This window comes from Mesorhizobium sp. B2-4-19, from assembly GCF_006441315.1.
Classification (GTDB): Bacteria; Pseudomonadota; Alphaproteobacteria; order Rhizobiales; family Rhizobiaceae; genus Mesorhizobium.
The window spans coordinates 112111-225974 of the sequence record NZ_VFUV01000002.1 but is presented as its reverse complement, the minus strand read 5'-3'; the positions used below and the strand labels follow the sequence as shown (position 1 = coordinate 225974).

At 63.7% G+C, this 113864-nt stretch carries 104 protein-coding genes and 1 other RNA gene (2 of these 105 only partly in view); 67 read left to right on the top strand and 38 right to left on the bottom strand.

Annotated elements, in window-relative coordinates:
* From FJ546_RS04335 to FJ546_RS04325, 3 genes are all read right to left on the bottom strand, one after another.
* Nucleotides 1-719 carry the 5' end (the start) of an extracellular solute-binding protein gene (locus FJ546_RS04335; protein WP_246686743.1) on the bottom strand. The gene continues 1144 nt to the left of window position 1, outside the view, so only the first 719 of its 1863 coding nucleotides appear in the window; its start codon is at nucleotides 717-719; the stop codon falls past the left edge of the window.
* A gap of 14 nt (nucleotides 720-733) precedes the next feature.
* Nucleotides 734-2611, bottom strand: a complete 1878-nt coding sequence (locus FJ546_RS04330; protein WP_140888229.1) for an extracellular solute-binding protein — start codon at nucleotides 2609-2611, stop codon at nucleotides 734-736.
* Between the two features lie 171 nt (nucleotides 2612-2782).
* A complete protein-coding gene (locus FJ546_RS04325) occupies nucleotides 2783-3439 on the bottom strand; it encodes a cytochrome c family protein (protein ID WP_140888228.1) in 657 nt (218 codons plus the stop codon).
* A 193-nt stretch (nucleotides 3440-3632) separates the two neighbouring features.
* On the opposite strand from FJ546_RS04325, the gene FJ546_RS04320 reads away from it, so the two are divergent.
* Nucleotides 3633-4361, top strand: a complete 729-nt coding sequence (locus FJ546_RS04320) for a 3-deoxy-manno-octulosonate cytidylyltransferase (protein ID WP_140888227.1) — start codon at nucleotides 3633-3635, stop codon at nucleotides 4359-4361.
* Nucleotides 4362-4396: 35 nt separating this feature from the next.
* Nucleotides 4397-5260, top strand: coding sequence for a prephenate dehydratase (locus FJ546_RS04315; RefSeq protein ID WP_064984594.1), 864 nt, complete (start codon nucleotides 4397-4399; stop codon nucleotides 5258-5260).
* Nucleotides 5261-5289: 29 nt separating this feature from the next.
* Here the strand turns inward: FJ546_RS04315 and FJ546_RS04310 are convergent, their stop codons facing one another.
* The 5 genes from FJ546_RS04310 to FJ546_RS04290 all read right to left on the bottom strand — a co-directional run bounded on the left by FJ546_RS04310 (nucleotide 5290) and on the right by FJ546_RS04290 (nucleotide 7890).
* Nucleotides 5290-5715 carry a type II toxin-antitoxin system VapC family toxin gene (locus FJ546_RS04310; RefSeq protein WP_140888226.1) on the bottom strand — a complete coding sequence of 142 codons (426 nt, stop codon included), beginning with the start codon at nucleotides 5713-5715 and terminating at the stop codon, nucleotides 5290-5292.
* The gene (locus tag FJ546_RS04305) at nucleotides 5715-5966 is read right to left on the bottom strand and encodes a type II toxin-antitoxin system Phd/YefM family antitoxin (protein WP_140888225.1); all 252 of its coding nucleotides are present in this window, start codon (nucleotides 5964-5966) and stop codon (nucleotides 5715-5717) included. The genes FJ546_RS04310 and FJ546_RS04305 overlap by 1 nt, the downstream gene beginning before the upstream one ends.
* Nucleotides 5967-6126: 160 nt before the next feature.
* A complete protein-coding gene (locus FJ546_RS04300; RefSeq protein WP_140888224.1) occupies nucleotides 6127-6432 on the bottom strand; it encodes a Dabb family protein in 306 nt (101 codons plus the stop codon).
* 21 nt (nucleotides 6433-6453) lie between these two features.
* On the bottom strand, nucleotides 6454-7401 hold the full coding sequence (gene nudC / locus FJ546_RS04295; protein ID WP_140888223.1) for an NAD(+) diphosphatase: 948 nt from the start codon (nucleotides 7399-7401) through the stop codon (nucleotides 6454-6456).
* Between the two features lie 69 nt (nucleotides 7402-7470).
* Complete coding sequence (locus tag FJ546_RS04290; RefSeq protein WP_140888222.1) at nucleotides 7471-7890, bottom strand: HIT family protein; 420 nt, start codon at nucleotides 7888-7890, stop codon at nucleotides 7471-7473.
* A 144-nt stretch (nucleotides 7891-8034) separates the two neighbouring features.
* Here FJ546_RS04290 and ffs point away from each other — a divergent pair.
* From ffs to FJ546_RS04230, 12 genes are all read left to right on the top strand, one after another.
* Nucleotides 8035-8131, top strand: an RNA gene (gene ffs, locus FJ546_RS04285) — signal recognition particle sRNA small type.
* A 104-nt stretch (nucleotides 8132-8235) separates the two neighbouring features.
* Nucleotides 8236-10053, top strand: a complete 1818-nt coding sequence (locus FJ546_RS04280; protein WP_140888221.1) for a DNA polymerase III subunit gamma/tau — start codon at nucleotides 8236-8238, stop codon at nucleotides 10051-10053.
* A 23-nt stretch (nucleotides 10054-10076) separates the two neighbouring features.
* Complete coding sequence (locus FJ546_RS04275; RefSeq protein WP_010913283.1) at nucleotides 10077-10400, top strand: YbaB/EbfC family nucleoid-associated protein; 324 nt, start codon at nucleotides 10077-10079, stop codon at nucleotides 10398-10400.
* 74 nt (nucleotides 10401-10474) lie between these two features.
* Nucleotides 10475-10882 carry a hypothetical protein gene (locus FJ546_RS04270; protein ID WP_140888220.1) on the top strand — a complete coding sequence of 136 codons (408 nt, stop codon included), beginning with the start codon at nucleotides 10475-10477 and terminating at the stop codon, nucleotides 10880-10882.
* A gap of 227 nt (nucleotides 10883-11109) precedes the next feature.
* Nucleotides 11110-12117: a cell wall hydrolase gene (locus tag FJ546_RS04265; protein ID WP_140888219.1), complete on the top strand. Its 1008-nt coding sequence runs from the start codon at nucleotides 11110-11112 to the stop codon at nucleotides 12115-12117.
* A gap of 90 nt (nucleotides 12118-12207) precedes the next feature.
* The gene (gene recR / locus FJ546_RS04260; RefSeq protein ID WP_056569846.1) at nucleotides 12208-12813 is read left to right on the top strand and encodes a recombination mediator RecR; all 606 of its coding nucleotides are present in this window, start codon (nucleotides 12208-12210) and stop codon (nucleotides 12811-12813) included.
* Between the two features lie 26 nt (nucleotides 12814-12839).
* Nucleotides 12840-14132: a lytic murein transglycosylase gene (locus FJ546_RS04255; RefSeq protein ID WP_140888218.1), complete on the top strand. Its 1293-nt coding sequence runs from the start codon at nucleotides 12840-12842 to the stop codon at nucleotides 14130-14132.
* A 254-nt stretch (nucleotides 14133-14386) separates the two neighbouring features.
* On the top strand, nucleotides 14387-16030 hold the full coding sequence (locus tag FJ546_RS04250; protein WP_140888217.1) for an ABC transporter substrate-binding protein: 1644 nt from the start codon (nucleotides 14387-14389) through the stop codon (nucleotides 16028-16030).
* Between the two features lie 18 nt (nucleotides 16031-16048).
* A complete protein-coding gene (locus tag FJ546_RS04245) occupies nucleotides 16049-17110 on the top strand; it encodes an ABC transporter permease (RefSeq protein WP_140888216.1) in 1062 nt (353 codons plus the stop codon).
* Nucleotides 17107-18027 (top strand): nickel transporter permease, encoded by a 921-nt coding sequence (nikC, locus tag FJ546_RS04240; RefSeq protein WP_140888215.1) that lies wholly within the window; start codon nucleotides 17107-17109, stop codon nucleotides 18025-18027. The genes FJ546_RS04245 and nikC overlap by 4 nt, the downstream gene beginning before the upstream one ends.
* Nucleotides 18024-18860 (top strand): ABC transporter ATP-binding protein, encoded by an 837-nt coding sequence (locus FJ546_RS04235; protein ID WP_140888214.1) that lies wholly within the window; start codon nucleotides 18024-18026, stop codon nucleotides 18858-18860. Before nikC ends, FJ546_RS04235 begins: the two co-directional genes overlap by 4 nt.
* Nucleotides 18857-19603 carry an ABC transporter ATP-binding protein gene (locus FJ546_RS04230; protein ID WP_140888213.1) on the top strand — a complete coding sequence of 249 codons (747 nt, stop codon included), beginning with the start codon at nucleotides 18857-18859 and terminating at the stop codon, nucleotides 19601-19603. The genes FJ546_RS04235 and FJ546_RS04230 overlap by 4 nt, the downstream gene beginning before the upstream one ends.
* 40 nt (nucleotides 19604-19643) lie before the next feature.
* Here FJ546_RS04230 and FJ546_RS04225 read toward each other — a convergent pair whose 3' ends face one another.
* Genes FJ546_RS04225 through FJ546_RS04215 form a run of 3 tightly spaced genes read right to left on the bottom strand, consistent with a single transcriptional unit; the run spans nucleotide 19644 to nucleotide 24942 of the window.
* Nucleotides 19644-22739, bottom strand: coding sequence for an efflux RND transporter permease subunit (locus FJ546_RS04225; RefSeq protein WP_140888212.1), 3096 nt, complete (start codon nucleotides 22737-22739; stop codon nucleotides 19644-19646).
* Nucleotides 22739-23809, bottom strand: a complete 1071-nt coding sequence (locus FJ546_RS04220; RefSeq protein WP_140888211.1) for an efflux RND transporter periplasmic adaptor subunit — start codon at nucleotides 23807-23809, stop codon at nucleotides 22739-22741. Before FJ546_RS04220 ends, FJ546_RS04225 begins: the two co-directional genes overlap by 1 nt.
* A complete protein-coding gene (locus FJ546_RS04215) occupies nucleotides 23806-24942 on the bottom strand; it encodes an efflux RND transporter periplasmic adaptor subunit (protein WP_246686742.1) in 1137 nt (378 codons plus the stop codon). Before FJ546_RS04215 ends, FJ546_RS04220 begins: the two co-directional genes overlap by 4 nt.
* A gap of 238 nt (nucleotides 24943-25180) precedes the next feature.
* Here FJ546_RS04215 and FJ546_RS04210 point away from each other — a divergent pair, with 238 nt between their 5' ends.
* The gene (locus FJ546_RS04210) at nucleotides 25181-26458 is read left to right on the top strand and encodes a 4-aminobutyrate--2-oxoglutarate transaminase (protein ID WP_140888209.1); all 1278 of its coding nucleotides are present in this window, start codon (nucleotides 25181-25183) and stop codon (nucleotides 26456-26458) included.
* Nucleotides 26459-26571: 113 nt separating this feature from the next.
* On the opposite strand, the gene FJ546_RS04205 is transcribed toward FJ546_RS04210, so the two are convergent.
* Nucleotides 26572-27825 carry an FAD-dependent oxidoreductase gene (locus FJ546_RS04205; protein ID WP_140888208.1) on the bottom strand — a complete coding sequence of 418 codons (1254 nt, stop codon included), beginning with the start codon at nucleotides 27823-27825 and terminating at the stop codon, nucleotides 26572-26574.
* Between the two features lie 434 nt (nucleotides 27826-28259).
* Here FJ546_RS04205 and FJ546_RS04200 point away from each other — a divergent pair, with 434 nt between their 5' ends.
* The 18 genes from FJ546_RS04200 (at nucleotide 28260) to FJ546_RS04115 (ending at nucleotide 45520) form a co-directional block, all read left to right on the top strand.
* A complete protein-coding gene (locus tag FJ546_RS04200) occupies nucleotides 28260-29549 on the top strand; it encodes an imelysin family protein (RefSeq protein WP_140888207.1) in 1290 nt (429 codons plus the stop codon).
* Between the two features lie 112 nt (nucleotides 29550-29661).
* Complete coding sequence (locus FJ546_RS04195) at nucleotides 29662-29973, top strand: (2Fe-2S)-binding protein (protein WP_140888206.1); 312 nt, start codon at nucleotides 29662-29664, stop codon at nucleotides 29971-29973.
* Nucleotides 29939-30424, top strand: a complete 486-nt coding sequence (bfr, locus tag FJ546_RS04190) for a bacterioferritin (RefSeq protein WP_140888205.1) — start codon at nucleotides 29939-29941, stop codon at nucleotides 30422-30424. Before FJ546_RS04195 ends, bfr begins: the two co-directional genes overlap by 35 nt.
* 12 nt (nucleotides 30425-30436) lie before the next feature.
* Nucleotides 30437-32038: a di-heme oxidoredictase family protein gene (locus tag FJ546_RS04185; protein ID WP_140888204.1), complete on the top strand. Its 1602-nt coding sequence runs from the start codon at nucleotides 30437-30439 to the stop codon at nucleotides 32036-32038.
* Nucleotides 32038-33117 carry an imelysin family protein gene (locus FJ546_RS04180; protein WP_140888203.1) on the top strand — a complete coding sequence of 360 codons (1080 nt, stop codon included), beginning with the start codon at nucleotides 32038-32040 and terminating at the stop codon, nucleotides 33115-33117. Before FJ546_RS04185 ends, FJ546_RS04180 begins: the two co-directional genes overlap by 1 nt.
* A 2-nt stretch (nucleotides 33118-33119) precedes the next feature.
* Nucleotides 33120-34223, top strand: coding sequence for a DUF1513 domain-containing protein (locus tag FJ546_RS04175; protein ID WP_140888202.1), 1104 nt, complete (start codon nucleotides 33120-33122; stop codon nucleotides 34221-34223).
* Nucleotides 34224-34319: 96 nt separating this feature from the next.
* Nucleotides 34320-34997: a tRNA (adenosine(37)-N6)-threonylcarbamoyltransferase complex dimerization subunit type 1 TsaB gene (gene tsaB / locus FJ546_RS04170; RefSeq protein ID WP_140888201.1), complete on the top strand. Its 678-nt coding sequence runs from the start codon at nucleotides 34320-34322 to the stop codon at nucleotides 34995-34997.
* On the top strand, nucleotides 34997-35491 hold the full coding sequence (gene rimI, locus FJ546_RS04165; RefSeq protein ID WP_140888200.1) for a ribosomal protein S18-alanine N-acetyltransferase: 495 nt from the start codon (nucleotides 34997-34999) through the stop codon (nucleotides 35489-35491). The genes tsaB and rimI overlap by 1 nt, the downstream gene beginning before the upstream one ends.
* A gap of 27 nt (nucleotides 35492-35518) precedes the next feature.
* A complete protein-coding gene (locus FJ546_RS04160) occupies nucleotides 35519-36319 on the top strand; it encodes a 1-acyl-sn-glycerol-3-phosphate acyltransferase (protein ID WP_140888199.1) in 801 nt (266 codons plus the stop codon).
* A 75-nt stretch (nucleotides 36320-36394) separates the two neighbouring features.
* Entirely contained in the window at nucleotides 36395-37804 is a 1410-nt protein-coding gene (gene miaB, locus FJ546_RS04155) for a tRNA (N6-isopentenyl adenosine(37)-C2)-methylthiotransferase MiaB (RefSeq protein WP_140888198.1), read from the top strand.
* 83 nt (nucleotides 37805-37887) lie between these two features.
* Complete coding sequence (locus FJ546_RS04150) at nucleotides 37888-38880, top strand: PhoH family protein (RefSeq protein ID WP_245318074.1); 993 nt, start codon at nucleotides 37888-37890, stop codon at nucleotides 38878-38880.
* Nucleotides 38881-38899: 19 nt separating this feature from the next.
* Nucleotides 38900-39400: an rRNA maturation RNase YbeY gene (gene ybeY / locus FJ546_RS04145; protein WP_140888197.1), complete on the top strand. Its 501-nt coding sequence runs from the start codon at nucleotides 38900-38902 to the stop codon at nucleotides 39398-39400.
* A 27-nt stretch (nucleotides 39401-39427) separates the two neighbouring features.
* Complete coding sequence (locus FJ546_RS04140; RefSeq protein ID WP_140888196.1) at nucleotides 39428-40522, top strand: hemolysin family protein; 1095 nt, start codon at nucleotides 39428-39430, stop codon at nucleotides 40520-40522.
* Between the two features lie 13 nt (nucleotides 40523-40535).
* A complete protein-coding gene (locus FJ546_RS04135; RefSeq protein WP_140888195.1) occupies nucleotides 40536-41006 on the top strand; it encodes a VOC family protein in 471 nt (156 codons plus the stop codon).
* A gap of 200 nt (nucleotides 41007-41206) precedes the next feature.
* The gene (gene lnt / locus FJ546_RS04130) at nucleotides 41207-42799 is read left to right on the top strand and encodes an apolipoprotein N-acyltransferase (protein ID WP_140888194.1); all 1593 of its coding nucleotides are present in this window, start codon (nucleotides 41207-41209) and stop codon (nucleotides 42797-42799) included.
* 139 nt (nucleotides 42800-42938) lie between these two features.
* The gene (locus tag FJ546_RS04125) at nucleotides 42939-43358 is read left to right on the top strand and encodes a helix-turn-helix transcriptional regulator (protein ID WP_095771968.1); all 420 of its coding nucleotides are present in this window, start codon (nucleotides 42939-42941) and stop codon (nucleotides 43356-43358) included.
* A 168-nt stretch (nucleotides 43359-43526) separates the two neighbouring features.
* Entirely contained in the window at nucleotides 43527-44792 is a 1266-nt protein-coding gene (metK, locus tag FJ546_RS04120; RefSeq protein ID WP_010913316.1) for a methionine adenosyltransferase, read from the top strand.
* A gap of 26 nt (nucleotides 44793-44818) precedes the next feature.
* Nucleotides 44819-45520, top strand: a complete 702-nt coding sequence (locus FJ546_RS04115; RefSeq protein ID WP_140888193.1) for a tRNA (guanosine(46)-N(7))-methyltransferase TrmB — start codon at nucleotides 44819-44821, stop codon at nucleotides 45518-45520.
* A gap of 20 nt (nucleotides 45521-45540) precedes the next feature.
* On the opposite strand, the gene FJ546_RS04110 is transcribed toward FJ546_RS04115, so the two are convergent.
* A complete protein-coding gene (locus FJ546_RS04110) occupies nucleotides 45541-45705 on the bottom strand; it encodes a hypothetical protein (RefSeq protein ID WP_010913318.1) in 165 nt (54 codons plus the stop codon).
* Between the two features lie 286 nt (nucleotides 45706-45991).
* Between FJ546_RS04110 and rimP the strand changes: the two genes are divergently transcribed.
* From rimP to FJ546_RS04060, 10 genes are all read left to right on the top strand, one after another.
* Entirely contained in the window at nucleotides 45992-46639 is a 648-nt protein-coding gene (gene rimP, locus FJ546_RS04105; RefSeq protein WP_095771823.1) for a ribosome maturation factor RimP, read from the top strand.
* Between the two features lie 49 nt (nucleotides 46640-46688).
* A complete protein-coding gene (nusA, locus tag FJ546_RS04100; protein WP_010913320.1) occupies nucleotides 46689-48284 on the top strand; it encodes a transcription termination factor NusA in 1596 nt (531 codons plus the stop codon).
* Nucleotides 48285-48322: 38 nt separating this feature from the next.
* Nucleotides 48323-48973: an RNA-binding protein gene (locus FJ546_RS04095; protein WP_140888504.1), complete on the top strand. Its 651-nt coding sequence runs from the start codon at nucleotides 48323-48325 to the stop codon at nucleotides 48971-48973.
* Nucleotides 48970-51552: a translation initiation factor IF-2 gene (infB, locus tag FJ546_RS04090; protein ID WP_140888192.1), complete on the top strand. Its 2583-nt coding sequence runs from the start codon at nucleotides 48970-48972 to the stop codon at nucleotides 51550-51552. The genes FJ546_RS04095 and infB overlap by 4 nt, the downstream gene beginning before the upstream one ends.
* Nucleotides 51553-51725: 173 nt before the next feature.
* Nucleotides 51726-52151 (top strand): 30S ribosome-binding factor RbfA, encoded by a 426-nt coding sequence (gene rbfA / locus FJ546_RS04085; RefSeq protein ID WP_140888191.1) that lies wholly within the window; start codon nucleotides 51726-51728, stop codon nucleotides 52149-52151.
* On the top strand, nucleotides 52151-53128 hold the full coding sequence (truB, locus tag FJ546_RS04080) for a tRNA pseudouridine(55) synthase TruB (RefSeq protein ID WP_140888190.1): 978 nt from the start codon (nucleotides 52151-52153) through the stop codon (nucleotides 53126-53128). Before rbfA ends, truB begins: the two co-directional genes overlap by 1 nt.
* 44 nt (nucleotides 53129-53172) lie before the next feature.
* On the top strand, nucleotides 53173-54267 hold the full coding sequence (gene corA / locus FJ546_RS04075; protein WP_140888189.1) for a magnesium/cobalt transporter CorA: 1095 nt from the start codon (nucleotides 53173-53175) through the stop codon (nucleotides 54265-54267).
* Between the two features lie 78 nt (nucleotides 54268-54345).
* On the top strand, nucleotides 54346-54720 hold the full coding sequence (gene rpsO / locus FJ546_RS04070; protein ID WP_269465810.1) for a 30S ribosomal protein S15: 375 nt from the start codon (nucleotides 54346-54348) through the stop codon (nucleotides 54718-54720).
* Between the two features lie 408 nt (nucleotides 54721-55128).
* Nucleotides 55129-57276, top strand: a complete 2148-nt coding sequence (gene pnp / locus FJ546_RS04065) for a polyribonucleotide nucleotidyltransferase (protein WP_140888188.1) — start codon at nucleotides 55129-55131, stop codon at nucleotides 57274-57276.
* A 122-nt stretch (nucleotides 57277-57398) separates the two neighbouring features.
* Nucleotides 57399-58409 carry a class I SAM-dependent methyltransferase gene (locus FJ546_RS04060; RefSeq protein WP_140888187.1) on the top strand — a complete coding sequence of 337 codons (1011 nt, stop codon included), beginning with the start codon at nucleotides 57399-57401 and terminating at the stop codon, nucleotides 58407-58409.
* Nucleotides 58410-58414: 5 nt separating this feature from the next.
* On the opposite strand, the gene FJ546_RS04055 is transcribed toward FJ546_RS04060, so the two are convergent.
* The 4 genes from FJ546_RS04055 to fabA form a co-directional block, all read right to left on the bottom strand.
* Nucleotides 58415-59959, bottom strand: coding sequence for a bifunctional diguanylate cyclase/phosphodiesterase (locus FJ546_RS04055; protein ID WP_140888186.1), 1545 nt, complete (start codon nucleotides 59957-59959; stop codon nucleotides 58415-58417).
* Nucleotides 59960-60122: 163 nt separating this feature from the next.
* The gene (gene fabI / locus FJ546_RS04050; RefSeq protein WP_140888185.1) at nucleotides 60123-60926 is read right to left on the bottom strand and encodes an enoyl-ACP reductase FabI; all 804 of its coding nucleotides are present in this window, start codon (nucleotides 60924-60926) and stop codon (nucleotides 60123-60125) included.
* A gap of 31 nt (nucleotides 60927-60957) precedes the next feature.
* Nucleotides 60958-62178 (bottom strand): beta-ketoacyl-ACP synthase I, encoded by a 1221-nt coding sequence (fabB, locus tag FJ546_RS04045; RefSeq protein WP_140888184.1) that lies wholly within the window; start codon nucleotides 62176-62178, stop codon nucleotides 60958-60960.
* Between the two features lie 49 nt (nucleotides 62179-62227).
* Complete coding sequence (gene fabA / locus FJ546_RS04040; RefSeq protein WP_095771834.1) at nucleotides 62228-62743, bottom strand: 3-hydroxyacyl-[acyl-carrier-protein] dehydratase FabA; 516 nt, start codon at nucleotides 62741-62743, stop codon at nucleotides 62228-62230.
* Between the two features lie 242 nt (nucleotides 62744-62985).
* Here fabA and irrA point away from each other — a divergent pair, with 242 nt between their 5' ends.
* The gene (gene irrA / locus FJ546_RS04035; RefSeq protein WP_010913333.1) at nucleotides 62986-63417 is read left to right on the top strand and encodes an iron response transcriptional regulator IrrA; all 432 of its coding nucleotides are present in this window, start codon (nucleotides 62986-62988) and stop codon (nucleotides 63415-63417) included.
* Entirely contained in the window at nucleotides 63414-63896 is a 483-nt protein-coding gene (locus FJ546_RS04030; protein WP_246686741.1) for a DUF4260 domain-containing protein, read from the top strand. Before irrA ends, FJ546_RS04030 begins: the two co-directional genes overlap by 4 nt.
* Here the strand turns inward: FJ546_RS04030 and FJ546_RS04025 are convergent.
* Complete coding sequence (locus tag FJ546_RS04025; protein WP_140888182.1) at nucleotides 63886-64446, bottom strand: SH3 domain-containing protein; 561 nt, start codon at nucleotides 64444-64446, stop codon at nucleotides 63886-63888. The two genes, FJ546_RS04030 and FJ546_RS04025, sit on opposite strands and share 11 nt — an antisense overlap.
* A 148-nt stretch (nucleotides 64447-64594) precedes the next feature.
* Between FJ546_RS04025 and FJ546_RS04020 the strand changes: the two genes are divergently transcribed.
* Nucleotides 64595-65596, top strand: coding sequence for a D-glycerate dehydrogenase (locus FJ546_RS04020; RefSeq protein ID WP_019863085.1), 1002 nt, complete (start codon nucleotides 64595-64597; stop codon nucleotides 65594-65596).
* A gap of 29 nt (nucleotides 65597-65625) precedes the next feature.
* Here the strand turns inward: FJ546_RS04020 and FJ546_RS04015 are convergent, their stop codons facing one another.
* The 9 genes from FJ546_RS04015 to FJ546_RS03975 form a co-directional block, all read right to left on the bottom strand.
* The gene (locus tag FJ546_RS04015) at nucleotides 65626-66120 is read right to left on the bottom strand and encodes a GNAT family N-acetyltransferase (protein WP_140888181.1); all 495 of its coding nucleotides are present in this window, start codon (nucleotides 66118-66120) and stop codon (nucleotides 65626-65628) included.
* Nucleotides 66121-66134: 14 nt separating this feature from the next.
* Nucleotides 66135-66887, bottom strand: coding sequence for a molybdopterin-synthase adenylyltransferase MoeB (locus FJ546_RS04010; RefSeq protein ID WP_140888180.1), 753 nt, complete (start codon nucleotides 66885-66887; stop codon nucleotides 66135-66137).
* Nucleotides 66888-66918: 31 nt separating this feature from the next.
* The gene (gene recF / locus FJ546_RS04005; protein WP_140888179.1) at nucleotides 66919-68058 is read right to left on the bottom strand and encodes a DNA replication/repair protein RecF; all 1140 of its coding nucleotides are present in this window, start codon (nucleotides 68056-68058) and stop codon (nucleotides 66919-66921) included.
* Between the two features lie 83 nt (nucleotides 68059-68141).
* The gene (gene dnaN / locus FJ546_RS04000) at nucleotides 68142-69260 is read right to left on the bottom strand and encodes a DNA polymerase III subunit beta (RefSeq protein ID WP_140888178.1); all 1119 of its coding nucleotides are present in this window, start codon (nucleotides 69258-69260) and stop codon (nucleotides 68142-68144) included.
* 306 nt (nucleotides 69261-69566) lie between these two features.
* The gene (gene dnaA, locus FJ546_RS03995; RefSeq protein ID WP_140888177.1) at nucleotides 69567-71111 is read right to left on the bottom strand and encodes a chromosomal replication initiator protein DnaA; all 1545 of its coding nucleotides are present in this window, start codon (nucleotides 71109-71111) and stop codon (nucleotides 69567-69569) included.
* 852 nt (nucleotides 71112-71963) lie between these two features.
* Complete coding sequence (gene rpsT, locus FJ546_RS03990; protein ID WP_010913342.1) at nucleotides 71964-72230, bottom strand: 30S ribosomal protein S20; 267 nt, start codon at nucleotides 72228-72230, stop codon at nucleotides 71964-71966.
* 181 nt (nucleotides 72231-72411) lie between these two features.
* On the bottom strand, nucleotides 72412-73185 hold the full coding sequence (locus tag FJ546_RS03985; RefSeq protein ID WP_140888176.1) for an enoyl-CoA hydratase: 774 nt from the start codon (nucleotides 73183-73185) through the stop codon (nucleotides 72412-72414).
* Between the two features lie 32 nt (nucleotides 73186-73217).
* Nucleotides 73218-74108: a bifunctional DNA-formamidopyrimidine glycosylase/DNA-(apurinic or apyrimidinic site) lyase gene (gene mutM / locus FJ546_RS03980; protein WP_140888175.1), complete on the bottom strand. Its 891-nt coding sequence runs from the start codon at nucleotides 74106-74108 to the stop codon at nucleotides 73218-73220.
* On the bottom strand, nucleotides 74101-75342 hold the full coding sequence (locus FJ546_RS03975; protein ID WP_140888174.1) for a phosphopentomutase: 1242 nt from the start codon (nucleotides 75340-75342) through the stop codon (nucleotides 74101-74103). Before FJ546_RS03975 ends, mutM begins: the two co-directional genes overlap by 8 nt.
* Nucleotides 75343-75615: 273 nt before the next feature.
* Here FJ546_RS03975 and FJ546_RS03970 point away from each other — a divergent pair, with 273 nt between their 5' ends.
* A complete protein-coding gene (locus FJ546_RS03970; RefSeq protein WP_140888173.1) occupies nucleotides 75616-76539 on the top strand; it encodes a phosphate/phosphite/phosphonate ABC transporter substrate-binding protein in 924 nt (307 codons plus the stop codon).
* Between the two features lie 6 nt (nucleotides 76540-76545).
* On the opposite strand, the gene FJ546_RS03965 is transcribed toward FJ546_RS03970, so the two are convergent.
* The 3 genes from FJ546_RS03965 to FJ546_RS03955 all read right to left on the bottom strand — a co-directional run bounded on the left by FJ546_RS03965 (nucleotide 76546) and on the right by FJ546_RS03955 (nucleotide 78357).
* Entirely contained in the window at nucleotides 76546-77169 is a 624-nt protein-coding gene (locus FJ546_RS03965) for a TadE/TadG family type IV pilus assembly protein (protein ID WP_140888172.1), read from the bottom strand.
* A 34-nt stretch (nucleotides 77170-77203) separates the two neighbouring features.
* Nucleotides 77204-77794 carry a TadE/TadG family type IV pilus assembly protein gene (locus FJ546_RS03960; protein ID WP_140888171.1) on the bottom strand — a complete coding sequence of 197 codons (591 nt, stop codon included), beginning with the start codon at nucleotides 77792-77794 and terminating at the stop codon, nucleotides 77204-77206.
* 140 nt (nucleotides 77795-77934) lie between these two features.
* Nucleotides 77935-78357 (bottom strand): pilus assembly protein N-terminal domain-containing protein, encoded by a 423-nt coding sequence (locus tag FJ546_RS03955; protein WP_140888170.1) that lies wholly within the window; start codon nucleotides 78355-78357, stop codon nucleotides 77935-77937.
* Nucleotides 78358-78712: 355 nt separating this feature from the next.
* Between FJ546_RS03955 and FJ546_RS03950 the strand changes: the two genes are divergently transcribed.
* The 9 genes from FJ546_RS03950 to FJ546_RS03910 all read left to right on the top strand — a co-directional run bounded on the left by FJ546_RS03950 (nucleotide 78713) and on the right by FJ546_RS03910 (nucleotide 87790).
* A complete protein-coding gene (locus tag FJ546_RS03950) occupies nucleotides 78713-78889 on the top strand; it encodes a Flp family type IVb pilin (RefSeq protein ID WP_019863098.1) in 177 nt (58 codons plus the stop codon).
* 178 nt (nucleotides 78890-79067) lie between these two features.
* Nucleotides 79068-79586: a prepilin peptidase gene (locus FJ546_RS03945; protein ID WP_140888503.1), complete on the top strand. Its 519-nt coding sequence runs from the start codon at nucleotides 79068-79070 to the stop codon at nucleotides 79584-79586.
* Between the two features lie 214 nt (nucleotides 79587-79800).
* Nucleotides 79801-80616: a Flp pilus assembly protein CpaB gene (gene cpaB / locus FJ546_RS03940; RefSeq protein ID WP_010913352.1), complete on the top strand. Its 816-nt coding sequence runs from the start codon at nucleotides 79801-79803 to the stop codon at nucleotides 80614-80616.
* The gene (locus tag FJ546_RS03935) at nucleotides 80613-82112 is read left to right on the top strand and encodes a type II and III secretion system protein family protein (RefSeq protein WP_140888169.1); all 1500 of its coding nucleotides are present in this window, start codon (nucleotides 80613-80615) and stop codon (nucleotides 82110-82112) included. Before cpaB ends, FJ546_RS03935 begins: the two co-directional genes overlap by 4 nt.
* A gap of 14 nt (nucleotides 82113-82126) precedes the next feature.
* Nucleotides 82127-82864, top strand: coding sequence for a CpaD family pilus assembly protein (locus tag FJ546_RS03930; RefSeq protein WP_140888168.1), 738 nt, complete (start codon nucleotides 82127-82129; stop codon nucleotides 82862-82864).
* Nucleotides 82865-82901: 37 nt separating this feature from the next.
* On the top strand, nucleotides 82902-84191 hold the full coding sequence (locus FJ546_RS03925; RefSeq protein ID WP_140888167.1) for a CpaE family protein: 1290 nt from the start codon (nucleotides 82902-82904) through the stop codon (nucleotides 84189-84191).
* 24 nt (nucleotides 84192-84215) lie between these two features.
* Nucleotides 84216-85724 carry a CpaF family protein gene (locus FJ546_RS03920; protein ID WP_140888166.1) on the top strand — a complete coding sequence of 503 codons (1509 nt, stop codon included), beginning with the start codon at nucleotides 84216-84218 and terminating at the stop codon, nucleotides 85722-85724.
* A 23-nt stretch (nucleotides 85725-85747) separates the two neighbouring features.
* The gene (locus FJ546_RS03915; protein ID WP_095771852.1) at nucleotides 85748-86761 is read left to right on the top strand and encodes a type II secretion system F family protein; all 1014 of its coding nucleotides are present in this window, start codon (nucleotides 85748-85750) and stop codon (nucleotides 86759-86761) included.
* A gap of 9 nt (nucleotides 86762-86770) precedes the next feature.
* Nucleotides 86771-87790, top strand: a complete 1020-nt coding sequence (locus FJ546_RS03910) for a type II secretion system F family protein (protein ID WP_140888165.1) — start codon at nucleotides 86771-86773, stop codon at nucleotides 87788-87790.
* Between the two features lie 86 nt (nucleotides 87791-87876).
* Here the strand turns inward: FJ546_RS03910 and FJ546_RS03905 are convergent, their stop codons facing one another.
* Nucleotides 87877-88698, bottom strand: coding sequence for a tetratricopeptide repeat protein (locus tag FJ546_RS03905; RefSeq protein WP_140888502.1), 822 nt, complete (start codon nucleotides 88696-88698; stop codon nucleotides 87877-87879).
* Nucleotides 88699-88827: 129 nt separating this feature from the next.
* On the opposite strand from FJ546_RS03905, the gene FJ546_RS03900 reads away from it, so the two are divergent.
* The 5 genes from FJ546_RS03900 to pdeM all read left to right on the top strand — a co-directional run bounded on the left by FJ546_RS03900 (nucleotide 88828) and on the right by pdeM (nucleotide 94856).
* Complete coding sequence (locus FJ546_RS03900; protein WP_140888164.1) at nucleotides 88828-90192, top strand: leucyl aminopeptidase family protein; 1365 nt, start codon at nucleotides 88828-88830, stop codon at nucleotides 90190-90192.
* Between the two features lie 77 nt (nucleotides 90193-90269).
* Nucleotides 90270-90620: a MarR family winged helix-turn-helix transcriptional regulator gene (locus FJ546_RS03895; RefSeq protein WP_140744160.1), complete on the top strand. Its 351-nt coding sequence runs from the start codon at nucleotides 90270-90272 to the stop codon at nucleotides 90618-90620.
* A 30-nt stretch (nucleotides 90621-90650) separates the two neighbouring features.
* Nucleotides 90651-91511, top strand: a complete 861-nt coding sequence (locus FJ546_RS03890) for an NlpC/P60 family protein (protein WP_140888163.1) — start codon at nucleotides 90651-90653, stop codon at nucleotides 91509-91511.
* A 97-nt stretch (nucleotides 91512-91608) separates the two neighbouring features.
* Nucleotides 91609-94143, top strand: coding sequence for a ligase-associated DNA damage response DEXH box helicase (locus tag FJ546_RS03885; RefSeq protein WP_140888162.1), 2535 nt, complete (start codon nucleotides 91609-91611; stop codon nucleotides 94141-94143).
* Nucleotides 94140-94856, top strand: coding sequence for a ligase-associated DNA damage response endonuclease PdeM (gene pdeM / locus FJ546_RS03880; RefSeq protein WP_140888161.1), 717 nt, complete (start codon nucleotides 94140-94142; stop codon nucleotides 94854-94856). The genes FJ546_RS03885 and pdeM overlap by 4 nt, the downstream gene beginning before the upstream one ends.
* A 6-nt stretch (nucleotides 94857-94862) precedes the next feature.
* On the opposite strand, the gene FJ546_RS03875 is transcribed toward pdeM, so the two are convergent.
* The 3 genes from FJ546_RS03875 to FJ546_RS03865 are packed head-to-tail and all read right to left on the bottom strand — an operon-like array spanning nucleotide 94863 to nucleotide 99465.
* Nucleotides 94863-95798, bottom strand: coding sequence for a dimethyl sulfoxide reductase anchor subunit family protein (locus FJ546_RS03875; protein WP_140888160.1), 936 nt, complete (start codon nucleotides 95796-95798; stop codon nucleotides 94863-94865).
* 5 nt (nucleotides 95799-95803) lie between these two features.
* Entirely contained in the window at nucleotides 95804-96538 is a 735-nt protein-coding gene (locus tag FJ546_RS03870) for a 4Fe-4S dicluster domain-containing protein (RefSeq protein WP_140888159.1), read from the bottom strand.
* Nucleotides 96535-99465 (bottom strand): molybdopterin-dependent oxidoreductase, encoded by a 2931-nt coding sequence (locus FJ546_RS03865; protein ID WP_140888158.1) that lies wholly within the window; start codon nucleotides 99463-99465, stop codon nucleotides 96535-96537. The genes FJ546_RS03870 and FJ546_RS03865 overlap by 4 nt, the downstream gene beginning before the upstream one ends.
* Nucleotides 99466-99743: 278 nt before the next feature.
* Between FJ546_RS03865 and FJ546_RS03860 the strand changes: the two genes are divergently transcribed.
* The gene (locus FJ546_RS03860; RefSeq protein WP_140888157.1) at nucleotides 99744-100646 is read left to right on the top strand and encodes a LysR family transcriptional regulator; all 903 of its coding nucleotides are present in this window, start codon (nucleotides 99744-99746) and stop codon (nucleotides 100644-100646) included.
* On the opposite strand, the gene FJ546_RS03855 is transcribed toward FJ546_RS03860, so the two are convergent.
* The 4 genes from FJ546_RS03855 to FJ546_RS03840 form a co-directional block, all read right to left on the bottom strand.
* A complete protein-coding gene (locus FJ546_RS03855) occupies nucleotides 100647-101903 on the bottom strand; it encodes an Hsp70 family protein (RefSeq protein ID WP_140888156.1) in 1257 nt (418 codons plus the stop codon).
* A gap of 173 nt (nucleotides 101904-102076) precedes the next feature.
* Nucleotides 102077-102868: a TIGR02186 family protein gene (locus FJ546_RS03850; RefSeq protein ID WP_140888155.1), complete on the bottom strand. Its 792-nt coding sequence runs from the start codon at nucleotides 102866-102868 to the stop codon at nucleotides 102077-102079.
* Entirely contained in the window at nucleotides 102868-103791 is a 924-nt protein-coding gene (locus FJ546_RS03845; RefSeq protein ID WP_140888154.1) for a sulfite exporter TauE/SafE family protein, read from the bottom strand. The genes FJ546_RS03850 and FJ546_RS03845 overlap by 1 nt, the downstream gene beginning before the upstream one ends.
* Nucleotides 103792-103982: 191 nt before the next feature.
* The gene (locus tag FJ546_RS03840; RefSeq protein WP_140888153.1) at nucleotides 103983-108098 is read right to left on the bottom strand and encodes an SEL1-like repeat protein; all 4116 of its coding nucleotides are present in this window, start codon (nucleotides 108096-108098) and stop codon (nucleotides 103983-103985) included.
* A 453-nt stretch (nucleotides 108099-108551) separates the two neighbouring features.
* On the opposite strand from FJ546_RS03840, the gene FJ546_RS03835 reads away from it, so the two are divergent.
* The 5 genes from FJ546_RS03835 to FJ546_RS03815 all read left to right on the top strand — a co-directional run.
* Complete coding sequence (locus FJ546_RS03835) at nucleotides 108552-109013, top strand: MerR family DNA-binding transcriptional regulator (protein WP_140888501.1); 462 nt, start codon at nucleotides 108552-108554, stop codon at nucleotides 109011-109013.
* A 293-nt stretch (nucleotides 109014-109306) separates the two neighbouring features.
* Complete coding sequence (locus tag FJ546_RS03830; protein ID WP_140888152.1) at nucleotides 109307-111097, top strand: acyl-CoA dehydrogenase; 1791 nt, start codon at nucleotides 109307-109309, stop codon at nucleotides 111095-111097.
* Between the two features lie 102 nt (nucleotides 111098-111199).
* Nucleotides 111200-112369, top strand: coding sequence for an acyl-CoA dehydrogenase family protein (locus FJ546_RS03825; RefSeq protein ID WP_140888500.1), 1170 nt, complete (start codon nucleotides 111200-111202; stop codon nucleotides 112367-112369).
* 33 nt (nucleotides 112370-112402) lie between these two features.
* Nucleotides 112403-113611, top strand: coding sequence for an acetyl-CoA C-acetyltransferase (locus FJ546_RS03820; protein ID WP_140888151.1), 1209 nt, complete (start codon nucleotides 112403-112405; stop codon nucleotides 113609-113611).
* Nucleotides 113612-113624: 13 nt separating this feature from the next.
* Nucleotides 113625-113864, top strand: partial view of a 3-hydroxyacyl-CoA dehydrogenase NAD-binding domain-containing protein gene (locus FJ546_RS03815; protein ID WP_140888150.1) — the start only. The gene runs 1980 nt beyond the window's last position; 240 of the gene's 2220 nt are visible here — the first part of the coding sequence; it begins with the start codon at nucleotides 113625-113627; the stop codon falls past the right edge of the window.

Below are 113864 nucleotides of genomic sequence, written 5' to 3'. Positions count from 1 at the left end.
CCTGCCGACCAGCGACCGACCTTGTAGGCGCTTGACCCGAGCGGCGGATTCATCTGCGAGGAATCGAACGGGTTGGCCGTATAGAAAGCCTTCGACAGGATCGGGAACGCAACGACGTTGAGGATGGTGCGGGTTGTCTGCTTGCCGGAGAAGGCAAGCTTCAACGTGTGAGCATCGATGGCGATCGCGTCGTTCAGATGTGTCAGCGGCAGCGAATAGTCCGGATGCCCCTTGTCCTTCAACAGCTTGAAGGTGAAGGCGGCGTCCTCGGCCGTCAGCGGCGTGCCGTCATGGAAACGAGCCTGCGGACGCAGCGAGAAGGTGAACCCGTTGCGGTCGTCTGAAATCGTCACGCCGTCAGCGATCAGCCCGTAGACGGCGTCAGGTTCGTCGAACGCTCTCACCATCAGCGAATCGAAGCACATCTCCATACGCTGCGGCGAATCGCCTTTGGGAACGAACGAATTCAGCGTGTTGAAGGTCAGCGGTGTCTGGTTGGAGCCCCAGTTGCGCGGCAGGAAGTTGAACGTACCGCCTTGCGGCGCATCGACATTGACATAGTCGAAATGCGTGAAATCCGGCTTGTATTTGAGGTCGCCGAAAGCCGACAGCCCATGCAGTTTCACATCGGTCGGGCTGGCGGCGAAGGCACGGCCCGGCAGTAGCGCGGCGGTGGTTGCCGCGGCGCCAAGCGTCAGGAAGCCACGACGAGGTAGCATCGACTGCTGCCCCATCAATCGCTACCCTTGTATTTGGCCGCGAGCGCCTTTTCCTTCTCGGGGTCGATCCACCAGGAATCGATATCGGCGCCGCGGTAGCTTGGCTGCTTGTCCGGAATCCCGAACTTGTTCCAGTAGGCGAGCCACACCACCGCACGGTAGTATTGCGGCACGACATAGTAGTTCCACAGCAGCACCCGGTCGAGCGCATGGGTGACGGCCACGAGATCGTCGCGGTCGGTGGCAAAGATGATGCGGTCGACAAGGGCGTCGACGACCGGATCCTTGATGCCGGAAAAGTTGCGCGATCCCGGTGTGTCTGCGGCCTTCGAACTCCAGAAATCGCGTTGCTCGTTGCCGGGCGATTCCGATTGCTGCAGCAGGTTGGTGATGACGTCGTAATCGAAATTGTTGACGCGGTTGATGTATTGGCTCTGGTCGATGATGCGCAGCGTCGCATCGACGCCGATTTTGCGCAGATTGGCGATATAGGTGCCGGAAAGGACCTGGTCCGTTTCACTTGAGCCGATGATCTCGAACTTGAACGGCTCGCCGGTCTTGGCGTTGACCATCTTGCCGCCCTTGATCACCCAGCCGGCCTTGGCGAACAGATCGACCGCCTGCTTCAGGTATTTGCGCTCGGCTTGCGGCGTGTCATAGACCGGCAGCTTGAACGCCTGCGTGAAAAGCTCGGGCGGCAGTTTGTCGCGGTATTTTTCCAGGATTTCCAGCTCCTTGCCTTGCGGCTGGCCACTCGATGCCAGCTCCGTGCCTTGGAAGTAACTGCTGGTACGGGTGTTGAAGCCGAAGAACAACGTACGGTTCATTGTCTCGAAATCGTACGCACAGGTCAGTGCCTCGCGTACAAGGCGATCCTGGAACAGCGGCCGCCTCTGGTTGAGCATGAAGGCCTGCATCGGCTCCGGCGAGGTGGTCTTGAATTCCTGCTTGATCACGTCGCCGGCCTTGATCGCCGGGAAATCATAAAACGTCGCCCACTTCTTCGAGCTGTTTTCCGGCTTGATATCGTCGAGCCCGCCCTTCTTGAAGGCTTGCCAGACGGCATTGTCGTCAAGAATATAGGTGAAGCGCTGGGTGTCGAAATTCTCGCGCCCGATTTTCACCGGCAGCTTGGCGCCCCAGTAATCCGGCACGCGCTGCCAGACGATCTCCGAGCCCGGCTTGAAGCTGGCAATCTTGTAGGCTGCTGAGCCAAGCGGCGGCTCCAGCGTCCCCTTGGTGATGTCGCGCTTCTTGCCGTTGGGGTCGGTGCCTTCCCACCAATGCTTGGGCAGAACGACGAGGTCGCCAAGGATCTTGGGCAGTTCGCGGTTGCCCTTTTGGCTGAAATGGAATTCGACCTCGCGGTCCGAGATCGCGACGGCCTCGGTGACGTTCTCGAAATAGCGGCTATACATCGGGCTGTTCGCCTTCAGCACCTGGAACGACCAGATCACATCGTCGACGGTGATCGGCTGCCCGTCATGCCACTTCGCGCGCGGGTCCAGCCGGTAGGTCGCCGATGAATAATCGGCCGGATATTTGTAGGCGTCGGCGATCAGCGGGTGGCTGACGCTGCCTTCGTCGGTCGCCTGGTCCATCAGCGTATCGTAGAGCAGGCCGCCGCCCAACGGCTGGAAGCCGGCGGCCGGCGCTCCTTGCACGATGTAGGGATTGAAGCTGTCGAATGTCCCTTGGACGACGGAGTTGTAGGCCCCACCCTTGGGGGCGTTCGGGTTGACGTAGTCGTAGTGCTGGAAATTGTCGCCGTATTTGGATTGGCCGATCAGCGAAGAGGTGGTCCGCCACTCGTCGGCCCGGGTCGCCTGCAGTCCTGCCGCCAGAAGGGCTGCCGCCAGCAGCGACCTGAGAAGCGTTCGGCCAACCGTCATGCACTGTCCTCTTCGCGATGCGTTTCTCCGGACCATCCAGAAAAGGCAATCTAGATGATTTGGCGCTCCTGAAAACCGCCATGCGCGGCTTTGTCGCCGCATATGCGTTTTTCCTAACAAAAAAGCCGGGCAGAACCCGGCTTTTCTATGAACGCTTTGATGACAATTCGGTTATTTGGCCGGCGCGGCTGGTGCCGCCGGAGCCGCGGGCGCGGCAGGCTTGGCCGGAGCGGCGCCATCGGCCGGCTTGGCGGGCGCGCTGGCGTCGGCGGCGGCGCCCGCTGCAGGCAGCGGCTTGGGATTGTCCGACAGCGTGCGCAGATAGGCGATGACGTTGGCGCGGTCCTCGTCCTTGGGCAGGCCGGCGAAGCCCATGGCCGTGCCCTTCACGAATTTCTTCGGCGAGGTGATGAAGTGGTTGATGTTGTCGTAGGTCCACTTCTCGGTGCCGCCCTTGGAAAATTCCTTCATGCCGGCCGAGTAGGCGAAGCCTTCATGTTCGGCGACGGGACGATCGACGAGATCCCACAGATCGGGGCCGACCTTGTTGGGGCCACCCTTTTCACCGGAATGGCAGGCCTGGCATTTCTTGAAGACCGCAGCACCCGCCTCGACATTGGCGGTCGCCAGCAGGTCGGCGATCGGCTTGGCTTCGGCGGCCGGCGCGCCAGCGCCGCCTTCGGCGGGCTCCGCGGCCTCGATGGCAAAACCGGGCTTTTCCGGCGCGGGCGAGGCAAACAGCGCGTCCGACACGATGCCGACCGAGAAAACCACGAAAACGGTTCCGAGCAATCCGGCGAGCAGCTTGTTGACTTCGTTGGAATCCATACGCCCCTTGCTCCCTTTTCCGGCGGACCGAACCGTCCACTCCGTCCGTCGGTATCGAGACCTGCCCTCCAGAGCCGGTCAAATCGCGCGGAAACTAGGTCTTTTGCTCCAGCGTTGCAACACCTATAAGGGCGCTGCCAGTGAGACCTTTTGCCACTTTTCCCCTCCTCTTTTCGAACGCCTTGCCACAGCCATGTCCACCTTGATCCTGATACCGGCCCGCATGGCCTCCACCCGCCTGCCGGGCAAGCCGCTGGCCGACATATCCGGCGCGCCGATGATCGTCCATGTCGCCCGCCGCGCGGCCGAAGCCGGCCTCGGGCGGGTGGTGGTGGCGACCGACACGCAAAGCGTCGCCGAAGCGGTGCGCGCGCATGGTTTCGAGGCGGTAATGACGCGCATCGACCACGAATCCGGCTCCGACCGCATTCACGAGGCGCTTGCCGCGCTCGATCCCGGACGCAAGGTCGAAACGATCGTCAATGTACAGGGCGACCTGCCGACCATCGATCCCGACATCATCGCCGCCTCGCTCAGGCCGTTCGAGGACGCGGCGGTGGATATCGCCACGCTTGGCGTCGAGATCGTCCGCGACGAGGAAAAGACCAATCCGAACGTCGTCAAGATCGTCGGTTCGCCGCTCTCCGGCACACGGCTGAGGGCGCTCTATTTTACCCGCGCCACAGCGCCTTGGGGCGAGGGCCCGCTCTATCACCATGTCGGCCTCTACGCCTATCGCCGCTCGGCACTTGAGCGCTTCGTCGCGCTGAAACCGTCGCCGCTGGAGCGCCGCGAGCGGCTTGAGCAGTTGCGGGCGCTGGAAGCCGGCATGCGCATCGATGCCGAGATCGTCCGGTCGCTGCCGCTCGGCGTCGACACGCCGCAAGACCTTGAGCGCGCCCGAACCATCCTTTCAAACTGAGAATTCCCTTCGACACCGTGAATCGAGACCCGGCCATGCCTGAAAAGACCAACAGAATATCCTTCCAGGGCGAGCCGGGCGCCAATTCCGACACCGCCTGCCGCAACGTCTATCCCTCGATGGAGCCGTTGCCGTGCCCGACCTTCGAGGATGCCTTCAACGCGGTCGAGACCGGCAAGGCCGACCTCGCCATGATCCCGATCGAGAACACCATCGCCGGACGCGTCGCCGACATCCATCATCTGCTGCCGGAATCGCGGATGCACATCGTCGGCGAGTATTTCCTGCCGATCCATTTCCAGCTGATGGTGCTGCCCGGCGTCAAACGCGACGAGATCAAGACGGTTCACAGCCACATCCACGCGCTTGGCCAGTGCCGCAAATACATCCGCAAGAACGGCTGGAAGGCGGTCGTCGCCGGCGATACGGCCGGTGCCGCCAAGATGATCTCCGAGGTCAAGGACCGCACCATGGCCGCGCTGTCGCCGGCGCTGGCCGCGACGCTCTACGGGCTCGATATCATCGAGGAAAATGTCGAGGACACGGACTCGAACGTCACCCGTTTCGTCGTCCTGACCAAGAGCAAGCAATGGGCCGAGCGCCCGTCAGCCGACACCAAGATGATGACGACCTTCATCTTCCGCGTCCGCAACGTGCCGGCGGCGCTCTACAAAGCCATGGGCGGTTTCGCCACTAACGGCATCAACATGACCAAGCTGGAGAGCTACCAGCTAGGCGCCTTCACCGCGACGCTGTTCTACGCCGACATCGAGGGCCATCCCGACGATCCGCTGGTCAAGCTGGCGCTGGATGAGTTGCGCTTCTTCTCCCGCGAAGTGCGGATACTGGGCGTCTATCCGGCCAGCGAGTCGCGCGAGCAGTGGAAAGTGGCCGATTAGAGCAATTCCAGGAAGCCATGACTTAAAGCCTACGCCTGGATGTCCCACGGATTTACCAATGTTACTCCCGTTCCCTCGAAATCGCCAATGTTGCGCGTCACCAGCGTCATCCGCCGGGTGAAGGCCGTGGCCGCGATATAGGCATCATTGATCGGTTTGGGATTGGGCACATGCCATTGTGCCGCCTGAACGGCCGCTGCGTCGTCCAGCGGCAAGATACGACCGGAAAATGTTGTGAGAACCGCATTTTCCAACCAATTGCGCAGCACTTTGCCAGCAACGGCGTCGTTGTGTTCTACTAGTCTTACGCCAATCTCCAGTTCGTGCAGGACTACGGACGAAATGAAGGTTTCGGCAGGATCGACGGTTTCGTTCCAGAGCACGACGTTGGGATGCGCCCTACCGCTCGATACCTTGCGCAATTCGGACACGACATTGGTATCGAGCAACAGCATCAGGACAGGTCTACTGGTTGGGCATGTTCCGTGCGGGGCGGCAGCGGCAAGTCAACGTCACCCGCCTCCGGTGTGGCCAGCATGTCACCGAGCGACCGCGTTTTACCGGTGAGCCGTTTATATTCATCGAACGATAAGAGGACATGCACTGGCCGCCCTCTGTCGGTGATGATCACGGGGCCGTCCTTGGCAGCGCGTTTTGCGCGGCCTAGATCCTGATTGAGTTCGCGACCTGAAAGCGTGGTGATCATACCAATTTCCAAATGTGGTTACGTAACCACATTTAATCCGTTTGAGCGGAAATTGCAAGGTTGAGCGCACGAATGGCAACCCATCGCAGGTTCACGGATAGGGTTGCGTCGCCCTTGCCAGGAGCGCTATGGCGCTTCTGTTGTTCGACGCTGGCTGCGCTTAAATCACCGCGCCCAGCGGCACATAGTCGATCTCGAGAAATTTCTCGACCTCAGGCACCCAGCGGTCGCGCACGAAGGCGACATGGTCGGGATGATTGTTGTATCTGGTGTAGGCGGCCTGGTCGGCGAACTCCATCGAAAAGCCGAACCGGTAGTCGTTCTCGGGGCTGATCTGCCGCAACTGTTCGAAATGCGTGACGCCCCGGATCGCCGTCAGGATTTTCTTGGCGTCGACGAGGAACCGCTTTTCATCGAGCGAGTGCGGTGCATGCTTCAGCGTGAAGACGACGGTGTGACGGATCATTTTCTACTCCTGCAATGACTTTTAGTATTCGCTGTCGACCCAGGCGCGGATGAGATGGTGCGCGATCGCCCCTTTCGGCGGCGTGACAAGGTTGTCGGCATGCTCCCTGGCAAGCATGAGGCGCACCTCGTCGCGTCCGAACCAGCGGCAGTCCTCCAGCTCGTTGAGGTCGGCCTGGATGTCCTCATTGAGCGGCTCGCCGAAGCAGCCGATCATCAGCGAATAGGGAAACGGCCAGGGCTGGCTGGCGTGATAGACGACGCGGCCGAGCCGGATGCCGGCCTCCTCCAGCGTTTCGCGGCGCACCGCGGCCTCGATCGTCTCGCCCGGTTCGATGAAGCCGGCAAGCGCCGAATACATGCCCGGCGCGAAGTGTCGGCCGCGCCCGAGCAGGCATTTTTCCCGGGTCGCCGTCAGCATGATCGCCACCGGGTCGGTGCGCGGAAAATGCTCGGTGCCGCAATTCGGGCAATGGCGCTTGTAGCCGCCGGCCCGCATTTCGGATTGCGTGCCGCATTTGCTGCAGAAACGATGGCTGGCGTGCCAGGCGAGCAGGGCCGCCCCTTGCGCCATCGCCCCGGCCGCCGCTTCGTCGATCAGCCCTTGCATGTAGACAGAGCGGTAGTCGATCGCCTTGACGGTCTCGGGCAGCTGTTCGGCCTCGATTCCGACAGGCATCGCCAGCACCGGCCCCTGTTCGGAAAAGCCGAGCAGCACGCCCTGCGCGAAGAATGGATTGAAGGGTTCGCTCCCGGCGGCGTCGAACCAGGGATCGAGACTGCCGCTGTTACCAAGCTTCAGGTGGAGCCGGCCGCCATTCATCAGCAAAAGCCGCGTCGTCGGATCCGCCAGCGCCTTGTCGACCGAATCATCGGCTCGATTCTCGGATTGCCGGTCGATCGTGTTGCCGGCAAAGCCGACGAACTGGCTCGGCTCGCGCAAAGGCGCGTCAAACAGGCGGAAGCTCATGCGGACTCTGATGCTTTGGGATGGACATGTCTGGGAATGGACGTGTTTTGGAACAACACCGGGGAAGGCTTATAGCGCCGCCCTTATGGTTTCGGCAAACCGGCGCAGGTCGGCACGCTGATAGGGCTCGCGCAGGCCATACCCCCACACCGGGCCGGGCCAGCCGGGATCGCCTTCGGACCGTGCGACGATATGGATATGCAGTTGGCGCACGATATTGCCGAGCGCGCCGGTGTTGATCTTGGTGCAGCCGCTGACTTTCTTCAGCGCCTGCGCCACCATGTTGGTCTCGAAGGTCAGCATCGCCTGGTCGAGCGGCGTCATGTCGTGGATTTCTTCCGCGCCCGGCCGCTGCGGCACCAGGATCAGCCATGGCCAGCGGCGGTCGTTCATCACCCGCAATTCGCACAGCCCAAGCCACATCAACTGCTCGCTGTCCGCCTCCAGCCGGGCATCCAGCGTGAATCCGGCCTTCAGGCCCGGCAGCATCGGCGTTTCCCTTGCTTTTCTTGTTTTCCTCAAACCATGAACGCTAGAGCGGCTGCATCGGGGCTGCAAGCGAATCTCTCTTGTGATCGCGCCGATTTGCCTGCGCACTTGCATTTCGTCGCGCAATTGCCGATATGGACATCGGGAGGTTGGTGGTGGACGATCCACTCGCCAACCGGGTCAGGTCCGGAAGGAAGCAGCCCTAACGAGCCCGGAACGGGTCATTGTTCCAGCCTCCCACCTCATCGGCCCTCCTCGCGACATTGACGACGCATTGCAGCGCGGGCGAGACTATGCGCAGGAATCGGCGCCTTTGGGCGCGGCCTTTTGGAGCTTAACGGGCGAATGAGCGAAGCCGGAAATTCGGGGCCAAAAAGCCCAGAGAATGGAAAGGCCGCCGCCTACCGCGTGCTGGCGCGCAAATACCGGCCGTCGAATTTTTCCGAGCTGGTCGGCCAGGAGCCGATGGTGCGAACCCTCACCAACGCCTTTGCCACCGGCCGCATTGCCCAGGCCTGGATGCTGACCGGCGTGCGCGGCGTCGGCAAGACCACCACGGCGCGTATCCTGGCGCGGGCGCTGAACTACAAGACCGCGACCGTCGACCAGCCTTCCGTCGACCTCGCCGTGCTCGGCGAGCATTGCCAGGCGATCATGGAAGGCCGCCATGTCGACGTCATCGAGATGGACGCCGCCTCGCACACCGGCATCGACGACATCAGGGACATTATCGAACGCGTGCGCTACGCGCCGGTCTCGGCCCGCTACAAGGTCTACATCATCGACGAAGTGCACATGCTGTCGACGCAGGCCTTCAACGGTCTGCTGAAAACGCTGGAAGAGCCGCCGCCGCACGTCAAATTCATTTTCGCCACCACCGAAATCCGCAAGGTTCCGATCACCGTCCTGTCGCGCTGCCAGCGCTTTGACCTCAGGCGCATCGACGCCGGCGCGCTGGTGGCGCATCTCTCCTCGATCGCCGCCAAGGAAGGCATTTCGGTCGACGACGACGCGCTGGCGATGATCGCGCGCGCGGCCGAAGGCTCGGCTCGCGATTCGCTCTCCATCCTCGACCAGGCGATCGCGCACGGCGCCGGCGCCGTCAGCGCCGAAGCGGTGCGGGCCATGCTGGGCCTGGCCGACCGCGCCCGCATCGTCGATCTGTTCGAACATGTGATGAAGGGCGACGTGGCGGCGGCGCTCGCCGAATTCCGCGCGCAATACGACACCGGCGCCGATCCGGCCGCGGTGCTGACCGATCTTGCCGAATTCAACCATCTCGTCACCCGGTTGCGTTTCGTGCCGACCGCCATGGACGATGCATCGCTGTCGCAGGACGAGCGCCAGCGCGGCGCCGATTTCGCCAGGGCGCTGTCGGTCCGCGTGCTGTCGCGGACTTGGCAGATGCTGCTCAAGGGAATTCCCGAGGTGCAGTCCTCCAACCGGCCGGTCAGTGCCGCCGAAATGGTGCTGATCCGGCTGGCGCATGCCGCCGACCTGCCGACTCTGGACGAGGCGTTGCGATCACTGGACGGGGCAGCAACAGTTCAGAATGGCGCATCGCGCCCGAACGGAGCCCCTGCCGGCCCTGGCAATGGCGGCGCGGCCAGCGCGGTGGCGCAGGCGCGCATGCCATCCGGTTCCGGTGGCGCGCAGACCATGCGGCTGGTCGAGGCCACGCCGGCGCCGGCCGCCTTCGTCGCGCCGCCCGCGCCGGTGTCCGAGCCGCAGCAGGTGCCGGTCAGGTCGCTGGCCGACATCGTTGCGCTTGCCGACGCGCAGCGCGACATAGCCTTCAAGGTGCTGGTCAAGCGTTGCATCCGTCCTGTCCGCTTCGAGCCCGGCCGCATCGACGTCAGCCTGACCGACGATGCGCCCAAGCTGCTGCTCAACGACCTGACGACGAAACTGCGCGCCTGGACCGGCCGCAACTGGCTGGTGTCGCTGTCGAAGGAAGAGGGCGGCCAGACGCTGGCCGAAATGGAATCGACAAAGCGCGAAAACGCCTTCCTCGATGCCAAGAGCGATCCGACGGTTGCCGCCATCCTGGCGCGCTTTCCCGGCGCCAAGATCATCGACGTGCGTATTCCCGATGCGCCGGAGGCGGACGCGACCGAAGCCGAAGTGCCGGTCGAGCCGCCGGCGGATGACGACGAGACCTGATAAACCAAGACAAGGATCGGACCATGAAAGATCTTCTCGGCCTGATGGGCAAGGCGAAGGAAATGCAGGCCAAGTTCCAGGCCATGCAGGATGAGATTGCCACGGTCGAATCCGTCGGCCAGGCCGGCGGTGGCCTGGTCAGCGTCATCTTGAGCGGCAAGTTCGAGATGAAGTCGCTGAAGATCGACCCGTCCCTGTTCAAGGAGGATGAGGTCGAGATCCTCGAGGACCTGATTCTGGCCGCCCACAATGACGCCAAGGCCAAGGTCGAGCAGATCATGCAGGAAAAGACCAAGGCGCTGACATCAGGCCTGCCGATCCCGCCGGGAATGAAACTGCCGTTCTGATGCATCTCGCCCAAGACCGTGCAGCGGTTTTGGGGATGGCATGCATGAAAGTTTAACTCAGCGGCGATGCGCCCATGACCGAAGAGCCGTCCGAAAGACTGATCGAGCAGCGTATCCGCAACAGGATCTACGAGATTCTGGAAATCCTCGCCGATTGCGATGCCGGCGTCGATATTGTCGGCATCAAGGGTTACTTCTACCTGTTCGAGGATTTCGTGCACCGGCCGTCGATCGAGGCCGGCACGTCGGCGCTTTCGAAGGACGAGCGCGCTGTCGTGCTGGAGATCGCCGAATTCCTCGATGCGGCTTCGGAAACAAATCCCGATTTCACCAAGGCCGAATTCATCGACAGCGACTGGCCGGGAAAGATCGCGCCGGCGGCCAGGGACGCGCGGGCGCTGTTTCTCAGGCGCGGCCTGTTTTCGGAGAAGGTCGAGGAGTTTGAGCCCGGCCAGCCGGCGGCGATTGCGGCCGCGCGGTAGCGATTCCCGGAAAACTGCGACGAGGTTTCCCTCGGCAATTGCGGCGAAACCAAGAGAGAGCGGTCATCACTTTCGTGAAATGACGGCTCGATCTATCTGGAAAGGCTCAAAATTGTGCCTTTTCGGCAACAGTGCTTCGTTAATAACGTTTTGGCCATCATTTTGCCCGAAAGTGTCTCATTCTTGCCGCAGCCCGGGGGCGGGCATCGAAGTGAGAGGGTAGCCTGTTGATCGTCACGCGATGGAAGACGCCGCTGTTGCTTGGCGTCATCACGTCTCCCCTGTTTTTGGCCGCCTGCAGCCAGACCACTTCGCACGGCATGTCCGTTGCAGGCCTGACCGATGCCATCACGCCGAGCTTCCTGACGTCGCGCGCCTCCAGCCACTCGCAGAAGGACAGGGAGTGCCTGGAAAGGGCGATGTTCTTCGAATCCAGCCGCTCGAGCCGCGATGGCATGATCGCTGTCGGCACCGTGGTCATGAACCGGCTGCGCTCGGGCAACCACGGCAGCACCATCTGCCAGGTAGTCGGCGAGCCGGGACAATTCGCGCCGGGCGTCATGACCAGGCCGATGAATTCGCGCGCCATGCCCGATGTCGAGGAGGCGGCCGATGCCGTGCTCAAAGGCGAGCGCAAGGCCAAGCTGAAGAACACGATGTATTTCCACACCGCCGGCCTGCGCTTCCCCTACAAGAACATGCACTACACCATGGTTGCCGGCGGCAATGCCTTCTACGAGAAGCGCGGCCGCAACTGGCAGCCGCTGCCGGATGAACCGATGGTGGCGGTTGCCTCGGCCGGGTCCGAGATCGTGAAGCCGGCCGCGCCGGTGACGATGGTTGCCTCGACGGAGCCGGCGCGCCCCGCCAAAACGTCCCGAACCGCTCCGGCGCAGCAGGTCTATATGACCGCCGCCGCGGAACCGGCCCCTCAGCCCAAGACCAGGACCGCTCCGGCTCAAGAGACCCGCGTTGAAGAGACCTATGTGACCGCGGCCGCGGCGCCCACGGCCAAGTCGGCGCGCGTGACCGTGAAGCCGACAATGGTCGCGATGCAGGAGCCGATGGAAGAACCGGACGCCGCCCGTTTCGGCGGAACCTTGAACACCCGCGTCATTTCCTCGGTTCAGGGTGCTCCGCAAGAGGCGGCGATGGGGTTCCAGTCGACGCCTGAGAACACCGACGCCATCGGTGCGATGATCGCCAGCCAGTCTCGACCGCTCGAGGTCAACTGATTCGCATCGCACGGCTTCGATTGGCAGTATGGCGACCATGCGCGAACGCGGGATGTTCCAAAGCGCTCTGAAAAACCCTAGATCAGAGCAATGTCCAAGCGAATCGCCGGTCCCGAGATCGAACGCCTGATCCAGCTCCTGGCCAAGGTGCCGGGACTTGGTCCCCGTTCGGCCAGGCGCGCCGCCCTTCATCTGATCAAGAAGAAGGAACAGTTGCTGTCGCCGCTCGCCGCCGCCATGGGCGAAGCCGCCGACAAGGTGCGCATCTGTTCCACTTGCGGCAATGTCGACACATCCGACCCTTGCATGATCTGCACCGATCCGCGCCGCGACGCCGCCACGCTGATCGTTGTGGAGGACGTCTCGGATCTCTGGGCGTTGGAGCGGGCGGCGGCGATGAACGTGCGCTACCATGTGCTCGGCGGCACGCTGTCGCCGCTCGATGGTGTCGGCCCCGACCAGCTCAACATTCGCTCGTTGATCGACCGCGTCGCCGGCGGCGAGGTCAAGGAGATCATCCTCGCCGTCAACGCAACGGTCGAGGGCCAGACGACCGCGCACTACCTCACCGACCAGCTGTCCGGCTTCGACATCAAGGTGACAAGGCTGGCGCATGGCGTGCCGGTCGGCGGTGAACTCGACTATCTCGACGAGGGCACGCTCGCCGCCGCGCTTCGCTCACGGACGGCGTTTTGATGCAATTGGCGGGAAGGGTGCGGATCATGATTGCTGCGCGTCCTTCGAGGCTGGTGCCAAGCATCGACACAGAGCGCGGACGTCGCCAGCTCTGTCTTGCATTTTTCCTGGCCGCGCTTGCCTTCCTCGTCTTTTCTGCCCCCGCCTCGGCCGCCAAGATCGACGACCAATTCCGCGCCTGGCTGCAGAACGACCTCTGGCCCGAGGCCAAGGCCAAAGGCATTTCCAAGCAGACATTCGATGCCGCTTTCGACGGCATAAAGCCCAATTTGAAGCTGCCCGACCTTGTCATGCCCGGCGAGAAGCCGAAGACGCCGCAGAAGCAGCATCAGGCCGAGTTCGGCTCGCCCGGCGCCTATTTCGCCGAGAAGACGGTTCGTGCGGTGACGTCGGGTGGCCGCGCGCGCGAAGCCGCCAACGCCAGGACGCTTGCCGCCATCGAAAAGCGCTATGGCGTGCCCGGCGAGATCCTTCTGGCGATCTGGGGCCGCGAGACCGGCTTCGGCGCGGCAAAGATGCCTTACGACGCCTTCGAGGTGCTGGGCACCAAGGCGTTCATGTCGACGAAGAAGGATTTCTTTCGCACCGAGCTTTTGGCCGCGCTGGAAATCGTCCAACGCGGCCTCGCCCCGGTCGGCGCGATGAAATCGTCCTGGGCCGGTGCGCTTGGCCAGCCGCAATTCATGCCGACCTCCTTTCTCAAGCACGCCGTGGATTTCGACGATGATGGACGCGTCGATATCTGGAACTCGACGCCCGATGTGCTCGCCTCGATCGCCAATTATCTCGTCCATTATGGCTGGGTGAGAGGACGCGGCTGGGGCTTCGAGGTGACCGTCCCCGACAGCGTCTTCTGCTCGCTGGAAGGTCCCGATCAGGGCAAGAAGATCTCTGAGTGGGCTGGTATGGGCATCAAGCGCGTCGGCGGCAAGCCGTTTCCGGCGAACGAGCTGAAGGCGGAGGGCTTCCTGCTGATGCCGGCCGGTCGCAGCGGGCCGGCTTTCATCGCCACCCCCAATTTCTATGTGCTGAAGGAATACAACACCAGCGACCTCTACGCGCTGTTCATCGGCCACGGCGCCGATCGCATTGCGCATGGCGACCAGAGTTTTTCCGGCAGCTGGGGTCCGGTCGGCGATCTCCATCGCTCCGACATCGCCGCCCTGCAGCGGGCGCTGGAGGCCAAGGGCTATGATGTCGGCAGCGCCGACGGCCTGCCGGGCTTCAAGACCCGCCGTTCGATCGGTAAGTGGCAGACCAAGAATGGCCAGGCAGCGACCTGCTTTCCCGATGCCGGCCTGGTCACCGCGCTGAAATAACTCAAAGAATTGGCAGATTTTTTCTCGTCCGGCGACCCCGATCGGCAGGCCCGGGCGTCGACGCACTGCCCGCCATTCTACTCGTTCTGCAAATGCTCGTTGCCCGTCACAAAGCGGCCGGATATGCTGTTGACCAATTGGACAAAAACCACGACGGTAAGGGGCTTAAGGGCTGTCGTTTGGCCCCGACAAGAATTCTGCAACCCTGAGCCGGGAACTCAGGTCAACAACCAACAAAACAGGGAACAATTACCATGATGATGGAAAAGTTTGCTCTTCGCTCGCGTGCCTTGCTAGCGGGCGCGGCGGTGTCCGCGCTGCTCATTGGCGCAGCGCCTGCCTTCGCCGTCACACCCGCCGACACGCTGGTCGAGGGATTCGCCATCGACGACATCATCTCCATGGATCCGGGCGAAGCGTTCGAGCTGTCGACTGCCGAAGTCACCGGCAACACCTATGACCTGCTGGTCCGTCTCGACCTCGGCGACACCTCCAAGGTCAAGCCGGATCTCGCAGAGAGCTGGACCGTCTCCGACGACGGCCTGACCTATACTTTCAAGCTCAAGCCGGGCCTCAAATTCGCCTCGGGCAATCCGATCACCGCGGCTGACGTCGCCTATTCGTTCGAGCGCGCGGTCAAGCTGGACAAGAGCCCGGCCTTCATCATCGACCAGTTCGGCATCAGCGGCGACAACGTCGCCGAAAAGGCCAAGGCAATCGACGACACGACATTCCAGTTCACCGTCGACAAGGCCTATGCGCCGAGCTTCGTGCTGAACTGCCTGTCGGCCACCGTCGCCTCGATCGTCGACGCCAAGCTGGTCAAGGAGCATGTCGCCGCGGTGACGCCGAGCGCCGACTACAAATGGGACAACGACTTCGGCAATGCCTGGCTGAAGACCGGTTATGCCGGCTCCGGCGCCTACAAGCTGCGCGAATGGCGCGCCAACGAAGCCGTCGTCATGGAGCGCAACGACAATTATCACGGAGAAAAGGCCAAGCTTGCCCGCGTCATCTACCGCAACATGAAGGAAAGCTCGGCCCAGCGCCTGGCGCTCGAAGCCGGCGACATCGACGTCGCCCGCAACCTCGAGCCGAACGATCTCGACGCCATCGCCAAGAACGCCGATCTCACCACCACCAGCGCGCCGAAGGGCACCGTCTACTACATCAGCCTCAACCAGAAGAACCCCAAGCTCGCCAAGCCGGAAGTGCGCCAGGCGTTCAAATATCTGGTCGACTACGATGCTTTGAGCTCGACCATCCTCAAGGGTATCGGCGAAATCCACCAGTCGTTCCTGCCCAAGGGCGATCTCGGCGCCATCGACACCAATCCCTTCAAGCTCGACGTTGCCAAGGCCAAGGAATTGCTGGCCAAGGCCGGCCTGGCCGACGGCTTCAGCGTCACCATGGACGTACGCACTGGTCAGCCGACCACCGGCATGGCGGAATCGATCCAGCAGACGCTCGGCCAGGCCGGCATCAAGCTGGAAATCATCCCCGGCGACGGCAAGCAGACGTTGACCAAGTACCGCGCCCGCAACCACGACATCTATATCGGCAATTGGGGCCAGGATTATTTCGATCCGAACTCCAACGCCCAGACCTTCGCCTCCAACCCCGACAATTCGGATGCCGGCAAGTCGCACACGCTCGCCTGGCGCAATGCCTGGGACATTCCGGACCTGACCAAGGAAACCGAAGCGGCACTGCTGGAGAAGGATACGGGCAAGCGCGCCGACATGTACAAGGATTTGCAGCAGAAGATCCTCGACACCAGCCCCTTCGTCATCATTCATCAGCAATTGGAAGTGGCCGGGCTGCGCAAGAACCTCAAGAGCTTCGCGCTCGGTCCGAGCTTCGACACCAACTTCGTCGGGCCGGTCTCGAAACAATAGTGCCCGCGGACGCGCCACATGAGCGCGATTGAAAACGAGAGCGGGCGCGGCAGCGCCCGCGCCGTCGCCATTGCGTCGGCGATTGGCCGTTTCCTGGTCATCGCGGTGACGACCTATCTTGGTCTTCTCGCGGTCACCTTCTTCATCGGCCGTGTCATCCCGATCGACCCGGTGCTGGCGGTGCTCGGCGACCGGGCGCCGGCCAATGTCGTCGAGCGCACGCGCCGCGAGATGGGCCTCGACCTGCCATTGATCGAGCAGTTCTACATCTATGTGAAAAATGCCCTGAGCGGTGATTTCGGCACCTCGGTGCTGACCACCAATCCGGTCATGACCGACATTCGCCGCGCCCTTCCGGCAACGACGGAGCTGGCGACGCTGGGGACGCTGATCGGCGCGCTGTTCGGCGTGCCGCTGGGCGTGCTGGCCGCGGTCAGGCGCGGCAGCATCATCGACCAGATCGTGCGTGTCATTGGCCTGATCGGTTATTCCGTGCCGATCTTCTGGCTCGGCCTGCTTGGCCTCGTCCTGTTCTACGCCAAGCTGCAATGGGTGGCTTTTCCGGCCCGGCTCGATGTCGTCTACGAATATACCTTCACGCCGATCACAGGTTTCTACCTTCTCGATTCGGCGATGCAGGGTCAGTGGGATGTCTTCTGGGACGCCTTCCGGCACATCATCCTGCCGGCCTCGCTGCTCGGCTATTTCTCGCTCGCCTATATCAGCCGCATGACGCGCTCGTTCATGCTCAACGAACTCGCGCAGGAATACATCGTCGCCGCGCGCGCCAAGGGCCTGTCGGAAACCCGCATCATCTGGGGCCACGCGCTGCGCAACGCTGCGGTGCCGATGGTGACGGTGATCGCGCTCTCCTATGCCGGCCTTCTCGAAGGCTCGGTGCTGACCGAGACCGTCTTCTCCTGGCCGGGCATCGGCCTCTATATCACCAACTCGTTGCAGAACGCCGACATGAACGCCGTGCTCGGCGGCACCATCGTCATCGGTTCGGTGTTCATCGGCATCAACCTTCTGTCCGATCTCCTCTACCGCGTGCTCGATCCAAGGACGAAGACAGGATGAGCACGGACACCATCCAGAGCCGTCGCGACTGGCTGCTCAGCGAGCGGCCGGCCTCGCGCATGCAGGCAAGGCTCGGCCGCGCCTATGTCGCGTGGCGGCGTTTCTCCGCCAACCGGCTGGCTTTTGTCGGCCTGCTGATCATCATCGCCTTGCTGGTCATCGCCGCCTTTGCCGGCGTGCTGGCACCCTATTCGCCGACCTTCGGCGACCTGAAGAACGCGCGGCTGCTGGCGCCCAGCGCCGAGCACTGGTTCGGCACGGACGACCTCGGCCGCGATATCCTTTCGCGCATCCTCTACGGTTCGCGCTGGACGCTCTATGTCGTTATCCTGGTCGCCATTATCGCCGCCCCCATCGGTCTTCTGGTCGGCACCGTCGCCGGTTACGCCGGCGGCTGGACCGATGCCATCCTGATGCGCATCACCGACATCTTCCTCGCCTTCCCGAAGCTGGTTCTGGCGCTGGCCTTTGTCGCGGCGCTCGGCCCCGGCATCGAGAACGCGGTGCTGGCGATAGCCATCACCTCCTGGCCGCCATACGCTCGAATTGCGCGCGCGGAAACGCTGACGGTGCGCAATTCCGATTACATCAAGGCGGTGCAGCTGATGGGCGCCTCGCCCTTCCGCATCGTGCTGCGCCACATCATGCCGCTCTGCATCTCCTCGCTGATCGTCCGGGTGACGCTCGACATGGCCGGCATCATCCTCACCGCCGCCGGCCTTGGTTTCCTCGGCCTCGGCGCGCAGCCGCCGCTGCCGGAATGGGGCACCATGATCGCGTCCGGCCGCCGCTTCATCCTCGACCAATGGTGGGTGGCCGGCGCGCCGGGCTTCGCCATCCTCATCGTCAGCCTCGGCTTCAACCTGCTCGGCGACGGCCTGCGCGATGCCCTCGATCCGCGGAGCGGCGACCAATGAGCGGCACGCTGCTTGAAGTCGATGATCTTCGGGTCGATTTTCCGACCCGCACCGGCCTGGTCCAGGCGGTGCGCGGCGTGTCCTTCACGCTTGGCCGCGAGCGGCTCGGCATCGTCGGCGAAAGCGGATCCGGCAAGTCGCAGACCGGCCGCGCCATCATGGGCCTGACGCCGCCGCAGGCCAGGATATCGGCCAAAAAATTGGCCTTCGACGGCATTGACCTGCTCGGCATCTCGGCGCGTCAGCGCCGGGCATTGCGGGGCAACCGCATCGCCATGATCCTGCAGGATCCGAAATATTCGCTCGACCCTGTGATGAGCATCGGCCGGCAGATCGTCGAAACCCTGCGGACGCATGAGAAGGTCTCCAAGGCCGAGGCGCGCGAGCGCGCGCTGGCCATGCTGGAAGCGGTCCAGATCCGCGATCCCAAGCGGGTCTTCGACCTGCACCCGCATGAAGTCTCCGGCGGCATGGGCCAGCGCGCCATGATCGCCATGATGCTGATCGCCGGACCGGAAATGATGATCGCCGACGAGCCGACCTCGGCGCTCGACGTCACCGTGCAACTCGACGTGCTCGGCATCCTCGATAAATTGGTCGGCGATCGCGGCATGGGCCTGATCTTCATTTCGCATGACCTGCGCCTGGTCTCGTCCTTCTGCGATCGCGTCATCGTCATGTATGCCGGCAAGGTGGTCGAGCAGCTCAAGGCCTCCGAACTCGGCCAGGCCCAGCATCCCTACACGCGCGGCCTGCTCAACTGCATGCCCAGGATCGGCTTCGAGCGCCACCCTCTGCCGGTGCTCGACCGCAAGCCGGAGTGGGCGGCATGACAGCTGCGATCACCGTCGACGGGCTGGAAGTGATCTTCGACCGGTTTCGCGCGCTGAAAGGTGTCAGCCTCGAAGTCAGGTCAGGCGAATCCTTCGGCCTGGTCGGCGAGAGCGGTTCCGGCAAATCGACGCTGCTGAGGGCGATCGCCGGCCTTGCGCCGATCGCCTCGGGCAGCATCACCGTCAACGGCAAGAAGCTCGGCGCGCGCCGCGACAAGGCCTTTTACCGCGAAGTGCAGATGGTCTTCCAGGATCCTTATGGCTCGCTGCACCCGCGCCAGACCGTCGACCGCCTGCTGCAGGAGCCGCTTGCCATCCATGGTTTTGCCGATGGCGAAAAGCGCATAGAACGCGCGCTCGATGAAGTCGGTCTCGGCAACGGTTTCCGCTTCCGCTACGCACATCAATTGTCGGGGGGCCAGCGCCAGCGTGTGGCGATCGCACGCGCGCTGATCCTCGAGCCGTCAATCCTGCTGCTCGACGAGCCGACCTCGGCGCTGGATGCCTCGGTGCAGGCCGAAGTGCTCAACCTTTTGGAAGAGGTCCGCCGACGGCGCAAGCTGACCTTCCTGATGGTCAGCCACGACCTCGCCATCATCACCCATATGTGCGAGCGGCTGATGGTGATGCAAAGCGGCGAGGCGATCGAGAACCTCACGGCAGCCCAACTTGTCGCGCACCGCGTGACCGAGGATTATACGCGCAATCTGCTGAGAGCGAGCGATGGCTTCGTGAGGGCGTAGCCAAATTTTTCAGATCGACTTCCTTGGCGCCACGCGAGCGTCAGGCTGCTCCGCTCTCAGGCAAGGCTTCGCTGTGTTCAGCTTGGCTCGATTGCTTCGGCTCCTTGATCCTGAACCACGTCACATAAAGCGCCGGCAGGAAGAGCAGCGTGATCGCCGTGCCCGCGATGATGCCGCCCATCATGGCATAGGCCATCGGCCCCCAGAACACTTCGCGTGCGATCGGGATGAGCGCCAGGCTGGCTGCGGCCGCGGTCAGCGCGATCGGCCGCATGCGGTGTTCGGTCGCCTCGATGACGGCCGCCCAGCGGTCCTTGCCCTCGGCGACAAGGTCCTCGATCTGCACGATCAGGATAACCGAGTTGCGGATCAGGATGCCGATCAGCGCCAGAACGCCGAGGATCGCGACGAAGCCGAGCGGCGCGCCGCTCGGCACCAGGGCCGCGACCACGCCGATCAGCCCGAGCGGCGCCACCGCCACCACTAGGAACAGGCGCTGGAAGCTCTGCAACTGGATCATCAGGATCGTCGCCATCACGAACAGCATCAGCGGCACCACGGCCGCGATCGGACCCTGGCTCTTGGCGCTTTCCTCGACCGAGCCGGCGGTCTCGACAGAATAGCCCGGCGGCAGCTTGGCGATGAAGGCATCGACCGATGGCTTCAGCTCGTTGACCACGGTGGCCGGCAGCACGTCGCCGACCAGTCCGGCGCGCACGGTGATCGTCGGAATGCGGTCGCGTCGCCATACTGTCGGCTGCTCCAGCTCGTAGCGGAAGTTGGCCAACGCCGCGAGCGGGATCGCCTCGCCGGTGCTGGTCGGCAACTGCATGTTCTGCAGCGTCCCGATCGAGCCGCGTTCGGCATCGCGTGAGCGCGCCACGACATTGATCAGATAGGTGGCGTCGCGCACCTGCGTGATGGTGGCGCCGCCGACCGTGCTGTTCAGCGCGCTGGCGATATCGGAAGAGGTGATGCCGAGCTGTCGGGCCTTGTCCTGCAGCACGTCGACCCGCAGCACGCGCTGCGGCTCGTTCCAGTCGAAGGTGGGGGCTGCCAGTTTAGGATTGGCCGAGATCACGCCGCCGAATTGCTGCGCCAGCTGGCGCACCGTCTGGATGTCGGGACCGCCGACGCGGTACTGCACCGGACGGCCGACCGGCGGCCCGAGCTCGAGCAGCTTGACGAAGGCGTCGGTGCCGACAAACTCCTCGCGCAGCAGCTTCTCCAACGCCGGCTTGACCCGGTTGCGCGCCTCGATGCTCTTGGTGACGATCACGGTCTGGCCGAAATAGGGGTTGGCCGGCTGCACGTCGTAGGCCAGCACGAAGCGCACCGCGCCCTGGCCGATATAGGACGAGAAATGGTCGATGTCGGGGTTGCCGACCAGCGCCCGCTGCTCGAAGCGCTCCATCTGGTCGCGCGTCTCGGCGATCGAGGAATTTTGCGGCAGGTTCCAGTCGACGATCAGCTCGGGCCGGTCGGAGGGCGGGAAGAACTGCTGCTGGACGAGACCGAAGCCGGCGATCGAGGCGGCAAACAACAGCACCGTGGCGATGATGGTCAGCCAGTGGCGGCGCACCGAGCCGACAAGGACGCGCCGGAACAGCGAAGTAAAGCGTCCCGGCTGGTCGTGGTGTTTCGTCTTCATCGTCGCCGGCAGGATGGTGACGCCGAGCAGCGGCGCGAACAGCACCGCCACGATCCATGACACCAAAAGCGACACGGCGATGACGACGAATAGGGTGAAAGTGTATTCGCCGGCGGCACTTGAATTGAGTCCGATCGGGATGAAGCCGGCGACCGTCACCAGCGTGCCGGTCAGCATCGGGAAGGCGGTCGAGGTGTAGACATAGGTCGCCGCCTTGCGCAGATTGTCGCCGACCTCCAGCCGCGCCACCATCATCTCGACGGCGATCATCGCGTCGTCGACCAAAAGGCCGAGCGCGATGATCAGCGCGCCGAGCGAAATGCGCTGCAGCGAAATGCCGAGATAGGCCATGACCGTGAAGGTGATGGCCAGCACCAGAGGGATCGACAGCGCCACGACGAAGCCGGCTCGCATGCCGAGGCTGATGAACGATACCGCGAGCACGATGGCCACCGCCTCGAACAAAGCGCGGGTGAAGCCCGAGACGGCCTCCTCGACGATGACCGGCTGGTCGGCGACCAGATGCACGCCGACACCGACCGGCAGGTCGGCCAGCACCTTGTTCATCTCCTCATGCAGCGCCTCGCCGAACTGCAGCAGATTGGCGTTGGGCTTCATGCCGATGGCGAGCCCGATCGCGTCCTGGCCGTTGAAGCGGAACAGCGCCGTCGGCGGATCGGCATAGCCGCGCGTGATCGTCGCCACGTCGCTCAGCCGGAAGAAGCGGTCGTTGACGCGCAGGTTGATGGCGCGAAGGCTGTCCTCGGAGGTGAACTGGCCGCCGACGCGCACGCTGATGCGCTCCGGTCCGGACTGGATGACGCCGGACGGCGTGATCGCGTTCTGCGCCTGCAGGCTTGCCAAGATCGCCTGCTGGTTGAGGCCGAGGGCAGCGATCTGGCGGGTCGAGAATTCAAGATAGATGGCTTCGTCCTGCGCGCCGACGAGATCGACCTTGCCGGCATTGGGCACGGTCAGGATCTTGGCGCGGACATCCTCGACATAGTCTCGCAATTGGCGAGGCGTCAGCCCGTCCGATGTGAAGGCGTAGATGTTGCCGTAGACATCGCCGAAGCGGTCATTGAAGAACGGTCCCTGCACGCCTTGCGGAAACTGTGCCTTGATGTCGTTGACCATGTTGCGCACCTGAATCCAGTTCGGCACGACATCGCGCGCCTTGGTGGTGTCCTTCAGGTTGACGAAGATGACGGTCTGGCCGGCGGTGGTGACGGATTTGGTATAGTCGAGGCTGTCGAGTTCCTCGAGCTTCTTCTCGATGCGGTCGGTGACTTGCTGCAAGGTCTCCTTGACGGAGGCGCCCGGCCAGTTGGCCTGGATGATCATCGTCTTGATGGTGAAGTTGGGGTCTTCCTCACGGCCGAGATTGAGGTAGGAGAAGATGCCGGCGACCACGAAGACGAGCATGAAATACCAGACCATGGAGCGGTGGCTGAGCGCCCAGTCGGAGAGGTTGAAGCCTTTCATCAGACGCCGCCCTCCGGCACTTTGACCTTCTGGCCTTCGCTCAGGCTGTGGATGCCCGCGGTGACGACGCGCATGCCAGCCTCCAGCCCTTCGGCGACGGTAAAGGTGTCGGCGCCCTTGGCCGCCACCTTGATCTCTTTCGCCCTCACGCTCGATGTCTGCGGATCGACGATCCACACCTTGTCGGGACCGTTCTTTTCCAGCAGCGCCGAGAGGGGCAGTTCGATCGTCGGTGCCACCTTGGTCACGCGGGTCGCCGTCACCGTCGAGCCGAGCCGGAAGGCCTGCGGCGGATCGGTGAGCGTCAGCTTGACGCGCCGGGTGCGGGTCGAGCCCTCGGCCTGCGGCGCGATCTCGCGCAGCCTGGCCTGGGTCTCGATTGTCGGCAGCGATTGCAGGATGACCTGGAACGGCGTGCCGGCCCTCAGATCGCCGGTCAACTGATCGGGAATATCGACCACGGCTTCGCGCAGATCCGAGCGTGCCACGGTGACGACCGTCTGGCCGGCCGAGACGGTCTGTCCGACTTCGGCGCCGACAGCGGTGACGACGCCGTCGAAATCCGAGAACAGCCTGGCGTAGCCGAGCTGCTCCTGCGATTTGGCAAGCGAAGCCTTGGCCCGCTCGACATTGGCTTCCGCGGCCTTGCGTGCCTGCTGCGCGGCGTCGAAGACGGCCTGCGAGGCGTTGGCCGCGGCAAGCAGCTGGCGCTGGCGCTCCTCGCTGGCGGCGGCGTTGGCGAACTGGGCCTCTGCATTGGAGAGCTCGGCCTTGGCTGCTTGCACCGCCAGCTCCAGCGCGGTCGGGTCGAGTGCGGCGATCGTCGTGCCCTTGCTGACGATGTCGCCGACCTTGACGTCGCGCGAGACGACCCGGCCAAGCAGGCGGAAGGCAAGGTCGGCGCTGACCTGCGGCTCGACCGAGCCGGCAAAGCCGAAGGTCTGCGTGGTGCGCGGCTCGACGACCATCGACAGGACCGGCCGGATGACCTCCGGCGGCTTTTCCTCCGATTTCGAGCAGGCGGCGAGCGCGCCAAGCGCGAACAGGCCAAGCATGACAGGCCGGTTCATTGGGCCGCTCCCGATATCTCGACCGTCTGGCCGGGACTGAGCAACTGCCCGCCCGCGGTCACGACGCTCTGGCCCTCGTTCAGTCCGCTGGTGATGACGACCGTGCCTGAATCGAAGGCCAGCACCTCGACAGGCGTCTGCGCCACCGCCTTGGTCGAGGGGTCGACGATCCACACCGCCGGCTTGCCGGCGCTGGATGTCAGCGCCTGCCAAGGCAGCAGGATCGCCTTCGCCGGCTTGGCGCTGACCGAGCCGATGACCGCCGCCCCCAGCGGCATGCCGGCTGGCGTGTCGGCAATGCCGACCTTCACCCGGATCGAACCGGAAGCCTGGTCGACCGCCGGCGAAATTTCGCGCACCTTGCCTGTCGCCCGGACCTGCGGGTCGGACAACAATGTGATCGTCACCGCCGGCGAGGCCGGCGTCCTGGCGACCAGCGTCTCCTGTACGTTGAACACCGCATCGCGGTCACCGTCCTCGGCGACCGTGAAGACGGTTTGTGCCGCCTGCACCACCTGGCCGGTTTCGACCTGGCGGGCGGTGATGACGCCGGCGGCACCCGCCTTGAGTTCGGTGAAGGACAGGTTCTGCTGGGCATTGGCGAATGCGCTCTGCGCGGCATCGACGCTGCCTTGCGCCACCTTCAGCGCCTGGTCGGCGGCGTCATAGTCGCGCCTTGTGGTGAATCCCTGGGCAAGCAGCGTCTTCTGCCGGTCGAAGGCGGCGGCGGACTGGGTCAGCTGCGCTCGTGCAGCATCGAGATCGGCCTGTGCGGAACGCAGGTCGGATTGCTGCTCCTGCGGATCGATGCGGGCAAGCACCGCACCCTGGTCGACATGCTGGCCGACATCGACAAGCCGCTCGGCAATGCGGCCGCCAACCCGGAACGACAGATTGTTCAGCGTGCGCGCGGCGATCACCCCGGTCAGCGAGGTTCTCGGCGCATAGTCGGCCATCGCCACCGTTTCGGTGCGCACCATGATCGGCAGTTTCTTGTCCGCCGCTTCCTGCTTCTGGCAGCCGGCCAGCAGCAATGCGGCTGCGCAGGCGCACACTGCCGAGGCGATTGGAAATGACAAAAGGCTGGAGGTTTTGACGGATGGCGGCGAGACGGACGATGTCGCGTTCCTCATCATGGGCTCCCCAGCCGCGGTCGCTCGCTGATCGCGATGCCTCGCGGATGTCAGGAGGATAATCGATCCCCGGAAAAAGGAAACCGACCTCGTACGCGTATCGTCCGACTGGTTAAGGCCCGGATCTTCTCGTCGCAGGCCCAATCGACCGCCGGTGGTGCCGACTTGAGGAAAACGTGAAATAAGGTCAGAAGACACCTGATCAACGAGGACGGGCGCCGGCCCGATGAGGGATATCATGAAGAATTCAGCCATTTCCGAACGCAAAAACCAGTCGATCTCGCGCGGCGTCGGCATGACCACGCAAATCTATGCCGACCGGGCCGAAAATTCGGAAATCTGGGATGTCGAAGGCCGTCGCTACATCGACTTTTCCTCTGGCATCGCCGTCGTCAACACCGGCCACCGCCATCCCAGGGTGATCGAAGCGGTCAAGGCGCAGCTCGACCGTTTCACCCACACCTGCCACCAGGTCGTGCCCTATGAAAGCTATGTCAGGCTGGCCGAGCGGCTGAACGCAATGCTGCCCGGCAAGTTCGACAAGAAGACCATCTTCGTCACCACCGGCGCCGAGGCGGTCGAGAACGCAATCAAGATCGCCCGCAATGCCACCGGACGCCCGGCCGTCATCGCCTTCGCCGGCGGCTTCCATGGCCGCACCTTCATGGGCATGGCGCTGACCGGCAAGGTCGTGCCCTACAAGGTCGGCTTCGGCGCCATGCCGGGCGACGTCTATCACGCGCCGTTCCCGGTGGCGCTGCACGGCGTGTCGGTTGCCGATTCGCTTGCCGCACTCGACCGGTTGTTCAAGGCCGATGTCGATCCGGCCCGCGTAGCCGCCATCATCGTCGAACCGGTTCAGGGCGAGGGCGGTTTCTACGAGGCGCCGCGCGAATTCCTGACCGCGCTGCGCAAGCTCTGCGACCAGCACGGCATGCTTTTGATCGCCGACGAGGTGCAGACCGGCTTTGCCCGCACCGGCAAGATGTTCGCGATGGATCACCACGACGTCGCGGCCGACATCACCACAATGGCCAAGAGCCTGGCCGGCGGCTTCCCGCTGTCGGCGGTCACCGGCCGCGCCGAGATCATGGATGCGCCCGGCCCCGGCGGCCTCGGCGGCACCTATGGCGGCAGCCCGATCGGCGTTGCCGCCGCGCATGCCGTGCTTGACGTGATCGAGGACGAAAAGCTGTGCGACCGCGCCAACACGCTGGGCGCGCGGCTGAAGCAGCGCCTGCAGTCGATCCGCGACGACGTGCCCGAGATCGTCGATATAAGGGGCCTCGGCTTCATGAACGCGGTCGAGTTCAACGACGTCAAGAAGAGCCTGCCGTCGGCCGAGATCGCCAACGCCATCCGGCTGAAGGCGCTCGACAAGGGCCTGATCCTGCTGACCTGCGGCGTCTACGGCAACGTCATCCGTTTCCTCGCGCCGATCACCATCCAGGACGAGGTCATGAACGAGGCGCTCGACATCCTGGAAAGCTCGATCCGCGAAGTCTGCGCTGCCTGAACCGCGTTACCTCCCCCTCGCGGGGAGGTCGGACCGCAGGTCCGGGTGGCGGGCTTGGCGCCGACCCCCACCCCGCTGCTTCGCAGCGCCCCTCCCCACAAGGGGGAGGGCGGCTATCCCGCAGCTCTTGCCGGCTCATCCTGCTGAAAGGCAGCCAGAGCCGCCTTCAACCCTTCGGGACCCATTGCCACGGTCTCCGGTTTCGGCGAGAAGCCGGCGCCGAGCATCTTGCGGCCAAGCATGTGGTCGCCGGGGCGGTTGACGGATTCAATGCCGAGCAACCGGTCGCCGGCATAGTGGTAGATCGAGAATCTGTTGTCGGGCAGGTCGCCGAGCACGACTTGGCTGTCGCCGCCGGCGGTCAGCCCGACCATCTGCAGCTTCATGTCGCCAATATCGGACCAGAACCATGGCACCGCCGAATAGGCATCCGCGTGACCGGTGATCGTGCGCGCCGCGAGGCGGGCCTGGTCGGTGGCGTTCTGCACCGATTCCAGCCGCACATCGCCGCCGGTGAACCAGTGCCGGTAGGAGGCGGCGTCGCCGATGGCCAGGATTTCTGGCGCCGAACTGCGCATCTGATGATCGACACGGATGCCGTCGGCTATGGCAAGGCCGGCGTCCTGCGCCAGTTCGACATTGGGCACGGCGCCGATGCCGACGATGACCATGCGCGCCGGCAATTTTTCGCCCGACGAGGTGATGGCGGCGACGACATGACCGTTTTCGCCTTCGAGCCTTGAAATCGAGGTGCCAGTCAGGATGCGCACGCCGGTCGCTTCCAGCCGTTGGCGGACATGGCTCGCCACCACAGGGGCAACGGCGCGCCCAAGCAGCCGGTCGACCGCTTCCACCACCGTCACCGTGCGGCCGGCCGCGCGCAGCGTCGCGGCGATCTCCAGCCCGATGAAGCCGCCACCGAGGATGACGACATCTTCGCTCCGTGCGCTCAGGTCGCGGATCCGCCGGGCATCGGCCAGTGAACGCAATGACAAGACGCCGGACAGATCAGCGCCTGGCAGCGGCAGGAGGCGCGGGCGCGATCCGGTCGCCAGGATCAGGTGGTCGAAGGCAAGCACGCCGCCGCCTGATATCTCCAGGCTGCGGCCGCCGGCATCGATGCGCTCGATCCGCACGCCCGGCCGATAGTCGATGGCGCTGCCGGTATAGAAGGCCTCACCCCGAAGCGGTTGCGGCTTGGCCTCGGCATCCTTGATGAAGGTCTTCGACAGCGGCGGCTTATGGTAGGGCAGTTGGTTCTCGTCACTGATGAGGATCACCGGCCCGTCATAGCCGTCCTCGCGCAGACTGGCGGCCGCTTGCACGCCCGCATGACCCGCACCGACAATGACCACGCCGTTCTTCATCGCGTTCCAAATCCTGATTCGATCCTAGGATCTCTCGGCAGGTGGCAATTGTCTGGCGCCGCCGCAAGAGAGCGTTTGCGGGTCGCACCCGGAACGGCGGCTGTCAATCGTACAGTTCGACAGCGAAGCCGGTGCAGCCGAGATACAAAGTTGACTTCTGTAGTTTAGAATAATTCTAAACTATTGTTTCAATTGGCTTTTCCCGTAGATTTTCGTTGACTTCCATCGGCGTCGAAGCTTTATGGAAGCATGCGTATTGGCGCATCCCTTTGATGTCTGGGCCTTGAACCCGTTCGATTGGAGGCATTTTGGTGTCTTTCTTCCCTGAACCGCGCAATGGCGCGGCAAGTCTTGGCGCTTTTGGCAACGACGTGGCCCCGCGCCGGTCGCCGCGCGCGCCGCTTATGGAATTTCCGAGAAACTGGAGAGTGATGATGACGGCACGATATGGCGGCAGGCTGGCGGCGATTGGTGCCACGGCGCTGCTGACGGCGGCGGTGTTCGTGCTGCCTGCCAAGGCGGAAACCGACGCGAAAGCGGTCATCAGGACCTATTCCGATATCGCGCTTGCCAAATATGAGGATTCGTTGACCACGGCGCAGGCTCTCGACAAGGCGGTCGATGCGCTGCTGGCCAACCCGTCGGCGGAAACGCTCAATGCCGCCCGCGCCGCCTGGAAGGCATCGCGCGTTCCCTACCAGCAGACCGAGGTCTACCGCTTCGGCAACAAGATCGTCGACGACTGGGAAGGCGAGGTGAATTCCTGGCCGCTGGACGAAGGCCTGATCGACTATGTCGCCAAGAGCTACGGCACGGAATCGGACACGAATTCGCTCTATACGGCCAATGTGATCGCCAACAAGGAAATCGAGATCAACGGCAAGAAGGTCGATGCCTCGAAGCTTTCTCCGGAATTCCTCTCCGGCACGCTGCAGCAAGCCGGCGGCGTCGAGGCCAATGTCGCCACCGGCTATCACGCCATCGAATTCCTGCTCTGGGGCCAGGATCTGCACGGCATCGGCCCGGGCGCCGGCGAGCGCCCTTACACCGACTACGACCTCAAGAACTGCACCGGCGGCAATTGCGACCGCCGTGCCGAATATCTGAAGTCCGCCACCACCCTTCTGGTTTCGGACCTGCAGAAGATGGTCAACGACTGGAAGGCAGATGGGGCCGCACGCAAGAACCTCGTCGATGGCGAGCCGAACGCGGCGATCTCGGTCATCTTCACCGGCATGGGCTCGCTGTCCTACGGCGAACTGGCCGGTGAACGCATGAATCTCGGCTTGATGCTGCATGATCCCGAGGAGGAGCAAGACTGCTTCTCCGACAACACCTACAATTCGCACCTCTATGATGCGATCGGCATCCGCGCCGCCTACCTGGCCAGCTACACGCGCCTCGACGGCACCGTCGTTTCCGGACCTTCGGTGCATGACATGGTCAAGGCCGCCGATCCTGCGATCGACAAGGAGCTGTCTGACAAGCTCGACGTCACCGTCGCCAAGATGGAGGCGATCAAGGCGCGGGCCGAGGCCGGCGAGGCCTATGACCAGCAGATCGCCGAGGGCAACGCGGCGGGCAACGCCACCGTGCAGGCGGCGATCGACGCCCTGATCGATCAGACCAAATCGATCGAGCGTGCCGTCGGCTCGCTGAAACTCAACGCCATCGCCTTCGAAGGCTCCGACAGCCTCGACGCACCCGACAAGGTGTTCAAGTAAGCGCCGAAACCTGGAGCCCGGTCGGAAGCCGATAATCGGCTTCGAAATGGGCTCCGGGACCAGAACAAGCCACACGGCGCGGGAGGCGCCGTCAGCCATCCGAGCCCTGAAAATGCTGATCTGCCATTGCAACATCATCACCGAGAAGGAGATCGAGCAGACGATCATCGGGCTGCTGGACCTGGACCCCTGGCAACTCATCGTGCCGGCCAAGGTCTATCACGCGATGCAAAAGCGTGGCCGTTGTTGCGGCTGTTTCCCAAATGTGGTCGAAACGATCATTCGGGTTACCGAAAATTACCACGCCCGCTCGGAGGCGAGCGGCGTCGATGTCGTTTCACACCTGGATCGCGTCAGAGGCCTGCGCGTCCAATACGGGAGCAGAACCCATGAAAGGCGAAAGTCTGGTCATCGAGCAGCTTAACGAGGCTCTTTTCCTGGAGCTTGGAGCCGTCAATCAATATTGGGTGCACTTCCGTCTGCTGGAGGATTGGGGGTACACGAAGCTGGCCAAGAAGGAGCGGGCGGAATCGATCGAGGAGATGCACCACGCCGACAGGCTCATCGCCCGGATCATCTTCCTTGAAGGCCATCCGAACCTGCAGTCCGTGGCGCCGCTGCGCATCGGGCAGAACGTCAAGGAAGTGCTCGAATCCGACCTTGCCGGCGAATATGACGCGCGCACGGCCTACAAGCGTTCGCGCGAAATCTGCCATGAGGTGGGCGACTACGTGACGATGAAACTGTTTGAGGATCTGCTGGCTGACGAGGAAGGTCACATCGACTTCCTCGAGACGCAGCTCGACCTGCTCGCCTCGATCGGCGAGGAGAAGTACGGCCAGCTCAACGCCGACTCGGCCAACGAGGCGGAGTAAAGGCATGCGGGAATGCGGCGCCTGCTAGAATTACCGCGCCGCTTGCGGCGGGCCGATGGCTCGCCGTTTCGCTTGAAGAGGCCAGCCGGACTGGCTCGTCGGCGCTGCACCATTCTCGTGTTGGCGCTGACATCGTCCGCGATTGCCGGCGAGCTTCAGCCGGCCGGGCTCGCCACCACGCGCAGCGACCTCGATGCCAAGGATCAGGCGCGCGTCACCGCCGTCACCAGGCCGACCACGGATTTCTCCAAACCCGAGCCGTTCGAACTGATGCAAGGCGGCGCCGGCACGTCTGAGAAAGACGTCAGCCGCGACGCGTTCTCGCAATCCTCGGCCAACATCACCTTCGAGGAAGAGGGCACTTTCAAGCTCGGCAACGCCTTGTTCCGCAAGAACTGGGTGTCGTCGCCATCTTCGACGCAGGCGTCGGACGGGCTGGGTCCGCTGTTCAACGAACGCGCCTGCCAGAACTGCCATCTGAAGGACGGCCGCGGTCGCCCGCCGCAAGGCGATACCGGCACCACGTCGATGTTCCTGCGGCTGGCGCGAGATGCCAGCAGCGCCGAGGAAAAATCGGCCCTTGCCGACCGCGATCTGCCCAATTTCCCCGATCCGGTCTATGGGACGCAGTTGCAGGAGCTGGCCGTGCCCGGCTTGCGCGGCGAAGGCCGGATGCGCGTCGATTATCAGGAACGGCAGGTGACGCTGGCGGACGGCACGGCGGTTTCCCTGCGCAAGCCCAGCTACTCCGTCACCGATCTCGCCTATGGGCCGCTTGATCCGCGCACCACGCTGTCGCCGCGCCTGACGCCGCCGATGATCGGCCTTGGCCTGATCGAGCAGATCGCGCCGGCTGACATTCTTGCCCATGCCGATCCGGAAGACCTTGACGGCGACGGCATCTCCGGCAAGCCGAACATCGTGCGTGACGGGCTGAGTGGCGAACTGACGCTTGGCCGTTTCGGCTGGAAAGCACAGACCGCGACGATCCGCCAGCAGGCGGCGGACGCCTTCGCCGGCGATATCGGCATCTCGACGCCGGAACAACCAAAGCATTGGGGCGATTGCACCACCGCACAGGCAAAATGCCTAGCCATGCCGAATGGCGTGCAGGCGCGCCTCGGTCCGGTCGAGGCGCCGCCGCCGGTGATGGATCTCGTCACCTTCTATTCGCAGAACCTGGCGGTGCCAGCGCGCCGCGATCTCGCCGCGCCTGGTGTACTCGCCGGCAAGAAGCTCTTTTACGAGATCGGCTGCGTTTCCTGCCACACGCCGAAATTCGTCACTCGGCGGGATGCGCCTGACAAGGCGCAGGCCTTCCAACTGATCTGGCCCTATTCCGATTTCCTGCTGCACGACATGGGACCCGACCTGGCCGACGGCCAGGCGGTGGGCGATGCGACGGGCAGCGAATGGCGCACCGCGCCGCTGTGGGGCATCGGCCTCACCGAAACCGTCAACGGCAATTCCTTCTTTCTGCATGATGGCCGCGCGCGCAGCCTGATCGAGGCGATCCTGTGGCATGGTGGCGAGGCGCAGAAGGCGCGCGACCGCTTTGCCGCCGCCAACGCGGCCGAGCGCGATGCGCTGGTCAAATTCCTGGAGTCACTGTGATGCTGAAGCGCTCTGCACTGGTTCTCGTTCTTCCGCTGGCTCTGCTCGGTGTTTTCCCCGCCTCGGCGGCGGTGAACGCCTCCGACATCATCCAGCGGGCGATCGACGGCTTTGTCCGTCCGGCCTATGCCGATCTGCACCAGCATGCGGAAGCGTTGACGCAAGCGATGCACAAGCTCTGTGAAGCGCCCTCGCAAGGGGAGCTCGATGCGGTGCGGGGCGAATTCTCGGCCACGGTCTATGCCTGGTCGTCGGCCGAAATCATCGGTTTCGGGCCGATCAAGGAGAACAATCGGCTGGAGCGCATCCTCTACTGGCCGGATCGCAAGAGCATAGGCCTGAAACAGGTGCAGGCGGCGCTGGCGGACAAGGACTCGACGGCGGCCGATCCGAAACAACTGGCCGGCAAGAGCGTCGCCATGCAGGGGCTCGGCGCGCTGGAGTTCGTGCTTTTCGGCGAGGGCGCCGACGCGCTGGCGGGCAAGGACGATCCCTATCGCTGCGCCTATGGCGCGGCGGTTGCCGGCAATATCGAAACCATGGCCGATGACGTCAGCGCGGCCTGGAACAAGCCGGACGGCTTTGCCGCGCTTTGGGCCAATCCGGGACCGCAGAACGCACTCTACCGCGACGGCAACGAAGCGGTCACCGAACTGGTCGGCGTTTTCATCAACGAGCTGGAGATGGTCAGGGATGTCCGCCTGAAAGGTTTTCTTGGCGGCAAGCCGGATGCGGACAAGCCGAAACAGGCGATCTACTGGCGCTCGCAAAACACCGCCAATGCACTGGCCGGAAATCTCGCCGGCATCGATGCGCTGTTCCAGGCCTCGAAACTTGGCGATGCGCTACCGCCCGATACACGCTGGATGGCGGAGTCCATCCACATCCAGCTGGTCAACGGCGTCGCCACCGCGAAGTCGATCCAGGGTCCGATCGACAAGACGCTCGCCGACCCCGCGCTGCGCGAAAAATTCGAGCATTTCGCGCTGATCACCTCCAGCCTGTCGACCCTGATCGGCACCCGCCTGACCGCCGAATTCGGCCTGACCGTCGGGTTTTCGTCATTGGATGGAGACTGAGCATGCGCACGCCGCTCATCGATCGCCGGGATTTCCTGAGGGCCGCGGGTGTCGGCTTCGCTGCCGCGATGGCGCCGTCGGCCTGGGCGAAGGCGCTTGCTGCCGACGCCGTCTTCGCGACCGCTTTCGTCAAGCGCGACGGCGGTTTTGGCGCTGCTGTGCTGTCCGAGGCCGGCAAGGTGCTGCATGCGATCGACCTGCCCGATCGCGGCCATGACGTCACCTTCGATCCCTTGTCGAAGCGTTCGGTGGTCTTCGCCCGCCAGCCCGGCACCTTCGCCGTGGTGTTCGACCACACCGGGCGCGCTTCCCCGCAGACCATCGCCAGCATCGCCGGCCGGCATTTCTTCGGCCATGGCGTGTTCTCGCCCGACGGCGCGCTGCTCTATGCCACCGAGAACGATTTCGACAATGCGGCCGGCGTCGTCGGCGTCTATGATGCTCGGGCGAAATTCAGCCGCATCGGTGAATTCCCGACCTATGGCGTAGGCCCGCACGAACTCTTGCTCATGGGCGACGGCAGGACGATCGCGGTCGCCAATGGCGGCATCGAGACCCATCCCGATTATGGCCGTGCCGAGCTCAACATCGCCACCATGAAGCCGTCCTACGTTCTCATCGACCGCGTCACCGGCGACCTGGTCGAAAGGCATGAATTGCCGGCTTCCCTGCACCAGCTGTCGATCCGCCACATGGATACAGACCCGTCCGGCACCGTCTGGTTTGGCTGCCAGTACCGGGGGCCGGGCACGGATCGTCCGCTTCTGGTCGGCCGCGCCGTGCGCGGCAAGGAGTTGCAGCTTCTCGACATGCCGCAGGACGTGCTGTCCGGCTTCCGCAATTATATCGGCTCGGTCGCCGCCAACGCGACCGCCGGCACCGTCGCCGTCTCGTCGCCGGAAGGCAATTCGCTTGTCGTGATTGACGTGGCCAGCGGCCGGGTGGTCTCGTCCAGCACTCTGGTCGAGGTCTGTGGCCTGGCGCCGGACGGATCGGGCTTCATGGCCACTACCGGCGCCGGCGAGATTATCGAGGGCAGCGGCGCGACGCGGTCAGAGCCGGACTATGTCTGGGACAACCACATGCTGCGCATCGAACAGGTCTGACAGCGCGCTGGCGGAACCGAAGCCGTTTAACAAATTATGCTTGCGGTGGCGCGCCCTGGCGGGCACAGGGAAGTGTTTCTCGAAACCGGTCGTTTCATGAAAGTGCTTGCCATCGACTGTGCCGCCAGCCTCTGCGCCGCCAGCGTCTACGACGCGGCGGCCGGGCGGGAGCTTGGCCGCGCGGTACTCGATCTCGGCAAGGGTCATGCCGAGCACCTGATGGCCGTCATCGCCGAGGCGCTGAACGCCGCCGCAACCGACTATCCCGGCCTTGGCGCCATTGCCGTTTCCGTCGGCCCCGGCTCCTTCACCGGTCTGCGTGTCGGTGTCTCCACGGCGCGTGGCCTGGCGCTGGCGCTGAAAATCCCGGCGATCGGCGTGACGACGCTCGAAGCGCTGGCCGCCGAGGCCGCAGTGGCATTTCCCGGCCGCGCCGTGCTGGCGGCACTCGATGCCGGGCGCGAGGAGATCCATGCAGCACTGTACGACAAAGCGTTAGTTTTGACTTACGGTCCAGCAGTGACCACGCTGCCGGAAGTCAATGCCTTGGCGAGGCAGACCTCCGCGGCGCTTGCCGGAACTGCGGCAGTGCAGATCGCCGAATCGGTGGGCCGGCGTTCCGATATCGGGCCTCGGACGGCGACCGCTGATATTCTCACCTACGCCCGTCTGGCCGCCGGCAAAGGCGAGGGCGAAAGGCCGAAACCACTTTACCTGCGCGGCGCGGATGCAAAGCCGCAAGCCGGATTTATTCTTTCGAGGCAACAAAATTAATGCGCATACCTTTTCTCCAGCCACGTCGCCGGGACTATGCTCTCGAGCCGCTCAGGATCGCCGACAGCCCTGCGGTCTCGGTGCTGCATCGCGAGGACTTTGTCCGTCCGTGGACAGATGGCGAGTTCGCCGCCCTGCTCGAGCAGGACACCGTGTTCGGTTACGCCGCACGCGAGACCGGGCAGGGCGCCAAGCCGCCCGTCGGCTTCGTGCTGGCCCGTCTGGCCGCCGGCGAGGGCGAGATCCTGACGGTCGCGGTGGCGCGATCGCACCGCCGCCAGGGACTGGGCTGGCAGTTGATGGATGCGGTGCTGCGCGAACTGCACGCGCAGCGCGCCGAAGCGCTGTTCCTCGAGGTCGACGAGACCAATGTCGCCGCCATTGCCCTCTACCGTCGCTTGGGCTTCCGCGAAGTCGGCAAGCGCCCGGACTACTACAAGTCGCCCGATCGCGGGCCGACCGGCGCGCTTGTCATGCGCCGCGATCTTCGCTAGCCAGAGATCGGGTGGGCGCAGGACAGCATGATCGGAAAAATCAGGATTTTCCTGGCCCTGGGCCTTGTCGTCGCCGGTTCGCTGGTGCTGGTGCCGTTGCAGATACTGTCGATGAAGACCGGCTGGTGGCCGGAAACCGTCATTCTCAAGATCTGGCACAGGCTGATCCTCAGGGCGCTCGGCATGCGCGTCCATGTCAAGGGAACGCTGTCCGACAAGCGCCCCTTGCTGGTGGCCTCGAACCACATCTCCTGGACCGACATCATGGTGCTTGGGTCCGTTGCCGATGTGAAGTTCATCGCCAGGGCCGATATGGAAGGCTGGCCGCTGATCGGCATGCTGTCGAAACTGCAGCGCACTGTCTTCATCGAGCGCGAACGCAAGCGCTCTTCCGGCGACCAGGCAAGCGAGATCGCCAGTCGCATGGCCAAGGGCGACGCCATGGTGCTGTTCGCCGAGGGATCGACCGGCGACGGCAATGCCGTCCTGCCGTTCAAGAGCACGCTGTTCGGTGCGGCCTCGATGGCGCTTTCGGAGGGCGCGGCCGAGCAGGTGTTCATCCAGCCGGTGGCGATCGCCTATACGCGCCTGCACGGCGTGCCGCTCGGCCGCCGCCATCGGCCGATCTCGGCCTGGATCGGCGACGAGGATCTGATGCCGCATCTCAAGGTGCTGATGGCGGAGGGCGCGCTCGACGTCGAAGTGCATTTCGGCGAGCCGATCGCCTTTGCCAAGGGCTCGAACCGCAAGGAAACGGCCAGGCTGATGGAAAGCCAGGTGCGCGAGATGATGCGGGCGGCACTCGCCGATCCGCGCCCGAGCCGCTAGCCCGAACCCTGCGCCTGCGCGTGCACACCGAGAATCGTCTGTTTTTTGTCACGGAAAGGCGTTAGAAGCCGCCGGATGAACTTGAACACGATTGAAAGCGACGACATCGGCAGCGTGGCCGGACAGCCGGCAGTGCGCGCCACGGCAGCGAAGAAGGTCTTCATCAAGACCTATGGCTGCCAGATGAACGTCTATGATTCACAGCGCATGGGCGATGCGCTGGCCGCCGACGGCTACACCGCGACCGATGCCATCGACGAAGCCGACCTGGTGCTGCTCAATACCTGCCATATCAGGGAGAAAGCGGCGGAGAAGGTCTATTCCGAGCTCGGCCGCATCCGCGACATGAAGGCGGAGCGCGCCATTGCCGGCCGCGAAATGCTGATCGGCGTCGCCGGCTGCGTGGCGCAGGCCGAGGGTGCCGAGATCATCAGGCGCTCGCCGGCCGTCGACCTTGTCATCGGGCCGCAGACCTATCACCGTCTGCCCGACGTGCTGGCGCGGGTGCGCGGCGGCGAGAAGATCGTCGAGACCGACTACGCCATCGAAGACAAGTTCGACCATCTGCCGCAGCCCAAGCGCGCCGAGGTCATCAAGCGCGGCGTCACCGCCTTCCTTACCGTGCAGGAAGGCTGTGACAAGTTCTGCACCTTCTGCGTGGTGCCCTATACAAGGGGCTCGGAAGTGTCGCGGCCGGTGGCGCAGATCGTCGCCGAGGCCGAACGCCTGGCCGAAGCCGGCGTGCGCGAGGTGACGCTGCTCGGCCAGAACGTCAATGCCTGGCACGGCCAGGGCGCGAACGGCGAGGAATGGGGCCTTGGCCGGCTGCTGTTCCGGCTGGCTGAAATTCCCGGACTGGCGCGGCTGCGCTACACCACGAGCCATCCGCGCGACATGGATGACGAGCTCATATCAGCCCACCGCGACCTGCCATCGCTGATGCCTTATCTGCATCTGCCGGTGCAATCGGGGTCCGACCGCATCCTCAAGACGATGAACCGCAAGCATACGGCCGGGGATTATCTGGCGCTGCTCGATCGCATCCATGCCGCGCGTCCCGATATCGCTTTGTCCGGTGACTTCATCGTCGGCTTCCCCGGCGAGACGGAGGCCGATTTCGAGGCGACGATGGACCTGGTGCGCCAGGTGAATTACGCCTCGGCCTTTTCATTCAAATATTCGCCGCGCCCCGGCACGCCGGGCGCCGAAATGGCCGATCATGTGCCCGAAACAGTCAAGGACGAGCGCTTGCAGCGGCTGCAGGCGCTGCTGTTGAAGCAGCAGCAGGACTTCGGCTCCAGCCTGGTCGGCAGCACCATCGACACGCTGATCGAGAAGCCCGGCCGGCAGGCCGGCCAGAAGGTCGGCCGCTCACCTTGGCTGCAGCCGGTTATTGTTGATGAAAAGGCCGGCGAAATCGGTGACATTATCCAGGTGCGAATCACGAAGACGGGCTACAATAGCCTGTTCGCCGAATTGGCCTGATGGTCTCGGCAGATGAGGAGAGACGGTTGAGCGCAGCAGAGCTGAAGAACCTGCCCCCGGTACCGGCATCTGGGGCTTCTGACATGGCGCACATCGTTCTGACTTTCGACAACAACAAGCTTGCCAGCGCCCTTTACGGTCAGTTCGACGAGAACCTCGCCCGGCTCGAGCAGAAGCTCGGCGTCGACATCCGCTCGCGCGGCAACCAACTGACCATCAAGGGGTCGGCTTCGGCCGCTGAACAGGCGCGCCGTGCCTTGGACAATCTCTATGGCATTCTACAGAAGGGCGTCGATATCGGCCAGTCCGACGTTGACGGCGCCGTGCGCATGGCGGTCGCAGCCGACGATCAACTGACCCTGCCGACGCTGGAGCGCAAGGGCAAGGTCTCCGCTGCCCAGATCTCCACCCGCAAGAAGACCATCTATGCCCGTTCACTGAACCAGGACGCCTATATGCGGGCACTGGAGCGGTCGGAACTGGTGTTCGGCATCGGTCCGGCGGGCACCGGCAAGACCTATCTGGCGGTAGCGCATGCGGCGATGCTGCTCGAGCGCGGCATGGTCGAGCGCATCATCCTGTCGCGGCCGGCCGTCGAGGCCGGCGAGCGGCTGGGCTTCCTGCCCGGCGACATGAAGGAGAAGGTCGATCCCTATCTGCGGCCGCTCTACGATGCCCTCTACGACATGATGCCGGCCGACAAGGTCGAGCGCGCCATTGCCGCCGAAGTCATTGAAATCGCGCCGCTCGCCTTCATGCGCGGCCGCACGCTGGCGCATGCCGCGGTCATCCTCGACGAGGCGCAGAACACCACGCCGATGCAGATGAAGATGTTCCTGACCCGCCTCGGCGAGAATTCGCGCATGATCGTCACCGGCGATCCCACCCAGATCGACCTTCCCCCGAGCACGAAATCGGGCTTGGTCGAAGCGTTGCGTGTCCTCGACGGCGTGGCCGGCGCGGTCACCGTGCGTTTCAACGATGTCGACGTCGTTCGCCATCCGCTGGTGGCGGAAATCGTCAGGGCCTATGACCGCGACGCCAAGCTGGCGCGCGGCCTCGGCGCCGAGAATTGATTTTTGACGATGCCGCTTCATGCCTGAGGACAATTTATCCGGCGACGGGGAGCCCCCCGTCGACATCGATATATCGGTCGAAGCGGGTGATTGGCCCGATGAGGCAAGCCTGACACGGCTAGTCGATCGTGCGGTTGGCGCTGCTTTCTCCGAGACCGGCGTGACGGGCCGTTCCGAACTTAGCGTCGTTTTTTCCGACGACGCCCATATCCGTACGCTCAATGCCGAATGGCGGGGTAAGGACAAGCCCACCAACGTCTTGTCTTTCCCGGCTTTTCCGTTTGTACAAGGCGGCCCACTGCCGCCGATGCTGGGCGATATCGTGCTCGCCGCCGAGACGGTTTCTCGCGAGGCGGCACTGGAAGACAAGCCAGTGCAGAACCATATCACCCATCTCGTCATCCACGGCCTGCTGCATTTGCTGGGCCATGATCACGAGACCGACGCAGAGGCGGAGGAGATGGAGGCCATCGAACGCGCAGCGCTCGCAAGGCTTGCCATTCCCGATCCCTACGCGTAACTACATCTGACAATTGACCGGACGACGATGAACGACAAACCAGAGACTGCCGCCCGCCCCGACGCCGGCAGTGCGCCCAAGGCTTCCGATACGTCGGAAGAGGGATCAAGTCCGAGTACCGTTACCTCTGGTGCTGCCAGCGCCGGCAGCGCAGCCAGCGAGCCTTCGCTTGCCGGACCCTCCCTGTTCGATCGTGTTTTGGGCCTGTTCAGGCAGCGCAACGGCACCAGCCTGCGCGAGGAAATCGCCGGCGCTCTGGCCGAGACGGCGAGCGATGCCGGCGCCTTCTCGCCTGGCGAGCGCGCCATGCTCAACAACATCCTGCGGCTGCGCGAAGTGCGCGTCGAGGATGTCATGTTACCGCGCGCCGATATCGAGGCGGTCGAGATCACCACGACGCTCGGCGATCTCCTGGGCACCTTCGAACAATCCGGCCATTCCCGCATGCCGGTCTATTCCGAGACGCTCGATGATCCGCGCGGCATGGTCCATATCCGCGACGTGCTGGCCCACATCACCAAGCTCGCGCGCGTCAAGAAGGGGCGCACGACCAGGAAGACGCCCGTCGCCACGCAGCTCGATCTTGCCCAGGTCGACCTCGCGCGCACCATCGGCGAGCTCAATCTGATCCGCCAGGTCCTGTTCGTGCCGCCCTCGATGCTTGCTTCCGACCTGATGGGTCGGATGCAGACAACGCGCACGCAGATGGCGCTGGTCATCGATGAGTATGGCGGCACGGACGGGCTTGTCTCGCTCGAGGACATTGTCGAAATGGTCGTCGGCGACATCGAGGACGAGCATGACGACGACGAGCCAATGATCACCCAGGCCGGCGACGGCGTCTTCATCGTCGACGGCAAGGCCGAGATCGACGAGGTCGCCAAGATGATCGGCGAGGATTTCGCCGCCGGCGAACATGGCGAATACGTCGACACCATCGGCGGCATGATCTTCAACACGCTCGGCCGCGTGCCGGCGCGCGGCGAGGTGGTGCAGGCCATTCCGGGCTTCGAGTTCCATGTCCTCGATGCCGATCCGCGCCGCGTCAAGCGCGTGCGCATCGTGCAAAGCCAGAAGGGCGAGCGCCGTCGCCGCGCCACGGCCCGCACCGAACAGGCCTGAGTTTCCGCTGCAGATGACGGCGGACGACCCGTTCAAGCATTCAAGTCTGGGTTCCGGTGTCTTCTACAGAGATCCGCGCGCAGCGCTGGCGTGGCTCGAAGCGGCTTTCAGCTTCGAGCGCAGCATGGTGGTGAGCGATGCCGACGGCAACCTCGTCCACGCCGAGATGCGGTTCGGCGACTCCTATATCATCGTCGATTCCGAATGGAGCGACTATGTCGCGAGCCCGGCTTCGGTCTCGGGCAAGAACACGCAGTCGGTCTATGTCAGGCTCAGGGATGGCCTGGATGCGCATTGCGAGCAGGCGCGGGCGGCCGGCGCCGACATAATCCAGGAGCCGACGGACCAGTTCTACGGCGAACGCCAGTATCGGGCTCGCGATCCCGAGGGCCATGTCTGGACCTTCACCCAGCCCATCCGTTGCGTATCCCGCGAAGAGGCCGAGCGGCTGAGCGGCCTGCGCATCGACGGCTGGCACCGGTAATGCATGTCGCCCAAAAGTGACCTCGGTTTTGGAAGAACGACATGCATAAAACAGGGACCTGAAGCGCGTCGCATGAATCCGTTTCAACGCAACGCCCTCCAGAGCGTGATCGGATCATTGCGGCTGACAGGCAGGCGTTTGGAGCGCAGGCCGCGGCCTGATAAATCTTGCGTCCTGATTCGCGCGACTCGGAAGTATGCATGGAGCGCCTGACCGGCCGGATAATTCTGCTTTGGGGTTGGCAGCGTGCGCTCGTGGCCTTTCTTGCCGGGGCGCTGGCGGTGCTTGGCCAGGCGCCCTACGATTTCTTCGCCGCCTGCTTCATCTCGTTTCCGTTGCTGGTCTGGCTGCTCGACGGTGCGACCGGCGAAGCTTCAGGCAGCCTTTTCAGACGCCTGCGGCCGGCCTTCGCTGTTGGCTGGTGGTTCGGCTTCGGCTATTTCCTCGCCGGCCTCTGGTGGATCGGCTCGGCGTTGCTGGTCGAGGCAGACGAGTTTGCCTGGGCGCTTCCCTTCGCCGTGGTCGGCATTCCCTTCGCGCTCGCCTTTTTCTACGGCTTCGCGACGATGGTCGCCCGGCTTTTGTGGAGCAGCGATATCGGCCGCATCGCCGCCCTCGCCTTCGGCTTCGGGCTGATGGAGTGGCTGCGCGGCTTCCTGTTCAGCGGTTTCCCCTGGAATGCCATAGGCTACGCGGCAATGCCGGTGCCTCTCCTCATGCAGAGCGTGTCGGTGACCGGCATGATCGGCATGAACGTGCTTGCCGTGTTCCTCTTTTCATTGCCGGCGCTGCTGGCGGCGCGCCGGCATCTGCGCCTGGGTGCGGCGCTGTTCGTCCTGCTTGCATCGGCCCATGTCGGTTTCGGCTATATCAGGCTTGCCGCTCCTGAAAAACCGGCGGAGCGCAGCCTCGATGTCCGCATTGTCCAGCCTTCCGTCGACCTCAGTGAAAAATGGGATGCCTCGGTGCGCGACCGTATCTTCGCCACCTTGCTCGGCCTGTCCGCCAAGGCGCCGGACCCCGGTCACGGCAAGCCACAACTCATTCTTTGGCCGGAAACCTCGGTGCCGTTCCTCTTCACCGAGCGCCCCGACGCGTTGACGGCGCTGGGCGACATGCTGGCCGATGGCCAGATGCTGATCGCCGGCATCGTTCGCGAGGAAGGCGGCTCGGCGGCCGGCACCGACAGCCGCTATTACAATTCCGTGGTGGCGATCAACGACAGAGGCGAAATCGTCGATGCCGTCGACAAGGTTCATCTGGTGCCGTTCGGCGAGTACCTGCCTTTCGCCGACCTGCTCAACCGTTTCGGCATCGCGCAGCTTGTCGCCGGACCGGTGACGTTCGCCGCCGGCAACGAGCGCCACGCCATCACACTGCCGGGCGGCATCCGTGCCCTGCCTTTTATCTGTTACGAGGTGATCTTTCCCGATCTTGTGGCAGTTGACGCTGCGTCAGCGCAGCTTATTGTGAACGTTACCAATGATGCCTGGTTCGGGGACACACCGGGACCGTATCAGCATTTCAGGCAGGCCCAGATTCGCGCGGTGGAGAACGGATTGCCCTTGCTGCGTGCTGCCAACAACGGCATCTCAGCCGTCGTCGATCCACACGGACGCATCGTCGATGCACTGGGCATCGACGCGCGCGGAGCCATCGATGTGAAGGTGCCGATTGCCGGACAGACGGTCATTTCCTCGGGCCAGAGGCGCATTAACGGAATGCTGATCATGTTGCTGTTTGCGCTCGGGGGAGCGCTGTTGAGCGTAAGGCAAAGGCTACGGGTGAATTGACAGTCGACACATTAGAAACTCATACTGTATCGCCTGAAAATTTCTCGAAGTCGGTGGATCGGTCTGTTGGGGCAGTCGCCTCCGGCTTTTTTTTGGGCGGGAAAAAATCACAAAGCCGAAAAAATTCGGCGAGGAAAAAATGACAGAAGAAAACAAGAAGAAACCCAATCCCATAGATATTCACGTTGGAAGCCGCATCCGGCTTCGCCGCAACATGCTCGGAATGAGCCAGGAAAAGCTGGGCGAAAATCTCGGCATCACATTTCAACAGATCCAGAAATATGAAAAGGGCACCAACCGCGTCGGCGCCAGCCGGCTGCAGGCGATAGCCTCGATACTCGGCGTGCCCGTCGCTTTCTTCTTCGAGGATGCGCCGGGCCAGGAGGCGGCGGCCGGCCGCGGCTTTTCCGAGGATGCGTCGATGGCTTTCGCCGTCGAATTCTGCGGCAGTCCCGAAGGCCTTCAGCTCAACCGGGCCTTCGTCAAGATCGCCGACGTCAAGGTGCGCCGCAGGATCATCGACCTGGTGAAGTCGCTCGCCGCCGAAGATCTCGACTGACCCTCGATGCGCCTCGAACCGGCGGCATTCGCCGCCGGTGGCACAAGATATCGACATCGACAGTCGTGCCAGAATGGCGGCAACGCTTGACGAGCGACGCTTTGCCCCGCTAACACGTGGCGCGCCAAAATCGGCAGCCTGCCGATCGTTTTTCAAGAGGGGACACCCGTGACGCGGCAGAACTATTTCTTTACCTCGGAATCCGTTGCCGAGGGCCATCCCGACAAAGTCTGTGACCGGATCTCCGACGAGATTGTCGATCTGGTCTATCGCGAGGCCAAAAAGACCGGCATGGACCCATGGAAAGTCCGTGTCGCCTGCGAGACGCTCGCGACCACCAACCGCGTCGTCATCGCCGGCGAAGTGCGCGTCCCCGAGACGCTGCTGAAGAAGGACAAGGCTGGCAACATCCTCAAGGACGCCGCGGGCCACCCGGTGGTGAATCCGGCAAAATTCAAATCCGTCGCCCGCAAGGCGATCCGCGAGATCGGCTACGAGCAGGCCGGTTTCCACTGGAAGACGGCCAAGATCGAGGTTCTCCTGCACGGCCAGTCGCCCGACATCGGCCAGGGCGTCGACAACGCCGCCGACCGCCAGGGCGAGGAAGGTGCGGGCGATCAGGGCATCATGTTCGGCTATGCCTGCCGCGAGACGCCGGACCTGATGCCGGCGCCGATCTACTACAGCCACAAGATCCTCGAACTGCTGGCCGCCGCCCGCCACCAAAACAACGGCGAGGCCGGCAAGCTCGGCCCGGACGCCAAGAGCCAGGTCACCGTTCGCTACGTCGACGGCAAGGCCGCCGAGGCAACGCAGATCGTGCTGTCGACTCAGCATCTCGACGCGACGTGGGACTCCAAGAAGGTCCGCAAGGTCGTGGAACCCTACATCCGCGAGGCGCTTGGTGATCTCAAGATCGCCGACGATTGCATGTGGTACATCAACCCGACCGGCAAGTTCGTCATCGGCGGCCCGGACGGAGACGCCGGCCTCACCGGCCGCAAGATCATCGTCGACACTTATGGTGGCGCGGCACCGCACGGCGGCGGCGCCTTCTCGGGCAAGGACACGACCAAGGTCGACCGTTCGGCAGCCTATGCAGCGCGCTATCTCGCCAAGAATGTCGTGGCGGCGAAGCTCGCCGACCGCTGTACCATCCAGCTTTCCTACGCCATCGGCGTCGCCCAGCCTCTGTCGGTCTATGTCGACCTGCACGGCACCGGCAAGGTCGACGAGGCGAAGCTCGAGGATGCGCTGCGCACGGTGATGGACCTGTCGCCGTCGGGCATCCGCCGCCACCTCGACCTCAACAAGCCGATCTATGCCAAGACGTCGTCCTACGGCCATTTCGGCCGCAAGGCCGGCCGCGACGGATCTTTCTCCTGGGAAAAGACCGATCTCGCCAAGGCGCTCAAGGATGCTGTCGCGGCCTGAACGCTGCGACAGACCCAGCCCGCCAGATGAGCCCGCAAGACAGGCCAAGCCGCACGACCGAAGCCTTTTTCGGTCGTCGGCGCGGCAAGCCCGTCCGTCCGCAGCAGGCGGCGGCCCTGGAAAGCGGGCTTGGCGCCTACCGGCTCGATCTGACGGCTGATGCACCGTCGGATCTGCGCACTCTGTTTGAAAGTGATGTTTCGGCCGTCCGGCTCGAGATCGGCTTTGGCGGCGGCGAACATCTTCTGCACCGTGCCATCGAGGCGCCGACAACAGGGTTCATCGGTGTCGAGCCCTTCGTCAACGGCATGGCCAAGATGATGATGGCGGTGCGGGCAAGGCCGCTGGCCAATTTGCGGGTCCATGACGATGACGCCACCCGGCTGCTCGACTGGCTGCCGCCGGCCTCGCTCGACGGCATCGATCTTCTCTATCCAGATCCATGGCCGAAAAAGAAGCACTGGAAGCGGCGTTTCGTCAGTCTGGTCAATCTCGAGCGTTTCGCGCGGGTCTTGAAACCGGGCTCAAAATTCCGCTTCGCGTCCGATATCGACACCTATGTGAACTGGACCTTGCTGCATTGCCGGGCGCATGGCGCCTTCGCATGGCAGGCGGCCGAAGCCGCCGACTGGCATCGCCCCTATGAGGGCTGGCCAGGCACGCGCTACGAGGCGAAGGCCGTTCGCGAGGGCCGGCGGCCTGCCTATCTGACCTTTGTCAGGAAATAGGCGCGCCCCTCGCCAGATTTTCAGAAACGGCCGATTCTGTTGAAGATGGCCGGATCCATGCCGAGCTTGCGCAAATCGTCGGCGCGCGGCTTGCGCCCGGCTTCCACCGAGCGCGACGCGGCAACGGCGCCGCCGAATGCGGTGAAGAGATCGCCCAAGGCGGAAAACAATCTGCGATTGCTCATGATCTTGTCCTTTCGCGCGCCACCGCGCGCCGCGTCTGTTCGTGTCGTGGCTAACAAATAAGAGCGCTCCGCCGGCTCTCACAGGGGGATTGGCGCATGGTGGCCATGCGCCTGGAGCAATGCTGACGCTGTCAGCCCTTTTGTCGGTTCGGCACGGCGGGCTTGAAACACCGGCCATGTTCGTTTATATCAGCGTCAAATTCTTGGTCGGTATGACGAAGAGTGGGTCCACCCGGTCCCGCTCTTTTTTATTACCTGCCGATAGGTTCGAAACGACAGGTACTTGATGACTGCAACGGCAAGCGAAGGTGACGACCGCATCATCCGCGAAAGCGGCATCGATGCGCGCATTGCGCTGATCGTCCAGCCGGTGCTGCGCGGCATCGGCTTTCGCCTCGTGCGGGTGCATCTGTCCGGCCAGAACGGGCTGACGCTGCAGATCATGGCCGAACGCGAGGACGGCACCATGACCGTCGAGGATTGCGAAGAGGTCAGCCGCGCGGTGTCGCCGGCGCTCGATGTGGATGATCCGATCGAAAAGGCCTATCATCTCGAAGTCTCTTCGCCCGGCATCGACCGGCCGTTGGTGCGCAAATCGGATTTCGTGACCTGGACCGGTCATCTCGTGAAGATGGAAACATCGGTCATCGTCGCGGATCGCAAGCGCTTCAAGGGCAAGATCGCCGAGGCCGGTGAGAACGACGTGCTGATCGAGCGCGACAAGGCGGCCTATGGCGAGGAACCGACGGTGCGCGTGCCTTACGACGCCATTGCCGAAACCCGGCTGATCCTGACCGACGATCTCATCCGCGATGCATTGTCGAAGGACAACAGGGCGCGCAAGGAAGCCAAGAAACGCCGCGGCGAACCCGATGACGACGCGCCCGAGGGTGCGGAAGCGGACGCCACGGAAGAACACGAACAGGAAAGTTGATTGAGCTGCCGGGCCCAAAAGTCCGGCAAACAGGCTCGGGAGAAAAAACATGGTTGTAAGCGCCAATAGACTTGAACTGCTGCAGATTGCCGACGCGGTCGCGCGTGAAAAGTCGATCGACAAGTCGATCGTCATCGCCGCCATGGCCGATGCGATCCAGAAGGCGGCGCGTTCGCGTTATGGCCAGGAGACCAACATCCGCGCCGACATCAACCCGAACACCGGCGAGATGAAGCTGCAGCGACTGATGGAAGTGGTCGAAAAGGTCGACGACTACGCCACCCAGATCGCCATTTCCTCGGCTCGCGAGCGCAATCCCGACGCGCAGCTCGGCGACTTCATCGCCGAACAGCTGCCGCCGATGGATTTCGGCCGCATCGCCGCGCAGTCGGCCAAGCAGGTCATCGTGCAGAAGGTGCGCGAGGCCGAGCGCGACCGCCAGTATGACGAATACAAGGACCGCATCGGCGAGATCGTCAACGGCACCGTCAAGCGCGTAGAATATGGCAATGTCATCGTCGATCTCGGCCGTGGCGAGGCGATCATCCGCCGCGACGAGCTCATTCCGCGCGAAAACTACAAATATGGCGACCGCGTCCGCGCCTATGTCTACGACGTGCGCCGCGAGCAGCGCGGCCCGCAGATCTTCCTGTCGCGCACGCATCCGCAGTTCATGGCCAAGTTGTTCACCATGGAAGTGCCGGAAATCTATGACGGCATCATCGAGATCAAGTCGGTCGCCCGCGACCCGGGCTCGCGCGCCAAGATCGCCGTCATCTCGCGTGATAGTTCGATCGATCCGGTCGGCGCCTGCGTCGGTATGCGCGGCAGCCGCGTCCAGGCCGTCGTCGGCGAATTGCAGGGTGAGAAGATCGACATCATTCCGTGGTCGCCCTCGGCCGCCTCCTTCATCGTCAACGCGCTGCAGCCGGCGGAAGTCGCCAAGGTCGTGCTCGACGAGGATGCCGAGCGCATCGAAGTTGTGGTTCCCGACGATCAGCTGTCGCTGGCCATCGGCCGCCGCGGCCAGAACGTGCGTCTCGCCTCGCAGCTCACCGGCTGGGATATCGACATCCTGACCGAGGCCGAGGAATCCGAGCGCCGCCAGAAGGAGTTCGTCGAGCGCTCGGCGCTGTTCATGGAAGCCCTCGATGTCGACGAGATGGTCGGCCAGGTGCTGGCCTCCGAAGGCTTCACCAGCGTCGAGGAAGTCGCCTATGTCGACGCTGGCGAAATCGCCTCGATCGACGGCTTCGACGACGACACCGCTTCCGAAATCCAGACCCGCGCCCGCGAGTACCTCGAAAAGATCGAGGCCGAGCACGACGAGAAGCGCAAGGCGCTGGGCGTCAAGGACGAACTGCGCGAAATCCCCGGCATCACCACCGCCATGATGGTGACGCTCGGCGAGGATGGCGTGAAGACGATCGAGGATTTCGCTGGCTATGCCGCCGACGACCTGACCGGTTGGAAGGAACGCAAGGACGGCGAGACCAAGGTCTATCCGGGCGTGCTGGCCAATCACGGTGTTTCGCGCGCCGATGCCGAACAGATGGTGCTCAACGCCCGTCTCAAGGCCGGCTGGATTTCCGAAGACGAGCTTGCGGCCGAAGAAGCGTCGGCTGACGAAGCCGTTGGTGCGTGAGGTGAAACCGCATCGCACACAACCCGCCCTTGGACGAGATGAACGATCGCACCTGCATCGTTACCCGCAAGCAGGCCGAACCGGATGAACTGATCCGGTTCGTCGTCGGCCCGGATTCGGCCGTCGTTCCCGATCTCAAGAGAAATCTGCCCGGCCGCGGTTGCTGGGTGAGTGCCGACCGCCTACATATTGAGAAGGCGGCGGCCAAGAACCTTTTTGCCCGCGCCTTCAAGGCACAGGTGGTTGTGCCGCCGGATCTTGGCGGCATGGTCGATGGGCTGCTTTCCAGATCCGCTCTGGGCATGTTGGGCCTCGCCCGCAAGGCTGGCGCAATTTCTCTTGGCGCCACCAAGGTCGAGAGTGCCGTGCGCGGCGGACTGGCGCTTTTCGTGCTCCACGCGACCGAAGCATCGGACGATGGCGTGCGCAAGATCAGCCAGGCGCGGCGGGCGACCGTCCATATTGGCGGCCCTTCCATCCTTGCCTACAAACTTTTCTCCGAGGTCGAGTTGAGCTTGGCATTGGGGGGTACAAATGTGATACATGCTGCCGTCCTCGCGGGAGACGCGGGTAAGGCGGTCCAGAAGCGCATGGTTGCGCTCGACCGGTATCGGGGCGGTACCCCGGACGATCTGGCAATGCTTGCGGCCGTTGCTGACGAAGATGAGGCCGCAGAGGATATGGAATGAGCGATACGAAATCGGGCGACGACAAGACGTTGAGTGTTACACCTAAGAAGACCTTGACGCTGAAGCGCCCCGGCATGGAACAGGGCACCGTGCGCCAGAATTTCTCGCATGGCCGTACCAAGTCGGTCGTGGTCGAGACCAAGAAGCGCAAATTCTCCCTGCCCGGCGACAAGCCGGAGCCGGCCGCCGCTGCCCCTGCGCCCGTCTTCACGCCGAAGCCGCCGGTCGCCGCGGCCCCCGTCGTGCAGGAAGCGCCGAAGGCTGCGCCTCCGCCTCCCCCGCCGGCTCCGGTCGAGCGCAGCGGCATGGTGCTGAACGAACTGTCGCGCAGCGAAATGGAAGCCCGCCGCAGGGCGCTGGAAGGGTCCAAGGTCCGCGAGGTCGAAGACCGTCAGCGCGCCGCCGAGGAAGCCAAGCGCCGGGCCGAGGACGAAGAGCGCCGCAAGCGCGAGCGCGAGGAATCCGCACGCCGCCAGGCCGAGGAAGAGGCACGGCTGCAGGCCGAGGCCGAATCGCGCCGCCGTGCCGAGGAAGAAGCACGCCGCCGCGCGCCGCTGGCCGCGGAACTGGCAACGGCGGACGAAGAGGAAGAGGTCAAGCCGAAGCGGGCTGGCGCCGGCGCGCCGGTGCGTCGCCTGGTCACGCCCGAAGTGGCGCGTCCGGCCAAGCCGACCAAGGGCGAGGAAGATCGTCGCCGTGGCAAGCTGACGCTGAATTCCGCGCTTTCCGACGAGGATGCGCGAGCCCGTTCGCTGTCGTCGATGCGCCGCCGTCAGGAGAAGTTCAAGCGCGCGATGCACAATGAGCCGCGCGAGAAAGTCATGCGCGAAGTGATCCTGCCCGAGACCATCACCATCCAGGAACTGGCGCAGCGCATGTCCGAACGTGCGGTCGATGTGGTCAAGTTCTTCATGAAGCAGGGCCAGATCCTGAAGCCGGGCGACGTCATCGACGCCGATACGGCCGAGCTGGTCGCCACCGAATTCGGCCACACGGTCCGCCGCGTCGCCGAATCCGACATCGAGGAAGGCCTGTTCAACATCGCCGACAACGCCGAGGATCTGGTGCCGCGTCCGCCGGTCGTGACCATCATGGGCCACGTCGACCACGGCAAGACCTCGCTGCTCGATGCCATCCGCAACGCCAATGTCGTCTCCGGCGAGGCCGGCGGCATCACCCAGCATATCGGCGCCTATCAGGTCGAGAAGAACGGTCAGAAGATCACCTTCATCGACACGCCCGGCCACGCCGCCTTCACGGCGATGCGTGCCCGCGGCGCCCAGGCCACCGACATCGCTATCCTGGTGGTGGCGGCCGACGACAGCGTCATGCCGCAGACGATCGAATCGATCAGCCACGCCAAGGCGGCCGGCGTTCCGATCATCGTGGCCATCAACAAGATCGACAAGCATGACGCCGATCCGCAGAAGGTGCGCTCCGAACTGCTGCGCCATGAGGTCTTCGTCGAATCGATGGGCGGTGAAGTGCTTGACGTCGAAGTGTCGGCGACCAAGGGCATCAATCTCGACAAGCTGCTCGAGGCGATCCTGCTGCAGGCCGAAATCCTCGACCTGAAGGCCAATCCGGACCGTACCGCCGAGGGTGTCGTCATCGAAGCGCAACTCGACAAGGGCCGTGGCCCCGTCGCCACCGTGCTGGTGCAGACCGGCACCTTGATGCCGGGCGACATCCTCGTCGCCGGCAACGAATGGGGCCGCGTACGCGCTCTGGTCAACGATCGCGGCGAGCAGATCAAGGAAGCGCCGCCGGCGATGCCGGTCGAGGTGCTCGGCCTTCAAGGCACACCACAGGCCGGCGACCGCTTCGCCGTGGTCAACAATGAGGCCCGCGCCCGCGAGATCACCGAGTATCGCCAGCGTCTGGCGCGCGAGAAGGCAGTGGCCAAGCATGCCGGCCAGCGTGGCTCGCTAGAACAGATGATGTCGCAGTTGCAGACGAGCGGGTTGAAGGAATTCCCGCTGGTCATCAAGGGTGACGTGCAGGGTTCGATCGAGGCGATCAACGCCGCGTTGGACAAGCTCGGCACCGACGAGGTGCGTGCGCGCATCGTCCATGCCGGCGCCGGCGCCATCACCGAAAGCGACGTCTCGCTGGCGGAAACGTCTGGTGCGGCAATCATTGGCTTCAACGTCCGTGCCAACGCACAGGCACGTGCCGCGGCAGCCGCCGCGGGCATCGAAATCCGCTACTACTCGATCATCTACAACCTGGTGGATGATGTGAAGGCGGCTTTGTCGGGCCTGCTGTCGCCGGAGCGTCGCGAGACCTTCATCGGCAATGCCGAAATCCTCGAGATCTTCGACATCACCAAGGTCGGCAAGATCGCCGGCTGCCGTGTCACCGAAGGCAAGGTCGAGCGTGGCGCGGGCGTGCGCCTGATCCGCGACAACGTCGTCATCCACGAAGGCACGCTGAAGACGCTGAAGCGCTTCAAGGACGAGGTTTCGGAAGTCCCCGGCGGCCAGGAGTGCGGCATGGCCTTCCAGAACTACGAGGACATGCGCGTCGGCGACGTCATCGAGTGCTTCCGCGTCGAGATGGTGACCCGGACGCTCTGAGTTCGCGTGACTTGTCCATGCCGGGCGGTGGTCGAAAGACCGCCGCCTGGAGTTTATTGTGAAATTACGCATCGTCCTTTTCGAAATCGAATTCGATTTCGGGCCAATGCGTTGACATATGAGACATGCGGCACGGTCCTATCCCGTGCCTCACGCTTTCAGGATTGAGAAAAATGCCCCGTCCAACCACATCCAGCCCGTCCCAGCGTATGCTGCGCGTTGCCGAACAGGTGCGCCACGCGCTCTCCGAAACGTTGCAGCGGGGCGAGATCATCGATCCGCTGATCGAAAATACCGTTGTGTCGGTCTCGGAAGTGCGCATGTCGCCCGACCTGAGGGTTGCCACCGCTTTCGTTTCGCCGCTTGGCGCCAAGGACACAGACGCTGTTGTCGAGGCGTTGAACAAGCATGCGAAATTCGTCCGCGGCCGTGTCTCAGGCGCTCTGCGGCAGATGAAGTTCATGCCGGAATTCCGCTTCAAGCTCGACACCTCCTTCGACAATTTCGCCAGGATCAACGATCTGCTGAAGTCGCCCGAAGTGGCGCGCGATCTCGATGTGGACGACGACAAGACCAAAGACGACAAGGATGGCGAATAATGGGGCGCCGCGGCAAGAAGAAGGGCCGGCCGGTCTCCGGCTGGGTGGTGCTGGACAAGCCCGTGGGCATGGGCTCGACCGAGGCCGTGTCCAAGATCAAATGGCTGTTCCAGGCGGAAAAGGCCGGTCATGCCGGCACGCTCGATCCGCTGGCTTCCGGCATGCTGCCGATCGCGCTCGGTGAAGCCACCAAGACGGTTCCCTATGTGCAGGACGGCGCCAAGATCTACCGCTTCACCGTCGCCTGGGGGCAGGAGCGCTCGACCGACGACCTTGAAGGACCGGTGACGAAGAGTTCAGACCTCCGTCCGGCGGAGACCGAGGTCAGGGCGCTGCTGGCGAAATACACCGGCGTCATCATGCAGACGCCGCCGCAATTTTCGGCCATCAAGATCGCGGGCGAACGCGCCTACGACCTCGCCCGCGAAGGTGAGACGGTCGATATTCCCGCCCGCGAGATCGAGATCGGCCGCCTCGACGTGGTCGAACACCACGCCGACCATACCGTTTTCGAGGTCGAATGCGGCAAGGGCACCTATGTGCGCTCGCTGGCCCGTGACATGGGCCGCGACCTCGGCTGCTTCGGCCATATCAGCGATTTGCGCCGGGTCGAGGTCGAGCCGTTCACATCGGAGGATTTCGTCACCATCGCCGAACTGGAAGCGGCCCGTTTCGGTGCGCAAGGCGAGGACAAGCCCAAGCCTGCCGACGACGCCGATGCGATTGAGGTGCCGGTGGACTTCAGCGCGATCGACGCGCTTCTTGTCGACACGTCGGCGGCTCTCGACTGCCTGCCGCAGATCGCCATCAGCGACGATGCGGCGACCAAGATCCGTCTCGGCAATCCGGTCATCATTCGCGGCCGCGATGCGCCTGTCGAGGCCGAGGAAGCCTGCGCGACGGCTCGCGGCAAGCTGGTGGCCATCGGCGCGATCGAACAAGGCATGTTCAAGCCCAAGCGGGTCTTTGCCGGTTGACGGCTCTCGGCTAACTTCACATCGACTCTACGCTCGAGGGGCACATGGCAAAGGTCGAAGCGGTGAAGAAGCGGGCGCCTGTAAAGATGAGGCGGCCGCCGGTAGGCGCTTCGCCGGGCACGCTGATCGCCGATCCGGCGGCGCGGCGCTCCGAATTGCGGCTGACCTTGATCTCGCCGCAGAAGTTCAAGACCATCGACAATGCCAGCATCGACGATGTCGAGGCCAATTGCCACAAATGGCCGGTGATCTGGCTCGACTGCACCGGCCTCGCCAACATCCAGCTGATCAAGGAGATCGGCCGCGCCTTCAGCCTGCATCCGCTGGCGCTGGAGGATGTCGTCAACACCGGCCAGCGGCCCAAGGTCGACTTCTTCGAGGATCATGCCTTCGTCGTCGTCCGCATGATCGACGATGTCACCGCGCATCGCTACGAACAGATCGCCGTCTTCGTCGGAGAGAACTTCGTCGTCACTTTCCAGGAGCGCGAGGGCGATCCGTTCGACCCGGTGCGCAAACGCATCGAGAGTTCGGCGCCCAACCGCTTGCGCACGCGCGGCGCCGACTATCTGGCCTACGCGCTGATCGACGCCATCGTCGACAGCTATTTCCCGCCGATCGAGGCGGCCGGCGACCTGGTCGACGGCATCGAGGATGAGATGCTGCATTCGCCGCACAAGCATCAGATGCGGCAGCTGCACGCATTGCGGCGCGACGCCAATGTGCTGAAGGGCGTGCTCTGGCCGATGCGCGATGCATTGGCGACGCTGATCCGCAACGACGTGCCCTATGTCAGGGCCGAGACCAAGGTGTTCCTCAATGACACGCTCGACCACTCACTCAGGCTGATCGAACTGGTCGAGACCCAGCGCGACATGCTGACCGGGCTGATCGAGATGCATCTCTCGCTGAGCCAGGCGCGCACCAACGACGTCATCAGCTATCTCACCATCGTCTCGGTCATCTTCATGCCGCTCACCTTCCTGGTCGGCGTCTGGGGCATGAATTTCAGCCCCGATACCTCGCCATGGAACATGCCGGAGCTGCGGTCTTACTATGGTTATCCGGCGGCACTCGTCTTCATGCTGCTTGTCGCGGTCGGCTTGATTGCCTTCTTCAAATGGAAGAAATGGCTCTGACGGCGACAAAACAGGGCATTTGCGGCTGAAAAGCCGGCTTGGTGAATTGGGCTGGTGTTTTGCCGGAAATTGCACTATATGCGCCGCAGCATAGCGCCACGACGCTTTGCTTGCACCGGCCCCTGCTGGACGACATCCCGGCTGAGGGCGACCCGTTTCCTCAAACAGATAAGGAAAAACACGATGTCGATTACTGCCGAGCGCAAGAAGGAATTGATGGGTGAATTCGCGACCGCCAAGGGCGATACCGGGTCTCCGGAAGTCCAGGTGGCCATCCTTTCCGAGCGCATCAAGAACCTGACCGACCATTTCAAGGACCACAAGAAGGATAACCATTCCCGCCGTGGTCTGCTCGCTCTCGTGTCCCAGCGCCGCAGCCTGCTTGATTATCTCAAGCGCAAGGACGACGCGCGCTATCAGACACTGATCGAAAAGCTCGGTCTGCGCCGTTGACGAATTGACCGGCGGGCTCCCTCAAGGAGTCCGCCGGTCGCGCATTCGAGCACCGGACCAATCCGTTCTCGAATGCAGGACTGGAGCGCCGCGCAGCCCATCGGGATGCCGGACGGACGCCCCGAAAAGTTGAATTGCGCATGACGCGTTCCGTAAGCCGTGGGTTTCGGGGTCATGCGCAGGCCGATCGATCGATTGGCCATATCCGGCTTCGAGCGTGCAGAGGGCCACTCGGAGCCACCCATGGACGGTCATGGGGCAGGATTGCAGGACGCTCGTATGGCCACCGTGCCGACAGACCCGAGCCTCCCGTTGTCTTGCCCGTGGCTGCCCGAGAAAGGAAGCCAGAGGAAAGGGCACCCGCGCACGCTGAAACGGCGCGGCCCTTCCTCATACAAAGGACAAGACATGTTCAATCAGCACAAAGTGGAAATCGAATGGGGCGGTCGCCCGCTCATCCTCGAAACCGGCAAGATCGCCCGTCAGGCTGACGGCGCTGTGCTCGCCACCTACGGCGAGACCAAGGTTCTGGCCACCGTCGTTTCGATGAAGGAGCCCAAGCCCGGCCTCGATTTCTTTCCGCTGACCGTCAACTACCAGGAAAAGACCTATGCCGCCGGCAAGATCCCGGGCGGCTATTTCAAGCGGGAAGGCCGTCCGAGCGAAAAGGAAACGCTGGTTTCGCGCCTCATCGACCGCCCGATCCGTCCGCTCTTCGCCGACGGCTACAAGAACGACACGCAGATCGTCGTCACCGTCGTCCAGCATGACCTCGAGAATGATCCGGACATCCTGTCGATCGTTGCCACCTCGGCCGCTCTGACCCTGTCGGGCGTTCCCTTCATGGGCCCGGTCGGCGGCGCACGCGTCGGCTACATCAACGGCGAATACGTCCTCAACCCGCACATCGACGAAATGCAGGAGTCCAAGCTCGACCTCGTCGTCGCCGGCACTGCCGACGCCGTGCTGATGGTTGAGTCGGAAGCCAAGGAACTTGGCGAAGAGCTGATGCTCGGCGCTGTCATGTTCGGCCACAAGGGCTTCCAGCCGGTCATCGACGCCATCATCAAGCTGGCCGAAGTTGCCGCCAAGGAGCCACGCGACTTCACCGCGCCGGACTATTCCGCGCTCGAAGCCGAGATGCTGAAGATCGTCGGCGACGAGCTTCGTGAGGCTTACAAGATCACCGACAAGCAGCAGCGCTATGCCGCCGTCGACGCCGTCAAGGCGAAGGTCAAGGCAGCCTTTGCTCCGGCCGAAGGCGAAGAGCCCAAATACACCTCCGAGCAGATCGGCTCGGTGTTCAAGGAACTGCAGGCCAAGGTCGTGCGCTGGAACATCCTCGACACCGGCGCGCGCATCGATGGCCGCGACCTGAAGACGGTCCGCAAGATCGTTTCGGAAGTCGGCGTCCTGCCGCGCACCCATGGTTCGGCATTGTTCACCCGCGGCGAGACCCAGGCGCTGGTCGTTGCCACGCTCGGCACCGGCGAAGACGAGCAGTATGTCGATTCGCTGACCGGCATGTACAAGGAGAAGTTCCTCCTTCACTACAACTTCCCTCCCTATTCCGTCGGTGAGACCGGCCGCATGGGTTCGCCTGGCCGCCGCGAAATCGGCCACGGCAAGCTCGCCTGGCGCGCCATCCGTCCGATGCTGCCCAGCGCTGACCAGTTCCCCTACACGCTGCGCGTCGTCTCGGAGATCACCGAGTCCAACGGCTCGTCCTCGATGGCCACCGTCTGCGGCACCTCGCTAGCGCTGATGGATGCCGGCGTGCCGCTGGCCAAGCCGGTTGCCGGTATCGCCATGGGCCTGATCAAGGAAGGCGAGCGCTTCGCCGTGCTTTCCGACATCCTGGGCGACGAGGATCACCTCGGCGACATGGACTTCAAGGTCGCCGGCACCGCCAACGGCATCACCTCGCTGCAGATGGACATCAAGATCGAGGGCATCACCGAGGAGATCATGAAGATCGCGCTGGACCAGGCCAAGGACGGCCGCCAGCATATCCTCGGCGAAATGGCGCATGCCCTGACCGGCGCCCGCCCCGAACTCGGCGAATTCGCGCCGCGCATCGAGGTCATGCACATCCCGACCGACAAGATCCGCGACGTCATCGGTTCGGGCGGCAAGGTCATCCGCGAGATCGTCGAGAAGACCGGCGCCAAGATCAACATCGAGGACGACGGCACGGTGAAGATCGCTTCTTCGAACGCCAAGGAGATCGAGGCGGCGAAGAAGTGGATCCACACCATCGTCGCCGAGCCGGAAGTCGGCGAGATCTACGAAGGCACGGTCGTCAAGACCGCCGACTTCGGCGCCTTCGTCAACTTCTTCGGTCCGCGTGACGGCCTCGTCCACATCTCGCAGCTCGCCAATGAGCGCGTCGCCAAGACCTCCGACGTCGTCAAGGAAGGCGACAAGGTCTGGGTCAAGCTGATGGGCTTCGACGAGCGCGGCAAGGTCCGCCTGTCGATGAAGGTCGTCGACCAGGCCACCGGCAAGGAAATCGTGCGCGACAAGAAGGCCGAAGGCGAAGAAGACGCCGCCTGAGCGATCTGACGGAAAAATCGAAGCGGGCGCGGCTTATGTCGCGCCCGTTTTCGTTTGGGGCAGTTCCAGGAAAGTATGAGGCGCTTTCCCTGGGAATTGCGTAAGACTCTGGGAGCACTTCCATGTCCGCTGAAGCGCTGAAGACGCTCTTCCATCCGTTCGAGGCCGAGGCTCTCTCCTTGCCGCGAAAGGGTGAGCGCATCCTCTTCCTCGGCGCCGAGCCCGGCCTGCGCGTGCCGTCGGGCTTCGAGGCCACGCTGCATCTCGTACAGGGCTTCCGGCCTTATTTTCGCGCATTGCAGGCGGCCGGCTTTACCGTCACGCCGCAAACCGAGGGGGACGGATTTGATGCCGCCTTGGTGCTCGCCGGCCGTCACCGCGGCCAGAACGAACTGCGTATCGCCGAGGCCCTCGAGCGCGTGGCGCCAGGCGGACTTGTCGTCGTCGCCGGCGGCAAGGACGACGGCATTGCCAGCCTGCGCAAGCGCGTCGACGAGCTCGTGCCGCTCGACGGCCATATGCCGAAATATCACGGCATCGCCTTCTGGCTGCGCCGCCCGGTGGATATGCAGGCCGCAGCCACGTTTCGCGCCGCCAATCCCGCTTTGCTGATCGAGGAGCGATTCCACACCGCGCCCGGTATGTTCTCGTTCGATCGCGTCGATGCGGGTTCGAAACTGCTGGTCGACAATTTGCCCAGTGACCTGCGCGGCAATGCGGCCGATTTCTGCGCCGGCTGGGGTTATGTGGCGGCTGAGATGGCTGCCCGCGCGTCAGGTCTGTCGGGCCTCGATCTCTACGAGGCCGACTTCGACGGGCTGGAGGCGGCCAAGGGCAACTTTGCCAACACAGTGGCGCAAGGCTTCTTCTGGATGGATCTGCTCGCCGAGCCTGTCGAGCGCCGTTACGACGTCGTCGCCATGAACCCGCCCTTTCATCGCAGCCGTGCGGCGGAGCCGGAGATCGGCGCCGGCATGATCCGCGCGGCGGCCAAGGCGTTGAAGCCCGGTGGCAGGCTGTTCATGGTCTCCAACCGCCAGCTTCCCTACGAGCCCGTGCTGTCGGCCGCTTTTGCCAGCCACACCGAGCTTGCCCGCGACGGCATGTTCAAGGTGTTTTCCGCTCGGCGCTGACTTGCTCAATGCAGGTTGGCGATGCGCCGGACCTCGTCGGTGGCGTGCTCGTCGCCAAGCCTGAACTTGAGCGGCGCCGGCCGGCCGAACAGGTAGCCCTGTACCACCTCGCAGCCGGCGGCCCGCAACAGTGTCGCCTGGCTCTCGGTCTCGACGCCTTCGGCGATGATGCTGACGCCGAGCGCGCGCGAAAGCCCGACAATGGTCGAGACGACAGCGCCAGAGCTGGAATCGGTATCGATGCGGCTGACGAAGGAACGATCGATCTTCAGCTTGCCGAACGAGAAGTCGATGAGGTAGCTGAGGTTCGAATAACCGGTGCCGAAATCGTCGACGGCAACGGAGATGCCCATTTCGGCAAGCTCTTTCAGGATAGCGGCCGCGCGGTCGCGGTCCTGCATCATCGCCGTCTCGGTGACTTCCAGCTCAAGCCGCGACGGCTTGATGCCGGTGGCCCGCATGGCGTCGCGCACGATGCCGACGAAGTCCTTGGTCATGAACTGAACCGGCGAGATGTTGACGGCGACGAAACAGTCCTCCGGCAGATGGCTGGCATCGCCGCAGGCCTTGCGCAGAACCCATTCGCCGATCGGGTTGATCATCCCGGTTTCCTCGGCGATCTGGATGAACTCCATGGGTGGGATCATGCCGCGTTCGGGATGGTTCCAGCGGATCAGCGCCTCGTAGCCGATGATGCGGCCGGTCGGCAGGTCGAGCTGCGGCTGATAGTGCAGGTCGAAGTCTCCGCGCTCAAAAGCGGTGTGCAGTTCGGATTCGACCCATTGACGATGGTCGGCGACACGCCCCATCTCGCTGTTGAACACCGACCAGTTGCCGACCCCGCCGGCGCGCGCATTCTGCAGCGCCAAATTGGAGCGGCGCAGGATAAGGACCGGATCGACGCCATCCTTGGGCATGGCCACGATACCCACCGACAGGCTCACCGATTGCTGATGGGTGCTCAGTTCATAGGGCTCCATCATTTCGTCGATGAGCCTTTCGACCATGCTTTCCATCGTTCCCTGGATCTGATGATCCGCAAGCAGCACCGCGAACTCGCCCGCGCCGATACGCCCGATCAGGGCGTGTGCGGGCACGCAGGCCTGCAGCCGCTTGGTGAAGGCGCGGATCAACTCGTCGCCCTGCGTATAGCCGATCGCGTCGTTGATCTGCTTGAACCGGTCGATGTCGATGTCGATCAGGAACACCGGTTCTCCGGTCCGGCTTGTCGCGCATGCCGCCTCGGCGACCTTGCCGACCATCGCCGGGCGCGCCAGCAGTCCGGTCAACTTGTCGAAATGGGTTTCGTTGAAGACGAAATCGGCCGATTCATCGATGCCGGCGAAGAACGACATGGCCGCCACCGACGCCGCCAGCGCGCAAAGCGCAGCCATGATCGCGACCATCATGTCCATCGATATGCCGGCAAACCCGTCGCCGAGGCCGTGCTTCAGGCCCCAGATGCCGAGGACAAAACTGCCAATGCCCGAACTCGCTATCGTGAGCAGTCGGAACACCGGTGTTCGCTTCGGGTTGCTGACGGCAGTCATTCAAAGGTCCCCAGATTGCGGGACTCTGTAGCGGAAATCCCCTTAAAATGAGTTTCCGCGAATGTATCCAATTTTACTGGAGAAGATTATTTTCTTTACTGGAAAAAGAGCCATTTCTCCAAACGGTTGCCCAAAGCGCGGCGCCTTGATCCGTAAGGGCCGGTTAGCCATCCGTCTGCTTCAACTCGTCGAGCGTCGGCATCGAGACGATGTGATAGCCGGAATCGACATAGTGGATTTCGCCGGTGACGCCCGAGGCAAGGTCGGACAGCAAATAAAGCGCGGAGCCGCCGACCTCGTCGATGGTCACCGTGCGGCGCAACGGCGAGTTGCGCTGCTGGTAGGAGAACATGTGACGGGCGTCGGAAATGCCGGCGCCGGCGAGCGTGCGTACCGGGCCTGCCGAGATGCCGTTTACCCGGATGCCACGCGGACCGTAGTCGTTGGCAAGGTAGCGCACGCTGGCCTCGAGGCCGGCCTTGGCGACGCCCATGACATTGTAGTTCGGCATGACGCGCACCGAACCGGCATAGGTCAGCGTGATCATCGAGCCGCCTTCCGTCATCAGGGCCGCGGCGTTGCGCGCCACTTCGGTGAAGGAATAGCAGGAGATCACCATGGTGCGGACGAAATTGTCCCGGCTGGTGTCGGCGTAGAGGCCCTTCAACTCATTCTTGTCGGAAAAGCCGATGGCGTGGACGACGAAGTCCAGTCCGCCCCATTCCTTGCCGAGCGTCTCGAACGTGGCGGCGACCGAAGCGCTGTCCTCGACATCGCAGGGAACGACCAGCGCGGCGCCGAGCTTGTCGGCGAGCGGCTTGACCCGGCGGCCGAAGGCGTCGCCCTGATAGGTGAAGGCGAGCTCCGCCCCATGTTCGGACAATTTCTTGGCAATGCCCCAGGCGATCGAATGATCGTTGGCGACACCCATGACAAGCCCGCGCTTGCCCTTCATCAATCCGTCCATGGCAGGCAATCCTTTTAGAAAACCGCTGGCCTTATGCGGAATAGCGCTGGAAAACCAGCGTTGCGTTGGTGCCACCGAAACCGAAGGAATTTGACAGGACGGTGTCGATCTTGGCGTTGTCGATGCGCTTGCGCACGATCGGCATGCCCTCGAATTCGGGGTCGAGGGTCTCGATATGGGCGCTTTCGCCAATGAAGCCGCCTTGCATCATCAGGATCGAATAGATGGACTCCTGAACGCCGGCCGCGCCCAGCGAATGGCCGGTCAGCGACTTCGTCGAGGTGATGAACGGCATCTTTTCGCCGAAGACCTCGCGGATGGCGCCCATTTCCTTGGAATCCCCCACCGGCGTCGAGGTGCCGTGGGTGTTGATGTAGTCGACCGGCGTGGAGACCGTCGTCAGCGCCTGGCGCATGCAGCGGACCGCGCCTTCGCCGGAGGGTGCCACCATGTCGTAGCCGTCCGAGGTCGCGCCGTAGCCGACAATCTCGGCGTAGATCTTGGCGCCGCGCGCCTTGGCATGCTCGAGCTCCTCCAGCACCAGCACGCCGGCGCCGCCGGCGATGACGAAGCCGTCGCGATTGACGTCATAGGCGCGGGAAGCGGCCGAGGCCCTGTCGTTGAATTTGGACGACATGGCGCCCATGGCGTCGAACAGGTCCGACATCGTCCAGTCGAGATCCTCGTGGCCGCCGGCAAAGACCATGTCCTGCTTGCCCCACTGGATCAGCTCGTAGCCATTACCGATGCAATGCGCCGAGGTCGAGCAGGCCGACGAGATCGAATAGTTGACGCCGTGGATCTTGAACCAGGTGGCCAGCGTTGCCGACGCGGTCGACGACATCGCCTTCGGCACCGCGAAGGGGCCGATGCGCTTGGGGCTGCCGTTCTTCAGCGTGGTCTCGGCCGCCTCGACGATGGTGCGGGTGGAGGGGCCGCCCGAGCCCATGACGATGCCGGTGCGCTCATTGGTGATGTCGTTTTCGCCGAGGCCCGCATCGGCGATCGCCTGGTCCATGGCGACGTGGTTCCAGGCAGCACCTTGGCTCAGGAAGCGCATCGCGCGGCGATCGATCATGGCCGTGGGGTCGAGCGTCGGCGCGCCCCAGACCTGGCAGCGGAAGCCGTGCTCGGCAAAGGAATCGGAAAAGCTGATGCCGGATCTGGCGTCATGCAGCGAGGTCTGCACCTCGTTGGCATTGTTGCCGATCGACGACACGATGCCGAGGCCTGTGACTACGACACGTCTCATTCGCAACTCCTTCCAGGGATGCTGGCCAGTGGGCCGGCCAAGGGTGCGGTCAACCGACCGCCGACTGCTTGGACAGACCGACCTTCAGGTCCGTCGCCGCATATATGGGCTCGCCATCCGCCTTCATCCAGCCATCGGCGATGCCCAGCACCAACCGGCCGCGCATGACACGCTTGAAATCCACGCCATACTCGACCTTCTTGACCGATGGCGTGACCATGCCCTTGAACTTGACCTCACCGGTCGACAGCGCCATTCCCTTGCCGGGTTCGCCGAGCCAGCCAAGATAGAAGCCGGTCAACTGCCACAAGGCGTCCAGGCCGAGGCATCCTGGCATGATCGGATTGCCGATAAAATGGCAGGCGAAGAACCACAGGTCCGGCTTGATGTCGAACTCCGCACGGATGAAGCCCTTGTCGAAGGCGCCGCCGGTCTCGCTGATCTCGGTGATACGGTCGAACATCAGCATCGGCGGGTAGGGCAGCTGGGCATTGCCCTCTCCGAACAGCTCGCCGCGGGCGCAGGCCAGCAATTCTTCGTAGTCGTAGCTGGATTTACCCGGCATCAATCTCGTCCCCATATCGTCCGGGCGGTAGCGCGCCCTTGTCGTTGGTGTCCTAACACAATCTGTTTCAGGCCGGAAACCGGCGTTTGCGCTTAACCCGCCTGTCTGCCCGGGTCAATGCGCGCTATTGATCGCATTCGGACGACCGAATATATGTCAACAGGGGTCCGGTTTCGGCAGACATTCATTTTTTTGCCATTCTGGGCGTGTCTTGAAGCGGGACTATTGGCTTGGAAGACCAGATGGACCGGGGCTGCCGGAAGGAAAATGTCGCTGTGGACAAGCGGGTACGTGAAGCCGGCCTGAGGCCGACGCGGCAGCGCATCGCGCTGGCCGACCTGCTTTTCGCCAAGGGCGATCGCCATCTCTCGGCCGAGGAACTGCACGAGGAGGCGCTGGCCGCCGGCGTGCCCGTGTCACTGGCCACGGTCTACAACGCGCTCCACCAGTTCACCCAGGCGGGGTTGCTGCGCATCCTTGCCGTCGAGGGCGCCAAGACCTATTTCGACACCAACACCTCCGATCACCATCATTTCTATATAGAAGGCGAAAACCGGATTTTCGACATCGCCAACGGTCCGGTGACGGTCACCAACCTGCCGGATCCGCCCGAGGGCATGGAAATCGCCAATGTCGACATCGTGGTGAGGCTGCGCCCCAAGCGCCAGGAATGACCGGTGAGGCCAGAACAATCGGTTCGGCCGGCAGTGATCTGTCAGGCCGGAACAGTCTGTCAGGCCAGAATAATCTGTCAGGCCAGAATCTGTCCGGGATGAAGTCCCTCGACCTGATAATCCGGCTCGAATGGGCTGTCGTGGCGGCCGTTGCGATCGTCTTCTACGCTTGGTCAGGCGTTTCCTGGTGGCTCTTCGGATTGCTCATCCTGGCGCCGGACCTGTCAATGTTCGGCTATCTCGGCGGGCCGCGCACCGGCGCCATCGCTTACAACGCCCTGCACATCCTCATCGTACCGGTGCTGCTGCTGCTCGTCGGGTACCTGTCCGGTCATGCGGTCGCGATCGCGGTCGCACTGACCTGGATCGCCCACATCGCCATCGACCGCGCACTGGGCTACGGGCTGAAACTGCCAGCGGGTTTTCAGGACACCCACCTCGGCCGCATCGGGCGCAAGCGGGACGAGCTCAGTCCTTGACCCGCTCGCCGGGATAGGCGCCCCAGACCGCGGCCTGGGCGAGCCAGCCGGTGTGGCCGTCGAGCGTCATTTCGCACCACTGGCCGTCGCAGGACTTGATCGTGCCCATGACGCCCGGCTCGACGATCGCCACCACCCGGGCATCCTTGTCGGGACTTTTCATAAGGTTGATCTGGGCGCCCTTGCCGCGCTGCCAGGGTGCGATGATCGCCGTGCGCCGGCCTGACAGCAGCGACTGGTTGATCCAGCCCTCCGAGCCATCGGCGTCGCGCACGCGGCGCCACGTGTCGAATTCCTGGACGACCTCCATCGGCAGGCCGGCCTTCATATACATCCAGTCAACCGAGTAGTTGGCGCCGGGGCCGACGCGCGAATTGACGCGGCCGGACTTCAGGCTGACGAATCGCGGCAGCGGCAGGCCGCTCGGCCCGAGCGTGACGGCGCTCTGGGCGGGCGCGGCCGCGCCCTGCGCCGCAGCAAGCGGGGAATAGAGGAGAGCGCCGAGAAATGCTGCGCTGATGGCCAGGCGAAGCGACGCGAAACCAGACACTTTCGTTCCTTTCGGCGCCGGCCCGGTGGCCTTGGCGCCCCTTTTTCTTTGTCTTCGGCGGCACCGCTTGTTACATGGGTAAATCGGCTACCGCGACCGGCTTTCAGTTTCGCCGGTCTTGGTTAAAGAGGTCTCAACGAGGGAAACAATGGTAGGCAAAAAGAAGCCTCTCGTGGTCATCACGCGAAAGCTGCCCGACCCGGTCGAGACCCGCATGCGCGAGCTGTTCGACGCCAGGCTGAATGTCGAGGACAGGCCGATGACGCAGCCGGAGCTGGTCGCCGCGGTCAAGGAAGCCGACGTGCTTGTGCCGACGGTGACCGACCAGATCGACGCGGCGCTGATCGCCCAGGCCGGCGACAACCTCAAGCTGATCGCCAATTTCGGCAATGGCGTCGACAAGATCGACGTGGCCGCGGCCGCCAAGAGGGGCATCACCGTCACCAACACGCCCAATGTGCTGACCGAGGATACCGCCGACATGACCATGGCGCTGATGCTGGCGGTGCCGCGCCGGCTCGCGGAGGGCGCCAATGTGCTCACCGGCGACAAGAAATGGGCCGGCTGGTCGCCGACCTGGATGCTTGGCCGGCGCATCTGGGGCAAGCGGCTGGGCATCGTCGGCATGGGCCGCATCGGCACGGCCGTCGCGCGCCGGGCCAAGGCTTTCGGCCTGTCGATCCACTATCACAACCGCCATCGCGTTTTGCCGGCGGTCGAGGACGGGCTGGAGGCGACCTATTGGGAGAGCCTCGACCAGATGCTGGCCCGCATGGACATCATCTCCGTCAATTGTCCGTCGACGCCCGCGACCTTCCATCTTCTGTCGGCACGGCGCTTGGCGCTGCTGCAGCCGACGGCCTATGTCGTCAACACCGCGCGCGGCGACATCATCGACGAGGAAGCGCTGGTCAAGCTGATCCAGGACGGCAAGATCGCCGGCGCCGGCCTCGACGTCTACGAGCATGAGCCGGCGCTCAATGCCAAGTTGCTCAAGCTTGCTGCCCGGCACAAGGTCGTGCTTTTGCCGCATATGGGTTCGGCGACGCTCGAGGGCCGCATCGACATGGGCGAGAAGGTCATCATCAACATCCGGGCCTTCGTTGACGGTCACCGCCCGCCGGACCGCGTGCTGCCGCTCAGAACCTGACGGTCTCGCGGCGCCGCGCTCCCTGTTCTTCAAATGCAAGCCAAGGCTTGCGAAAGGACCTTGCGCATGGTGATCGATGTCGGCTTGGCGTAGCCCTCATGCACCGTCCGCCCTGTCTCGTGAAAGCCGAGGCGGGCAAAGGCGGCGTGATTGGCGGTAAGCTCGATGCGCGTCTGCAGTTCCAACGCCGCCTTGCCGCGATCGAGCGCGAGACGTTCGACCGACTGCATCAGTCGCCGGCCGATGCCTTGCCCCTGGCGGTCCGGGGCGACGGCGAGCTTGCCGACGTAAAGATCGTCGGCCCTTTCCTGAGCGAAGACGCAGCCGACGATCCTTTCGCCATCGATGGCCACGAACCCGGTCTCCCGCCGGGCCTTGTCGCGCAGCGTGTCGACGGTGAGCAGGTGTGCCGAGGACGGAGGGTCGATGACGCCGTCCATGAAGGCGAAGGCATGCATGATCAAGACAAGCACCTCGTCCCAGCGGCCGAAATCGGCCGGAATGCGGTCGATTGTAAGGGGCATGGTCCGCTCCAAGATCAGCGCCTGGCGTAGCGGATCGTCTCGAAGCGCGCGGCGAGCGCATCGTAGAGCAGCAGTCGGCCGACCAGCGGCTCGCCAATGCCGGTGATCAGCTTGATGGCCTCCATCGCCTGCAGCGTGCCGACGACGCCGGTCAGCGCACCAAGCACCCCGGCCTCGGCGCAGGACGGCACCAGGCCTGGCGGTGGCGCTTCGGGAAAGAGATCGCGATAGCCCGGGTTAGGCTTGCCATCCTTGCCGACCTCGAACGGCTTCAGCACCGTCACCGAGCCGTCGAAGCGGCCAACGGCGGCATGCACCAGGGGTTTACGCGCGCTCGCACAGGCGTCGGCCACCGTATAACGGGTCTCGAAATTGTCGGAACCGTCGACCACGATGTCATAGCGGGCGACGAGGGCAGGGGCGTTGTCGGCGCTCAGCCGGAACGTGTGCGTCTCGACCGCGGTGTTCGGATTGATGCGGACGATTGCCGCCCTGGCGCTGTCGGTTTTCAGTTTGCCGACCGTATCGGTGTCGTGGATGACCTGACGCTGCAAATTGGAGAGCGACACGGTGTCGTCGTCGACAATGCCGAGCGTGCCGACGCCGGCCGCCGCAAGGTATTCGAGCACCGGCGCGCCCAGCCCGCCGGCGCCGATCACCAGGACGCGCGCTTGCTTGAGCTTCTGTTGGCCCGCACCGCCGACCTCCGGCAGCACGATGTGGCGGGCATAGCGTTCGATCTCGTCGGCGGTGAGCGCAGTGGTCATGTCAGGACAATACAGCGGCCGAAAAACCTTGTCAGGCGTCTTCGGTTGGCCCAACCGTGCCATGGTCGACGGTCAGGAATTGCGCACGGCCCTTGAGGCTGGAGAACAGGGCGGCATCGGTTCCCGTCATGAAGGCCTGGCAGTTCAACGCCTCGAGGATCGAGAACAGTGCCGCCCGCCGCCCGCCGTCGAGGTGTGCTGCGATCTCATCCAGCAGCAGGATCGGCGTCATACCCGACATCTCGCCTGTCAGCCGTGCGTGCGAGAGCACGATGCCGACCAGCAAGGCCTTCTGCTCGCCGGTCGAACAGAGCTCGGCCGGCATCGCCTTGGGCCGGTGCCGCACCAGGAGATCGGAACGGTGCGGGCCTTCGAGCGTTCGTCCCGCGGCACGATCGCGATCTCGTCCGCCGGCGAGCGCGCGGCGGAACCGCTCCTCGACATCGACCGCCGGCGCGCTGGAAACCTCGGCTTCCAGATCGCCCGAAAGGCTGATGTCGGCCTGCGGGAACGGCCCGGTGTCGGGCAGCCTGTCGATCATGGCGGCGAGCAGGCGCACCAGTTCGGCGCGCGCCGCCGCAATCGCGACGCCGGTTTCGGCCATCTGCGTCTCGATCGCCTCGAACCAGCGATCGTCCCGGGATCCATCCGTAAGCAGGCGATTACGGCCGCGCATGGCCTTTTCGTAGTCGAGCGCACGCTGGCCGTGGCCGGGATCGATCGCCAGAACCAGCCGGTCGAGAAAGCGCCGGCGATCCGCGGCCGGTCCGGTGAACAGCGCATCCATGGCCGGCGTCAGCCACACCACGCGCAGCCATTCCAGCATGTCTTCGGCCGATCGGGCGGTCGCGCCGTTGATGCGAACGCGCCTGCCGCCTTCGCCCTCGCCGACGGAAATGCCCGTGCCGATCTCGACCTGGCCGTCGGGCCCGTCGAGCCGGGCATGCAGCGCAAAGCCGCCATCGCCGCCTTCGCGCGCGACATCGGCGTAAGGGGCACGGCGCAAGCCACGGCCGGGCGTCAGAAAGGAAATCGCTTCGAGCAGGTTGGTTTTGCCGGCGCCATTGTCGCCGGAAAACACGACGGCGCCCGGGGCGAGATCGATCGCCAGCGCCGCATAGTTGCGGAAATTAGTAAGTGTAAGCTTACTTATATGCGTCTGTGCCGGCAACCGCTATCCGCCTGTAGAAGTGCCGCAACCATTGTTCTTGCCGCCGGTCCTGTCGCAGCGCCGGATCGATGATGCAGCGCCGGCTACACCCGCATGGGCATCAGCACGTAAAGCGCGGTCTCGTCGGCCATGTCGTGGATCAGGGTCGGCGAACCGGCATCGGCCAGCATGAATTTGGCTTCCGTCCCGGTCAGCTGCGCGGCGACATCGAGCAGATATTTGGCGTTGAAGCCGATCTCGATCGGGTCGGACGAGTAATCGGCAGCCAGTTCCTCGGTGGCGCTGCCGGAATCCGGGTTGTTGACCGCGAGCGTCACCTGGCCTTCGCTGATCGAAAGCTTCACCGCGCGGCCGCGTTCGGAGGAAATGGTTGAGACGCGATCGACCGCGGCGGCAAAGCTCTGGCGGTCGAGGATCAGCTTCTTGTCGTTGCCCGTCGGAATGACCCGCTGATAATCGGGGAAGGTGCCGTCGATCAGCTTCGAGGTCAGCACCACGCTGCCGATGGTGAAGCGGATCTTGGTATCGGACAGTTCGGTGGTCACGGCGACATCCGGATCGTCGACCAGTTTCTGCAGCTCGCTCACCGTCTTGCGCGGAATGATGATGCCCGGCATGCCTTCGGAACCCGCCGGCGCATCGATTTCGGCGCGCGCCAGGCGGTGGCCGTCGGTCGCCACCGAGCGCAGCTTCAGCTTGCCGCCGACTTCATGCGTGTGCAGGTAGATGCCGTTGAGATAATAGCGCGTCTCCTCGGTGGAAATGGCGAACTGCGTCTTCTCGATCAGCCCCTTCAGGGCAACCGAGTCGAGCCGGAAGATATGCGAGAACGATCCGGCCGAAAGTTCGGGGAAATCGGATTGCGGCAGGCACTGCAGGCGGAAGCTCGAGCGGCCCGACGTCACTGTCATGGCGTTGCCGTCCTCGTCCGTCTTCAGCATCACCTCGGCGCCGTCCGAGAGCTTGCGCACGATGTCGTAGAGCAGATGCGCGGGAACCGTCGTCGCCCCGCCACGCTCCACCTTGGCTGGCGTTGCTTCCGTCACCTCCAGGTCGAGGTCGGTGGCCTTCATTTCCAGGCTGGCGCCTTCGGCGGTGAGCAGCACGTTGGACAGGATCGGTATCGTGTTGCGCCGTTCGACCACACGGTGGACGTGGTTGAGCGACTTCAGGAGATTTGACCGTTCCAGGATAACACGCATGACGAAACAGGCTCGCTTGAAAGGATGAGCGGGTCTCCGGCTGGCGGCGCCCCGCGAAAGGTCTGAACAGGCTCAGAATCTGCGTAAACTGACAGGAAAAAGCCAGTAAACGCAAGCCCGCGACACCGGTTCGGGCCGGCTGCGCGGGCTTTCTGGGGATAAACGCCGCGAAGACCGCCAGCCGGTGTGCTGAATCCGGAATCCGGATCGTCGCCGGCCGATGCCGCGAGCCCATTCCGCGCTCGCCGCTGGGCAGGCAAGCCGTTGAATTCTAGTGCAGTTCCGGCTTGCCTGTTCCGGGTCCGATCAGGCCTGATCGTTGATCAGCCGTCGCAGCAGCTCAAGTTCCTGTGCCAGCGTGTTGTCGTTGCCGGAAAGGTCTTCGATCTTGCGCACCGCGTGCAGCACGGTGGTGTGGTCGCGGCCGCCGAAGCGCCGTCCGATTTCGGGCAGTGAGCGCGGCGTCATCACCTTCGACAGGTACATGGCGACCTGCCGTGGCTTGACGATGGTGCGCGTGCGCCGGTTGGACAGCAATTCGGTCTTCGACACATTGTAGTGGCGCGCCACGATGCGCTGGATATCCTCGATGCGGACCCGCTTCGGCTCGCCGGTGCGATAGATGTGCCCGAGGATCTCGTCGATGCGATCGATGGTGATCTGCGGCTCGAACGACTGCCGGAACAGCAGCTGATTGAAGGCGCCCTCCAGTTCGCGTCCGCTGCCGGTCACGGTGCGGGCGACGTGATTGAGGATCTCTTCGGAAATGTCGAGCGAAGCGTCGTCGACCCTGGCCGTGGCCAGGCGCAGTTTGAGCATGCCGAGGCGCATGGCGAAATCGGGCGCCGACATTTCAAGCGCGACGCCGCCATTGAGGCGCGAGCGGACGCGCGGCTCCAGCGATTCCAGCTCCGACGGCGGTCGGTCGGCGGCGACGACGACCTGCTTGGCGCTGTCGAGCAGCATGTTGATCAAATGGCAGAACTCATGCTGGATCGACTTGCCCTGCAGGAACTGCATGTCGTCGATGATCAGGAGGTCGATGTCGCGCAGCTGCTCCTTGAGCGTCAACGCGTTGTTGTCGCGGATCGCCGTGGCGAAGCGCCACATGAAATATTCCGCAGTGAGATAGACCACGCGGGACTTCGGGTTCTGCTTCAGCGATTCCGCCGCGATGGCCTGCAGCAGGTGGGTCTTGCCGAGCCCGACGGTCGCGTGCAGGAAAAGCGGATTGAAGCGCACGGCGCTCGACTGCGATTCCGCCACGGCCTTGGCGGCGGCGAAGGCCACCCGGTTCGACGGCCCCTCGATGAAGGAGCCGAACGTGTAGCGCGGATCAAGCGGCGACCCCAGCACATTGTGGCGGAACTCGCTCTCGACCGCCGCACCCGGGCGCGGCACCGGGGGCCGTTCCACCCTGCCGGGGCTCACGGTGCCGGCGGCGAGCGCCGTCTGCGTCTGTCGTGTCACCTTGCGCGCCGGCGCCAATTCCGGTTCGACATGGCTGCGCCCTTGACGGGTGGCCGTGCGCACCACGATCTCGATCTTGAGGAGATCGGCATCCTCATGCTTCCACAGTTCGGAGATGAGGTCGAGATAATGGCCATTGATCCACGAGCGCAGGAACGCGGTGGGGACCGAGATGCGGACAATGCCCTTGGACGCTTCCGCGACCTTCATGCGGCCGAACCAGCTCGAATAGACTTCAGCTCCCAGACGCGCCTTCAACTGGGCCCTGACCCGATCGAACTTCTGTTCCGCGTCGCTGGAGACCGCCATCTCGTTTGCTCCGATCAAAGTTCCAGGAAATGGGAGGTCGCCCGTAAGCTCCCTTTCGATGCCGCTCTGCATGATCGAGTTCCTTGTCTTTCTGTACCTGTTTTCCGCCGGGGATGCGCCTCCTGCATCCTTGTTCCAGCGACCGTGTCTTCGTTACGATGCCCGTTGCCGCCGCCGGCAATGAACGTCGCCACTATCCGGAGGGAACCGGTGCCGGCCCATGGAAGCCAGTCCGCGTTGGGTATGTCAGGGCAATACGACATCGTCCGGCGAAAAACGCCGGCGCGTTGTCAACCTGCCATGTCTCGTTACGCCAGTCCCCTACCGTATCGAAAAGAGCAAACCAAAGCCGTCCGCGGAATTGATCCGCGTCGCAAATCCCGCCAATTTAAGCTGGCCGCGTCAGGCTGGGTTAAGGACCAGAGGCCCGTCCCCTTCGATGGATGGACATTACCGAAATCGCTGTGGATAGGGCAAGGCCACGTCTAACGGATTTTTAAGGAATCTGGTTACCTCCGGCGCCTTCGGGCGCCATGCCGCGGCGGCGTATTTTGACAAAGCCATTGTGATTCAAACCCTTTTCCGGCGAATATGAAAAAGCCGGGCCGATACGAAATATTCTGAAATAATTCGCTTGACAGCCAGTTGTCCTCCCGTCGCTTTGGAGCTCTGTGGACAGGCTGTGGATGACCATTGGTAACTATCTGAAAAATATTGCTTATTTCTGATAGTCAAGGACTTCCAGGGCGACGCTTTTTAAGCGCGCCAACCATCGGCGGGCATGCATGTGCCGGCAAAGAATTTCGAAGCTTGGAAGCCGCCCTGGGCGCGGTTTCCGAGCATTCTTTTTAAGTACTTGCCGGCAAACGAAAAAAACCCGGCGCGATCGGCCGGGTTTTAGACAAGCTAGTCTGTATAGCGATGTTAGGCCGACAGCACCTTGAGCCGTGCGGCCAGTCGCGACACCTTGCGGGACGCTGTGTTCTTGTGGATGACGCCCTTGGTTGCGGCACGCATCAACTCCGGCTCCGCGGCCTTGAAGGCGGCCTGCGCGGCGGCCTTGTCACCGGAGGCGAGCGCCTCCTCGACCTGGCGGACATAGGTGCGCACGCGCGAGCGGCGGTTCTTGTTGATCGCCGCGCGGCGGGCGATCTTGCGCGTTGCCTTTTTGGCCGAGGATGTGTTGGCCATGATGCCTCTCTTCTGATCTGGTCGGCGCACGCGGCATGCCGCAGGGCGCAAAAAACAAACGGGCAGCCACAGGGCCGCCTCGGTTGGTGCGGCTTATAGTTCAGCTTTTCCGGCGCGTCAACGCTGCCTGGCGTTCTTTTTGGCCGACGCCACACGGTTTCGACCGCGGGCGGGCAAGGCTCTACCGATTGGCGAAATTCGGCTTCCGCTTTTCGGCGAAGGCCGCCATGCCTTCCTTCTGGTCTTGGAGCGCGAAAAGCGAATGGAACAGACGACGTTCGAACCGCAATCCCTCGGCCAGCGTCGTCTCATAGGAACGGTTGACGGCTTCCTTCGCCATCATCACCGACGGCAGCGAGAAGGCCGCGATCTTGGCCGCCGCCTTGACTGCTTCCTCGACAAGCTCGGCGGCGGGTACGACCCGCGACACCAGGCCTGAGCGCTCGGCTTCCGCTGCATCCATCATCCGTCCGGTCAGGCACATGTCCATCGCCTTCGACTTGCCGACAAACCGGGTCAGGCGTTGCGACCCGCCCATGCCGGGAATGACGCCGAGCGTGATTTCGGGCTGACCGAATTTGGCCGTGTCGGCGGCAATGATGAAGTCGCACATCATTGCCAGTTCGCATCCGCCGCCGAGCGCATAGCCGGCCACCGCGGCGATAACGGGTTTGCGCACCCGCGTCAGGTCTTCCCAGCCGACGAACAGATCCTGCAAATAGGCGTCCGCAAAGGAGATTGCCTGCATTTCCTTGATGTCGGCGCCGGCGGCGAAGGCCTTGTCGGAACCTGTAATGACCACGGCGCCGATGCTGGCGTCGGCATCGAAGTCTTTCACGGCCGCGACCAGCTCGGCCAGAAGCTGAAGGTTCAGCGCATTGAGCGCCTTTGGCCGGTTCAGAGTGACCAGTCCGACCTTGCCGCGCGTCTCGGTGATGATCGTTTCATAGGCCATGGCTGCTTCTCCTCGCTCCACCTCGGTCTAACTCAGCTCTGACACGTCCGGCAATAGAAGGTCGAGCGTCCGCTCTGCACGACGCGCTCGATATGGCCGCCGCAGCCGGGCTTCGGGCAGGGCTCGCCCTCACGGTTGTAGACGGCGAAGGAATGCTGGAAATAGCCCAGCGATCCGTCGGTGTGCATGTAGTCGCGCAGCGAAGACCCGCCGGCGGCGATGGCATCCGATATGACCGAGCGGATCGCCTCGGCGAGGCGTTCGCTTTGCTGCCTGGCCTTCTTGCCCGGCTTGGCGATGGTGCCCGCCTCGCGCAAGGGCGACAGGCCGGCGCGCCAAAGCGCCTCCGAGACATAAATATTGCCAAGTCCCGCGATCAGCTTCTGGTCAAGAAGTGCTGCCTTGAGCGGCGATCCGCGGCCTTGCAGCAACGAGGCCAGCAGCGCGCCGTCCAGCGTATTGCCCGTTGGCTCGACGCCCAGCCCGGCCAGCATCGGGTGCATCTCCGGCGATCCTTCCGCAAACAGCATGAAACCGAAGCGGCGCGGGTCGTTGAAGATCACGCGGGACCGGGCGCCGCCGGCACCGACCACATCGAACACCACATGATCGTGTGCCGTGCTTTTCGAGCGTTCGTGGTGGAACACGCCGGGTGTCCCGCCGTCGTCGTCGGTCTCGATGCGAAAGGAGCCCGACATGCCGAGATGGCAGATCAGCACCGGGCCGTCCTGCACATGCATGGTCAGATATTTGGCCCGGCGGCCGAGTGCAGTAATGGTCCTGCCCGTCAGCCTCTCCGAAAACCGTTCAGGAAAGGGAAACCGGAGGTCTGGCCGACGCGCCTCGACCCTGGTCAGACGGGCACCTTCCAGGACCGGCTGCAGGCCACGCCGGACCGTTTCGACTTCGGGCAATTCAGGCATGACCGCCAATCATCGCATGGAAAGAAGTGCCGTAGCGGCCGGGCGCCAGCCCGAGGTGTTCGGCGACGGTTTCGCCGATATCGGCGAATGTCGTTCTCAGTCCGATGTCGCCACCTGCCAGACCCGGTCCCATGCCGATCACCGGGATGCGTTCACGCGTGTGATCGGTCCCTCGCCAGGTCGGATCATTGCCGTGGTCGGCCGTCAGGATGAGAAGGTCGCCCTGCCGTAGCTTGGCGAATGCTTCCGGCAGCCTTCGGTCGAAGGCCTCGAGCGCGGCGGCATAGCCGGCGACGTCCCGGCGATGGCCGAATTCGGTGTCGAAATCGACGAAATTGGCGAAAACGAGATCGCCGTCGCCGGCATCGTCCATCGCACCGAGCGCCTTGTCGAACATGGCCATGTTGCCGGCGGCCTTGCGCACTTCCGAAATCCCGCGATGGGCGAAGATGTCACCGATCTTGCCGACGGCGATGACGCGGTTTCCCCGCGCCGTCAGCCGGTCAAGCAGGGTCGGCTCCGGCGGTGGCACGGCATAGTCATGGCGATTGTAGGTCCGCTGGAAGGTGGCGGCGGTCTCGCCGACGAACGGCCGTGCGATCACGCGCCCGATTCTGAGCGGATCAACCAGCCGGCGCACCACCTGACAGAATTCATAAAGCCGATCCAACCCGAAATGAACTTCATGCGCTGCGATCTGCAGGACCGAGTCGACCGAGGTGTAACAGATCGGCTTGCCGGTACGGATGTGTTCCTCGCCGAACCGTTCGATGATCACGGTGCCCGGCGCATGGCAGTTGCCGAGAATGCCTGATACCTCGCCCTGGCGGATCATCGCCGCGGTCAGATCAGTGGGAAAGGCGGGAACCGTATCCGGGAAGTAACCCCAGTCGAAACGCACCGGCAGCCCGGCGATCTCCCAGTGGCCGGAGGGCGTGTCCTTGCCGCTCGAAACTTCCTGCGCCGCGCCATGGAAGGCGTTGGCGACCAGATCCGTCCCGAAATGGGCAAAACCCAACCCTGTCGCCGTCTCCGCCGCCTTGCCAAGCCCGAGCGACGCCATGTGCGGGACAAACAGCGGCCCTTGCCGAAGCCGCTCGCGGTCCGCGCGCCCTTCGGCGCAAGCTTCGGCGATGTGCGCAAGCGTGTTGGCGCCGGCGTCGCCATAGCGTTCTGCGTCGGCCGCACCGCCGATGCCGAAAGAGTCCAGGATGAAGAGGAAAGCGCGCGCCATCGGGTCGTTGTTGCCAGTTTGGACGCCCAGACATAGGGTTCCAAGGCGGCATTGGCAATTCGGAAACCAAAAGGCAACGGCTTGGCGCGACAGTCCAGTCCATGTCGCCCGAAAGTGTGCAGCGGTTTTGGGATAACGGCATGGACAAACCAAGAGAGCATGTCGGTCACAGTGTGCGCGGGTTTGGGGCAACGACGACAGACACAATCCGAGATGTAAAGCACGACGCACGGGCCTGGACATGGATCGAAGGAAACGCAGCACGGTCTTGTCATGAACGCCGCGCTGAAGACATATGCTGCTCTCGTGGTCATGCACGGCGCGCTCTGCTGTGGTCCGGCGCGGGCCGACTGGCGCGACGATATCGGCACATTCCGCATCGGCATCGTCGCAGAGCCCGGCGCCGGCAACACTGTTCCGGGGCTGGCGCTGTTGACGCAATCCTTTACCAACGCGCTTGGCATGAAGGTGGAGTTCGTCGTCGCGCGCGACTACGCGGCGCTGATCGAGGCGCAGGCCAACGCCCGGATCGAGTACGCCATCTATTCGGCGACGGCCTACGCGACGGCGCTGCAGCGTTGCGGATGTGTCGAACCGCTTGTGGCTCCGGTCGATTCCGATGGTGCGGCTGGCGTCCGCTCCGTGCTGTTGACCCGGGACGGCAAGCTGTCTGGCCTGGCGGCGATGGAGACGCACCGGATCGCCATGCCGCCGGCGGACAGCGTCGGGGGCTCGCTTTTGCCGCTGACGGAGCTGGCCGCCGAACACGCAGAGATCGCCGAGGATGCCCCTTTTCTGATCCATGCCGATACTGCGTCCGCGGCGGAAGCCATGCTTGTCAACGGCCAGGCCGACGCCACGTTCGGCTGGGTGAGGGCCGCGGCCGACGGCCAGCCGCTGCTATCCGGCGGCACGCAGGCAAGGCTCGAAGCGGCCGGCCTTTCGCCGTCGGGTCTCCAGGTGGTGTGGATGTCGAGCCTGCTGAGATACGGTCCCCATGCCGTGCGCAGCGATCTCGACCCGGAAGCCAGGCGCCGGCTGACCGTGTTCCTCACCAACCTCAAATCGACGACGCCGGATGTCTACGATCTCCTGGAATCGAAACACTCCGGCGGCTTTCTGACCGTCGCCCCAAAAGACTATGCGACGGCGCAAGCCATCGTGCGCCTGGTGTCGGCCAATGGTAGCCGGCAGTAAAAGTCTTCAGCAATCGCCGCAGGGGATGGTCAGGCTTCTGCGCGGACGCAGGTAGTAGGTCTCGCCCATCGGAATCGTCGTGGTAAGGGATTGGGTCAATCCGAGCTTCTGCTGGGTGTCCGTCGTCCAGCCGATTATCGGCGCATAGGCCAGATTGCTTTCGACGCGGATGAGGAAGGTGCCGGCGACCTTGAGCGTTGCCGGAACCGTCGTGGTCGCGGGCAGCGCGGTGGCGATGCTGTAGACGCCATTGGCCACCTTGCGCGACCAGACCACGTTCACCTTGGGCGGTGTATCGGTGGTGACCTGTATGGCCGTGATGGTGATGTTCGGCGTCGATCGGTTGTAGGGCTGAATGGTCGAGGTGCCGATTTTCATGATGGCGTCGAGATCCGCCTTGACGATGGTCGGCTGCTGCGTGACGAGATCGGCAACCATGCTGCCGATGCGGCTGACCTTCTTGCTGGTCTCGATGGCCTGCGAAGCCTCCATGGTCATGAAGTACAGGACCAGCAGGATCGGAACGATAAGAGCGAACTCGACCGCCGCGATGCCCTTGCGATTAGACCAAAATCCGATCGCTCTGCTCCAGGACTCCGCGATTTTCAGATGTGCCCCCGCACGCATCATGGCATTTGCCTTTTTCTTGTTGGTCGTTCTGGACTCAATTGCCGAACGGCTCGTTCTGCCAGGTCACCGACGCAAAATGCAGCGTCCTGCCGCCACTCAGATTGGCCATCGACTTGGCCATCAGATCGGTCATCACAGGCCATTTGTAGAAGACCCGCAGCATGTTCTTCGATTCCGCCAGGCCAGGCGTGTTTGCGAAAGTCTGTGAGTTCGTGCCTTGCATCAGCACGACATCGCCGTTCTGTATCTTGAAGGTCGCGGTGGCCGCGTCCGCGAAGGTCGGATACTCGCGAAGGTCCACGAGCAGCTGTTGCGGGCAATCCGTGGAGACGATGATCTGCAGCTTGCCGCAGATCAGGGTCGTCAATTTGCTCCCGGCGACGTCAGCCGGCCGCAGCTGGCCGGTGCGCAATTGGCGCGCGACATCGTCGGTGATGTTGGCCATCACCTCCTGGCCGGCAAACGAGATGCAGCTTTCAAGGATGGCGAATACGAGGAGGGCGAACGGCAATGCAAGTATCGAGAATTCGATGGCCGTGCTGCCACGGCGATTGCGAACGAAGCGCGTCAGAAACCCGGCGCGCTCCGCCTTGTGCTGATCTGTCGAGCTGAATTCGTTGCCCATGTCCTGTTCCTGCCACCCCTGGACGGTTCCGACAGGGGTATTAGCGCAAACCAATTGAGGCCCGGTTTGAATGATCGTTAAAGTCGGCGCGGGCGCCTTAACCGGCCGGTAACCTGGACAGGCTGGTGGGGCCGAGCAGCCTATTTGCTTGCGCTCATCTCGGCCTCGGAGGATTTTTCAGCCTCGCTCTTGTAGGAGCTTTCGCAATAGGGCGTGCAGGACATGGTCTGGACCTCGGCACGCCGGTAAATGCGAACCGACGAGGCCGCCTGCCGCACGACGGTAACCTGCGCGTCGACGATCGGGCTGCCCTCCTGGTCGAGAACGACGAGATTGGTGACACCGAAACCCTTGCCGGTGAGCACGATCGTGGAGGCGTCCTGGACCGAGGCATCGGCTATGGCCGGGTTGCCGACGACGATCGTGTCGGCGGGACGCGACAACTTCACGATCTTGGCCTGATTCATCGTCACTTCGATATCGGCGCCGGCCATGGCTGGCGTGATCAAGCTCGTGGCGGCAAGAAGCACGGCAATCAGGATTGAGGATCTCTGCACGGCCATCGATGCGCTCCCGCAAGCAAACTGTTCAACGGAACATGAACGAGATTGGTGAACCAACGGTTAAGTCGGCTTGCCGGCGCCGGATGTGGCGATCGGCGTGGCTGTTCACGTGGTTGGATCCGCGCCGGTCGCAAGCTTTGCCAAAGCCTTGCCTTTCGCGGCATTGGCTTGGGAAACAGTACATTAGCCAGCGCTTAGCGTCGGGTTAACCACGCATTCCGTTCGAGCCGGGAAAGGAATCGGTAAGGCTGTTTATTAAGCCGATCGAAAGAGCTTCTCCCTAGATTGGCAGCATCCGATCAACCATCACAGAAGTTGACGGAAGTGCTGTAACACGTGGAGTAGGAGCTCTCGAATGTCTAACCTTTTTGCACGTTTCGTGAAGGACGAATCCGGCGCGACCGCTATCGAATATGGTCTGATCGCCGCCCTCATCGCGCTCGCCATCATCACCGGCGCCGGCGCCCTCGGCAATGCAATCAACGCCAAGTTCTCCAACATCGGAAACACCCTGAACTCAAGCGGCAGCTAATCTGCTTTTTGCTGGACGTTCAGATTGTCTTTCGCACAGGGGCCGCCCATATGGGCGGCCCCTGTTTATTGTTGCTTGTCGAAGTCGCGGCCGACAGAGCCGCGTGTTCATCCCAGACCTCATCAATCGTTAATCGATCCATTCTAGATTGAGCCCGTGAAAAATAGGCATGGCGCCGATGCTTGAAGCCCTGATCTTCGTCGTCTTTCCGTTCTGCATGCTGTTTGCAGCAATCTCCGACATGCTGTCGATGACAATTGCCAATCGCGTGTCGGTGCTGCTTGTCGTCGTGTTCGCGCTGGTCGCGCCGCTGACGGGTATGGAATGGGCTGCTTATGGTTGGCATTTCGCCGCCGGCGCCCTGGTCCTTGCGGTGACGTTCGGCCTGTTCGCAATGGGTGGCATGGGAGGCGGCGACGCCAAGCTGCTGGCCGCGACGGCCGTGTGGATGGGGTTGAACATCCAGCTCGTCGAATACCTTGTTGTCTCGACACTCATCGGCGGCCTGCTGACGATCGCCATCCTGCTTTATCGGAAGTCGCCGCTGGCGGTTATGACCGGCCGCAATCCGTTCCTGCGCCATTTCGCGGAAGAGTCGGTCGGGATTCCCTACGGGATCGCGCTCGGCCTTGGCGGGCTGCTGACCTATCCGGATTCACCTTTGATGGTGTGGGCGCTGGCCAGGCTTGCGAGCTGAACGCGATCGTTTTCCGGTTCCCTGACCGCATTGCCCGGCCGGCTTTGAAATGAACCTTGGCCAGGCCCCTTTAATCCGTGGCGGCGCGATCCAGACAATTTATGTAAACCTTAAATTAATCACGATCGTAAGCATTACATTAACCTTGTTTTGACGATTGCCGCTGCAATGTCCGGCTTGGCCACGTGGTTTGCCAAGGGCGAGGTTCGGACAGATGCCAGCATCCCGACTTATTATTCTGAGCGTGGCGGTGGCCGCGGCGGGAGGCGCTGGCTATGTCGCGAAGAACATGGTCGCCGCGCCGCCCCCGCAGATCGTGGTCGATTCCGGCCCCCAGGCTCCCGCCGTGCCCCTGCAGGACGTGCTTGTGCTCTCGGGCGATGTCGCGATGGGCAACGCGCTTCAGAACAACATTTCCTGGCAATCCTGGCCGGCCGACGGGGTCAACGCGAATTTCATCACCAAGGCCAATGCTCCCGACGCCCTGGAGAAATTGAAGGGATCGATCGCCCGCGTGCCGATGTATGCCGGTGAGCCGGTGCGGCGTTCCAAGCTGATCGGCGAGGGGCAGAGCTTCATGTCGTCCATCCTGCCCTCCGGGATGCGGGCGGTCGCCACGACCATCTCGGCCGACACTTCGGCCGGCGGCTTCATCCTTCCCAACGACTTCGTCGACGTCATCATGACCCGCAGGGCGGATGCCAACAGCGGCAGCACCGGCTTCAACACCGAAACCATTCTCAAGAACATCCGCGTCCTGGCGATCGACCAGACGATCCAGGAGGACGAGGAGGGCAAGAAGACCAGGGTGGGCCAGACCGCCACGCTGGAGCTGACGCCCAAGCAGGCAGAGATCATCACCGTCGCCCAGCAGATGGCCGATCGCCTGACGCTGGCCTTGCGCGCGGTCGCGGACACCCAGGAAAAGAATGTGGGCGAGGCCGACTATCTCGTTTCCGGCAATGGCCGCAAGGGAACGGTGAGACTGATCAAGTCGGGCGAAGTCTCCGAAGTAGGGGCAAGGAAATGAGGCTAAGCGGTAAACTGCCGGCAATCGCAGCCGCGGCATTCGGCCTGCTGCTCGTCGGAACGAATGTGCAGGGCGTCGTCGAGGCCAAGAGCACGCAGGTGTCGGCCACGACAGCCACGCAGCGCGTCAAGCTCGGCCTCAACAAATCGGTGGTCATCGACCTGCCGAGCGATGCCTACGACATTCTCGTCGCCAACCCGACCGTTGCCGATGCGGTGACCCGCACCGCGAGGCGTATCTACCTGTTCGGCAAATCCGTCGGCGAGACCAACATTTTCGTCTTCGGTCCGAACGGCGAACAGATAGCCAGCCTCGACCTGGCAGTCGAACGCGACGTCGCCGGCCTGGAGGGCTATATCAGGCGCTTCCTTCCGACCTCGGCCGTCAAGGTGGAACTGCTGAACGACAACGTCGTCTTGACCGGAACGGTCGATACGCCGCTGGACGCGAAGCGGGCGGTCGACCTGGCGACGATCTTCGTCTCCGGCGGTGAAGCAACGACCGGGCAGTATTCGCAGACCGCGGCCGGCGGCTCGGCCCAGGGCGGCGTCGACATCAACAACCCAGACCAGGAACGACGCGTCTCGAAGATCGTCAACCTGCTGCAGATCATCGGCGACGATCAAGTTACGCTCAAGGTGACGGTCGCCGAGGTCAGCCGCTCCGTGATGAAGCAGCTCGGCGTCAACATGGTCGGCCGCGGCGGCAGCAATGGCATCACCTACGGTGCGACCAGCGACACCTTTCCGGGCCTCGGCAAGCCGTTGTCCAGTTCAGGTTTCAACTTCGCGGGGTCATCGCTGCAGGGCTACATCAACGCCATGGAGCAGTCAGGCGTCATGAAAACGCTGGCCGAGCCAACGCTGACGGCCGTGTCCGGCGAGAAGGCGACATTCAAAGTGGGTGGCGAATACAACATGATCGACACCGTCACCAACGCGAAATCGGCCGATAACCAGAATGCCGACAGGATCTGGACGGCGAAACAGGTCGAGTACGGTATCGGGCTGGAGTTCCAGCCGGTGGTATTGTCTGCCGGCCGCATCAGCTTGAAGGTAAGGACTGCGGTTTCGGAGCCGACCACGGAAGGCTCCTTCTCCTTGGGCGACACGAACATCATATCGCTGCGCAAACGGCTTGCGGACACGACGGTGGAACTGCCATCCGGCGGCTCGATGATGATCGCGGGCCTTGTGCGCGATGACGTCAGGCAGGCTGTCAACGGCCTGCCTGGACTGACCAAGATTCCTGTACTCGGTACACTCTTCCGCAGCAGGGACTTCGTGCGCAACGAGAGCGAGCTCGTCATCATCATCACGCCCTTCCTGGTAAGACCCGTGGCACGCAACGATCTCGCCAAGCCGGACGACAATTTCAACGCCGCCAGCGACGGCGCCGCCAATTTCCTTGGCAAGGTCAATCGCGTCTACGGCACCATGCAGACAGACAAGCCCAACGGCCGTTACCACGGCGTTGTCGGCTACATCTACAAGTGAATGGGGAAGCGGACATGTCTCAGTCAGCGTTGAAGACAAGGACCATCGCCACGACGATGCGCGCCAGCCGTTCGCGGACCGGCCTGCGGGTGCTGCCGGTTCTGGCGGCAGCGATGACCGCCCTGCTGGCCGGGTGCGCCCAGCGCGACAGCATCACCGTCGGCGCCATTCCGGACGACTATCGCACCAATCATCCGATCGTCATCGCGGAGAAGAACCAGAAGATCGACCTGCCTGTCGGCGCCGGCGACCGCGGCATGACCGGTTCGCAGCGCGACACGCTGCTCGGTTTCCTTGATGGCTATGACAAGAGTGCCGCTCCGACATTGACCATCCAGATTCCGAGCGGATCGGCCAACGAGGTCGCCGCGACGGCGGCCGGCCGTGATTTCGCCAGGCTCGCGGTCGCCAGCGGTATCAAGCGTAACCGGATCGTCGTGGTCTCCTACCAGGCTGGATCGAGCGAGACTTCGGCCCCGGTTCGCGTCTCCTATATCGCGGTGAGGGCGCAGACCGACAAATGCGGACGCTGGCCCGACGATGTGCTCGAGACGTCGGAAAACAAGCACTATGCCGACTTCGGCTGCTCCTATCAGAACAATCTCGCTGCCCAGATGGCCAACCCGGCCGATCTCCTCGGGCCGCGCAAGCAGACCACCATCGACGCTGAAAACCGCGGCAAGGTGATCGATGTCTATCGTGCAAGAGGTATTTCGGATGAATTCCTCGGCAATTCGGAAGTGACGTACTGAGCCGAGCCCTCGAGGAAGAGAAGCCACGGAAAAGAGCATGACCATGAGCAATCTTGCCTATGACGCCACCGTGGACGGCGGTGATACATCGCCGCAGGACATCGCCGCGATGCAGGCGTTGCGGCCGGTTCCGCGCATCTCGATCCAGGCATTCTGCGAGACCGAGGGCGTTGCCAATCCGGTCGAGCGCGCCGGCGAGGACCGCCGTATGACCAAGGCGCATCTCAAGGTCCATATGGGCGGCATTCCCACGGCGATCGAGTTCTATCAATCGGCGCCGACCCCGAACCTGATCCTGCTGGAGTCCCGCAGCGAACCCAAACAATTGCTGGAGCAACTCGCCCAGCTCTCTGAATACTGCGATCCATCCTCGAAAGTGGTGGTGATCGGCCATTACAATGATGTCGGTCTCTATCGCGAGCTCATCCGCTCCGGCATCTCCGAATATGTCATCGCGCCCGTTTCGATGGCTGACATCGTCAGTGTCGTGTCGTCGATTTTCGTCGATCCGGAGGCTGAACCCATCGGCCGTTCGATCGCCTTTGTCGGCGCCAAGGGCGGTGTCGGCTCTTCCACCATCGCCCACAACGTCGCCTGGGCAATGTCCTCCCTGTTCAAATCCGAGGTCGTCGTCGCCGATCTCGATCTCGCCTTCGGCACGGCCAACATCAATTTCGACCAGGATCCGGCCCAGGGCATCGCCGAAGCTGTGTACTCGCCCGAGCGCGTCGACGAAGTCTATCTCGACCGGCTGCTGACGCAGTGCGCCGAGCATTTGTCGTTGCTCGCCGCGCCCTCGACGCTGGAACGCGTCTACGACTTCGATCCCGATGCCTTTGCGCAGCTTGTCGATACCGCGCAGCGCAGCGTGCCGCTTCTGGTCCTGGACGTCCCCCATGTCTGGACGGGTTGGGCCAAGAACACGCTGGTCAAGGCCGACGAGATCGTCATTACCGCGACCCCGGAACTGGCCAATCTGCGCAACACCAAGAACATGGTCGACATGCTCAAGCGGCTTCGTCCCAACGACCCCCCGCCGAAGCTGATCATCAACCAGGCCGGCGTTCCCAAGCGGCCGGAAATTTCGCCGTCCGATTTCGCCGAGCCGCTCGGTCTGACGCCGATGTCGGTCATCGGCTTCGATCCATTGCTGTTCGGCAATGCCGCCAATAACGGGCGGATGCTCGGCGAGATGGATGCCAAGAACCCGGTTGTCGCGATCATCAACGAGATTGCCCACGTGCTGACCGGGCGAAGCGAAATCCGCACGAAAAAGAAGGCCGGCCTGGGCAGTCTGCTCGGCAAGCTCTCGCGCAACAAGAAGTGACGTTTTTGGAACCGGTAGTCGATCATGTTCGGTAAAAGAGGCAACGACGACGGCAACCGGTTCACGCCGGAATTCCGCCAGCCAGCACCGGCGCCGACCGCGCCGCCGCCAGCGGGTTCGGCGGATACGGCGGTTCTTGCCCGGCCCGCGGCACCGCTGCAGCCGAGCGCGCCTGTGGCGCCGCCGGCTCGCCGCGCCGTCGAGGCGCCGCCCATCGCGCCGGAGGCGAGGCGGCCCCAACGCGAAAAGAGCGAAACCTATTACGACACCAAGAGCCAGGTCTTCTCGGCGCTCATCGACACGATCGACCTGTCGCAGCTGGCCAAGCTCGACCCGGAGACCGCGCGCGAGGAAATCCGCGACATCGTCAACGACATCATCGCGATCAAGAATTTCGCAATGTCGATCGCCGAGCAGGAGGAATTGCTCGAGGACATCTGCAACGACGTGCTTGGTTATGGGCCGCTCGAACCATTGCTCGCCCGCGACGACATCGCCGACATCATGGTCAACGGCTCCAAGAACGTCTACATCGAAGTCAATGGCAAGGTCGAGCAGACCGGCATTCGCTTTCGTGACAACCAGCAGCTTCTCAACATCTGCCAGCGCATTGTCAGTCAGGTCGGTCGCCGTGTCGATGAATCCAGCCCGATCTGCGACGCCCGCCTTCCCGACGGCTCCCGCGTCAACGTCATCGCTCCGCCGCTCGCCATCGACGGCACAGCGCTCACCATCCGCAAATTCAAGAAGGACAAGCTGACGCTCGATCAGTTGGTCAAGTTCGGGGCGATCTCGCCGCAGGGCGCCGAAGTCCTCAAGATCATCGGTCGTGTTCGCTGCAACATCGTCATCTCGGGCGGCACCGGCTCCGGCAAGACGACACTGCTCAACTGCCTCACCAACTACATCGACCGCGACGAGCGCGTCATCACCTGCGAGGACTCGGCCGAACTGCAACTGCAGCAGCCGCACGTCGTGCGTTTGGAAACCCGACCGCCCAACCTCGAAGGCGAAGGCGAAGTGACGATGCGCGACCTTGTCAAGAACTGCCTGCGCATGCGGCCCGAGCGCATCATCGTCGGCGAGGTGCGCGGACCCGAAGTGTTCGATCTTCTGCAGGCGATGAACACCGGCCATGACGGCTCGATGGGAACGATCCACTCGAACAGTCCGCGCGAATGCCTGAACCGTATCGAATCCATGATCGCCATGGGCGGTTATTCGCTGCCGCAGAAAACCGTGCGTGAAATCGTCGTCGGTTCCATCGACGTGATCATCCAGGCGGCGCGTCTGCGCGACGGATCGCGTCGCATCACTCACATCACCGAGGTGATTGGGATGGAAGGCGACGTCATCATCACGCAGGACATCGTCCTCTACAACATCAAGGGTGAGGACGCCAACGGCAGGCTGCTGGGCGAGCATGTCTCGACCGGCATCGGCCGCCCGCATTTTTGGGATCGGGCCCGCTACTACGGCGAGGAGCAGCGCCTCGCCGTTGCGCTCGAGGCTATGGAGAAACGCGCTGACTGACGCGGCGTTGAGGGTTCTGGTCGATGTTTGGAATTGACGGCACCGTATTGGCGTTTGTCGTGCTCGCCGGCTTCAGCGCCGGCGCGGTCGCCTATGCATTCCTGTTCAACCAGATCAGCAACGAGAAGCAGGCTGGCAAGCGGCTGGAGACGATCAAGGCCGCCGAGACGGACCGGTCCGTCGTCAAGGCCACCCGCGACCGCGCGACGGATGCAGCCAAGCGCCGGAAATCCGTGCAGGATTCGCTGAAGGAACTCGACGAGAAGCAGAAGACCAAGGACAGCGCCATCAAGAAGCCGCCGCTGAAGGCGCAACTCCGGCAGGCCGGGATGAAGGTCTCAATCGAGCGTTTCTACATCTATTCCGCCATATGCGGTCTCGCGCTGACGGTGGTCGCGTTCGTGGCCGGCGCGCCGATGCTTGTCTTGCCCGGCGTACTGTTGGCTGGCGCGCTCGGCCTGCCGCGCTGGTTCGTATCGTTTCGCCGCGCGCGCCGGGTCAAGGCATTCCTCAACGAATTTCCAAACGCGCTCGACATCATCGTGCGCGCGGTCAAGTCCGGCCTGCCGCTGAACGATGCCGTGCGCCTCATCGCCAACGAATCCCCCGAGCCGGTGAAGATGGAGTTTCGCCGCATCGTCGATTCGCAGCAGATGGGCCTGTCGATTCCCGATGCGACCTTGCGCATGCCCGAAACCATGCCGTGCACCGAGGCGAGTTTCTTCGGCATCGTCATCCAGATCCAGTCGCAGGCCGGCGGCAATCTGTCCGAGGCGCTGGGCAACCTTTCACGCGTGCTTCGTGATCGCAAGAAGATGAAAGCCAAGGTGCAGGCGCTGTCCATGGAGGCGAAGGCGTCCGCCGCCATCATCGGCGCGCTGCCCTTCATCGTTGCCTTTCTCGTCTATCTTTCCAGCCCCGACTATCTGATGCCGCTGTTCAACACCAGCGTTGGCAATCTGATACTGGGTTGTGCCGCCGTTTGGATGTCGATCGGCATCCTGGTCATGCGCAAGATGATGAACTTTGAAGTCTAGGGCCGCGGCATGACCGAACAAGTCATCAAATCACTGACGGACCCCAGCCTGCTGATCGCGCTGCTGGTCGCCATCGCCGTGTTCGCGACGGTCTTTACATTGCTGCCGGCATTCGGCGGAAACCAGCTTAAGTCGCGCATGAAGTCGGTCGCGCTGGAGCGCGACGAGCTTCGCGCCAAGCAGCGCGCGCGGCTTGCGAGCGAGGCCGATCGCCGCCGCAAGGGCCTGCGCGAGCAACAGTCGGTCGGCATGCGCAACATTGTCGATCGGCTCGACTTGCGGCGCGCACTGGCCGACGAGAGCACCTTGCAGAAGCTCAAGGTCGCCGGCTTTCGCGGGCAGAACCCGCTGACGCGGTTTCTCTTCTTCCGCCTCGTTCTGCCTTTTGTCGGCTTCGCGCTGGGGCTGGTCTACATATTCGTGCTCGGAGGATTGCCCGACAAACCCCTGGTCATCCGGCTGTTCGTCTGCATCCTGGTCGCCTATGGCGGCTTCTACGCGCCGGTCGTCTATGTCAACAATCGCGCCACCAAGCGCAAGCAGTCGATCCAGATGGCGTGGCCGGATGCGCTGGACCTGATGCTGATCTGCGTGGAGTCGGGCATGTCGGTGGAAGCCGCGCTCCGCAAGGTCGCCGACGAGATCGGCGCGCAGTCGGTGCCTCTGGCGGAAGAATTCATCCTGACCAACGCCGAGCTCTCCTATCTGCAGGAACGCAAGCAGGCCTATGAGAATCTTGCGAACCGTACTGGTCTGGAATCGGTCAAATCGGTGTCGCAGGCGCTCGTCCAGGCCGAACGCTACGGCACGCCGGTGGCGCACGCATTGCGCGTGCTCGCCGCCGAAAGCCGGGATCAGCGCATGAATGCCGCCGAGAAGAAGGCCGCCGCCTTGCCGCCCAAGCTCACCGTGCCGATGATCCTGTTCTTCTTGCCGGTGCTTTTCGCCATCATCCTGGGTCCGGCCGGCATCCAGGTCAGCCAGCGTGGCATCTTCGGCACCGATCATCCGTCATCATCGACCAAGTAGCGGCGGGGCACGTGGAGACAAACGAAGAAGCCGCGCTGAACTCAGCGCGGCTTCTTCGTTCAAATGGGCCTTTGTAGATCGTCGCCTCAGTTGGTTGCCGTCTTCGGCTTGTCCTGATCCTTGAGCTGCCTCCAGGCATTCTGTTGCGCAAGCATCTGCCTGAGATAGGCGACATTGGCCTGTGCCTGCTCGGGCGAGAGCTCCTGCGAGGCGATCTTCTCGGCTTCGTCGAAACGACCCTGCAGGCCGACGACCAGCGCCAGGTTCTGCCGCACGCGGCTGTCGGCGTTGGGCTGCTGGGCGGCCGAACGCATATAGGTTTCCGCGGTGCGCAGATCCCCTTCCAGCACATAGGACATGCCGAGATTGGAGAGAACCGAGGGTTCGTTCGGCTTGAGTTCGAGCGCCTTTCGGTAAAGCTGGCGCGCATCGTCCTTCTGGCCGAGCTGATCAAGGATCGCCGCTTCCGCCGACACCAGCTTCCAGTCGGGATATTCCGGCGTCTGTGCGCGGCGCACGGCGTCGAGCGCTGCCTCGAACTGGCCATTGGCGGCCAGCGCCTTGCCATAGGCGGCGAGCACGTCGCGATCCTTGGGATAGGCGATCGCCAGTTTGCGCATCACGGCAAGCGACTGGTCGGCATCGCCGTCCATCTGCAGCGCGGCCGCGAAGTTGGTTGCGATCCGCTTGTCGTTGGGATTCCTGGAGTAGGACTGGCCGAGGGCGTCCGTGGCATTGTGCACCTCTCCCGCCGACATGCTCTCCAGCGGCTTGCCGCTGGTACGATCGATCGAGCCGGTGGTCATCCTGCTGGTTCCGCATCCGGCGACGCCCGCCGCGAGCGCCAGCATGAGGGCGGTGGTGGCGAGCCGTTTTCCTCTGGCATTCACTGTGCGGTTGGTCGGCATCGACACCTAAGCCTCCATTCATGCGCGGCCATTGCGTGGCCATCTTCCCTCCCGCAGAAATATTCTGTTAACCCTAACGGAGAGTTAAGAAACGCCGACTCGCGAAGGGTCGGCAGGAGAGAACATCGAATGCCTGTCGAACTCGTCGAAACGAAATTGCAAGGTGCGCTGCCGGTGCATCTGGTGGCGCGTGACGGCCTGGAGGCCGCGGGCCTTGCGCCATCTGCTGTCGCATGGGCCAGGGCCAACGGCTTTTCCGGCGAGGCAGGCAGGACGCTCGCCGTGCCCGGCGAAAACGGCGCACTTGCCGGCGCCCTGTTCGGCACCGGCGACGGGGAAGGCGCACTCGCGCTCGGTGCACTGTCGAAAACCCTGCCGGAAGGCGACTGGCATTTCGCCTCCATTCCTGCCGAGCCGGAGCTCGCGGCAATCGCGCTGGCGCTCGGCGGCTATGTCTTCACCCGTTACGGCAGGAAGCCGGGCAAGGTGCTGCGTTTCGACGTGCCGGCCGGTGTCGACGCGGCGCGCGTTCGCCGCATCGCCGATGGCGTTTTCCTGGCCCGCGATCTGGTCAACACGCCGACCAGCGACATGGGACCGGATGATCTGGAGAAGGCGGTGCGCACCCTGGCCGCGGCTCACAAAGCCGAAGTCTCCGTCATCAAGGGCGACGAGCTGCTGACCCAGAACTTCCCGATGATCCACGCCGTCGGCCGCGCTGCATCGGGTGCGCCGCGTCTGATCGACATGATCTGGGGCCCCATGGGCGCGCCGAAGGTGACGCTGGTCGGCAAGGGCGTCTGCTTCGACACAGGCGGTCTCGACATCAAGCCGTCATCCGGCATGCTCTTGATGAAGAAGGACATGGGCGGCGCCGCCAATGTGCTTGGCCTGGCCTCGATGATCATGGCCGCCGGGTTGAAGGTGCGACTGCGCGTGCTGATCCCCGCGGTCGAGAACTCGATCGCCGGCAATGCCTTCAGACCCGGCGACGTGCTGGCGAGCCGCAAGGGCATCACTGTCGAGATCGGCAACACCGACGCCGAAGGCAGGCTCGTGCTCGGCGACGCGCTGGCGCTGGCCGATGACGAGGAGCCGCAGCTGCTGGTCGACATGGCGACGCTGACCGGAGCCGCCCGTGTCGCGCTTGGCCCCGATCTGCCGCCTTTCTATACCGGCGACGAGGCGCTGGCCTCGGACCTCGCCGCGGCGTCGCTGGCGGTCGAGGATCCGCTGTGGCGCATGCCGCTGTGGCGGCCCTACGATGCGAAGCTTTCGTCGAAGATCGCCGACGTCAACAATGTCACCACGGACGGTTTCGCCGGTTCGATCACCGCGGCGCTGTTCCTCAAGCGCTTTGTCGAGAAGACGGCGATCTGGGCGCATTTCGACATCTTTGCCTGGAACCCCGCCGATCGCCCGCATGGGCCCGCCGGCGGCGAGGCACAAGGCATTCGCGCGCTGGAGCGGGTTATCTCGACACGCTTTGGCTGACGGAGTGACAGCAAGCAGAGCCGGCAAATCGCTAAAACTGAAACGGAACCGAAACAATTTGCCGTCATGCTGGCGCGATGTCGATTGCGATGCGCCCGAGCCAGGCCTTGCGACTGTGGCAGCAAGTCATGCTGTCGCAGGTGCGCGAAGATGCGCCCGACCTGACCATGCGCCAGACGGCGATCCTGTTCACCATCTATCTCGATCCGCCGCCGCACACGGTGCGCGGGCTGGCCGCCCGCCTCAACGTCACCAAGCCGGTGATCACCCGCGCGCTCGACACGATGGGCGCGCTGAAGCTGGTGTCGCGCCATCGCGACGAACTCGACAAGCGCAACGTGCTGATCAAGCGCACGGTGGAGGGCGCGCTCTTTGTCGAGCGCTTCGGCGATGGTATCATCGCCAGGGCGCATGAATTGCCCATCTGACTATCTTGCCCCTACAACAGGTTGCCGATTTTGACTGCTCACGATGCCCGTCTCCACGCCTTCCGTTCCGACCTTGCCGACGCAAGGCTGAAAGGCGAGGTTTCTGCCGAGCGTTTTGTCGCCGGCCGGCCGGCGCGGATTTCGGCCTCGGTGGCCGACATCCGCAAGGCGCCGGGTGCGGATGCCGGCGTCAACACGCAAGCCCTGTTCGGCGACGATGTGCTGGTTTTCGAGGATGCCGAAGGCTGGGCCTGGATCCAGGCCGAACGCGACGGCTATGTCGGCTACGTCGCCGCAACTGAGCTGGGCGGACGGAACCACGCGCCCACCCATATCGTCTCGGTGCCCCGCACGTTTCTCTATCCCGGTCCGGACCTGCGCTTTCCGATCGCGGGACAGCTGTCGATGGGGTCGACGGTGACGGTGAGGGGAGCCGCCGAGACGCGCGGCACACACTACGCCGTCCTGCCGTCGGGCGAAGCGATCATCGCGGGTCACCTCAGGCCAATCGCAGAAATTGCCGCCGACTATGTCGCGGTTGCCGAGACGTTTCTAGGAACGCCCTATCTGTGGGGCGGCGCGTCCGGCTTCGGCATCGACTGCTCCGGCTTGGTGCAACTGGCGATGCGCATGGCGGGCAAAAACGTGCTGCGCGATTCCGACATGCAGGCGGCAAGCATCGGTGAGCCTCTCGAACCGGGTCCGGATTATGCCGGATTGCGTCGGGGCGACCTCGTCTTCTGGAAAGGCCATGTCGCTGTCATGACCGATGCCGAGACCATGATCCACGCCAACGGCCACACCATGCTGGTCTCGCGCGAAGGCCTGAAGGACGCCATCGCCCGCATCGGCTACCTCTATGGCGGCCCGACCGGGTTTCGCAGGCCGTGACCTTCTTCCTTCTCTCGTAAACGGGCGAGGAACGCTGCGATCCCCTTTTGTTCCGATTTTCCTTGGCGAGCGCGCGTAGCCGCGCTACCTCTGGCGCGTGACAGTTGAGCCGCGCCTTGCCGAGCAGAATGCCGCCATTGCCCTGCCCGAACCATTCCTCCGATGGTTCGGCGAGAAAGGCTGGTCGCCGCGCGCCCATCAGATCGAATTGCTGGCGAAGGCTCAAAGCGGCCAATCGGTGCTGTTGATCGCCCCGACCGGGGCCGGCAAGACGCTGGCCGGTTTCCTGCCCTCGCTGACCGAACTGGCGGTGAGGCCAAGGAAGAAGCCGGGGCAGGCGCATCGCGGCATCCACACGCTCTACATCTCGCCGCTCAAGGCGCTCGCCGTCGACATCGAGCGCAATCTCGGCAAGCCGGTCGAGGAGATAGGTCTGCCGATCAGCATCGAGACACGCACCGGCGACACGCCTTCCCACAAACGCCAGCGCCAGAAGGTGGCGCCGCCCGATATCCTGCTCACCACGCCCGAGCAACTGGCGCTACTGATCGCGGCGGGTGATGCAAAGCGCTTCTTCGATGATTTGCGCTACGTCGTGCTCGACGAATTGCATTCGCTGGTGACGTCGAAACGCGGCCATCTCTTGGCGCTCGGTCTGGCGCGGCTGCGCAGCTTTGTGCCCACCCTGCAGACGATCGGCCTGTCGGCGACGGTGGCCGAACCGGACGAATTGCGACGCTGGCTGGTCAGCCAGAATCCACCAGGAGACATGTCCGAACTGATTGTGGTCACAGGGGGAGCTAAACCCGAAATCTCCATTCTCGATTCCGAAGAGCGTGTACCGTGGGCGGGGCATTCGGCGCGCTATGCCACGCCGGAGATCTACCGCGAGATCAAGCGCCACAAGACGACCCTGCTGTTCGTCAACACCCGCAGTCAGGCGGAGCTGCTTTTCCAGGAATTGTGGCGGGTCAACGAGGACACCTTGCCGATCGCGCTGCATCACGGATCGCTCGACGTCGCCCAGCGGCGGCGCGTCGAGAAGGCGATGGGCGACAACGCGCTGCGTGCTATCGTGGCCACCTCGACGCTCGATCTCGGCATCGACTGGGGCGATGTCGATCTGGTCGTGCATGTCGGCGCACCGAAGGGCGCCAGCCGGCTGGCGCAGCGCATCGGCCGCGCCAACCACCGCATGGATGAGCCATCCAAGGCGATCCTGATCCCGGCTAATCGCTTCGAGGTCCTGGAATGCCGGGCAGCGCTCGACGCCAATTATCTTGGCGCGCAGGACACGCCGCCGCTGGTCGATGGCGGCCTCGATGTGCTGGCGCAACATGTGCTCGGCTGCGCCTGCGGCGCACCGTTCCGTGCCGACGATCTCTACGAGGAAGCACGAACGGCGGCACCCTACACCAGCCTCGATAGGATTACCTTCGACCGCGTCATCGATTTCGTCGCCACCGGCGGCTATGCGCTGAAGAATTACGAGCGCTACGCGCGTATCCGCCTGAACAAGGACGGGTTGTGGCGCGTCTCCAACCCGCGCGTGGCTCAGCAATACCGGCTGAATGTCGGCACCATCATCGAAGTGCCGGCGCTCAACGTGCGTTACGTCAAAGCAGGCAGCAAAGGCTCGGCTACACGCGGCGGCGCCGTTCTCGGCAAGATCGAGGAGGCCTTCCTCGAAACGCTGACGCATGGCGACACCTTCATGTTCGCCGGCAAAGTGCTTCGCTTCGAAGGCATTCGCGAGAATGAATGCTTCGTGTCGAACGCACCCGGCAGCGACGCCAAGGTGCCCTATTACGGCGGCGGCAAGTTCCCGCTTTCGACCTACCTTGCCGAGCAGGTCCGCATGATGCTGGACGATCCGCAGCGCTGGAAGAAGCTGCCGGAGCAGGTGGCCGACTGGCTGCGGTTCCAGGCCGACAAATCGGTTCTGCCCAAACGCGATGACCTGCTGATCGAGACCTTTCCACGCGGCAACCGCTATTATCTGGTCGCTTATCCGTTTGAAGGCAGGCTGGCCCACCAGACGCTCGGCATGCTGCTCACCCGGCGTCTCGACAGGGCCGGCGCCAGGCCGCTCGGCTTTGTCGCCACCGATTACGCCCTTGCCATATGGTCGCTGGGCGACATGGGCGCGATGTTCAAGGCCGGGAAACCGTCTCTCGGCGCCTTGTTCGACGAGGACATGCTGGGCGACGACCTCGAAGCCTGGCTGGCCGACAGCTGGCTTCTCAAGCGCACCTTCCGCAATTGCGCGCTGATTTCGGGGCTGATCGAGAAACGCCATCCGGGCCAGGAGAAGAGCGGCCGTCAGGTCACCGTGTCGACCGACCTGATCTACGATGTGCTGCGCAGCCATGAGCCGGACCATATTCTGCTGCAGGCGACACGCGCCGATGCGGCGGCCGGTCTGCTCGATGTCAGCAGACTTGCCGACATGCTCTCGCGCGTCCAGGGTCGAATCATGCATAAGGCGCTCGAGCAGATTTCGCCACTGGCCGTGCCGATCATGCTCGAGATCGGCAAGATGCCGGTGAACGGCGAAGCCGATGAAACACTGCTGATGGATGCGGCGACTTTGGTCGAGGAGGCCATGGGGCCGGAAATGAGTGAGGGATGAATTTTTCGCTGGCGCGCACGTCGCTGATCGCCGAGGCCGACATGATAGGCATCGCCGGCGAACGTGCGGTCTGCGATCCGCGCGGCGTGCTCTATTTTCCCGAACTCAGGCTGTTGGCGGTCTCCGACCTGCATCTGGAAAAGGGCTCGTCACTGGCAAGGCGCGGCACGCTGATCCCGCCCTATGACACCGGCGCGACCTTGCTCAGGCTGCAGGCCGTCATATCCGACTACCAGCCGTCGATCGTCATCAGCCTGGGTGACTCCTTTCACGACGGCGGCGGCGCCAAACGCATGCATCAAAGTTTTCGCGAACGGCTGGAAGCGCCGATGGCAGGCCGCGACTGGTTCTGGGTCGCCGGCAATCACGACCCCGAAGCGCCGGCGGATCTGCCCGGCGAGACGGTGCGGGAACTGGCCGTAGGCTCGCTGCTGTTCCGGCACGAGCCATCGAAGGTGCGGGTCGAGGGCGAAATATCCGGCCACCTCCACCCCTGCGCCCGTATTGTGCAGCGCGGCCGTTCGGTGCGGCGGCGCTGCTTTGCCGGCGATGGCGGCCGCATGATCATGCCGGCCTTCGGCGCCTATACCGGTTCGCTCAACGTGCTCGACCGCGCCTATGCCGGGCTGTTTCGCTTGGAATCGCTGACGGCCTACATGCTTGGCAGCGACCGCATCTTCGCCATCTCCCGCTCGATGCTGCGGCCGGGCTGAGCAGCCCTATCTGCCGTAATACAGGGTGACCGTGTGCTTTGCCTCGGCGAAGAACAGCCAGCGCTCGACCAGCATCCCGGCGAACTGGACGATCGCGGCGAGCACCGACGGGATCGCCGCAAAGGGCCACGGCAAGGCGAAGGTGGCCGCGAGCAGCAGAACGGGCAGGGCGAAGGCCGATGCCTGTGCGAGTATGCGCAGCTTCGCACTGTGCTTGCGCGCGATGCGAAAGCCCATTTCCTTGAGCAGGTAGTTTTCCTCGGTATGCGGCCATTCCAGCGACCGCACCGTGCCGCCGGCAAGTCCGGTGGCGGTGTTGGCGGTGGACGGAATCTCGAGACGGTCATCGTGCCGCCAGGTCGCGCGCTTCCAGCCCCAGCCAGCAAGAGTGGCCAGCAGCGACAACGCCAGCACGGCCACCGAGCCGACGCCGAAGCCCTGCAGCAGCGCGTTCAACAGAACGCTGCCGGTCATGGCCGCGAAGATCAGATAGGCCGGCAAAGTATAGCGGCTGTGCCATTGGGCGATCGGTTTCAGCGACGCGTAGATCATCCCGGTGGTGCAGACGGTGATGATTGCACCGATGGCGGCCAGCAATCCGGCAATGGCCACCCAGCCGCCAGTGCGGCCCAACAACACCCAGCCGATGCCGAACAGTCCCGCCGGGATGAAGGTGATGACCGAGGCCACGCCTTCGCGCGACAGCCAGGAACTGCGCCATTGCGAGAACGCCCGCCAGGCGCGCTCCGGCCTGCCGAGATGGCCGGTCGAGGACAACAATCCCGCCGCGATCAGGCCGAGCGCCAGTCCCGTGCCGACGAGGCCAAGCCAGAAATCGGGCGGGATGTAGCCGAGCGGGGTGAGCACGCCGAGCAATGCCAGCAGGCCGTAGCCGGCGCCCGTGGCGGTGGTGAAGAAGACGACGGAGAAGGCTGGATGCATGGATGTCAGTTCGAAAGCATGCGATCGACCCAGCCGAGGAAGCCGCCTTCGGCCCGCACCGGCTCCAGCGCCTTCGCCGGCACCGATGCGCCGCGCTGCGTATGGGCGCGTGGCGGCAGATATTTGTTGGTCGGGTGATAGCCGAGTTCCGGCATCAGGTCGACGCCGCCGCGCTCGGCCACCAGTTGTGAGACGGCGGACTGAGGATCGCCGAGATCACCGAAATGCCGCGCGCTGGTCGGGCAGGCGGCGACGCAGGCCGGCACGCGGTCTTCTTCGGCCAGGTTGTCGTTATAAATGCGGTCGACGCAGAGCGTGCATTTCTTCATCACGCCGACATCGGTGTCGAATTCGCGCGCGCCATAGGGGCAGGCCCAACTGCATAGTTTGCAGCCGATGCACTTGTCCTCGTCGATCAGCACGATGCCGTCCGAGGCCCGTTTGTAGGAGGCGCCCGTCGGGCAGACGGTGACGCAGGCCGGCGTCTCGCAATGCAGGCAGGAACGCGGGAAGTTGACCGTGCGCCCACCCATCTCGGTGATGTGCTCGTAACTGTGCACGCGGTTGAACCAGACCCCGTCGACATTGCCGCCATAGGGATCGATGTCGGTCAGCGGCGCCATGTGGCCGCCGGTGTTCCACTCCTTGCAGGCGGTGACGCAGGCCTGGCAGCCGACACAGGTGTCGAGGTCGATGACGAGGCCAAGCTTCTTGCCGCCTGGACTTGGAAGGCAGGTCATTCGGCCGCCTCTCTTGCCTGCCGAAACCCGGCGCCGAAAGTGAGCTTGTCGGGCGATGGTTCGAAATGCGGCGGCTGTTGAAAACGCTCGAATTGCGGTTCGGTGAAGCCGGCCTCCTCCGCCGCGCATTTGACGATGCGCACGCGCAGATCGAACCACGCCGCCTGTCCCGTGACCGGATCGGAATTCGAATAGCGTTTGCCGCTGACGTCAGCAGAAGTCTGGTCACCGATAATGTGGTTGAGCAGGAAGCCGCGATTGCTCTCGGCGGCATCATCTTTCAGCCCCCAGCTGCCGCGCCTTTTGCCGATCGCATTCCAGGTCCAGACCGTGCTTTCGTTCACCCCGTCGACCAGCTTGATCTGCCCCTTCACTCTGCCGTTGATGCTCTCGATCCACACCCAGTCGTCATCGACTAGGCCGAGGCCGGCGCCGGTCCGGTGATGCACGAATAGCCGGTTCTGGCTGGTGATCTGCCGCAGCCACGCATTCTGCGAACCCCAGGAATGATACATGTGCATCGGCCGCTGCGTCAGCGCGTGCAGGGGATACTTTTTGAGGTCGACCACCGCTTCCTCGAACGGCATGTACCAGAACGGCAGCGGATCCATATAGGTCTCGATGCGCTGCCGCTCGGCCTCCGGCGGCAGGACGCGGCCATGGCCGCGTGCGGCGAGCCGAAACCGCTGCAGCGGCTCGCAATAGAGCTGGAAGATGATCGGCTCCGCCTTCGGAATGAAACCCATCTGCACCGCGAAATCGAGATAGGAGCGGTTGGCCATCTTGTAGTAGCGCTGGTCGTCGGCGAAGTCGTAATGCCAGAAGCCGCCATTGTCGATGTAGCGCTGCAACTGGTCCGGATTGGCCTCGCCCTTGCCGATCGACGTCCCGTCCTTGCCGCGCCAGCCGGCCAGCGGTCCGATGCCCGGCGTGCGCTCGTGGTTGACGATATAGTCGGCATAATCGGCATATCTGGCCGCTCCGTCCTCGTCGACGAAACCGGGCAGGCCGAGCCGGGCGCCCAGCTCGATCAGCACCGACTGGAACGGCCTGACGTCGCGATCAGGCTCGACGACAGGATGGCGGATGGCGTCGCCCGGCCCGTCGGCATGGCTGATCGGCCGGTCGAGCAGGCTGATGCAGTCGTGCCGTTCGAGATAGGTGGTGTCCGGCAGCACGAGGTCGGCGAACGGAACTGTCTCGGAATAATAGGCGTCGGAATAGATGATGAAGGGGATCTTGTAGTTGCCCGCCTCGTCGTGGTCGGTCAGCATACGAATCGTCTCGACGGTGTTCATCGAGGAATTCCAGGCCATGTTCGACATGTACATCATCAGCGTGTCGATCGGGTAGGGATCGCCGGCCCAGGCATTGCGGATGACGGTGTGCATAAGCCCATGCGCGGCGAGCGGCGCGTCCCAGGAATAGGCTTTGTCGATGCGGGTCGGCGTGCCGTCTTCGTCGACCTGCAGGTCGTCCGGGCCGCAGACGAAACCAAGCGGCATGCCGTCCAGCGGCGTCATCGGCTTGACCGTCTTGCCGGCGGGTTTCGGCCCCGGCGGCGCCGAACGGGGATAGGGCGGCTTGAAGCGAAAGCCGCCGGGAACATCCACCGTGCCCAGAAGCACTTGCAGCAGGTGGATGGCGCGGCAAGAGTGAAAACCGTTCGAATGGGCTGATATGCCGCGCATTGCATGCATCGAAACCGGCCGGCCCTTGATCGTCTCGTGCCGGCGCCCGGCCCAGTCGGTCCATGCGATAGCCAGTTCGATCGTCTGTTCGAAGGCGACATGGGCAAGCTCGGCGGCGATCCGGCGGATTGTATCGGCCGGAATGCCGCAACGCTGCGCCACCGCATCCGGCGCATAGCTGTCGTCGAGATAGCGGTCGGCGATCAGCTGGAACACCGGCGTGCAGCGGCGGCCGCCGACTTCGAAGCTGCCGGTCAGCGCCGGCTTCGCTTCCGGGTCGGTTGCCTTGATGGCGGTTTTCTCCACCCTGTCCCAGGCCAGCGGATTGCCGTCGGCGTCGCGGACGAACAGCCCATCGTCGGACGCGCCCGGCTCCTGCACGACGAGGACATGGGCGTTGGTGTAGCGGAGCAAATATTCGAGATCGACACGGCCGGCCTTCAGCAATTCGTGGATGAGCGCAAACACGAACAGGCCGTCCGTGCCGGGCCGGATGCCGATCCAGTCGTCGGCAATCGCGTTGTAGCCGGTGCGGCAGGGGTTGATCGACACCACCTTGGCGCCGCGCGCCTTGAGCTTGCCCAGCCCGATCTTGATCGGGTTGGAATCATGGTCCTCGGCGACACCGAACAGCATGAAATATCGTGTGTTGTCCCAGTCGGGCTCGCCGAACTCCCAGAACGAGCCGCCGATCGAATAGAGCCCGCCGGCCGCCATGTTGACCGAACAGAAGCCGCCATGGGCGGCGAAATTCGGCGTGCCGAACTGGCTCGCCCACCAACCGGTCAAGGATTGCGACTGGTCGCGGCCAGTGAAGAAGGCGAGTTTTTTCGGATCGGTGCGACGGATGGCCGAGAGCCGCTCCGTCACGATCGAAAAGGCCTCCTCCCACTCGATCTCGCGGAACGCGCCGGAGCCGCGCGGGCCGGTGCGCAACAGCGGCTTCTTCAGCCGGGCGGGGCTGTAATGCTGCATGATGCCGGAACTGCCCTTGCCGCAGATCACGCCGCGATTGACCGGATGGTCCTTGTTGCCGTTGATGTAGCGGACCTTGCCGTCCTTGATGTGCACGTCGATGCCGCACCGGCAGGCGCACATATAGCAGGTCGTCTTGGCGATGCTGTCGGAAATGCCAGGCGAGGTGTCGACGCCGTCGCCTTCATCGGGCGCGCGCGTGTCGGCAAGCGGGCGTTGCGATGGTGCTGAATTCGCGCCGCGCGGCGTTGGATGCCTCATGATCCGGATGTGCCTGCGCGGCCGGCGGATTTGGCTCGTGTCTTCGGCCCGGGGCCGCGCATGTAGTGCTCTTCCGGGTGATAGCGATCGCCGGCCAGCCGTCTGCGGATGCCGCAGGTCCAATGCGCGAGAAGGGACTTGAACCGCCCGATCATTTTAGTCTCTGCCATTCCCTGGCGAATTTTTTCTAACTTCGCGTGAAAATGTAGAATGAAGCTATCGATCCGTCTAATCAGTTGTTCTTGTAAATTCGATCGGTATTGGTTCTTAATACGCCCATGACCCTGGATCAGTTGCGCATCTTCGTCGCCGTCGCCGAACGCGGCCACATGACCAAGGCGGCGGAGCTTCTGGGTATCTCCCAGTCGGCGGCATCGGCCGCCATCCGCGCGCTTGAAGAGCAGCACGGCGTCCATCTGTTCAACCGCGTCGGCCGCAACATCGAGCTTGCCCAGACCGGCCACCGGTTCCTGCCGGAGGCAAAGGCCGTGCTGGAGCGGGCCGCCGCCGCGCGCAATGTGCTGGAACATGTCTCGCAGACGGTCGCCGGCAGCCTCTCCATCGCCGCCAGCCTGACCATCGCCAGCTACTGGCTGCCGCGCCGGCTGGCGTCCTTTCACGAGGCTTATCCCGCGGTGCGGCTGAGCGTCAGCATCGGCAACACGAGGCAGGTCGAGGCCAGCGTGCTGGATGGAACCGCCGATCTCGGCCTGGTCGAGGGGCGCACCGAATCCGACATATTGCGCCGCGCCAAGGTCGACACCGACCGGTTGATGCTGGTGGTTGCCGCGTCACATCCCGAAATCGTCGAAACCGCGCCGGGCCGTCCCGACATCAGGGGCCTGCGCTGGATCATCCGCGAGGGCGGGTCGGGCACGCGCGAGGTGCTGGAGGATCTGGCGCGGCGCGAGGGGATTTCGCTGGCCGAGCTGCAGGTGTTCCTGGTGCTGCCAAGCAACGAGGCGGTTCGCCAGGCGGTCGAGGCGGGTGCGGGCGCCACCATCATTTCGGAGCTCGTCGTCGGACGCGCCGTCGCCGAAGGCAGCCTGCGGTCCGTGCCGCTCGAACTGCCACAGCGCGACTTCGCCATGATCACCCACCGCGACCGCCAGGCAAGCCTGGCCCAGATGGCGCTCAAGGCGCATCTCGGCGCCGAGACGACCCGAAGCGGTTCAGCCTGATCAGCCGAACTTGCGTTGCGCATCCAGTGCCAGGCCAAGGCCGACCGAGCCGAACATGTCGCCGTCGATGACCGAAGCCTGCGGCACCAGCGCCAGGATTTCCCGTCTTGCCAGCGGGATCGCGGTCGAGCCGCCGGTAAGGAACACCGCGGTGATGTCGGACGGCTTGACCCCGGCGTCGCTCATGGTCTCAGCCACCGTTGCGGTGACCCGCTCGATGTCCCTGGCGATCGTGGCGTCCAGTCCGTCACGCGAGATTTCGGCGGCGAACTCCACGTCGGATAGCCTTACCGCCACTTCGGCCGATGACAGGTCGGTCAATTCTATCTTGGCCTTTTCCACCAATGCCGCCAAAGCGTGCCCATAGCGGTGCTCGACAATGTGGATGAACCGGTCGACAAGGTCGGCGCGCGCGGCCTCGTAGCGGATCTGGCGCAGATGCGTCATCGCCTTGGCGGTGTAGACCAGGTTGATGCGCTGCCAAGTCGCCAGATCGATGAAGTAGCTGGCCGGCAGATTGCGCTTGCCGTCCTTGGTCGGGGTCAAATAGCCGAGTTGCGGCATCACATGGGCAATGCTGAGCAACCGGTCGAAATCCGTACCGCCGATATGGACGCCCCGGCTGGCCAGGATATCGTCCTTGCGGTCCGGCAGTCGGGCACGCTCAGGTGAGACGCGCACGACTGAAAAGTCAGAGGTGCCGCCGCCCATGTCGATGATCAGCGCCAGCTCCTCGCGCGTCACCCTCTGCTCGTAGTCGAGCGCAGCCGCGATCGGCTCGAACTGGAAGGCGATGTGCCTGAAGCCCTGGGCATGCGCGGCCTTTTCCAGGTCGCTCTGCGCGTTCGCGTCGGCTTGTGGGTCGTCATCGACAAACTGCACCGGACGGCCGAGCACCACGGTCTCGACCAAATCGCCGCCATCTTCTTCAAGCTTCTTCCTGAGATGCCCGAGGAACAGGCCGATGATCTCCATGAAGCCGATCGAGCGCGCCTTGATGCGCGTCTTCTCATGCGCCAGCGAGCTGCCCAGAACGCTCTTCAGCGAGCGCATCAGCCGGCCTTCCACACTGTCGGTGTAGTTGGCGATGGCCTGGCGGCCAAAACAGATGCGGCCGTCCTCGAAATTGAAGAACACCGCGCTGGGCAGCGTGACCTGGCCGCCTTCGAGCGCGACGAGGTGGGGCTGCCCGTTGCGGACCACGCCGACCGTGGAGTTCGAAGTGCCGAAGTCGATACCGGCGAATGCTGGTCGCAAGGCAGCCTCCTGTCATTGGCGGCAGACAGCGGATCGGCGCTCGCGGGAGAAGCGTGCGCTGTGGTTCCGGGCGACTGGACCGCTCTGCCGAATTGAATTGTGCGTGCTTGCCCGTTGGGCGGGGAGGTGCGGTCTATAGCATGACGCGGGAAAGGGAAACCCCTTTTGGCCGCTCAATCCTTGCGGAAGATCAGCCTGCCGAGCCAGCCCGTCAGCATGGCCAGCGATATGGCGAAGACGCCGTAGAGGAAGGAGTAGTCATGGGCGACCCGGAAGATCGACTGTTCGAAGCCGGACTTGCGGATTTCGAGCTGGGCTGAGCTCTCCTTGATGAACAGGCCGCTCTTGAACAGGAAGGCGCGGGCTTTATGGGTTCCAACCGGCACATTCGGTGCCAGCCTGACGGTGGCGCGGAACAGGTTCTGCGACAGGAACTGCACGCCGCCGACATTCTCGCTGTAGAGGCCGGCGGCGCCCTTGCGTTCGCGCAGCGCCGCGGTGAATTCCTCGATCGTCGCCGGGCCGTCGCCGGCGTCGGCGGGCTGCATATAGAGGTTGGAGGCGCCGAGCGACAGCTGCTTGTAGCTGTTCGGCTCGGTGATGTCCTGCAGCGGCCGCGTCGTCGCCACCGAATAGGAGACCGGCACGTTCTCGAAGGTTTCGGAGTCCAGATTGACCCAGACGCCGAGCACCCGGTCCTTGCGGCGTACCACCACCGGCTTGGGTGGCCCTTCGAGCACGACGATGACGTCGTAGCGGCCCTGGCGGGCGACCAGCGGGTCGGGATTTTCCAGCGAGCCGAAGATGGTCAGGTCGGCGCCGGAAAAGCCGGCGGTGATCGAGACATTGTCGGTGGAGAGACCGATCTGGATGCCTTCCGTCAGCGGCGTCTGTGCCTTTGCCGGCGCGGCGGCGGCAAGCAGTGACAGGAGTATGGCGGCTGCGAATGCTTTCGGGCCCGCCATCAGTTGAGGCCCGCGCTGGACAGCGAATAGAGATTGGGCGGGGTGACGAAAAGATCGATGGCCAGCCTGATCGCCACGGCCAGCACCAGCAAGGCCAGCAGCGCCCTGAGCTGCTCGCCGCGCAGCCTCTGGCCGGCCTTGGCGCCATATTGCGCGCCTGCGACGCCGCCCGCCATCAGCAGGAAGGCCAGCACGACGTCGACCGTCTGGTTCGTGGTGGCGTGGACCAGTGTGGTGTAGGCGGACGTGAAGATGATCTGGAACAGCGAGGTGCCGATAACGACATTGGTCGGCACTTTGAGCAGATAGATCAGCGCCGGCACCATGATGAAGCCGCCGCCGACACCCATGATCGACGACAGGAAGCCGATGCCGGCGCCAAGGCCGAGCACCGGGATGACACTGACGAACAGTTTCGACGCCCTGAAGCGCATCTTCAGCGGCAGCCGGTGGATCCAGTTGTGCTGGCCGGATTTCTTTAGCACCGGCGCGGCGCCGCTGCGTGTGGCGCGCAGCGCATTGATGCTTTCGACCAGCATCAGCCCGCCGACCGTGCCGAGCAGCACGACATAGAGCAGCGAGATGAACAGGTCGAGCTGGCCAAGTCGGCGCAGGAAGGCGAACACGTAGATACCGGCGGTGGAGCCGACAATGCCGCCGGCCAGAAGCACGCCGCCGAGCTTGAAGTCGAGCGTGCCCCGCTTCATGTGCGAAAGCACGCCCGAGACGGAAGAGGCGATGACCTGGTTGGCGCCGGTGGCGACCGCGATCGCCGGGGGGATGTTGTAGAAGATCAGGAGCGGCGTGATGAGAAACCCGCCGCCGACGCCGAACATGCCCGACAGGAAGCCCACCGCAGCGCCCATGGCCAGCAGCACGAAGACGTTGACGGAAATTTCCGCAATCGGGAGATAGATGCCCACCCGTCAGTCTCGATCAGTTTGCCTGTCGGCGAATACAGCCGTTCTGGGCAGTCTCGCACCGAAAAGCCAATTTTTCCTTGCGCCGACGCGGCGGCGGGGTCAAACCCCGTCGCCGCGCCGAAACAAAAAATATCTCAATCAGTTAACAGGCAAATGTGTGGCAAGAGCGTCGTGGAAACGACGCTTCTCTGTTATTTGCGCGCCAGCAGCGCCCGCACCAGTTTTTCATCGACGGCGCCGGTCGCCGGCAGCTTGTTGTCGGTCTGGAAAGCGATGATCGCGTTCTTGGTCTTCTCGCCCATGACGCCGTCGGCGCCGCCGGCGTCATAGCCGTTCTTGTTGAGGATGAGCTGGATGTTCTTGACCGCCTTCTTCATGTCGATGCCGGCGGTCGTCTGCGGCGTGCCTTCCTGCCAGGATTCGGGAATGTCGGCCGAATTGGTCGCCGCGTTGAGCGGCTTGGCCTTCCACAGTTCGGTCGCGGCGCGCGCCCGCTCGAGCTGTTCGGGCCGCAGCGCATTGGCGATCTCGTCGCGCTTGGCGGCAGCGTCCTTGTCGCCGGTCTTGGCGACGAGAGCGAACCATTTGTAGGATTCCTCGAGGTTCTGCTTCATGCCGACGCCCTTGGCGGCCAGGATGCCGAGATTGAACTGGCTGTCCTTGACGCCGAGATCGGCGGCCTCCTGGAACCAGTGCGCGGCCGATTCATTGTCGGTCACGCCATCGGCGGCCATGGCGAACAGCACGGCCAGATTGTGCATGGCGCTGGCATTGCCCTGCTCGGCGGCCAGTTGGTACCAGGTCTTCGACTTCTTGATGTCGCGGGCGACGCCGATGCCCTTCTCATAGAAATTGCCGATGCGGTATTCGGCCGGCGCGAAACCGAGTTCCGCCGATTTTTCGTACCATTTGGCGGCTGCCGCCATGTCTTCCTTGACGCCGCGCGATTCCGCGTAGCGCGAGCCGATCTCGAACAGCGCCTTGGCGTCGCCACCAGCGGCGGCGTCGCGCAGCGCCGCCGGTCCGGCATCGGCCGGAATGTCGAACTTAGCCGCGGCTGCTGTCGCAGGGGCAGCCGTCGGTGCAACGGCGCCGGTCGTGTCCTTGGCGATGGCGTCGTTGGCCGCCGTTGCGGCTGCGACCGGCTGGGTATCGGTGTCCGTCGCTTGCGCACCGCCGGCAGCAGCGGCCGGCTCTGAAGCCGTCGCATCCATCGGCGTCGCGGCAATAGGCGCAACTGGTGCTGGAGCGGCCGAAGCCATGGGACCGGAAGAGGCGGTAGAAGCAGCCGGGGCGGCAGCGGGCTCTGCGACCGGCGCCGTATTCGCCATGGCGTCCGTGTCCGACGGCATCGCCAGGGCGGTCTGCGCTACCATGTCGTCCTTGGTCGTGGACGCGGATTGCTCGGCCTGCCTGACGGCACGGCCCGGCGCATTGTCCTTCGCTGCCGGCTGGGCTTCCGCCTTCGGCTGGCTCGCCGTGTCGACGGACGCCGCCTGCACCGGCTGCGCGGCAACGATCGGTGCGGCGTCGTTGTTTGCCACCTGAACGGGATCCGAGAGGAACGCCTTGCCGAGCTGCAGGCCGGCAAGCGCCAGCATGATCGCCGCCGCAGCCATCAGGATCGGCTTGCGCCGCGCCTTGAGCAGGTCGCCGATCCTGAGCGCCTTCACCGGGCCTTTCACCGTCGACTGGCGCTTCAGGGCGTCGGCCTCCGCGGCGGCGGCCTGCGCCGCGCGCCGCGCGGCTGCGATGAAATCCGATTTGGCGGCGTCGCTTTCGCCAAGCTTTGCCGGCTGGCCGCGCTCGTCGCGAACCCGCTTCATGATGGCATTGAGGTCGGGCGCGCCGGAGCCTGGCTCCAGCGGGCGGTTGGCCACTTTCGGGTCGAGCGGCTCGTCGAGATCGACAGTCGGAATATCGCCGCTCGGTGGCGAACCGGCCAGCGGCGGGACGTCCGCCGCCGCCTTCTTGCCCTTGAAGGCGCGGGCCAGCCCGCCGAACATCGATTTGCGGCCTGCCGGCTGGTCCTTCTCGGCGATGGTACCGGAACCGAGTGCGGCCATGGCGGCGGCGGCGGCGGCTTCCGCCGGCGTTCGTGTGCCCAGGTCGCCACGCGTACTCAGGTCGCCACGCGTACCCAGGTCGCCACGCGTACTCAGGTCGCCACGCGTACCCTCGTTACGCATTATGGCGGCGGCGCGGCCATCGAGATCGGCCATGTCGCCGGTCAGCGGCATCGGCTCGTCTATATCCATCGACGGCGCTTCGATAGCCATCTTGGCGGTTCGTGGGCGGCGCTTGCCGGCTGCCTCGTCCTGGCGCGTGGCCAGAAGCTCGCTCACCGCTTCGGACGGCTCGTTGGTTTCCAGCGAACCCAGCCTGTCGACGATCTTGAGCAGCGTGTCGTGGATGGCCTCGAAAGTTCGCGAATTGCGCTCGTCGGAGCGCCGCGTCAGCGTTTCCAGCGTTTTCAGGTCTTGGGCGAGTCCGGAAACCGCCGACGCATTGGCGTTCGACCCGGCCAGCGAACGCACCGCGTTCTCGGCCGCTTCGCGTGCCGCGCCGAGGATGGAATCGCGGGTTCCGGCCAGCGCCTTCTCGATTTCGTCGAGGCGCGGGCTGATGTCCTCGAATTCCGGCAGCGGCGTGCTGGGCCTGGACAGATGGGCGGACAGGCCGGCGACCTGTGCCTCCAGGCTGCGGATCAGCGCCGGATCGATGCCGGCCACCTGGGCCGCCGAGGCGTCGAGCCGGCTGGAAATGTCCTCGAGCCGGCTTTCCAGTCCACGGATCGCCGCTTCGCCGGCGGGATCGGCGGCGCGGGTCTCCATGCGCGTGGCGAGTGCGGCGAAGCGGGCGTCGATGGCTTCCATGATGCCGGCGCTGTCGATTTGCGGCGCGAGGCGCTGGTCGAGCCGGTCGGCAACCTCGTCGAGACGGCGCTCGAGATCGCGAAACAGCATGTTGCCCTGTTCGATGGCATCGCCCTGGCGGCGTTCCATCATGCCGGACAGCACGTCGAAGCGCTGCTCGAGCCCGTGGAAGATGTAGTCGGCGTCGGGCATGGCCGGCGCCTGGTCGATCTTGTCGGCGATGAGGGTGATCTGCTTGGCCAGCCGTTCCATCGCCTGTTCGGGCAAATTGGCGCGGCCGGCGAGTTCGTCGACGCGGCTCGACAGCGTGCTCAGGCGATCCATGACCGCGTTGCCGGGACGATCCTGCGCCACTTCCTCGATCTGCCGGGCGAGCGAGTCGATGCGCTTCTCGATACGGTCGAAGGCTTCGTGGTCGACGGAATTGGCCTGTGCCGCGACGGTCGAGGCAACGATGGCGCGGGAAATCTCGTCCAGCCGCTCGTCGATCATGGCAAGCGTGTCGCCGCCACGATTGTCCTGCTGGCCCGCGAAGTGTTCGACGGCGCCGGCCAGCGTGCGCACCTTTTCCTCGAGCGAGCGCAGCGACAGAGATTCAGGCAGATTGTTGACGGCGTTGCTGATCTGCTCCAGCCGGTCGGTCAGGGCCGAAAGGGCGGGGTCGTCGGAGCGCTTGCGCTGGTCGGCGTCGACGCGGTCCTCGAAAGCCGTCCAGCGGCGGTCGAAATCGTCCCAGCGGCGGTCGACCTTCTGCACGCTCTCCTCGCGCGCCAGCGTGTCGAGCGCGGCCTTCACCTGCTCGAGCTCCAGCCGCAGCATGTTGACGCTTCTGTCGTCGCTTTTCTCCGACAGCGACTTTATGGCGCCGGAAAGCCGTTCGAATTCGACGCCGAGTTCGGCACTGCCCTTGCCCGCTGTGCCGGTCCTGGCGTTGGCCTGGAAGGCGCGGTCGATATCCTTGCGTAGTGCATCGAATTCGCGCTGCAGGCCCGCCGTCATCTGGTGGCGCAGTTCCTCGCGCATGCCGCGCAATTCGCCGGCGATCTTGCCAACCATGGCGACGCTGTCTTCCTGGCCGCGCACGCGGTCGATGTCACGGGCGATGGCCTGGTAGTTCTGGTCGAAGCCGGGGGCCGGCACCGGGCTCTGCGGGCGCGCCGCCGGCCGCGGATCCTCATACCAGCGCTGCTGAGCGGTTGGCTGGGCGGCGGGATAGAGCGGGTCGACGGCGGGATAGCGCGGCTCAGTGGCTGGATAGCGCGGGTCCGCGCCGTATTGGCGCGGAGCGGGACGTGCCGTCACCTCCTCGCGGGTCTGCCCCAACCGCTGTTCCAGGGTCTCCAGCGAGCGGTTCAGTTGCTCGAGCGTGGTCTGCGGCTTGCGCTGCCTGCCGGCGTTGAGTGTGTCGAGATAGGACCGCTTGCTGTTCATCGGTGCGTCCGTCTTTCAGATTGGCCGGCTTGCGACCAGCTCCCCAAGTCCCTGCCGGAACGAAGGCGACCGCGCTTCCACGGTGGAAGACAAGCTTCCCGGGGTTTCACCCGCGCTCCGAAAAACCGTGAAAAATTCGATACAGGATAAACACGGGTAGCCGACGCGCCCACATTTCCCCCAACGTGGTAAACAACGCGTTAACCAAGCTTAAGAAGTTGGAAGGAAGTTCGCTCTCGCTGCCATGGTGCGGCATAAAGCACCTTCACAGAACGCCCCTTGCGTCATGAGGCGGCTATCGGTATAGAATTGACGTAAACGTAAAAGGCGCATTTGAGTGTGCTGTTTGCGATTTTGTTTGTCGAAACCACGGCCGGAAGCACGCCCCCGCTTCCAGTCAGGCGACGCATGGTCCAGGACCGCGGCGCCACCAGACGGGGAAAGCCAGTGACCATGAAGCTTATCTCGGCCGGCGAGACCGCGGCCAATACCAATAATGTATCTGTCGAAGCCGGCGAGGACCTCTCCCGCATCGGCGAAATGGCCAAGAAATACGGCGTGACGCTGCGCACGCTGCGTTTCTACGAAGACAAGGGCCTGCTCAACCCCCAGCGCGACGGCTCCACCCGTCTCTACACGCGCCGCGACAAGGCCCGGCTGAAGCTGATCCTGCTCGGCCGCAAGGTCGGGTTCTCGCTGCGCGACGTCAAGCAGATGATGGATCTCTACGATCCGACCGGTTCCAACACCAAGCAGCTGCGGCTGGCGCTGGACAAGTCGGAGAAGCAGCTCGCCCGCCTGCAGAAGCAGCGGGCGCTGATCGACGACGCCATCAACGAGCTCTCCGGCTCGATGTCGGCGGTGCGCCAGATGTTGGCCGAGCGCACGGCGCCGCAGGCAAGCGTCGCGAGCTGAAGCAATCTACAGGTTCCGACTCCGTCGGAGCCTCGACCATCAAAGCCGCGTGGCTCTGCCGCGCGGCTTTTTCGTTGCCTGCATCTGCCTGACTGGTTCCTTCGGCGCTGGCCTGGGTGACGTCGCGCCGCTAGCTTCACCAAGCTGGGTTAGGCGGGAAATCTTGTCGCATAGCAAGAATTGACGTTTACGCAAACGTCAATTTTTGCTATCCCGGCTTCAACACGGGTCCGCATGCCGCCCCGACATCAATTCGGGAGCTTCGGACCAGGTCCGCAGGGTGGAGAAAAAGCATGCCGACATACAGGGCGCCGGTCCAGGATACGCTGTTCGTGCTCAACGAGGTGCTGGGTTATCAGCGCTATTCGAACGTTCCCGGATTTGCCGACGCGACGCCAGACGTGTTGGAAGCGATCCTGGCCGAAGGTGCCAAGCTCGCCGAAAACGTCATGCATCCGCTCAACCGCGTCGGCGACATGGAAGGCTGCGTGCGTCACGACGACGGCTCGGTGACCACGCCCAAAGGCTTCAAGGAGGCCTTCGACCAGTACCGCGAAGGCGGCTGGATGGGGCTGGCGGCGCCGGTCGAGTTTGGCGGCCAGGGCCTGCCCTATGCCGTGCACACCGCCGTCGCCGAATACATGGTCTCGGCCAACATGTCGCTGATGATGTATCCGGGTCTGACCCAGGGCGCCATCGCGGCGATCATCACCCACGGCACCGACGAGCAGAAGGCCAAATGGCTGCCGAAGATGGTCGAGGGTTCCTGGACCGGCACCATGAACCTGACCGAACCGCATTGCGGCACCGATCTCGGCCTGCTGCGCACCAAGGCGGTGCCGAACGGCGACGGCACCTACAAAATCTCGGGCCAGAAGATTTTCATCTCGGCCGGCGAACACGACATGTCGGACAACATCGTCCATCTGGTGCTGGCCCGCATCGAGGGCGCGCCGGAAGGCGTCAAGGGTATCTCGCTGTTCATCGTGCCGAAGCTCAAGCTCGATGCTGCGGGCAATCCGGGCGAACGCAACACGCTCTCCTGTGGCTCGATCGAGGAGAAGATGGGCATCCACGGCAATTCGACTTGCGTCATGAACTATGACGAGGCCGAAGGCACGCTGCTCGGTGAGGAGAATGGCGGCCTCAAGGCGATGTTCACGATGATGAACGAGGCCCGCCTCGGCGTCGGCCTGCAAGGGCTTTCGCTGTCGGAGATCGCCTACCAGAACGCCGTTGCCTACGCCAAGGACCGCTTGCAGGGCCGTTCGCTCTCAGGCGCCAAGGCGCCGGACAAGAAGGCCGACCCGATCATGGTCCATCCTGACATCCGCCGCTCGCTGATGACCATGAAGGCCTTCAACGAGGCCGGCCGTGCGCTGGCGCTGTGGACGGCGATCAAGTCCGACATCGCGCATCGCTCCGCCGACGACAAGGACCGCCAGGCGGCCGACGACTACACCGGCCTGATGACGCCGGTGGTCAAGGGCGTGCTCACCGATAAGGGCTTCGATCACGCCGTCATGGCGCAGCAGGTGTTCGGCGGTCACGGCTATATCGAAGAGCACGGCATGAGCCAGTTCGTGCGCGATGCCCGCATCGCCATGATCTATGAAGGCGCCAACGGCATCCAGGCGCTCGACCTCGTCGGCCGCAAGCTCGGCCTGAATGGCGGCCGCGCCATCCAGGCCTTCTTCAAGGAGGTCGGCGAATTCTGCGAGGAGAACCGCGCCGACGAGAAGATGGCGCCCTTCACCAAGGGGTTGAAGAAGGGCCTGAACGATCTGCAGGCGGCGACCATGTGGCTGGTGCAGAACGGCATGGCCAAGCCCGACAATGCCGGCGCGGCCTCGACCGACTATATGCATCTCTTCGGCCTTGTTGCACTGGGCTACATGTGGGCGCAGATGGCCAAGGCAGCTCAGGGCAAGACCGGCGCCAACGGCACCCAGTCCTTCTACGACAACAAGGTGGTAACGGCGCGCTTCTTCATGGAGCGGATCATGCCGGAGACGTCGGCCCATCTCGCTCGTATTTCGAGCGGCGCGGACACGCTGATGGCCCTGCCTGCGGAAGCGTTCTAAAGATGGTTGCCCTCTCCTTCGGGGGAAGGGTCGGTTGAGGCCAGCGTGACGTGCGCCGGCCTCAACGCTGACTATGCGCTCTGGGAGGAGTACCATATCCACATGACCAGCCCCGCCGAAATACTTGGCCTTCCCAAGCCCGCCTGGGCGGCGGACGAGGTCGGCATGCTCTACGACATGGCAACCCGGTTCATGTCCGAGGAAATCGCGCCGCGCTACGACGAGTTCGAGAGGAACGAGATGGTCGACCGCGAGAGCTGGCGCAAGGCCGGCGCCGCCGGCCTGCTCTGCGCCTCGATGCCGGAGGAATATGGCGGTTCCGGCGGCACCTTCGCGCATGAGAGCGCCATCATCGAGGCGATCGGCCATGTCGGCGTCGACGGTTTTGGCATCGGCCTGCACAATTCGATCGTCGCCCCTTACATCCTTCACTACGGTTCGGAAGAGCAGAAGAAGAAATGGCTGCCGAAGCTCGCCACCGGCGAGCTGATCGGCGCCATCGCGATGACCGAGCCGGGCGCCGGTTCCGACCTGCAAGGCGTCAAGACACGGGCCGAGAAGGACGGCAACCAGTACAGGATCAATGGTTCCAAGACCTTCATCACCAACGGCCAGCTGGCCAACTTCATCATCGTCGTCACCAAGACCGATCCGGAAAAGGGCGCCAAGGGCACCTCGCTGATTGTCGTCGAGACCGACGAAGTCGAAGGTTTTGAGCGCGGCCGCAACCTCGACAAGATAGGCCTGAAGGCCAACGACACGTCGGAACTGTTCTTCAACGACGTGCGCGTCCCGACCTCGAACCTGCTCGGCCACGAAGAAGGGCAGGGCTTCATCCAGCTGATGCAGCAATTGCCGCAGGAGCGGCTGCAGATCGGCACAGGCGCCATTGCCATGATCGAGCGGGCGCTGGCGTTGACCATCGACTACGTCAAGGAACGCAAGGCCTTCGGCAAGGCGATCATCGATTTCCAGAACACCCAGTTCAAGCTGGCCGAGCTCAAGACCGAGGCGACGATCGGCCGCGTCTTCTACAATGACTGCGTCACCCGCCACATCAATGGCGGCCTCGATCCGGTGACGGCCTCGATGGCCAAATACTGGCTGAGCGACCTGCAGGGAAAAGTCGTCGACGAATGCCTTCAACTGCACGGCGGCTATGGCTACATGAATGAATATCCGATCGCCCGCATGTTCCGCGACGCCCGCGTCCAGCGCATCTACGGCGGCACCAACGAGATCATGAAATTGCTGATCGGACGCTCGCTCTGAGAGCGGCGACCGGCAAACCCAAGGAGCACGAAAATGGCCGAAGCTTACGTCTATGACGCCGTGCGCACGCCGCGCGGCAAGGGCAAGAAGGATGGATCGCTGCATGAAGTGCCGGCGGTGCGGCTTGCCGCCAAGACGCTGGAAGCGCTGCGCGACCGCAACGGGCTGGACACCGGCACCGTCGACGACATCATCTTCGGCTGCGTCGATCCGGTCGGCGAAGCGGGTTCGGTCATTCCGCGCGCCGCCGCCTTCGAGGCCGGCTACGACACCAAGGCGCCTGGCATGCAAATCTCGCGCTTCTGCGCCTCCGGTCTCGACGCCATCAATTTCGGCGCCGCCAAGATTGCGCACGGCGCCGACGAGATCGTCATCGCCGGTGGTGTCGAATCCATGTCGCGCGTCGGCATGGGTGCCTCCGGCGGCGCCTGGTTCATGGATCCTTCGGTCGGTCTGCCCGGCTGGTTCGTGCCGCAAGGCATCTCGGCCGATCTGATCGCCACCAAATACGGTTTTTCCCGTGACGACGTCGACGCCTATGCGGTCGAAAGCCAGAAGCGGGCCGCCAAATCCTGGTCCGACGGCCGCTTCAAGAATTCGGTGATCCCGATCAAGGACCAGAACGGCTTGACTATACTGGACCATGACGAGCACATGCGGCCTTCGACCGACATGCAGTCGCTGGCCTCGCTCAACCCGTCCTTCGTCATGCCCGGCGAAATGGGCGGCTTCGATGCGGTCGCGGTGCAGAAGCACCCCGAGGTGGAAGAGGTCAACCACGTCCACCACGCCGGCAACTCGTCCGGCATCGTCGATGGCGCGGCGGCCGTGCTGCTCGGCTCGAAGAAGGCCGGCAAGGCGATGGGTCTCAAACCCCGCGCGCGCATCCGCACCTTCGCCAACATCGGCTCCGAACCGGTGCTGATGCTGACCGGCCCGGTCGATGTCACCGAGAAGCTCCTGAAGCGCGCCAAGATGAAGCTGTCCGACATCGACCTGTTCGAGCTCAACGAGGCCTTCGCCTCGGTGGTGCTGCGCTACATGCAAGCCTTCGACATCCCGCACGACAAGATCAACGTCAATGGCGGCGCCATCGCCATGGGCCATCCGCTCGGCGCCACCGGCGCGATGATCTTCGGCACGGTGCTGGACGAACTCGAGCGCCGCGATCTGAACACTGCGCTGGTGACGCTGTGCATCGGCGCCGGCATGGGCACCGCAACGATCATCGAACGCGTCTGACGGGAGAGAAACAATGAGCTACATCAATTTCACCCTCGACACCGACGCTGACGGCATTGCGCTCGTCACTTGGAACATGCCGGATCGCTCGATGAACGTGTTCACCGAGGAGGTGATGGGCGAACTCGACAAGATCATCGACCAGGTGGTGGCCGACGCCAGCATCAAGGGTGCGGTGATCACCTCGGGCAAGGACAGCTTCTCCGGCGGCGCTGATCTGACCATGCTGCAGAAGATGCTTGCCGTGTTCGCC

Bases quoted from the DNA above. Each gene is read 5' to 3' on its own strand.
- FJ546_RS04330 (WP_140888229.1), bottom strand. From the start codon at position 2,611: ATGACGGTTGGCCGAACGCTTCTCAGGTCGCTGCTGGCGGCAGCCCTT.
- FJ546_RS04325 (WP_140888228.1), bottom strand. From the start codon at position 3,439: ATGGATTCCAACGAAGTCAACAAGCTGCTCGCCGGATTGCTCGGAACC.
- FJ546_RS04320 (WP_140888227.1), top strand. From the start codon at position 3,633: ATGTCCACCTTGATCCTGATACCGGCCCGCATGGCCTCCACCCGCCTG.
- FJ546_RS04315 (WP_064984594.1), top strand. From the start codon at position 4,397: ATGCCTGAAAAGACCAACAGAATATCCTTCCAGGGCGAGCCGGGCGCC.
- FJ546_RS04310 (WP_140888226.1), bottom strand. From the start codon at position 5,715: ATGCTGTTGCTCGATACCAATGTCGTGTCCGAATTGCGCAAGGTATCG.
- FJ546_RS04305 (WP_140888225.1), bottom strand. From the start codon at position 5,966: ATGATCACCACGCTTTCAGGTCGCGAACTCAATCAGGATCTAGGCCGC.
- FJ546_RS04300 (WP_140888224.1), bottom strand. From the start codon at position 6,432: ATGATCCGTCACACCGTCGTCTTCACGCTGAAGCATGCACCGCACTCG.
- nudC (WP_140888223.1), bottom strand. From the start codon at position 7,401: ATGAGCTTCCGCCTGTTTGACGCGCCTTTGCGCGAGCCGAGCCAGTTC.
- FJ546_RS04290 (WP_140888222.1), bottom strand. From the start codon at position 7,890: ATGCTGCCGGGCCTGAAGGCCGGATTCACGCTGGATGCCCGGCTGGAG.
- FJ546_RS04280 (WP_140888221.1), top strand. From the start codon at position 8,236: ATGAGCGAAGCCGGAAATTCGGGGCCAAAAAGCCCAGAGAATGGAAAG.
- FJ546_RS04275 (WP_010913283.1), top strand. From the start codon at position 10,077: ATGAAAGATCTTCTCGGCCTGATGGGCAAGGCGAAGGAAATGCAGGCC.
- FJ546_RS04270 (WP_140888220.1), top strand. From the start codon at position 10,475: ATGACCGAAGAGCCGTCCGAAAGACTGATCGAGCAGCGTATCCGCAAC.
- recR (WP_056569846.1), top strand. From the start codon at position 12,208: ATGTCCAAGCGAATCGCCGGTCCCGAGATCGAACGCCTGATCCAGCTC.
- FJ546_RS04255 (WP_140888218.1), top strand. From the start codon at position 12,840: ATGATTGCTGCGCGTCCTTCGAGGCTGGTGCCAAGCATCGACACAGAG.
- FJ546_RS04250 (WP_140888217.1), top strand. From the start codon at position 14,387: ATGATGATGGAAAAGTTTGCTCTTCGCTCGCGTGCCTTGCTAGCGGGC.
- FJ546_RS04245 (WP_140888216.1), top strand. From the start codon at position 16,049: ATGAGCGCGATTGAAAACGAGAGCGGGCGCGGCAGCGCCCGCGCCGTC.
- nikC (WP_140888215.1), top strand. From the start codon at position 17,107: ATGAGCACGGACACCATCCAGAGCCGTCGCGACTGGCTGCTCAGCGAG.
- FJ546_RS04235 (WP_140888214.1), top strand. From the start codon at position 18,024: ATGAGCGGCACGCTGCTTGAAGTCGATGATCTTCGGGTCGATTTTCCG.
- FJ546_RS04230 (WP_140888213.1), top strand. From the start codon at position 18,857: ATGACAGCTGCGATCACCGTCGACGGGCTGGAAGTGATCTTCGACCGG.
- FJ546_RS04225 (WP_140888212.1), bottom strand. From the start codon at position 22,739: ATGAAAGGCTTCAACCTCTCCGACTGGGCGCTCAGCCACCGCTCCATG.
- FJ546_RS04220 (WP_140888211.1), bottom strand. From the start codon at position 23,809: ATGAACCGGCCTGTCATGCTTGGCCTGTTCGCGCTTGGCGCGCTCGCC.
- FJ546_RS04215 (WP_246686742.1), bottom strand. From the start codon at position 24,942: ATGAGGAACGCGACATCGTCCGTCTCGCCGCCATCCGTCAAAACCTCC.
- FJ546_RS04210 (WP_140888209.1), top strand. From the start codon at position 25,181: ATGAAGAATTCAGCCATTTCCGAACGCAAAAACCAGTCGATCTCGCGC.
- FJ546_RS04205 (WP_140888208.1), bottom strand. From the start codon at position 27,825: ATGAAGAACGGCGTGGTCATTGTCGGTGCGGGTCATGCGGGCGTGCAA.
- FJ546_RS04200 (WP_140888207.1), top strand. From the start codon at position 28,260: ATGACGGCACGATATGGCGGCAGGCTGGCGGCGATTGGTGCCACGGCG.
- FJ546_RS04195 (WP_140888206.1), top strand. From the start codon at position 29,662: ATGCTGATCTGCCATTGCAACATCATCACCGAGAAGGAGATCGAGCAG.
- bfr (WP_140888205.1), top strand. From the start codon at position 29,939: ATGAAAGGCGAAAGTCTGGTCATCGAGCAGCTTAACGAGGCTCTTTTC.
- FJ546_RS04185 (WP_140888204.1), top strand. From the start codon at position 30,437: ATGCGGCGCCTGCTAGAATTACCGCGCCGCTTGCGGCGGGCCGATGGC.
- FJ546_RS04180 (WP_140888203.1), top strand. From the start codon at position 32,038: ATGCTGAAGCGCTCTGCACTGGTTCTCGTTCTTCCGCTGGCTCTGCTC.
- FJ546_RS04175 (WP_140888202.1), top strand. From the start codon at position 33,120: ATGCGCACGCCGCTCATCGATCGCCGGGATTTCCTGAGGGCCGCGGGT.
- tsaB (WP_140888201.1), top strand. From the start codon at position 34,320: ATGAAAGTGCTTGCCATCGACTGTGCCGCCAGCCTCTGCGCCGCCAGC.
- rimI (WP_140888200.1), top strand. From the start codon at position 34,997: ATGCGCATACCTTTTCTCCAGCCACGTCGCCGGGACTATGCTCTCGAG.
- FJ546_RS04160 (WP_140888199.1), top strand. From the start codon at position 35,519: ATGATCGGAAAAATCAGGATTTTCCTGGCCCTGGGCCTTGTCGTCGCC.
- miaB (WP_140888198.1), top strand. From the start codon at position 36,395: ATGAACTTGAACACGATTGAAAGCGACGACATCGGCAGCGTGGCCGGA.
- FJ546_RS04150 (WP_245318074.1), top strand. From the start codon at position 37,888: ATGGCGCACATCGTTCTGACTTTCGACAACAACAAGCTTGCCAGCGCC.
- ybeY (WP_140888197.1), top strand. From the start codon at position 38,900: ATGCCTGAGGACAATTTATCCGGCGACGGGGAGCCCCCCGTCGACATC.
- FJ546_RS04140 (WP_140888196.1), top strand. From the start codon at position 39,428: ATGAACGACAAACCAGAGACTGCCGCCCGCCCCGACGCCGGCAGTGCG.
- FJ546_RS04135 (WP_140888195.1), top strand. From the start codon at position 40,536: ATGACGGCGGACGACCCGTTCAAGCATTCAAGTCTGGGTTCCGGTGTC.
- lnt (WP_140888194.1), top strand. From the start codon at position 41,207: ATGGAGCGCCTGACCGGCCGGATAATTCTGCTTTGGGGTTGGCAGCGT.
- FJ546_RS04125 (WP_095771968.1), top strand. From the start codon at position 42,939: ATGACAGAAGAAAACAAGAAGAAACCCAATCCCATAGATATTCACGTT.
- FJ546_RS04115 (WP_140888193.1), top strand. From the start codon at position 44,819: ATGAGCCCGCAAGACAGGCCAAGCCGCACGACCGAAGCCTTTTTCGGT.
- FJ546_RS04110 (WP_010913318.1), bottom strand. From the start codon at position 45,705: ATGAGCAATCGCAGATTGTTTTCCGCCTTGGGCGATCTCTTCACCGCA.
- rimP (WP_095771823.1), top strand. From the start codon at position 45,992: ATGACTGCAACGGCAAGCGAAGGTGACGACCGCATCATCCGCGAAAGC.
- nusA (WP_010913320.1), top strand. From the start codon at position 46,689: ATGGTTGTAAGCGCCAATAGACTTGAACTGCTGCAGATTGCCGACGCG.
- FJ546_RS04095 (WP_140888504.1), top strand. From the start codon at position 48,323: ATGAACGATCGCACCTGCATCGTTACCCGCAAGCAGGCCGAACCGGAT.
- infB (WP_140888192.1), top strand. From the start codon at position 48,970: ATGAGCGATACGAAATCGGGCGACGACAAGACGTTGAGTGTTACACCT.
- rbfA (WP_140888191.1), top strand. From the start codon at position 51,726: ATGCCCCGTCCAACCACATCCAGCCCGTCCCAGCGTATGCTGCGCGTT.
- truB (WP_140888190.1), top strand. From the start codon at position 52,151: ATGGGGCGCCGCGGCAAGAAGAAGGGCCGGCCGGTCTCCGGCTGGGTG.
- corA (WP_140888189.1), top strand. From the start codon at position 53,173: ATGGCAAAGGTCGAAGCGGTGAAGAAGCGGGCGCCTGTAAAGATGAGG.
- rpsO (WP_269465810.1), top strand. From the start codon at position 54,346: ATGCGCCGCAGCATAGCGCCACGACGCTTTGCTTGCACCGGCCCCTGC.
- pnp (WP_140888188.1), top strand. From the start codon at position 55,129: ATGTTCAATCAGCACAAAGTGGAAATCGAATGGGGCGGTCGCCCGCTC.
- FJ546_RS04060 (WP_140888187.1), top strand. From the start codon at position 57,399: ATGTCCGCTGAAGCGCTGAAGACGCTCTTCCATCCGTTCGAGGCCGAG.
- FJ546_RS04055 (WP_140888186.1), bottom strand. From the start codon at position 59,959: ATGACTGCCGTCAGCAACCCGAAGCGAACACCGGTGTTCCGACTGCTC.
- fabI (WP_140888185.1), bottom strand. From the start codon at position 60,926: ATGGACGGATTGATGAAGGGCAAGCGCGGGCTTGTCATGGGTGTCGCC.
- fabB (WP_140888184.1), bottom strand. From the start codon at position 62,178: ATGAGACGTGTCGTAGTCACAGGCCTCGGCATCGTGTCGTCGATCGGC.
- fabA (WP_095771834.1), bottom strand. From the start codon at position 62,743: ATGCCGGGTAAATCCAGCTACGACTACGAAGAATTGCTGGCCTGCGCC.
- irrA (WP_010913333.1), top strand. From the start codon at position 62,986: ATGGACCGGGGCTGCCGGAAGGAAAATGTCGCTGTGGACAAGCGGGTA.
- FJ546_RS04030 (WP_246686741.1), top strand. From the start codon at position 63,414: ATGACCGGTGAGGCCAGAACAATCGGTTCGGCCGGCAGTGATCTGTCA.
- FJ546_RS04020 (WP_019863085.1), top strand. From the start codon at position 64,595: ATGGTAGGCAAAAAGAAGCCTCTCGTGGTCATCACGCGAAAGCTGCCC.
- FJ546_RS04015 (WP_140888181.1), bottom strand. From the start codon at position 66,120: ATGCCCCTTACAATCGACCGCATTCCGGCCGATTTCGGCCGCTGGGAC.
- FJ546_RS04010 (WP_140888180.1), bottom strand. From the start codon at position 66,887: ATGACCACTGCGCTCACCGCCGACGAGATCGAACGCTATGCCCGCCAC.
- dnaN (WP_140888178.1), bottom strand. From the start codon at position 69,260: ATGCGTGTTATCCTGGAACGGTCAAATCTCCTGAAGTCGCTCAACCAC.
- dnaA (WP_140888177.1), bottom strand. From the start codon at position 71,111: ATGCAGAGCGGCATCGAAAGGGAGCTTACGGGCGACCTCCCATTTCCT.
- rpsT (WP_010913342.1), bottom strand. From the start codon at position 72,230: ATGGCCAACACATCCTCGGCCAAAAAGGCAACGCGCAAGATCGCCCGC.
- FJ546_RS03985 (WP_140888176.1), bottom strand. From the start codon at position 73,185: ATGGCCTATGAAACGATCATCACCGAGACGCGCGGCAAGGTCGGACTG.
- mutM (WP_140888175.1), bottom strand. From the start codon at position 74,108: ATGCCTGAATTGCCCGAAGTCGAAACGGTCCGGCGTGGCCTGCAGCCG.
- FJ546_RS03975 (WP_140888174.1), bottom strand. From the start codon at position 75,342: ATGGCGCGCGCTTTCCTCTTCATCCTGGACTCTTTCGGCATCGGCGGT.
- FJ546_RS03970 (WP_140888173.1), top strand. From the start codon at position 75,616: ATGAACGCCGCGCTGAAGACATATGCTGCTCTCGTGGTCATGCACGGC.
- FJ546_RS03965 (WP_140888172.1), bottom strand. From the start codon at position 77,169: ATGATGCGTGCGGGGGCACATCTGAAAATCGCGGAGTCCTGGAGCAGA.
- FJ546_RS03960 (WP_140888171.1), bottom strand. From the start codon at position 77,794: ATGGGCAACGAATTCAGCTCGACAGATCAGCACAAGGCGGAGCGCGCC.
- FJ546_RS03955 (WP_140888170.1), bottom strand. From the start codon at position 78,357: ATGGCCGTGCAGAGATCCTCAATCCTGATTGCCGTGCTTCTTGCCGCC.
- FJ546_RS03950 (WP_019863098.1), top strand. From the start codon at position 78,713: ATGTCTAACCTTTTTGCACGTTTCGTGAAGGACGAATCCGGCGCGACC.
- FJ546_RS03945 (WP_140888503.1), top strand. From the start codon at position 79,068: ATGCTTGAAGCCCTGATCTTCGTCGTCTTTCCGTTCTGCATGCTGTTT.
- cpaB (WP_010913352.1), top strand. From the start codon at position 79,801: ATGCCAGCATCCCGACTTATTATTCTGAGCGTGGCGGTGGCCGCGGCG.
- FJ546_RS03935 (WP_140888169.1), top strand. From the start codon at position 80,613: ATGAGGCTAAGCGGTAAACTGCCGGCAATCGCAGCCGCGGCATTCGGC.
- FJ546_RS03930 (WP_140888168.1), top strand. From the start codon at position 82,127: ATGTCTCAGTCAGCGTTGAAGACAAGGACCATCGCCACGACGATGCGC.
- FJ546_RS03925 (WP_140888167.1), top strand. From the start codon at position 82,902: ATGACCATGAGCAATCTTGCCTATGACGCCACCGTGGACGGCGGTGAT.
- FJ546_RS03920 (WP_140888166.1), top strand. From the start codon at position 84,216: ATGTTCGGTAAAAGAGGCAACGACGACGGCAACCGGTTCACGCCGGAA.
- FJ546_RS03915 (WP_095771852.1), top strand. From the start codon at position 85,748: ATGTTTGGAATTGACGGCACCGTATTGGCGTTTGTCGTGCTCGCCGGC.
- FJ546_RS03910 (WP_140888165.1), top strand. From the start codon at position 86,771: ATGACCGAACAAGTCATCAAATCACTGACGGACCCCAGCCTGCTGATC.
- FJ546_RS03905 (WP_140888502.1), bottom strand. From the start codon at position 88,698: ATGCCGACCAACCGCACAGTGAATGCCAGAGGAAAACGGCTCGCCACC.
- FJ546_RS03900 (WP_140888164.1), top strand. From the start codon at position 88,828: ATGCCTGTCGAACTCGTCGAAACGAAATTGCAAGGTGCGCTGCCGGTG.
- FJ546_RS03895 (WP_140744160.1), top strand. From the start codon at position 90,270: ATGTCGATTGCGATGCGCCCGAGCCAGGCCTTGCGACTGTGGCAGCAA.
- pdeM (WP_140888161.1), top strand. From the start codon at position 94,140: ATGAATTTTTCGCTGGCGCGCACGTCGCTGATCGCCGAGGCCGACATG.
- FJ546_RS03875 (WP_140888160.1), bottom strand. From the start codon at position 95,798: ATGCATCCAGCCTTCTCCGTCGTCTTCTTCACCACCGCCACGGGCGCC.
- FJ546_RS03870 (WP_140888159.1), bottom strand. From the start codon at position 96,538: ATGACCTGCCTTCCAAGTCCAGGCGGCAAGAAGCTTGGCCTCGTCATC.
- FJ546_RS03865 (WP_140888158.1), bottom strand. From the start codon at position 99,465: ATGAGGCATCCAACGCCGCGCGGCGCGAATTCAGCACCATCGCAACGC.
- FJ546_RS03860 (WP_140888157.1), top strand. From the start codon at position 99,744: ATGACCCTGGATCAGTTGCGCATCTTCGTCGCCGTCGCCGAACGCGGC.
- FJ546_RS03850 (WP_140888155.1), bottom strand. From the start codon at position 102,868: ATGGCGGGCCCGAAAGCATTCGCAGCCGCCATACTCCTGTCACTGCTT.
- FJ546_RS03840 (WP_140888153.1), bottom strand. From the start codon at position 108,098: ATGAACAGCAAGCGGTCCTATCTCGACACACTCAACGCCGGCAGGCAG.
- FJ546_RS03835 (WP_140888501.1), top strand. From the start codon at position 108,552: ATGAAGCTTATCTCGGCCGGCGAGACCGCGGCCAATACCAATAATGTA.
- FJ546_RS03830 (WP_140888152.1), top strand. From the start codon at position 109,307: ATGCCGACATACAGGGCGCCGGTCCAGGATACGCTGTTCGTGCTCAAC.
- FJ546_RS03825 (WP_140888500.1), top strand. From the start codon at position 111,200: ATGACCAGCCCCGCCGAAATACTTGGCCTTCCCAAGCCCGCCTGGGCG.
- FJ546_RS03820 (WP_140888151.1), top strand. From the start codon at position 112,403: ATGGCCGAAGCTTACGTCTATGACGCCGTGCGCACGCCGCGCGGCAAG.